Origin of the sequence: Sphingorhabdus contaminans (assembly GCF_007280415.1) — a bacterium.
Taxonomy (GTDB): domain Bacteria; phylum Pseudomonadota; class Alphaproteobacteria; order Sphingomonadales; family Sphingomonadaceae; genus Sphingorhabdus_B; species Sphingorhabdus_B contaminans.
Window position 1 is genome coordinate 969,239 of sequence record NZ_VKKU01000001.1, and the last position, 113,058, is coordinate 1,082,296.

Annotated in this window: 110 protein-coding genes, 4 tRNA genes, 1 other RNA gene and 1 pseudogene (2 of these 116 only partly in view); 57 read left to right on the top strand and 59 right to left on the bottom strand. The window is 54.9% G+C overall.

The window, feature by feature from the left end; all coding sequences use genetic code 11:
- Positions 1 to 1,158, bottom strand: partial view of an energy-dependent translational throttle protein EttA gene (gene ettA, locus FOM92_RS04745; protein ID WP_143775644.1) — the 5' portion only. It extends 522 nt beyond the left edge of the window; only the first 1,158 of its 1,680 coding nucleotides appear in the window; its start codon is at positions 1,156 to 1,158; its stop codon lies off the left edge, out of view.
- Between the two features lie 115 nt (positions 1,159 to 1,273).
- Between ettA and FOM92_RS04750 the strand changes: the two genes are divergently transcribed.
- The 7 genes from FOM92_RS04750 to FOM92_RS04780 all read left to right on the top strand — a co-directional run bounded on the left by FOM92_RS04750 (position 1,274) and on the right by FOM92_RS04780 (position 9,231).
- Positions 1,274 to 2,647, top strand: a complete 1,374-nt coding sequence (locus tag FOM92_RS04750) for a M28 family peptidase (RefSeq protein ID WP_246087147.1) — start codon at positions 1,274 to 1,276, stop codon at positions 2,645 to 2,647.
- Positions 2,644 to 2,880 (top strand): hypothetical protein, encoded by a 237-nt coding sequence (locus tag FOM92_RS04755; RefSeq protein WP_143775645.1) that lies wholly within the window; start codon positions 2,644 to 2,646, stop codon positions 2,878 to 2,880. Before FOM92_RS04750 ends, FOM92_RS04755 begins: the two co-directional genes overlap by 4 nt.
- A 306-nt stretch (positions 2,881 to 3,186) precedes the next feature.
- Complete coding sequence (locus FOM92_RS04760) at positions 3,187 to 3,792, top strand: hypothetical protein (RefSeq protein ID WP_143775646.1); 606 nt, start codon at positions 3,187 to 3,189, stop codon at positions 3,790 to 3,792.
- A 122-nt stretch (positions 3,793 to 3,914) separates the two neighbouring features.
- On the top strand, positions 3,915 to 4,568 hold the full coding sequence (locus FOM92_RS04765) for a hypothetical protein (protein WP_143775647.1): 654 nt from the start codon (positions 3,915 to 3,917) through the stop codon (positions 4,566 to 4,568).
- A gap of 91 nt (positions 4,569 to 4,659) precedes the next feature.
- Positions 4,660 to 5,421 (top strand): fimbria/pilus periplasmic chaperone, encoded by a 762-nt coding sequence (locus FOM92_RS04770; protein WP_143775648.1) that lies wholly within the window; start codon positions 4,660 to 4,662, stop codon positions 5,419 to 5,421.
- Between the two features lie 49 nt (positions 5,422 to 5,470).
- A complete protein-coding gene (locus FOM92_RS04775) occupies positions 5,471 to 8,272 on the top strand; it encodes a fimbria/pilus outer membrane usher protein (RefSeq protein WP_143775649.1) in 2,802 nt (933 codons plus the stop codon).
- Positions 8,269 to 9,231 (top strand): hypothetical protein, encoded by a 963-nt coding sequence (locus tag FOM92_RS04780; protein WP_143775650.1) that lies wholly within the window; start codon positions 8,269 to 8,271, stop codon positions 9,229 to 9,231. The genes FOM92_RS04775 and FOM92_RS04780 overlap by 4 nt, the downstream gene beginning before the upstream one ends.
- Positions 9,232 to 9,240: 9 nt before the next feature.
- Here the strand turns inward: FOM92_RS04780 and FOM92_RS04785 are convergent, their stop codons facing one another.
- Complete coding sequence (locus tag FOM92_RS04785; RefSeq protein ID WP_143775651.1) at positions 9,241 to 9,669, bottom strand: hypothetical protein; 429 nt, start codon at positions 9,667 to 9,669, stop codon at positions 9,241 to 9,243.
- Positions 9,670 to 9,854: 185 nt separating this feature from the next.
- On the opposite strand from FOM92_RS04785, the gene FOM92_RS04790 reads away from it, so the two are divergent.
- Positions 9,855 to 10,481 (top strand): GNAT family N-acetyltransferase, encoded by a 627-nt coding sequence (locus FOM92_RS04790; RefSeq protein ID WP_143775652.1) that lies wholly within the window; start codon positions 9,855 to 9,857, stop codon positions 10,479 to 10,481.
- Positions 10,482 to 10,582: 101 nt separating this feature from the next.
- Positions 10,583 to 10,864 (top strand): hypothetical protein, encoded by a 282-nt coding sequence (locus tag FOM92_RS04795; RefSeq protein WP_143775653.1) that lies wholly within the window; start codon positions 10,583 to 10,585, stop codon positions 10,862 to 10,864.
- 84 nt (positions 10,865 to 10,948) lie between these two features.
- Here the strand turns inward: FOM92_RS04795 and FOM92_RS04800 are convergent.
- From FOM92_RS04800 to FOM92_RS04815, 4 genes are all read right to left on the bottom strand, one after another.
- Positions 10,949 to 11,025, bottom strand: a tRNA-Pro gene (locus FOM92_RS04800).
- Positions 11,026 to 11,135: 110 nt separating this feature from the next.
- Positions 11,136 to 11,212, bottom strand: a tRNA-Ile gene (locus FOM92_RS04805).
- A 65-nt stretch (positions 11,213 to 11,277) separates the two neighbouring features.
- The gene (locus FOM92_RS04810) at positions 11,278 to 12,312 is read right to left on the bottom strand and encodes a polysaccharide deacetylase family protein (RefSeq protein WP_246087148.1); all 1,035 of its coding nucleotides are present in this window, start codon (positions 12,310 to 12,312) and stop codon (positions 11,278 to 11,280) included.
- 1 nt (position 12,313) lies between these two features.
- A complete protein-coding gene (locus tag FOM92_RS04815; protein ID WP_143775654.1) occupies positions 12,314 to 13,945 on the bottom strand; it encodes a histidine kinase dimerization/phospho-acceptor domain-containing protein in 1,632 nt (543 codons plus the stop codon).
- A 164-nt stretch (positions 13,946 to 14,109) separates the two neighbouring features.
- On the opposite strand from FOM92_RS04815, the gene FOM92_RS04820 reads away from it, so the two are divergent.
- On the top strand, positions 14,110 to 14,586 hold the full coding sequence (locus FOM92_RS04820; protein ID WP_143776319.1) for an Lrp/AsnC family transcriptional regulator: 477 nt from the start codon (positions 14,110 to 14,112) through the stop codon (positions 14,584 to 14,586).
- Between the two features lie 50 nt (positions 14,587 to 14,636).
- Here the strand turns inward: FOM92_RS04820 and FOM92_RS04825 are convergent, their stop codons facing one another.
- Positions 14,637 to 15,971: a hypothetical protein gene (locus tag FOM92_RS04825; RefSeq protein WP_143775655.1), complete on the bottom strand. Its 1,335-nt coding sequence runs from the start codon at positions 15,969 to 15,971 to the stop codon at positions 14,637 to 14,639.
- A 133-nt stretch (positions 15,972 to 16,104) separates the two neighbouring features.
- Between FOM92_RS04825 and FOM92_RS04830 the strand changes: the two genes are divergently transcribed.
- The 3 genes from FOM92_RS04830 to FOM92_RS04840 all read left to right on the top strand — a co-directional run bounded on the left by FOM92_RS04830 (position 16,105) and on the right by FOM92_RS04840 (position 20,570).
- A complete protein-coding gene (locus tag FOM92_RS04830; protein ID WP_143775656.1) occupies positions 16,105 to 16,800 on the top strand; it encodes an SDR family NAD(P)-dependent oxidoreductase in 696 nt (231 codons plus the stop codon).
- A gap of 126 nt (positions 16,801 to 16,926) precedes the next feature.
- Positions 16,927 to 19,620 (top strand): DNA gyrase subunit A, encoded by a 2,694-nt coding sequence (gene gyrA, locus FOM92_RS04835; RefSeq protein ID WP_143775657.1) that lies wholly within the window; start codon positions 16,927 to 16,929, stop codon positions 19,618 to 19,620.
- 62 nt (positions 19,621 to 19,682) lie between these two features.
- Positions 19,683 to 20,570: a hypothetical protein gene (locus tag FOM92_RS04840; RefSeq protein WP_143775658.1), complete on the top strand. Its 888-nt coding sequence runs from the start codon at positions 19,683 to 19,685 to the stop codon at positions 20,568 to 20,570.
- Between the two features lie 261 nt (positions 20,571 to 20,831).
- Here FOM92_RS04840 and FOM92_RS04845 read toward each other — a convergent pair whose 3' ends face one another.
- Positions 20,832 to 21,509 carry a lysoplasmalogenase family protein gene (locus FOM92_RS04845; protein WP_170226789.1) on the bottom strand — a complete coding sequence of 226 codons (678 nt, stop codon included), beginning with the start codon at positions 21,507 to 21,509 and terminating at the stop codon, positions 20,832 to 20,834.
- Between the two features lie 19 nt (positions 21,510 to 21,528).
- Positions 21,529 to 22,362 (bottom strand): NAD(P)H-hydrate dehydratase, encoded by an 834-nt coding sequence (locus FOM92_RS04850; RefSeq protein WP_143775660.1) that lies wholly within the window; start codon positions 22,360 to 22,362, stop codon positions 21,529 to 21,531.
- Positions 22,363 to 22,421: 59 nt separating this feature from the next.
- On the opposite strand from FOM92_RS04850, the gene trmFO reads away from it, so the two are divergent.
- From trmFO to FOM92_RS04870, 4 genes are read left to right on the top strand one after another with little or no spacing between them, the layout of a single operon-like run.
- Entirely contained in the window at positions 22,422 to 23,759 is a 1,338-nt protein-coding gene (gene trmFO, locus FOM92_RS04855; RefSeq protein ID WP_143775661.1) for a methylenetetrahydrofolate--tRNA-(uracil(54)-C(5))-methyltransferase (FADH(2)-oxidizing) TrmFO, read from the top strand.
- 60 nt (positions 23,760 to 23,819) lie between these two features.
- The gene (locus tag FOM92_RS04860; protein ID WP_143775662.1) at positions 23,820 to 24,371 is read left to right on the top strand and encodes a DUF1285 domain-containing protein; all 552 of its coding nucleotides are present in this window, start codon (positions 23,820 to 23,822) and stop codon (positions 24,369 to 24,371) included.
- Complete coding sequence (locus FOM92_RS04865; RefSeq protein ID WP_143775663.1) at positions 24,368 to 24,940, top strand: CoA pyrophosphatase; 573 nt, start codon at positions 24,368 to 24,370, stop codon at positions 24,938 to 24,940. Before FOM92_RS04860 ends, FOM92_RS04865 begins: the two co-directional genes overlap by 4 nt.
- Positions 24,937 to 26,163, top strand: a complete 1,227-nt coding sequence (locus tag FOM92_RS04870) for a CCA tRNA nucleotidyltransferase (RefSeq protein WP_143775664.1) — start codon at positions 24,937 to 24,939, stop codon at positions 26,161 to 26,163. Before FOM92_RS04865 ends, FOM92_RS04870 begins: the two co-directional genes overlap by 4 nt.
- Here FOM92_RS04870 and FOM92_RS04875 read toward each other — a convergent pair.
- Complete coding sequence (locus FOM92_RS04875) at positions 26,121 to 27,860, bottom strand: putative bifunctional diguanylate cyclase/phosphodiesterase (RefSeq protein WP_143775665.1); 1,740 nt, start codon at positions 27,858 to 27,860, stop codon at positions 26,121 to 26,123. The genes FOM92_RS04870 and FOM92_RS04875 overlap by 43 nt on opposite strands.
- A gap of 83 nt (positions 27,861 to 27,943) precedes the next feature.
- A complete protein-coding gene (gene parC / locus FOM92_RS04880; RefSeq protein WP_143775666.1) occupies positions 27,944 to 30,268 on the bottom strand; it encodes a DNA topoisomerase IV subunit A in 2,325 nt (774 codons plus the stop codon).
- Positions 30,269 to 30,394: 126 nt separating this feature from the next.
- Between parC and purB the strand changes: the two genes are divergently transcribed.
- From purB to FOM92_RS04925, 9 genes and pseudogenes are all read left to right on the top strand, one after another.
- A complete protein-coding gene (purB, locus tag FOM92_RS04885; RefSeq protein WP_143775667.1) occupies positions 30,395 to 31,720 on the top strand; it encodes an adenylosuccinate lyase in 1,326 nt (441 codons plus the stop codon).
- 315 nt (positions 31,721 to 32,035) lie between these two features.
- Complete coding sequence (locus FOM92_RS04890; RefSeq protein ID WP_143775668.1) at positions 32,036 to 32,341, top strand: hypothetical protein; 306 nt, start codon at positions 32,036 to 32,038, stop codon at positions 32,339 to 32,341.
- Positions 32,338 to 33,012, top strand: a complete 675-nt coding sequence (gene pyrF, locus FOM92_RS04895) for an orotidine-5'-phosphate decarboxylase (RefSeq protein ID WP_143775669.1) — start codon at positions 32,338 to 32,340, stop codon at positions 33,010 to 33,012. Before FOM92_RS04890 ends, pyrF begins: the two co-directional genes overlap by 4 nt.
- A pseudogene (locus FOM92_RS04900) lies at positions 33,012 to 33,377 on the top strand (bleomycin resistance protein). Before pyrF ends, FOM92_RS04900 begins: the two are co-directional and overlap by 1 nt.
- A gap of 23 nt (positions 33,378 to 33,400) precedes the next feature.
- Complete coding sequence (locus tag FOM92_RS04905) at positions 33,401 to 34,078, top strand: phosphoribosylanthranilate isomerase (protein ID WP_342778160.1); 678 nt, start codon at positions 33,401 to 33,403, stop codon at positions 34,076 to 34,078.
- Positions 34,065 to 35,306, top strand: coding sequence for a tryptophan synthase subunit beta (gene trpB, locus FOM92_RS04910; RefSeq protein ID WP_143775670.1), 1,242 nt, complete (start codon positions 34,065 to 34,067; stop codon positions 35,304 to 35,306). Before FOM92_RS04905 ends, trpB begins: the two co-directional genes overlap by 14 nt.
- On the top strand, positions 35,303 to 36,088 hold the full coding sequence (trpA, locus tag FOM92_RS04915) for a tryptophan synthase subunit alpha (RefSeq protein WP_143775671.1): 786 nt from the start codon (positions 35,303 to 35,305) through the stop codon (positions 36,086 to 36,088). The genes trpB and trpA overlap by 4 nt, the downstream gene beginning before the upstream one ends.
- Positions 36,089 to 36,090: 2 nt before the next feature.
- Positions 36,091 to 36,945 carry an acetyl-CoA carboxylase, carboxyltransferase subunit beta gene (gene accD, locus FOM92_RS04920; protein ID WP_143775672.1) on the top strand — a complete coding sequence of 285 codons (855 nt, stop codon included), beginning with the start codon at positions 36,091 to 36,093 and terminating at the stop codon, positions 36,943 to 36,945.
- Positions 36,946 to 37,027: 82 nt separating this feature from the next.
- Positions 37,028 to 38,365 carry a bifunctional folylpolyglutamate synthase/dihydrofolate synthase gene (locus tag FOM92_RS04925; RefSeq protein ID WP_143775673.1) on the top strand — a complete coding sequence of 446 codons (1,338 nt, stop codon included), beginning with the start codon at positions 37,028 to 37,030 and terminating at the stop codon, positions 38,363 to 38,365.
- Positions 38,366 to 38,381: 16 nt separating this feature from the next.
- Here FOM92_RS04925 and FOM92_RS04930 read toward each other — a convergent pair whose 3' ends face one another.
- Positions 38,382 to 39,983, bottom strand: a complete 1,602-nt coding sequence (locus FOM92_RS04930; RefSeq protein ID WP_246087149.1) for an AmpG family muropeptide MFS transporter — start codon at positions 39,981 to 39,983, stop codon at positions 38,382 to 38,384.
- 102 nt (positions 39,984 to 40,085) lie between these two features.
- Here FOM92_RS04930 and FOM92_RS04935 point away from each other — a divergent pair, with 102 nt between their 5' ends.
- From FOM92_RS04935 to cysK, 10 genes are all read left to right on the top strand, one after another.
- A complete protein-coding gene (locus FOM92_RS04935) occupies positions 40,086 to 40,931 on the top strand; it encodes a pseudouridine synthase (RefSeq protein WP_143775674.1) in 846 nt (281 codons plus the stop codon).
- Positions 40,931 to 41,482, top strand: a complete 552-nt coding sequence (gene rsmD, locus FOM92_RS04940) for a 16S rRNA (guanine(966)-N(2))-methyltransferase RsmD (protein ID WP_143775675.1) — start codon at positions 40,931 to 40,933, stop codon at positions 41,480 to 41,482. The genes FOM92_RS04935 and rsmD overlap by 1 nt, the downstream gene beginning before the upstream one ends.
- A complete protein-coding gene (locus FOM92_RS04945) occupies positions 41,479 to 42,402 on the top strand; it encodes a DMT family transporter (RefSeq protein WP_143775676.1) in 924 nt (307 codons plus the stop codon). Before rsmD ends, FOM92_RS04945 begins: the two co-directional genes overlap by 4 nt.
- Before the next feature lie 10 nt (positions 42,403 to 42,412).
- Complete coding sequence (locus FOM92_RS04950; protein ID WP_143775677.1) at positions 42,413 to 44,701, top strand: ATP-dependent helicase; 2,289 nt, start codon at positions 42,413 to 42,415, stop codon at positions 44,699 to 44,701.
- Positions 44,702 to 44,773: 72 nt separating this feature from the next.
- The gene (locus FOM92_RS04955) at positions 44,774 to 45,664 is read left to right on the top strand and encodes an alpha/beta fold hydrolase (protein ID WP_143775678.1); all 891 of its coding nucleotides are present in this window, start codon (positions 44,774 to 44,776) and stop codon (positions 45,662 to 45,664) included.
- Positions 45,665 to 45,874: 210 nt separating this feature from the next.
- Entirely contained in the window at positions 45,875 to 46,531 is a 657-nt protein-coding gene (locus tag FOM92_RS04960) for a PilZ domain-containing protein (RefSeq protein WP_143775679.1), read from the top strand.
- Positions 46,525 to 47,856: a cyclic di-GMP phosphodiesterase gene (locus tag FOM92_RS04965; protein ID WP_143775680.1), complete on the top strand. Its 1,332-nt coding sequence runs from the start codon at positions 46,525 to 46,527 to the stop codon at positions 47,854 to 47,856. The genes FOM92_RS04960 and FOM92_RS04965 overlap by 7 nt, the downstream gene beginning before the upstream one ends.
- A gap of 86 nt (positions 47,857 to 47,942) precedes the next feature.
- Positions 47,943 to 49,085, top strand: coding sequence for an aspartyl/asparaginyl beta-hydroxylase domain-containing protein (locus tag FOM92_RS04970; protein ID WP_143775681.1), 1,143 nt, complete (start codon positions 47,943 to 47,945; stop codon positions 49,083 to 49,085).
- Between the two features lie 72 nt (positions 49,086 to 49,157).
- Positions 49,158 to 50,480 carry an MFS transporter gene (locus FOM92_RS04975; RefSeq protein WP_143775682.1) on the top strand — a complete coding sequence of 441 codons (1,323 nt, stop codon included), beginning with the start codon at positions 49,158 to 49,160 and terminating at the stop codon, positions 50,478 to 50,480.
- Positions 50,477 to 51,397 carry a cysteine synthase A gene (gene cysK / locus FOM92_RS04980; RefSeq protein ID WP_143775683.1) on the top strand — a complete coding sequence of 307 codons (921 nt, stop codon included), beginning with the start codon at positions 50,477 to 50,479 and terminating at the stop codon, positions 51,395 to 51,397. The genes FOM92_RS04975 and cysK overlap by 4 nt, the downstream gene beginning before the upstream one ends.
- A 78-nt stretch (positions 51,398 to 51,475) precedes the next feature.
- Here cysK and FOM92_RS04985 read toward each other — a convergent pair whose 3' ends face one another.
- From FOM92_RS04985 to FOM92_RS16190, 4 genes are all read right to left on the bottom strand, one after another.
- Positions 51,476 to 51,760: a hypothetical protein gene (locus tag FOM92_RS04985; RefSeq protein ID WP_143775684.1), complete on the bottom strand. Its 285-nt coding sequence runs from the start codon at positions 51,758 to 51,760 to the stop codon at positions 51,476 to 51,478.
- A gap of 147 nt (positions 51,761 to 51,907) precedes the next feature.
- Positions 51,908 to 53,707 carry an acyl-CoA dehydrogenase C-terminal domain-containing protein gene (locus FOM92_RS04990; protein WP_143775685.1) on the bottom strand — a complete coding sequence of 600 codons (1,800 nt, stop codon included), beginning with the start codon at positions 53,705 to 53,707 and terminating at the stop codon, positions 51,908 to 51,910.
- Between the two features lie 51 nt (positions 53,708 to 53,758).
- On the bottom strand, positions 53,759 to 54,211 hold the full coding sequence (locus FOM92_RS04995; RefSeq protein WP_143775686.1) for a MerR family transcriptional regulator: 453 nt from the start codon (positions 54,209 to 54,211) through the stop codon (positions 53,759 to 53,761).
- Positions 54,212 to 54,291: 80 nt separating this feature from the next.
- Positions 54,292 to 55,092, bottom strand: a complete 801-nt coding sequence (locus FOM92_RS16190) for a L,D-transpeptidase family protein (RefSeq protein ID WP_342778161.1) — start codon at positions 55,090 to 55,092, stop codon at positions 54,292 to 54,294.
- 211 nt (positions 55,093 to 55,303) lie between these two features.
- Between FOM92_RS16190 and FOM92_RS05005 the strand changes: the two genes are divergently transcribed.
- Positions 55,304 to 55,927 (top strand): murein L,D-transpeptidase catalytic domain family protein, encoded by a 624-nt coding sequence (locus FOM92_RS05005; protein WP_143775687.1) that lies wholly within the window; start codon positions 55,304 to 55,306, stop codon positions 55,925 to 55,927.
- Position 55,928: 1 nt separating this feature from the next.
- Here the strand turns inward: FOM92_RS05005 and FOM92_RS05010 are convergent, their stop codons facing one another.
- Complete coding sequence (locus FOM92_RS05010) at positions 55,929 to 56,468, bottom strand: superoxide dismutase family protein (protein WP_143775688.1); 540 nt, start codon at positions 56,466 to 56,468, stop codon at positions 55,929 to 55,931.
- A 70-nt stretch (positions 56,469 to 56,538) separates the two neighbouring features.
- Positions 56,539 to 57,429, bottom strand: a complete 891-nt coding sequence (gene serB / locus FOM92_RS05015) for a phosphoserine phosphatase SerB (RefSeq protein WP_143775689.1) — start codon at positions 57,427 to 57,429, stop codon at positions 56,539 to 56,541.
- Between serB and miaA the strand changes: the two genes are divergently transcribed.
- The 5 genes from miaA to FOM92_RS05040 all read left to right on the top strand — a co-directional run bounded on the left by miaA (position 57,422) and on the right by FOM92_RS05040 (position 62,483).
- On the top strand, positions 57,422 to 58,333 hold the full coding sequence (gene miaA / locus FOM92_RS05020) for a tRNA (adenosine(37)-N6)-dimethylallyltransferase MiaA (RefSeq protein WP_143775690.1): 912 nt from the start codon (positions 57,422 to 57,424) through the stop codon (positions 58,331 to 58,333). The genes serB and miaA overlap by 8 nt on opposite strands.
- 126 nt (positions 58,334 to 58,459) lie before the next feature.
- Positions 58,460 to 60,220 (top strand): acetolactate synthase 3 large subunit, encoded by a 1,761-nt coding sequence (locus FOM92_RS05025; RefSeq protein ID WP_143775691.1) that lies wholly within the window; start codon positions 58,460 to 58,462, stop codon positions 60,218 to 60,220.
- Positions 60,220 to 60,735, top strand: coding sequence for an acetolactate synthase small subunit (gene ilvN, locus FOM92_RS05030; protein WP_143775692.1), 516 nt, complete (start codon positions 60,220 to 60,222; stop codon positions 60,733 to 60,735). Before FOM92_RS05025 ends, ilvN begins: the two co-directional genes overlap by 1 nt.
- Before the next feature lie 21 nt (positions 60,736 to 60,756).
- Positions 60,757 to 61,776: a ketol-acid reductoisomerase gene (ilvC, locus tag FOM92_RS05035; RefSeq protein ID WP_143775693.1), complete on the top strand. Its 1,020-nt coding sequence runs from the start codon at positions 60,757 to 60,759 to the stop codon at positions 61,774 to 61,776.
- Between the two features lie 77 nt (positions 61,777 to 61,853).
- A complete protein-coding gene (locus FOM92_RS05040; protein WP_143775694.1) occupies positions 61,854 to 62,483 on the top strand; it encodes a YceI family protein in 630 nt (209 codons plus the stop codon).
- 82 nt (positions 62,484 to 62,565) lie between these two features.
- On the opposite strand, the gene FOM92_RS05045 is transcribed toward FOM92_RS05040, so the two are convergent.
- The 23 genes from FOM92_RS05045 to rpsB form a co-directional block, all read right to left on the bottom strand.
- Positions 62,566 to 63,537, bottom strand: coding sequence for an NAD(P)H-dependent flavin oxidoreductase (locus tag FOM92_RS05045; RefSeq protein ID WP_143775695.1), 972 nt, complete (start codon positions 63,535 to 63,537; stop codon positions 62,566 to 62,568).
- 119 nt (positions 63,538 to 63,656) lie between these two features.
- A complete protein-coding gene (leuA, locus tag FOM92_RS05050; RefSeq protein ID WP_211347350.1) occupies positions 63,657 to 65,327 on the bottom strand; it encodes a 2-isopropylmalate synthase in 1,671 nt (556 codons plus the stop codon).
- A gap of 237 nt (positions 65,328 to 65,564) precedes the next feature.
- Positions 65,565 to 67,502 (bottom strand): potassium transporter Kup, encoded by a 1,938-nt coding sequence (locus FOM92_RS05055; RefSeq protein ID WP_425473374.1) that lies wholly within the window; start codon positions 67,500 to 67,502, stop codon positions 65,565 to 65,567.
- Between the two features lie 132 nt (positions 67,503 to 67,634).
- A complete protein-coding gene (locus FOM92_RS05060) occupies positions 67,635 to 68,294 on the bottom strand; it encodes a tetratricopeptide repeat protein (RefSeq protein ID WP_143775697.1) in 660 nt (219 codons plus the stop codon).
- Complete coding sequence (locus FOM92_RS05065; RefSeq protein ID WP_143775698.1) at positions 68,291 to 68,707, bottom strand: cytochrome c-type biogenesis protein; 417 nt, start codon at positions 68,705 to 68,707, stop codon at positions 68,291 to 68,293. The genes FOM92_RS05060 and FOM92_RS05065 overlap by 4 nt, the downstream gene beginning before the upstream one ends.
- Positions 68,707 to 69,237 (bottom strand): redoxin family protein, encoded by a 531-nt coding sequence (locus FOM92_RS05070; RefSeq protein ID WP_143775699.1) that lies wholly within the window; start codon positions 69,235 to 69,237, stop codon positions 68,707 to 68,709. The genes FOM92_RS05065 and FOM92_RS05070 overlap by 1 nt, the downstream gene beginning before the upstream one ends.
- Positions 69,234 to 71,162, bottom strand: coding sequence for a heme lyase CcmF/NrfE family subunit (locus FOM92_RS05075; RefSeq protein ID WP_143775700.1), 1,929 nt, complete (start codon positions 71,160 to 71,162; stop codon positions 69,234 to 69,236). The genes FOM92_RS05070 and FOM92_RS05075 overlap by 4 nt, the downstream gene beginning before the upstream one ends.
- Entirely contained in the window at positions 71,159 to 71,608 is a 450-nt protein-coding gene (gene ccmE, locus FOM92_RS05080; RefSeq protein ID WP_143775701.1) for a cytochrome c maturation protein CcmE, read from the bottom strand. Before ccmE ends, FOM92_RS05075 begins: the two co-directional genes overlap by 4 nt.
- Before the next feature lie 127 nt (positions 71,609 to 71,735).
- Positions 71,736 to 72,452 (bottom strand): heme ABC transporter permease CcmC, encoded by a 717-nt coding sequence (gene ccmC / locus FOM92_RS05085; RefSeq protein ID WP_143775702.1) that lies wholly within the window; start codon positions 72,450 to 72,452, stop codon positions 71,736 to 71,738.
- A 50-nt stretch (positions 72,453 to 72,502) separates the two neighbouring features.
- Positions 72,503 to 73,534 (bottom strand): Leu/Phe/Val dehydrogenase, encoded by a 1,032-nt coding sequence (locus FOM92_RS05090; protein WP_143775703.1) that lies wholly within the window; start codon positions 73,532 to 73,534, stop codon positions 72,503 to 72,505.
- Between the two features lie 110 nt (positions 73,535 to 73,644).
- Positions 73,645 to 73,721 (bottom strand) — tRNA-His (locus FOM92_RS05095).
- Between the two features lie 139 nt (positions 73,722 to 73,860).
- Positions 73,861 to 74,088, bottom strand: coding sequence for a 50S ribosomal protein L31 (gene rpmE, locus FOM92_RS05100; RefSeq protein WP_125230382.1), 228 nt, complete (start codon positions 74,086 to 74,088; stop codon positions 73,861 to 73,863).
- Between the two features lie 132 nt (positions 74,089 to 74,220).
- Positions 74,221 to 74,682, bottom strand: a complete 462-nt coding sequence (gene fabZ, locus FOM92_RS05105) for a 3-hydroxyacyl-ACP dehydratase FabZ (protein WP_143775704.1) — start codon at positions 74,680 to 74,682, stop codon at positions 74,221 to 74,223.
- Positions 74,683 to 74,687: 5 nt separating this feature from the next.
- Positions 74,688 to 75,395 (bottom strand): OmpH family outer membrane protein, encoded by a 708-nt coding sequence (locus tag FOM92_RS05110; protein ID WP_143775705.1) that lies wholly within the window; start codon positions 75,393 to 75,395, stop codon positions 74,688 to 74,690.
- Entirely contained in the window at positions 75,395 to 78,046 is a 2,652-nt protein-coding gene (gene bamA, locus FOM92_RS05115; protein WP_246087150.1) for an outer membrane protein assembly factor BamA, read from the bottom strand. Before bamA ends, FOM92_RS05110 begins: the two co-directional genes overlap by 1 nt.
- Positions 78,047 to 78,185: 139 nt before the next feature.
- Positions 78,186 to 79,307 carry an RIP metalloprotease RseP gene (rseP, locus tag FOM92_RS05120; RefSeq protein ID WP_143775706.1) on the bottom strand — a complete coding sequence of 374 codons (1,122 nt, stop codon included), beginning with the start codon at positions 79,305 to 79,307 and terminating at the stop codon, positions 78,186 to 78,188.
- Positions 79,297 to 80,463: a 1-deoxy-D-xylulose-5-phosphate reductoisomerase gene (locus FOM92_RS05125; protein WP_143775707.1), complete on the bottom strand. Its 1,167-nt coding sequence runs from the start codon at positions 80,461 to 80,463 to the stop codon at positions 79,297 to 79,299. Before FOM92_RS05125 ends, rseP begins: the two co-directional genes overlap by 11 nt.
- On the bottom strand, positions 80,460 to 81,152 hold the full coding sequence (locus FOM92_RS05130; RefSeq protein WP_143775708.1) for a phosphatidate cytidylyltransferase: 693 nt from the start codon (positions 81,150 to 81,152) through the stop codon (positions 80,460 to 80,462). The genes FOM92_RS05125 and FOM92_RS05130 overlap by 4 nt, the downstream gene beginning before the upstream one ends.
- A complete protein-coding gene (gene uppS / locus FOM92_RS05135) occupies positions 81,149 to 81,871 on the bottom strand; it encodes a polyprenyl diphosphate synthase (RefSeq protein WP_143775709.1) in 723 nt (240 codons plus the stop codon). Before uppS ends, FOM92_RS05130 begins: the two co-directional genes overlap by 4 nt.
- A gap of 43 nt (positions 81,872 to 81,914) precedes the next feature.
- Positions 81,915 to 82,472, bottom strand: coding sequence for a ribosome recycling factor (frr, locus tag FOM92_RS05140; RefSeq protein ID WP_143775710.1), 558 nt, complete (start codon positions 82,470 to 82,472; stop codon positions 81,915 to 81,917).
- A 3-nt stretch (positions 82,473 to 82,475) separates the two neighbouring features.
- Positions 82,476 to 83,201 carry a UMP kinase gene (gene pyrH / locus FOM92_RS05145; RefSeq protein ID WP_143775711.1) on the bottom strand — a complete coding sequence of 242 codons (726 nt, stop codon included), beginning with the start codon at positions 83,199 to 83,201 and terminating at the stop codon, positions 82,476 to 82,478.
- Positions 83,202 to 83,327: 126 nt separating this feature from the next.
- Positions 83,328 to 84,254 (bottom strand): translation elongation factor Ts, encoded by a 927-nt coding sequence (tsf, locus tag FOM92_RS05150; RefSeq protein ID WP_143775712.1) that lies wholly within the window; start codon positions 84,252 to 84,254, stop codon positions 83,328 to 83,330.
- A 105-nt stretch (positions 84,255 to 84,359) separates the two neighbouring features.
- Positions 84,360 to 85,166, bottom strand: a complete 807-nt coding sequence (rpsB, locus tag FOM92_RS05155) for a 30S ribosomal protein S2 (RefSeq protein WP_143775713.1) — start codon at positions 85,164 to 85,166, stop codon at positions 84,360 to 84,362.
- A 207-nt stretch (positions 85,167 to 85,373) separates the two neighbouring features.
- On the opposite strand from rpsB, the gene FOM92_RS05160 reads away from it, so the two are divergent.
- Both FOM92_RS05160 and FOM92_RS05165 read left to right on the top strand, forming a co-directional pair.
- Positions 85,374 to 85,778 carry a hypothetical protein gene (locus FOM92_RS05160; protein ID WP_143775714.1) on the top strand — a complete coding sequence of 135 codons (405 nt, stop codon included), beginning with the start codon at positions 85,374 to 85,376 and terminating at the stop codon, positions 85,776 to 85,778.
- A gap of 178 nt (positions 85,779 to 85,956) precedes the next feature.
- The gene (locus FOM92_RS05165; protein WP_143775715.1) at positions 85,957 to 86,202 is read left to right on the top strand and encodes a hypothetical protein; all 246 of its coding nucleotides are present in this window, start codon (positions 85,957 to 85,959) and stop codon (positions 86,200 to 86,202) included.
- 127 nt (positions 86,203 to 86,329) lie between these two features.
- On the opposite strand, the gene FOM92_RS05170 is transcribed toward FOM92_RS05165, so the two are convergent.
- The 5 genes from FOM92_RS05170 to ffs all read right to left on the bottom strand — a co-directional run bounded on the left by FOM92_RS05170 (position 86,330) and on the right by ffs (position 91,609).
- Positions 86,330 to 86,602: an HU family DNA-binding protein gene (locus FOM92_RS05170; protein WP_143775716.1), complete on the bottom strand. Its 273-nt coding sequence runs from the start codon at positions 86,600 to 86,602 to the stop codon at positions 86,330 to 86,332.
- A gap of 194 nt (positions 86,603 to 86,796) precedes the next feature.
- A complete protein-coding gene (lon, locus tag FOM92_RS05175; RefSeq protein ID WP_143775717.1) occupies positions 86,797 to 89,196 on the bottom strand; it encodes an endopeptidase La in 2,400 nt (799 codons plus the stop codon).
- Between the two features lie 207 nt (positions 89,197 to 89,403).
- Positions 89,404 to 89,739 (bottom strand): YbaB/EbfC family nucleoid-associated protein, encoded by a 336-nt coding sequence (locus FOM92_RS05180; RefSeq protein ID WP_143775718.1) that lies wholly within the window; start codon positions 89,737 to 89,739, stop codon positions 89,404 to 89,406.
- Positions 89,736 to 91,457, bottom strand: coding sequence for a DNA polymerase III subunit gamma/tau (locus FOM92_RS05185; protein ID WP_143776325.1), 1,722 nt, complete (start codon positions 91,455 to 91,457; stop codon positions 89,736 to 89,738). Before FOM92_RS05185 ends, FOM92_RS05180 begins: the two co-directional genes overlap by 4 nt.
- A gap of 57 nt (positions 91,458 to 91,514) precedes the next feature.
- Positions 91,515 to 91,609, bottom strand: an RNA gene (gene ffs, locus FOM92_RS05190) — signal recognition particle sRNA small type.
- A 138-nt stretch (positions 91,610 to 91,747) separates the two neighbouring features.
- On the opposite strand from ffs, the gene FOM92_RS05195 reads away from it, so the two are divergent.
- Positions 91,748 to 92,095: a PilZ domain-containing protein gene (locus tag FOM92_RS05195; protein WP_143775719.1), complete on the top strand. Its 348-nt coding sequence runs from the start codon at positions 91,748 to 91,750 to the stop codon at positions 92,093 to 92,095.
- Between the two features lie 28 nt (positions 92,096 to 92,123).
- Here the strand turns inward: FOM92_RS05195 and FOM92_RS05200 are convergent, their stop codons facing one another.
- The 7 genes from FOM92_RS05200 to FOM92_RS05230 form a co-directional block, all read right to left on the bottom strand.
- On the bottom strand, positions 92,124 to 93,524 hold the full coding sequence (locus FOM92_RS05200) for a glutamine synthetase family protein (RefSeq protein WP_143775720.1): 1,401 nt from the start codon (positions 93,522 to 93,524) through the stop codon (positions 92,124 to 92,126).
- Positions 93,521 to 94,873: an aspartate aminotransferase family protein gene (locus FOM92_RS05205; protein WP_143775721.1), complete on the bottom strand. Its 1,353-nt coding sequence runs from the start codon at positions 94,871 to 94,873 to the stop codon at positions 93,521 to 93,523. The genes FOM92_RS05200 and FOM92_RS05205 overlap by 4 nt, the downstream gene beginning before the upstream one ends.
- Positions 94,870 to 96,096 (bottom strand): NAD(P)/FAD-dependent oxidoreductase, encoded by a 1,227-nt coding sequence (locus FOM92_RS05210; RefSeq protein WP_143775722.1) that lies wholly within the window; start codon positions 96,094 to 96,096, stop codon positions 94,870 to 94,872. The genes FOM92_RS05205 and FOM92_RS05210 overlap by 4 nt, the downstream gene beginning before the upstream one ends.
- Positions 96,097 to 96,111: 15 nt before the next feature.
- Entirely contained in the window at positions 96,112 to 96,480 is a 369-nt protein-coding gene (locus tag FOM92_RS05215) for a cupin domain-containing protein (RefSeq protein WP_170226791.1), read from the bottom strand.
- A gap of 3 nt (positions 96,481 to 96,483) precedes the next feature.
- Positions 96,484 to 97,830 (bottom strand): glutamine synthetase family protein, encoded by a 1,347-nt coding sequence (locus FOM92_RS05220; protein WP_143775724.1) that lies wholly within the window; start codon positions 97,828 to 97,830, stop codon positions 96,484 to 96,486.
- A gap of 99 nt (positions 97,831 to 97,929) precedes the next feature.
- A complete protein-coding gene (locus FOM92_RS05225) occupies positions 97,930 to 98,649 on the bottom strand; it encodes a TorF family putative porin (RefSeq protein ID WP_143775725.1) in 720 nt (239 codons plus the stop codon).
- 276 nt (positions 98,650 to 98,925) lie between these two features.
- A complete protein-coding gene (locus FOM92_RS05230; protein WP_211347351.1) occupies positions 98,926 to 99,426 on the bottom strand; it encodes an Lrp/AsnC family transcriptional regulator in 501 nt (166 codons plus the stop codon).
- A gap of 100 nt (positions 99,427 to 99,526) precedes the next feature.
- Here FOM92_RS05230 and ald point away from each other — a divergent pair, with 100 nt between their 5' ends.
- Together ald and FOM92_RS05240 are read left to right on the top strand one after the other, a co-directional pair.
- Entirely contained in the window at positions 99,527 to 100,654 is a 1,128-nt protein-coding gene (gene ald, locus FOM92_RS05235) for an alanine dehydrogenase (protein ID WP_143775726.1), read from the top strand.
- Positions 100,651 to 101,703, top strand: coding sequence for a LacI family DNA-binding transcriptional regulator (locus FOM92_RS05240; protein WP_143775727.1), 1,053 nt, complete (start codon positions 100,651 to 100,653; stop codon positions 101,701 to 101,703). The genes ald and FOM92_RS05240 overlap by 4 nt, the downstream gene beginning before the upstream one ends.
- A gap of 47 nt (positions 101,704 to 101,750) precedes the next feature.
- Here FOM92_RS05240 and FOM92_RS05245 read toward each other — a convergent pair whose 3' ends face one another.
- Positions 101,751 to 102,008, bottom strand: coding sequence for a YdeI/OmpD-associated family protein (locus tag FOM92_RS05245; protein WP_425473364.1), 258 nt, complete (start codon positions 102,006 to 102,008; stop codon positions 101,751 to 101,753).
- A 123-nt stretch (positions 102,009 to 102,131) separates the two neighbouring features.
- Complete coding sequence (locus tag FOM92_RS05250) at positions 102,132 to 102,404, bottom strand: metal-sensitive transcriptional regulator (protein WP_143775729.1); 273 nt, start codon at positions 102,402 to 102,404, stop codon at positions 102,132 to 102,134.
- 70 nt (positions 102,405 to 102,474) lie between these two features.
- Between FOM92_RS05250 and FOM92_RS05255 the strand changes: the two genes are divergently transcribed.
- Complete coding sequence (locus tag FOM92_RS05255; RefSeq protein WP_143775730.1) at positions 102,475 to 104,274, top strand: copper resistance system multicopper oxidase; 1,800 nt, start codon at positions 102,475 to 102,477, stop codon at positions 104,272 to 104,274.
- The gene (locus FOM92_RS05260; RefSeq protein WP_246087151.1) at positions 104,271 to 105,284 is read left to right on the top strand and encodes a copper resistance protein B; all 1,014 of its coding nucleotides are present in this window, start codon (positions 104,271 to 104,273) and stop codon (positions 105,282 to 105,284) included. Before FOM92_RS05255 ends, FOM92_RS05260 begins: the two co-directional genes overlap by 4 nt.
- A 145-nt stretch (positions 105,285 to 105,429) precedes the next feature.
- Here the strand turns inward: FOM92_RS05260 and FOM92_RS05265 are convergent.
- Positions 105,430 to 105,515 (bottom strand) — tRNA-Tyr (locus FOM92_RS05265).
- Between the two features lie 147 nt (positions 105,516 to 105,662).
- On the opposite strand from FOM92_RS05265, the gene rlmB reads away from it, so the two are divergent.
- The 3 genes from rlmB to FOM92_RS05280 are packed head-to-tail and all read left to right on the top strand — an operon-like array spanning position 105,663 to position 108,188.
- Positions 105,663 to 106,421 (top strand): 23S rRNA (guanosine(2251)-2'-O)-methyltransferase RlmB, encoded by a 759-nt coding sequence (gene rlmB, locus FOM92_RS05270; RefSeq protein WP_143775731.1) that lies wholly within the window; start codon positions 105,663 to 105,665, stop codon positions 106,419 to 106,421.
- A gap of 19 nt (positions 106,422 to 106,440) precedes the next feature.
- Complete coding sequence (locus FOM92_RS05275) at positions 106,441 to 107,565, top strand: hypothetical protein (RefSeq protein ID WP_143775732.1); 1,125 nt, start codon at positions 106,441 to 106,443, stop codon at positions 107,563 to 107,565.
- Entirely contained in the window at positions 107,565 to 108,188 is a 624-nt protein-coding gene (locus FOM92_RS05280; protein ID WP_143775733.1) for a DNA-3-methyladenine glycosylase family protein, read from the top strand. Before FOM92_RS05275 ends, FOM92_RS05280 begins: the two co-directional genes overlap by 1 nt.
- A gap of 10 nt (positions 108,189 to 108,198) precedes the next feature.
- Here FOM92_RS05280 and FOM92_RS05285 read toward each other — a convergent pair whose 3' ends face one another.
- Positions 108,199 to 108,708 (bottom strand): hypothetical protein, encoded by a 510-nt coding sequence (locus FOM92_RS05285; protein WP_143775734.1) that lies wholly within the window; start codon positions 108,706 to 108,708, stop codon positions 108,199 to 108,201.
- Between the two features lie 117 nt (positions 108,709 to 108,825).
- Between FOM92_RS05285 and FOM92_RS05290 the strand changes: the two genes are divergently transcribed.
- Entirely contained in the window at positions 108,826 to 109,644 is an 819-nt protein-coding gene (locus FOM92_RS05290; RefSeq protein ID WP_143775735.1) for an SDR family oxidoreductase, read from the top strand.
- Here the strand turns inward: FOM92_RS05290 and FOM92_RS05295 are convergent.
- On the bottom strand, positions 109,641 to 109,934 hold the full coding sequence (locus FOM92_RS05295) for a 4a-hydroxytetrahydrobiopterin dehydratase (RefSeq protein WP_143775736.1): 294 nt from the start codon (positions 109,932 to 109,934) through the stop codon (positions 109,641 to 109,643). The genes FOM92_RS05290 and FOM92_RS05295 overlap by 4 nt on opposite strands.
- A gap of 48 nt (positions 109,935 to 109,982) precedes the next feature.
- On the opposite strand from FOM92_RS05295, the gene ccmA reads away from it, so the two are divergent.
- Both ccmA and FOM92_RS05305 read left to right on the top strand, forming a co-directional pair.
- On the top strand, positions 109,983 to 110,594 hold the full coding sequence (ccmA, locus tag FOM92_RS05300) for a heme ABC exporter ATP-binding protein CcmA (RefSeq protein WP_143775737.1): 612 nt from the start codon (positions 109,983 to 109,985) through the stop codon (positions 110,592 to 110,594).
- Positions 110,591 to 111,238: a heme exporter protein CcmB gene (locus tag FOM92_RS05305; RefSeq protein WP_143775738.1), complete on the top strand. Its 648-nt coding sequence runs from the start codon at positions 110,591 to 110,593 to the stop codon at positions 111,236 to 111,238. The genes ccmA and FOM92_RS05305 overlap by 4 nt, the downstream gene beginning before the upstream one ends.
- Here the strand turns inward: FOM92_RS05305 and FOM92_RS05310 are convergent.
- Positions 111,235 to 112,068, bottom strand: coding sequence for an SDR family NAD(P)-dependent oxidoreductase (locus tag FOM92_RS05310; protein WP_143775739.1), 834 nt, complete (start codon positions 112,066 to 112,068; stop codon positions 111,235 to 111,237). The two genes, FOM92_RS05305 and FOM92_RS05310, sit on opposite strands and share 4 nt — an antisense overlap.
- A gap of 99 nt (positions 112,069 to 112,167) precedes the next feature.
- Here FOM92_RS05310 and FOM92_RS05315 point away from each other — a divergent pair, with 99 nt between their 5' ends.
- A complete protein-coding gene (locus FOM92_RS05315) occupies positions 112,168 to 112,743 on the top strand; it encodes a NifU family protein (RefSeq protein ID WP_143776328.1) in 576 nt (191 codons plus the stop codon).
- 29 nt (positions 112,744 to 112,772) lie between these two features.
- On the top strand, positions 112,773 to 113,058 hold the start of the coding sequence (locus tag FOM92_RS05320) for a malonic semialdehyde reductase (RefSeq protein WP_143775740.1). Its footprint extends 305 nt past the window's final position; 286 of the gene's 591 nt are visible here — the first part of the coding sequence; it begins with the start codon at positions 112,773 to 112,775; its stop codon lies off the right edge, out of view.

Here is a 113,058-nt window from a genome sequence, read left to right on the forward strand (position 1 = left end):
AATTTCAATTTCGCCGCTATCCGGAGTTTCCTGCCCCGTAATCAGGCGAAACAGCGTAGACTTACCGGCACCGTTAGGACCGATTACGCCCACAATACCGCCCTGGGGAATGGTGAAGGACAGATTTTCGAACAGCAATTTATCGCCATAGGCCTTGGTCACATTCTTGACCTCGATAACCTTGCTGCCAAGACGTTCGGGCGTCTGGATGACAATCTGGGCCTTGCCGGGCGCACGGTTTTCTTGCGCCTCGACCAGTTGATCGAAAGATTTGATACGCGCTTTGGACTTGGTCTGCCGCGCCTTGGGACTTTGCCGGATCCACTCCAGCTCGTCCTTGATTGCCTTTTGGCGACCCGCATCCTCGCGCGCTTCTTGTTCGAGGCGCTTCGCCTTCTTCTCCAGATAGGTGGAATAATTGCCTTCGTAGACAAAATAGCGACCCCGATCGAGTTCGAGGATCCAGCTAACGACATTATCGAGGAAATAACGGTCGTGGGTGACGAGGATAACGTTGCCCTTGTAATCGACCAGATGCTTTTCGAGCCAAGCGACCGATTCCGCGTCCAAGTGGTTCGTCGGTTCGTCGAGCAAAAGAATATCCGGCTTTTCCAGCAGCAAGCGCGTCAACGCAATACGACGCCTTTCACCACCGGATAAATTTGTAACCGGGCTGTCTGCCGGCGGGCAGCGCAGCGCGTCCATCGCCAGTTCCAACTGGCTGTCGAGGCTCCAGCCATCGACGGCATCAATCTTTTCCTGCAATGTGCCCATTTCTTCCATCAAGGCATCAAAATCGGCGTCCGCTGGCGGATCAGCCATCAGCATCGAAATCTCGTTAAAACGGTCAACAAGGTCTGCAATTGGCCGTACGCCATCCATGACATTTTCTTTGACCGTCTTGTTCGGATCAAGCTCCGGTTCCTGTGCCAGATAACCCACGCGGATATTCTCGCCGGGCCATGCTTCCCCGGTAAATTCAGTATCCATACCGGCCATGATCTTCATCAAGGTCGATTTACCGGTACCATTCGGGCCTACGATCCCGATTTTGGCGTCGGGATAAAATTGCAAATTGATATTGTTAAGGACGGGCTTGTTCGCACCGGGAAAGGTTTTGGTCATTCCCTTCATTACGAAGCTGTATTGAGCTGCCATTTCGGTAACTTTCCTGTCTGGGATTTTCAGTGATTTGGCCGCATCCCTAGCTATCTGGTCCGGTCCCCGCAAGGCGGGATTGCAAAACTCGGGAAGCTGATTATGCCTGCATCTTATGAACTTCCTGACTAAATCGTCCGCCGCGGCTTCGATGCTGCTCCTTTCCACTGCAATCACGCCGCTTCTTGCCGCGCCAACACTCGAAGAGGTGCGTTCGACTGCCCTCAATTCGGATGAAATTGCCTATGACATTGTCGAAGGTCTGACGACCGAGATTGGTCCCCGTCAGGGCGGCACCGAAGCCGAAGCGCGCGCACGCACATGGTCGGTCGCAAAACTGAAGTCTCTGGGTTTCGACAATGTGCGTATTGAGGAATATCAGATGCCGACTTGGGTACGTGGTGAGGAAACGGCAGAGATTATAGCGCCCTTCACTCACAAACTCGCGGTAACTGCACTGGGGAATAGCGGCAGTACCGGCGATAAGGGTCTCGAAGGCGAGATTGTGTATTTCCCTACCCTTGATGATCTTCGCGCTGCCCCCGACGGCAGTTTGAAAGGCAAGATCGCCTTTGTCAGCCATTCCATGATGCGTACGCAGGACGGAAGCAGCTATGGCGCATTTGGACCTGCAAGGTTTGTCGGGCCAAATATTGCAGCTAAGAAAGGAGCTGCAGCAATTGTTATCCGGTCCGCAGGCACCGACTACCATCGCAATCCGCATACCGGGAATACCAATTTCGATGCAGATGTCACCCCCATCCCCGCAGGTGCCTTATCGATACCCGACGCCGAGAATCTGGAACGGATGCTGAAACGCGGCAAGCCTGTCACCATGAAACTGAAACTGACGCCCAAAAATGTCGGCATGCAGGTATCCGGCAATGTGCTGGCAGAGGTGAAAGGGTCCAATCCGCAACTGCCTATCATTGTTATCGCCTGTCATCTGGATAGCTGGGACCTGGGTACGGGCGCAATTGACGATGCGGCTGGCTGCGGGATTATTGCTGCTGCTGCGAAGCATTTAAAGACGCTGGGTCAACCCAAACGAACAGTCCGCTTATTATGGGCCGGCGCCGAAGAGGTCGGAATTTGGGGTGGCAAGGATTATGGTTCGAAGCACGCGGCCGAACCCCATGCTTTGGCCATGGAATCCGATTTCGGCGCAGGCAAGGTTTGGGCGGTAGACTTCACGTTGCCCGACAGCGCTTCTGAACAAAAGGCAAAGATCATAGCCGCGCTCGCCCCTTTGGGTGTCGTTCCCCGCAAGGCACCTGCCGGTGGCGGAGCGGACGTTGGGGCAATCATTGCCGCGCAAAAATTGGGCATCATTGATTTGCAACAGGATGGAACGAAATATTTCGATCTGCACCACACCCCGGACGACACGCTGGACAAGATAGACAAAGCTGAAATGCGCCAAAATGTGGCCGCATGGGTTGCTACGCTTGCCGTCGTTGCAAATTATGAGGGCGAACTGAAGCCATGAAGAATTGGTATCTCTTGGCTTCGCTCTGCTGGGCGTTGACGGCGTGTACAGAAGAGCCGACGCCAAAAGATGCCGAAGAAGCTAGCGCGGTTTTGCAAAATGAGGCAACTCAGGATGCCGTGAAAGAGAAGCAGCAATCTATCGAAGAGGCAGCAGAGCAAGCCACAAAACTGATCGAAGCCGATGCAAAAGCGGAGGTTGATGCTGCAAAGGCGGCGCCCGAAGATCAATAGATTCGGCGCAATTCCACCGCTGCAGTAAAACAGGGGGGATAACCCCGTAAAACGCTGAATCTTCATAACAATGGTTAATTATCCCGTTTTTTGGAATGTCAGATTTTCATTATATTTCAACGTGATGTAAAACGTTACAACCCTTAACCATCATTTCTTTCGACAGAATTTTTGCACAAGTTTACACAAAATTAATCAGTCGATTCGGGGCGGGAAAAACCTGGGTCGCTGAGGGTCGCAAGCATCTGAAAACTCCTTTCCGATTGTCGGTAAGGTGACAGAAACGAGAATAATGGGCGGTGTGTTGTGCGATTTTCAGGGGCTAGATTTTTTGCAGCGTGCGCATTTTTCGGCGCAATATGTACTGCCTTTCCCGAAAATGCTCAGGCAAAGGCTCCGTCCGGAAACACGCTTCAGATCGATATTGAGGCATCCATCAGCCAACGCTGCGGCATTGCTGCGCTCGGCGCCAATTCCAACGACACCGGGCGTATTGACGAACCGACGCGGATCGCATTCCGGTTCGGCCTCGATTGCAACACCCCATTCAAAATTGGTGTAGCGGCGCAAAATGGCGCTCTTCAACTGGTCGGCGCAAACGGCCCGAATGCGGGTATAGCCGGCTTTGCCTATCGCAAAAATTACGTGGCAGGACTCCAGTTCAATACAGACCAGACCGGTCTGGTTTCTGCAGGCGAATGTGCGTCTTCGGCTTTGACTTCGGCCAACACCAATTGCCGTTTTTACGGGTCCGAACCCGGCTCCGGACTTTATTCTGGTCGAAACACGACGGCCATCGGCCGGGAGGGTGAACTGACCGTGACATGGCTAGGCGAAACAAGTGATGCCGTCCGGCTCGCTGCAGGCGCCTATCAGGAAATTCTGACGATTATAGTGGCGCCGAGCACATGATGACGCGTTGCACATAAATGAAATTCCAGGCCGCATTTCATCGGAGAAAAATGCGGTGGGGCAAGGAGAGGGTCTGATCTCCCCCAAAATCAGACAGGTTTTGAGTATGAAGGAACAAGCTGATGAAGAAATATCTAGTAGCGGCCGCGACTTTCGCTGCAATCACTTCGGCGCCGGCTTTTGCCGATGGTGACAATCGCAGCACCGACACCGAAATTTTCACAATCAATGCAACGAACCCTGCTAAATGCAATCTCGAAGCAACGACTTACACTCTCAATCTGGACACGAACGCTTTGTCGAATGACGAAGGTTTTGCCTTGGCAACCGTTTCGAGTTCGGTTGCGAACAAAATGAACCAGGCCAATGTCACCGCATGGTGCACCGGCGCGAAGAATACGCTGCAAATGTACCGCACCGCGTTTGTAACCGACGGCGGCGTAAAAGGTACGGACGGTTTTAACCGTGCGGTTGTTTATGATGTAACGATGAACATCGTCGGCGCCGTACGTTCGGATGGCTTTACGCCCACCGAAGGTACCTCTGATGGTCAAGGCAATGGCCCTGGCGTTGGTTCGGGTGCTGGAATCACCGTTGGACGCTTTGGCGCGACCGGTACGGGCGCACAGGTTGTATTCGCAGCGGAATTGAATTCAGAAGCCGTCACCAACGGCAACAGCACAGCAGCACGCGGTAACTTTACCGCTGACGCAAACCGCCTGATTGCTGGCCAATATATCAGCACGTTAACCATCGAGTTGACACCCGGCGTATAAAAAATGGATAGAGACACCCGGGGGCGGCATTTTCCGCCCCCGGGATTCTTTTTGTCCTACCCGAAGGACAAAAAATGGGGACTTATCTATAATGCCGTTTCGGCCTAAACCAGCAATCTACGCTGCGCTTGCGGTTGCAGCCAGCGCAAGCATAGCGACCGCGCTTTACGCAATGACTGTCTCGCCGGTGGTTGTCGATTTGCAGACATCCGGACAGCGCATGTCCCAGGTCGTCACGATCGAGAATAAATACGCCAAGCCTGTCATCCTCGAAGTGCTGACCCAGGAAGCCGAATATACGGACGAAGGTGTGCGCGGGACGGGCAAGGCGACCGACGATTTGCTGGTGTTCCCGCCACAAGCACAAATTGCGCCGGGCGGCACACAAGCCGTTCGCATCCAATATGTCGGTGACCCGGATCTTGCAAAAAGCCGCCATTATTTCGTGACCGTTGCACAATTGCCGGTCAAAATTCCCGAGGGGGAATCGGCACTGCAGCTACTGTATAATTTCCAGATTGTAACCGGCGTAAGCATGGCGGGCAAAAAGCCCAACATCACCGTGTCCAATGCCGGATCCTATATCGGTGGCGACGGCAAACCCCGCGTATTGCTGGTATTGAACAACAATGCGGACACATATGGATATCTTTCCAACGGATCCCTTCGCATTGTCCAGAAAGATGATGCCGGAAAAGAGATCTTCAGAAAAACCATGACCGGCGACCAGATTTCGCAGGAAATCGGCTTTGGTCTGGTGGGCGCAGGGCAAGTTCGAAAAATGCAGACCGGAATTGTGTTGCCGGCATCGGGGGGTAGCGTTGAGGCGTATTTCACACCATCAACACGCTAGCCCGACGCACCTGCGGACGTCTTCGATAATCCTCCTTGGTATGGGAGGATTGTCTTTTTCCAGCCCGGCAGTTGCATCATCAGGCGCAAGCGGCGCAGCATTGGCGTTGTCCAATCCCGCCCTACTGCAGGCCCTGTCCGTTGATTTTGACGCCGACATTTTTGCCGAACGCGATCACGGTCAGGATCTTGTTCCGGTAACGGTCGATACTGCCCCAGTGCAGGCGGCAATCGCGCGCCCGCCAAAATATCATGTATTTGAAGACAGTTTGACAGGCGTGGGAACAGGTCTGCGCAAAGATCAGTCTTTGGCGGCAAAAATTGCCCCCCAGACACCCCCTTCCCCGCCCGCAGTCACGACATTGCCAGCGGCGCCGGATTACCAGTTTTTTGCAGACGACGCGCCGACATCGCCACCTGCAGCTGCTGTCCAGTACAGTTTTGCACCCAAGCAGCCGGTGGATCTGGCTGAACAACCCGCACTCCGCCTTAACCCCACAGGCAGTGACATCAGCCTTTCGGCACCCATGCGCGACGGGGCGTTTGTCTTGAACGAGGTATCGTTCATCCTCACGGCGGATGACGCGATCAAGGTTGAATCGAAATCTTTCATCGAAGCCGTCCGTCCTGTCATTTCGACCGAAAGACTCCGTGCGCTCGAAACAGAGCTTGCCGGACTGGATTACGCGCTCGCTGCGCAAATTGGCCGTTTGGGATATGTCATCAATTACGATCCCACGAGCATCAGCCTCAATATCCAAATCCCCGCCGACGCGCGGGATGCGCAGGATATTTCCTTGCGCCGTTTCGAAGAAGCAGCCACCGGCCAATATTCGGAACCAGCCACTTTAAGCGGTTACATCAATTTCAGGAGCTATGGGGATTATGTCTGGAACGGGGTCGATTCCGGTTTCCAATCGCCCACCAGCCTGATCGACAGCGCCATCCGCTATAAAGGTTTCGTGCTGGAAAATGAGGCGACCGTCCGTCTGGATTCGGATGCCCAAAAATTCTTCACCCGCGAAGGAACACGCTTGGTCTATGATGACCGTCAACGCCTCGTCCGTTTCGCGGCCGGTGACTTGATTACGAGCGGCCGGGGCTTTGCGGGAAGTCCGCAGATCGCGGGCCTTTCGGCGACGCGCGTCTATTCTATCGTCGACCCGCTCCGGAACGTGCAACCGCGTGGCGACAGGTCCTTTACGCTGACACGCCCTTCAACAGTCGAGGCCATGATTAACGGGCAACTGATCCGCCGCGTGCGTCTGCAACCTGGCGTTTACAACATCCGAGATTTCCCGTTCGTCCAAGGGACAAACAACGTCGAATTTAACATTCAGGACGATGCAGGCGGGACGCAGCGGATCACATTTTCGCAGTTTTTCGACCGCACCCTGCTTGCCGAAGGTTTGAGCGAGTTTTCATTCCAAGCGGGCATATTGGCGCCATTTCGCCGGTCGTCGCGCGATTACCAGACGAGCGAACCTGCGGCATCCGGTTGGTACCGGCGCGGGATGAGCGAAACAGTTACCCTGGGCGGCAATTTCAACATTAACAAGGCCGGCGCGACTGCAGGTGTCGAAGCGGTTATTGCCAGCGCCATCGGCATTATCGGCATCGACGCGGCCGCAAGCGATGTAGACGGCATCGGCACAGGTTTCGCCGCAAATGTCGGCCTTCAGAAGAGCTTTGGCGGTTACAATGCGTCACCGCGGTCCATAGCCGCCAGCGTTGAATACCGGAGTGCGAAATTTGCCAATCCGGGATTTGCCGGCGTCGACAACCGGATCAAATGGAACCTGTCCGCATCTTACGCGCAACCCATTGGCCAATCCCAGTTCATTTCCCTGAGCGGTGATTATGGCGTTGCGCGGGGCGCATTCCGTAATGAGGTAAGTACCCGCCTGACCTATGGTTACACGATAAACTCCCGCCTCAATCTGACGGTCGACGGCACCTACGAACGCCGCGCCATTTTTGGCAGCGAATATGGCGTCCGTGCCACCCTTGCTGTCAAATTCGGACCGCGGTCAAACGGCGTTGTCGAAGTAGACACCCGCACAGAACGGGCAAGGATCGGATACCAAACTGCATCGGGTGAAGGCGTCGGAAGCTGGACAGCCTCGGCCGATCTTGACGTAAGCGAAGACGATGCCGGCTTTAATGGCGGCTTCAACTACACGGCGAACCGGGCGGAAATCGGCCTGACCCATACGACGGTATATGAGTTGACCGGACGGCGCACAGATTCGCAGCGCACGTCACTTCGTCTGGGGACTGCGATAGCGTTTGCAGGCGGCAAATTTGCCCTCTCACGGCCCATCTACGATTCCTTTGCGATGGTCGCTCCCCATAAATCTCTCGGTGGTGCCCAAGTCATCGTGGATCCGCGAGACGAACATTACACCGCGAAATCCGGTGTGTTCGGTCCTGCAGTTGACCCGAATCTCGGCGCCTATATCCGCCGTACCCTGACATATGATGTCCCACAGGCACCGGTTGGTTATGACCTTGGCGCCGCCAGCGCCAAGCTATTGCCGCCCTACCGCGGTGGATATCTGGTAACGGCGGGTTCGGATTATTCGGTGACCGCCCTTGGCACATTGATAGGCCTTGATGGCGCACCGGTCAGTTTGCTGTCCGGTAAAGCCACCGAATTGGGTGTCAGCAACCCGCGCACCCTTACCATATTCACAAACCGCACAGGCCGTTTCGGCATTTCGGGGATGCGTCCCGGACGCTGGCGGATCGAAATGCCGACCGAGCCCCCGACGATTGTCGAAATCGTTATTCCGGCAAAGAGCCTTGGTGTAGTACGTTTGGGCGACGTGAAATTAGGAGACGCGCAATGAAACCGGTGATGAAGTCTATTGTGGCAGGCACAGCCATGCTGGTGACTGCGCCGGCATTTGGCCAGACTCAGTGCGCTCAGTTCGAACTGGTCGGCAATGGGGGTCGTGTCGCCTATCAGCCCTTTGAAACCAGCCCTACGATCGAAACCTTTGACTTGCGTATCCGCAGGCTGGCCGACGGGATAAGCGGCGTGCGCTTCCTTCTTGTCGACACGACGCCGCAAATGAACGGACCACAAATTGGTATTACCGGTCCCTCGGTTTACGACATTAGCTGGCTCGAAGATAACACACGGCGCATGCTCGTCGTGGGTAACGAACAGCCTCAGCCAACTACCGGTGCGCAGATCCAATTTGCCGAACGTGCAGGTGTCCAACTGACACGTTTTCGCCTGTCGGTGCCCGCAGGACAGCAAGCCCCTGCCCAAGTCCATCGCGAAAACCTGACCGTCCGTTACCAGTGCCTTGATTCCCAGGGCCGGCAAATTGGCGCGACGCAGGAACAACCCGCTTCGGTCGAACTGTCCCTGACGGTGCCACGCTATGTTGCGGCCTATATCGGTAGCGCGGGACAAACCCGCGGGACGATCAATTTCGGCGACGTCGGATCCGCGTCGGCTACCCTTAACCGTGCAATCAATATCACGGCGTTGAGCACATTGCCCTTTGCCGTCAAGTTTGAAAGCGAAAATGGCGGATTGCTGAAACGCAGATCTAGCGAGCCGCAAGGCATCATATACGCCATGAATTATGCAGGTGTGCCCGTTAGTTCGGGAGATACTCTGCTGTGCCCAATGACCCCTGCCCCCATGGGTATCGGCAAGCAGTTTGAAGTGGGATTAAACCGGTCGTCCATAGCTTCGCTACCCGCAGGCAACTATAAGGACACGGTCACAATCACATTCACACCGCGCGATGGTATTTCATCGGCAGATTGCGCCTTGCGACGGGAAAACTGATTTCTGTAGTTAGTAAACAGACCCTTTGGGGTCGATCCGGAACGACAGGCTGCTGATAGGAATGTCCACGCCGCGAACGTCGAGACGCACATCGCTATATTTCGATGCAGCATGGTTTTCGTCGGCGATTACCGTTTCGTTGCCCGGAGAAAGTGGCACAGCACGGCCATCCCAAAACAGCGTAGCACCCTCCAGATTGGCGGGGTGACGCATCACAACGCGATATCCGTTACGGGCGTTGCATAGCTGATAAAAGGAGCCGAAATCGATAACCTGGCCGCTGCCCCCTGTGCTCGCACCAGGGAGTTCGAGGCGGCACACCGTATTTACAACCGCCGATAGCCGGAACCCCGCACGCTCGCTTTGTGCGTTAACGCTGCTTCCAACCGCGGTTGCCGCGAGGCACATGGTACCGAGCAGTAATATTGATTTTCGCACGGACAGCACTCCTTTTGATCCATCCACTGCTAAGGGAGATCGCTAAACATTACGTTAATTTGACAGTGTCAAAGTTTTGACCCGCCAAGGCAGAGTGGAACAAAAGTGGCCCCGATACGTTTGGCCCTCTAACCATTAGCATAGCATTACAATGTATATTCTGTCTACAGTGCAGAGGTATCGATATGAGCAAAAGCGTCGATTTTTCTGCCGGTCAAATGGCAGAAATCAAAACAAGCCTGACCGACGGCCGCCCGGTTTTACTACGCCCGATACGCCCGAGCGATCTGGACCTTATTCGTGAGGGCATCATCGAGATGTCCGATCATGCGCGTTATCTGCGCTTCTTTTCAACCTTCAAGGAACCGCCTGAATCTGTCGTGCAACGCCTGGGTTCCGTCGACGGCCATCTCCATATAGGTTGGGGCGCGCGTCTGCTTGATGGGAAAGAATGTCCCGCCATAGGCGCCGTGCACGCCATAAGAGAAAATGCGGAAAGTCCTGATGCCGAATTAGCCATTGCCGTTCTTGACGAGTATCAAGGATATGGCTTGGCGCGCATGCTGATTGCGGCGGTCCTGTCGCATTGCTCCCAGGCAGGTATAAAATCATTGGAAATTCACGTGCTGCCGGAAAACAAACCGGCGAAAACACTGATGCTGTCTTTGGGCGCACAGCGCACCCCTGCCCTCGACAGCGTGCATCATTATAGAATGGATGTTGAGGATGCGCTTCGGCTGCTTAAGAAACCTACCCAACCTCAAGGTGTCGCCGATGTTCTTGCCGCATTTGATATGAAACTCGTAGCATAAAAAGGCTGCGTTTTGTCATCACCCGATCAACTTATCCAACATGCAAAACGGACTAAAATTCCATTTTGACAACCCGTTTTGGCGAAGTTATTCGGCCCTTCATGAAAGTTAGTGTCGCGTTAATTTCTCTTTTATTGCTGTGCGCATGCCAGGCAGGCGACAGCGACATAAAAGATGCCCGTGAATATGCCACCTCGCTGACAAAAGAGGCAATGTGCCGGGAAAATGGCAAGGCAGAGGCGATTTCCGAAATCGCCGCGACGGCCGCCGCTGCGCCGTCTGCTGATGTAGCCAAAACAGTTTATGAGGTCGCGAACCGAATTGAAAAAACCGGGTGCGCGAAGATCATCAAGAAAAACGCGAAACGTTGGGGTAGCGGGTAGGTCCTTCAGTCACGTCACTCTCCAAAAAGAACTTTGGAGTCTGGATTTTCGACAAGGACAGAAAAAATCGACACTTCCAAGAAGTGGTCGGGGAGACAGGATTCGAACCTGCGACCCTCTGGTCCCAAACCAGATGCGCTACCAGACTGCGCTACTCCCCGACTGGTACATCAATGTTGCAATCCTTGAGGACCGCCTTCCACCAACTTCGTTGGCAGGCAACTTTTACTTCGAGCCCGCCTGACGCATCCGTCAATGACGTCGCGAAGGCTGGTGGGCCCGGAGGGACTCGAACCCCCGACCTAGCCGTTATGAGCGGCCAGCTCTAACCAACTGAGCTACAGGCCCCGACCGGCTTGCCAATCGCAAGCGGGCCGATAGCGGAACTAGGGGACCGCTGGCAAGTGTTTATCTTAGCCCAGCCAAGGAAACTGGCTGGCGGATTTGATTTCGGCCATTGTTGTGGGCCGGACACCCCTGTCATGCAGATGCTGAAAGACACCACTGAACCACGCATAGAACTCCTGTAGCTGCTCTTCGGTGCGTACATAGGGTGTGTAGCCCACTGCTAATGAAGGGGAATGGAATGAAAGGTTGATGATCGGAATACGTTCTTCAATGGCGAGATCGATTCCCTCCAACGCCTTTGCCAGGGGAATGCCTTCGGGTGTGAGTGCGATACGCTCGAGCATGCTGGACCGCGCAAGAACCGACCGGGCGAGTTGTGAGCCGAACCATTCGCCGAAAACTACATTTCCGGCAGAACGCATTGCACCTGAAAAGACGGTCGTCAGGGGAAGTTCGAGCAATGACCCTTTCCGGATCCAGTAAGGATTGACCGGATGATGTGTATAGTCCGGTCCGCCCTGTTCCGAATAGTCGAACCGTGCCCGGACCGATGTATCGATCGTAAGACCCAGATCGACAAGTATGTCAGCTGTATGAGGACCAGCGCCGTACCGGCCTGCGCGATATGCATCCGGTGTAGTCCCGGTGCGCTGAACAATGGTGTTGAACAAGGTGGTTAACTTTGCCCGCTCCAGCTCTGGCGGCAAATTGCAGGCGTAGCTGTTATGGTGGCTCAGTGTTTCTTCGAAAGGAGGATTAACCCAGGGATGCAACTGGACCCCGATTTCGGCGCGGTGACTGTGAACATAATCACTCATCAACTCGACACCCAGCGGATCTTCCATGATGGGATAGTCCACAAGGTAGCAAGGCTTGATGCCATAATGGTCGCAAAGTTCCTGGAATTTCGGCAATGCAGCCAAATGCCTGGTTCCATAGCCTTCGCGGGAAAACGGGCTGCCCCAGTCAAATTCTTCTTCGGTATCCACGGTTACCAGAAAGCGCTGGCTTCCTAACGCCGTCAGATCAGCAAATTCGAAATCGTCGGAATAAGAGGTGGAGAGAACGGATTTTCTGTCATCTGCCCTCTGCGCCAACATCTCACTCTCGCTCTTCGTCTCTAATTCCGGTGCGGCCGTCATTGGTCGCTGGGAGAGACAATATCAGAGCTTCATTGTAGAAACGTAAATCACCGCCGACATTTTTGGCGAGACTGCGCACGAGGCGTAATGAGAAGCCAAGGCCAAGCAAGGGTGCCTCGGTTGAGTCGTCGAGAACAGCGGGGCCTGAGCCGAACAATTCGGCTTCATCCATTTCCAGCAATTTGCGAGGCAGCGTCAACACGAAGCGGTTTGTTGCATTCAAGCCAGGTTCTGTCCGGAAACGGCCATCCAGCACTTCATTGGGCTCGCACCCTATGATCACCGCCGAAAGCAGCCGCGAAAAAATGCGCTCCGCCAGTTCCTTTTCAACCGCGAACGGCCGCACGGGATGGGCGTGCACCAGATTGAGGGTCACTTGAAGAAGGTCGCTCAACCCGCGGAGCCGGTCGGCGAGCCGGACCGTCAGCCAGTCGCAGTCGGTGACACCGGGTTCGGCGAAAAAATTCCCCGCTTCGATTTTTGCGGCCGTGGTCAAGTCGTCAAAACCGGCCAGCAAACGCTCCGCATCATTCAATATATTGCGCGCCAGCTGGCGGTAATCCTCGGTCACGGGGCCGAAGAGCTGCTGCTCGATAATCTCCGAAAAGCCGATGATGGCGCCCAGCGGCGTGCGCAATTCATGCACCAGTTGCTGGATATGTTCCGAACTTTGCTGGGCGGCAGAGGGAAGAAGCGCGCTTTCCGCTACAGTGGGCCGGCGGAAGATGCCGCGATAGCCGTTAAAGCGGCCGCTGACAGGATCGAAAAAGGGCGAGGCATTGATCCGCCAGTCACCGGCAACCGAGGGGGCACCGCATAGGCGCATACGTGCGTTTTCGAGCGGCATGCGCTGGCGAAAGGCCGCTGCACCATAGGCGTCGGGGCCAGGGCCTTCATCAAAGGCGGGTTCGGCTATGTCCACACCGACAACGGCGCCCGAGGGTGCGCCTTCGATCCAGCTCACGGTTCCATTTTCGTCGGTTTCGAAACGGATTTCTGTCACCGGGGTCAGCAATTCGCTGAAATGGTCCATGGCTCTGGCGAATTCAGGCACAGGGGCGGATTGCCGTTCGGTCCTGAGCCGCTCGATACGTTCGACAATATCGCGGATCTGGACACCATTTTGCGCCTGCTTGTCCGAAGAAACTTCGGGCAGTGGCAAAACAAAGTCCGCGCCCGACCACACGGACAGGGCGCGCCGGGTCAGCGGACCGAGATCCTTCCGGTTCCGCAAAAAGCCGCGCGCACGCACCGGCATCGTGGGAACGATTTCGGCCCATTCTTCGTCGGTCAGACGGGCACCCGCGACGGCTGCCGACGCGACGGCGGGAATATCGCCCGACAGCAGCAACACCAAGGGCGCGGACATGATGCGGCCCGCCAAAGATTTAACGCATTGTTCGCGCGTCTGCGGGGAAATTATGGGCAGAAAGTCGCGGACCTTCTGAAGACCGCGCGCGACATATTCGATATCAAAATCGATGGGGTTTTGCGCCAGAATATCAACAAGTTGCTGCCACTTCGCGGCTGCGCCATGGTCGCTGTCATTTGCCTGTCGCAAGGCAGTTTCGAGGCGATCATCAAAGCGCAATTGCAAATATTCCTAATGTAAAATTATCCCTGCCCCTATACCGATATACCTGCTGAAAGCTATGCGAAAGCGGCAAATTATGCGCGTCACACTATGGGACAATTGCAATCCGCTATAATAATATTATAAGCGCGTGCACAATTGGAAACGGAAATGTCGTGAGCATGGCTAATATGAACCTTGATTCGATAGATTTGAAGCTTCTCGCCGAATTACAGGCGGATGGCCGAATCACGAATGTGGAACTTGCAACGAAAGTCGGCCTGACCGCCCCGCCCTGCCTTCGCCGGATGCGCGCGCTGGAGCAGTCGGGGACCATCAAATCATATCATGCCGATATCGACGCCGCGTCCCTGGGGTACACCATTACCGTTTTCGCAATGGTCAGTCTTAAGAGCCAGGCTGAAGACGATCTGAAAGCCTTTGAACAGCATGTGCGCGCATTACCCGACGTGCGCGAATGCCATATGCTGAATGGCGAAATTGATTTCATCCTAAAAATCGTCGCGCGCGATCTGCAGTCGTTTCAGGAGTTCCTGACCTCGAAACTCACATCCGCGCCCAACGTCAATAGCGTCAAAACATCGCTGACGATCCGCACGGCCAAGGATGAGCCGGGCGTTCCCATACCCGTGGCATAAAAAAGGGAGGCCGAAGCCTCCCTCTCGTTGCATGATTTACCAGCCCTAGCTCAGGTCGTCGCCGGCGCAGCAGGTGCCGCCGGGGCCTTCGACAGGTGGTCGATGTACATCAACCAATATTCGGCAATCGCCTTGCGGTTTGCGCCGGTGATCAAAGCAAAATCAGCCTTCGCACCGGCATAATCGCCAAGCATGACCTTGGACATGGCAAGGCGGAAACGTGTGCGCTCGGTCTGGTCTTTACCGTCCTTGTCAAGAACAGGACCCTTTGAAAGAGCCGATTCGTAGAGCTCTTTCGCGGTGTCATATTTCTTGTGCGAGAAGAAGGAGTCAGCCGTCAGGGACGCCAGCATGCCCTTGGGGCTCGCCTTTGCAGGAGCCACAGTGCCGGCAAGCGTCGCCGTATCTTCGGTCAGGCGTGCCTTGGCTTCGGTGTATTTCTCACTGAAAGTCACGTTGTTACGGGAAATAACGCCTTTTGCGAAACCTTCTTCCAGCACGGACACCGCTTCTGCCGGATAGCGCACGCCAATATAGCTCAGGCTATCCAGATATTGGGCATATTCCTGCTGGAACCGCAGACCGTTGGTCACGCGCATCAGGCGCATTACATCCAGCTCTTCTTCCGGATTCAGCGTCAGCGAACGGTCAAAGAACGCCAGGGCATCATGCCAATAGTCCGGGTTATTTTCGTTTGCGAGCAACTGCTTATACCAATTTGCCGCACCGGCATAGTTCTTTGTTTTTGCAGCCAGATTTGCCGCGCGCACAAAATATGCCTTGTTCACCTTGCCGGCAGCCTTGTCGGCTTCGATCGCCTTGCCGAGCCAGGCAATAGCGTCCGCATCACGGTTCTGTTGCGACTGGGCGTTGGAAATCAGAAACTCGATATTGTTGCCGCGATGCCCCATATTATAGGCTTCGATCATCAGCTTTTCGGCGTTGACGAAATTCTTGCCATCATAGGCAATGGCGCCTTTGCGGAACGTATATTCCGTTTTGATATTCGCAGGCGTGGTTGCCGATGCCAGCAACAAGTCGATGCCCTGTTCCTGGAACTCGAGGTCCTTGACGCCGGCCCCGATATTGATCGCAAGGATTCCGGCTTCGTAGCGGTCATCGTCATTTGCAATCGCTGCGACAACCTTCGGGAACTCGGCTTTGGCGCCTGCGGGATTTTTCTGCTTGTTCAGCAGGTCCACAACAGGGGTATAGGCCGCGATGAACGGCTTCGAATAATTGCGCTTCGGAGCCGCAGGTGCAGCTTCCTTCTTGTCCTTGCCCTTTTTCTCCTTGGCAGGCTTTTCCTCGGCGACAGCATACGATGCCGTCAACGGCAGCGCCAGAAGCGACAAGGTAAGGGCAAATTTGGAAACAGACTTCATTCTACTCTCCGCGATTAGGGTGTTTAGGCATATTATCTCAGATGGGGATTACTATAGATATTCGCCCTGCATAGAGCAAATAGGATAGCGACCACGCATGAATTGCGGTTGAACAGCGGAAATTGGATAGCAAATGACAAATATCGGGGCGATTATCATCGGCGCGACGGGCGGTATCGGCGCCGGACTGTTCGAAAGTCTCAAGGATCATGATGGCTTCGGAACTGTCCTCGGCCTTTCCCGTCATTCCGCTCCTGCCATCGACATTCTGGATGAGGCTAGCATTGCCGCCGCGGCAGAACATGTCCGGCAATCGGGAATCACCCCTACCCTCATCATTGTCGCGACAGGAATATTGCATAAGGACGGGCGCGGTCCCGAAAAGAGCATCAGAGAACTGGACGCCGATTGGATGGTCGAGAATTACCGACTGAACGCTGTGGCCCCTGCCCTTATCGCCAAGCATTTTCTGCCATTGATGCCACGCACGGGTCGCACCTGTTTTGCTGCCCTTTCTGCCCGGGTCGGCAGTATCTCGGATAACCGGTTAGGCGGTTGGCACAGCTATAGGGCATCGAAAGCGGCACTCAACATGTTGATCAGGAACCTTTCGATTGAATGGCAGAGGAAAAATCCAGAGGCGATCATTGTCGGGTTGCATCCCGGCACCGTTGAAACCGGCCTGAGTGCTCCATTTAAAGGCAATCCGGAGCATGAGCGGTTTACACCTGTCAAGGCAGCCAGCCAGCTTCTGGACGTGCTTCAAGGCCTTGAAGCGGACGATTCCGGTCTGGTTTTCGCCTATGATGGACACATGGTCGCACCCTGAAGTCACCGCACCCCTTATCTGTGGATAAGTTGTCTAAAAAGTCGTTTTTCGGACCCCCTCGGGTGGCTTTCGGCGGCTAGCTGGTCTAGGGTCGGGCAATTCAAAAAATATAAGGATTTTCGCGGCGTGAGCGATGATACAGCCACTCTAGACCCCTCCGATATTTCTCCCGTCGACATCGTCGATGAAATGAAGTCGAGTTATCTCGACTATGCCATGTCCGTTATTGTCGCGCGTGCTCTTCCCGATGTGCGCGACGGGCTGAAGCCTGTGCACCGCCGCATATTGTTCGCGAGCCAGGAGGGCGGATTCGTCGCGGGCCGCCCATATCGTAAATCGGCCAAGATTGTCGGCGACGTCATGGGCAACTATCACCCCCATGGCGACAGCGCGATTTACGATGCCTTGGCCCGCATGACGCAGGACTGGTCGCTGCGCGTCCCCCTGATTGATGGTCAGGGCAATTTCGGTTCAATGGACCCCGATCCTCCGGCATCGATGCGCTATACAGAGGCGCGACTGAACAAGGTTGCGAACGCCCTGCTGGATGACCTCGACAAGGACACGGTTGATTTCCAGCCCAACTATGACGGCAGCCGGCAAGAACCGCAGGTACTACCTGCCCGCTTTCCAAACCTGCTGGTCAATGGCGCAGGCGGCATTGCCGTCGGCATGGCCACCAATATTCCGCCTCACAATCTGGGCGAAGTTATCCGGGCTTGCCTCGCCTATATCGATAACCCCGCCATTTCGGTGGATGAGTTGATCGAGATTATTCCGGCGCCCGATTTTCCGACTGGTCCGCTGATCCTCGGTCAAGGTGGCGCCCGCGCCGCCTACCGCGAAGGAAAAGGCTCGATCATGATGCGGGCCCGACATGAAATCGAAGAAGGACGTGGGGACCGCCGGTCGATCGTTCTGACAAGCATCCCCTTTCAGGTTGGCAAGTCCGCCCTTGTCGAGAAAATTGCCGAAGCGGCCAAAGACAAGCGGATTGAGGGCGTTTCCGATATCCGGGACGAATCGAGCCGCAAAGGTGTCCGTATCGTCATCGATCTGAAACGCGATGCGACGCCTGACGTCGTGTTGAACCAGCTCTGGCGCCATACACAGGCGCAGTCGAGCTTCCCCGCCAATATGCTGGCCATTCGTGGCGGCCGACCCGAAGTCCTGAATCTGCGGGACATCATCGAAAGCTTCGTCCGCTTCCGTGAAGAGGTCATCACACGCCGCACCAAATTCGAGCTGAACAAGGCACGGGAACGCGCCCATCTGTTGCTTGGCCTTGTTGTCGCTGTCACCAATCTGGACGAAGTGGTCCGGATCATCCGTGGTTCCGCAAGTCCGGCAGAAGCGCGCGCCGCCTTGCTGGCACGGCAATGGCCGATTGCAGAGATCGCGCCCTATATCCGGCTTGTCGAAGCAGTCGAGGCGGACGTCACTGGCGACAGCTACCAATTGTCGGAACTGCAAGTTCGCGCAATTCTGGAACTGCGTCTGCATCGCCTGACGGCGCTTGGCCGGGACGAGATTGGCAAGGAATTGTCCGGTCTTGCCGTCAATATTGCCGAATATCTCGCTATTTTGGGCGACCGGGTCAAACTTTACGAAGTCCTGAGGGCCGAACTGGTCGCAATTGACGCCGAGTTTTCTACGCCCCGCATGTGCGAAATCACGGCAAGCTGGGATGGGCTGGACGATGAAGACCTCATGGAACGTGAGGAAATGGTCGTTACCGTTACCCATGCCGGATATATCAAGCGCACGCCGCTTGCGACCTTCCGCGCCCAGGCACGCGGTGGCAAGGGCCGTGCGGGTATGGCGACAAAAGAAGAAGATGCCGTCACCGAACTATTTGTCACCAGCACGCATACTCCGGTGCTGTTCTTCTCGAATATCGGCAAGGTTTACCGCCTGAAAGTCTGGAAGCTGCCGGAAGGCGGTCCGCAAACACGTGGCCGGCCAATGGTCAACATTCTGCCCCTCAGCGAAGGCGAAGTCATCTCCAACGTTCTGACTCTGCCGGAAGACGAGGCCGAGTGGGGCGGCCTGAGCGTGGTCTTTGCAACTGCCAAAGGCTATGCCCGCCGTAACAGCATGGATGCCTTTGCCAATATTCCTTCAAACGGCAAAATTGCCATGAAGTTTGAGGGCGAAGATGCGGATGATCGCCTGATTGGTGTGGAATTGCTCAGCGCCGAAGACGATATTTTGCTGGCAAGCCGCAACGGCAAGGCGATCCGCTTTGCCGCCGACGACATTCGCGAATTCCAGAGCCGGGCCTCGACCGGTGTCCGGGCGATGAAACTGATCGGCGATGATCAGGTGATGTCGCTATCGATCCTGAAACGCGTTGGGACCTCTGCCGAGGAACGTGAAGAATATCTCCGGTTTGCGCCCTGGAAGCCCGAAAAGGACGGCGAACCCACCCTGTCGGCCGAACGCATCGCCGAAATGGCGGAAAAGGAACAGTTCATCCTGACGGTCTGCGCCAATGGCTATGGGAAACTATCCTCTGCCTATGGCTACCGCCGGACCGGGCGTGGCGGACAAGGTATCACCAATATTGACAATGTGGCGCGCAACGGCCCTGTCGTGGCCAGTTTCCCGGCAACCAAAGGGGATCAGCTCATGCTGGTGACGGATCAGGCAAAATTGATTCGCATGCCTTTGGACAGCCTGCGCGTTCTGGGCCGCGGAACAGCCGGTGTGCGCCTGTTCAATGTCGGTGAGAATGAACATGTCGTCAGCGCCGCCAAGATTGAAGAGAGCGATGATGATGATGACGGCATCGGAAGTGAAGGCGTTGTCGAGGCATGATATTGCAGAAAAATTGGGAGTGGTAGGCAGCAATTTTAGGTTCAAATGAAAATGGGGGGAACATGCTGGCAAATTCAAACCGCAAATTGCGGGTCTTACTGATCTGTGGGGTAGTCCCGTTTCTTATCGCTGCACGCAATACCGTCACTCCATTACCCCAGACCATGATAGCGGCGGAAACCGGACCGCAAGTTGGTCAAACCGTTACTGTGCGGAAGGATGATGTCGTCCTGCGGGCCAAAATTTATGAAACCGAAGTTGTTACGGTGGATGAGCCAATCTCGGTTTCTGTAGCCAAATTTTCTGACGAAATTGGGCAGGGCGACAGGTTAACACCTGTTCTAAGCCCTGCAAAAATTGAATATCTTACAGGCGCAAGCGGCCGTTTTTATTGCGGCAGGAACCAGCGCACTCGATCTGGTTTTGCTGAGGCGATGATAGGTGATTGGTTTTCCAAATATGAAGTAGAAGTGCGGTTTTGCTTCGTCGACAGCAATGACGATGGCAAGCTAGACAAATACTTCCTGTCCGGAGCAAAAGATCCGGCCGATCAGGGGGCGCGCGATATTGTTCCGGTACCCTACACAACAAAATATCTTCAGCCCGACGAACGAGAAGGAACGGTCGAGTTAAAGGTTTTGAAGTTCAAGCCAAAAACAAATCAGATTCTCTTCAGATTGTCGGTATTCCGGAAAGATGTCCCTGAATATTTCACATATATTCTTACCGTGGACGGCGACACACCAAAAAACACATATCCCGACTTCAAGACAAATCCGAAAAAAGTACCCTACCCTGTCTATTTCCCCAATATCCTAGGCGCGGAGATAGTGGTTATGCGTGTTGATTCCGTCAAGGAAGAGGCGGAGATTAGAATTCTGAGGCATTTCCAAAGCCAATTATTCAAACCGATAGAAGTAAAAGTTCAGTATATTTATATCTACGTTTGACCGCTCTATAACCCACACTTTTCGGGAAGTGGATCGCTTCGATTTTTGCTTCAACCGCACAGATTTCCAGCATTGAAATGTAGGGTTGCCGGTGCGAGACAATGATCGCCAGACAACGGCATCGCTCTTTGACAGTTTGGATATTTAACAAGCGCGATATATGCCATTAACTTAAAGCAACAAAGGATACAAAATCATAACTGTTTTCGGTATCTTTTGTATCTTTTGAAAGCGAGGTTACGGAAATTGGCCTCCGTTTTCTTACTCTTCGCCGTGCAGGAAATGTCCTCTTTTAACGAGGGTCTGCGCTATTCCGATCGCAATCATGAGCACGCCGAAATAATATAAATACCAAATGGCAAGGCTGGTTATTTCGGAATTGGCCAAAGGTCCCAGACGCGCAAAAATAAGCAAATCGGATATTACGAAGAAAACAGCGCCAACGCCGACGCGATAACGCGGGAAATTACTGCTCCATGCCATTGCGGCCATCGCGCCCAAAATCACGCTATATGCAGCGACCTGGACACCTTCCTCGCTATTTCCCGGTAGATAAAAGGCAATAACCGGTGTCAGCACGAACAGGCAGATCGCCAACAATTTCTGGCTGAATACCGCGCCCACGCGGCGATGGCGGAAATAAATAGCAATCGCCACCAGATGGCCCGCCGCAAATGAAACCGCACCGGCAACCATCGATAGCTCGATTAACCCGTCGCCAAGGGCGTACAGGCCGAGCATCAACGCCAGCAACGCGAATTCACCCTCATGGTGACGTCGCAATGCAAAGGGCACCAGAAATCCGACTGCTGCCATCTTCCATATTATTGCGAACAGGCCGCCTTCTATCGGCAAAAACAGCCATGTTGCCGGAAAACTCAACCCGGCGAGCAAGCTTGCCAAAAGCCAAGGACGTTTGTGCGCCAGATCTTGCGCCATATGACTATACCCCTTTTCGTCAGTCTTCTTGCAAACAGCCTTGCAAAACAAGGGGGATAAATTCGGGCATCGCATCTGCGGTCAAACCCGGGCCAGCGCGGACGCCGATATCGCCGTGCAACCATGCGGCAATGGCGGCGGCATCAAAACTGTTTACGCCTTGGGCCAAGAGCCCGCAGATCAGTCCGGTCAATATGTCGCCGGATCCTGCGGTCGCAAGCCAGGGTGACGCGTGTTTGTTTACCGCCCATTTGCCGGACGGGTCGGCGATAACGGTATGCGGTCCCTTCAAAAGGACGACGCAACCAGCACGGCGCGCGGCGGCAAGAGCAGCGGGGATCGCTTCTTCATCGGCAAGATCGGGAAACAAGCGGGCAAATTCGCCCTTATGTGGCGTCATGACGTCAAAGGATTTTAAGATATTGAATAATATATGATTATTTTCCGCAAATACAGTCAGTGCATCGGCATCAAGCACGATCGGAATACCGGATTGCAGCAACCGGAGCACATTATTCTGTGTCACCGGCGTAACCCCTGCCCCCGGACCGATGGCAACGGCTTTGACCCGCTCATCCAACGGGTCATGCCCCGGATCGAACTCCTTGAGCATAATGGCCGTGACATGCGCAGCATGTTCTTGCAGCGCCGACCGGTCGCCAACAAGGGTGACCAAACCGGCCCCGACAGCCAATGCTGCCCGCGCTGCCAAACGGGAGGCTCCTGTTTTCAGGACAGGACCGCTCACCACCAGCGCATGACCGCGGCTATATTTGTGGATATCCTTTTCGGGCATGGTCAATGCCGGTTGCGCCACACTATTGTCGTCAGCAAGTCGCAGATGGAATGTCATAGGTTCACCATGCCGCTTTTGCCTGTGCTTTCCCACGAAATTTTGATAGCCGCGCCGGAATGAGTGAAGATTATGACGTGCATATCATTGGCGGAGGCCTCGCGGGCAGCGAGGCAGCATGGCAACTGGCCCGACGCGGCTTTAAAGTGCGCTTGTCCGAAATGCGGGGTTCCGGCGATACCACACCGGCCCATCAGACTGACGGCCTTGCAGAACTGGTGTGCTCCAACAGCTTCCGTTCCGATGACGCCGAAAACAACGCCGTCGGCCTGCTGCATCAGGAAATGCGTTCATTAGGTTCGCTCGTCATGGCCGCGGCCGAAATCGCCAAAGTACCCGCCGGTTCGGCTCTCGCCGTTGATCGTGACCTGTTCTCTGAAACAGTCACTAAAGAATTGGAAAATATCGGAAATATTGACATCGTCCGGGAACGGATTGACGAAATTCCTGCTGACGTTCCGGTGATTATTGCGACAGGACCGCTGACGGCAACAAATCTTGCCAATAATATCATGGCCAAAACAGGCGAAGACCGGCTTGCCTTCTTCGATGCAATTGCGCCAATCGTTTATCACGACAGTATTGATCTGGATGTCGCCTGGTACGCGTCCCGCTGGGACAAAGGCGACGGCAAAGATTACATCAACTGCCCTATGGACGAGGCACAATACCGCGCTTTTCACCAGGCTCTACTGGATGCCGAAAAGACGGAGTTTAAAGAGTGGGAGATGAACACGCCCTATTTTGAAGGGTGCATGCCGATAGAAGTAATGGCCGCCAGAGGACTGGACACACTCCGCTTTGGTCCCATGAAGCCCGTCGGCTTAGATAATCCCAAAACGGGCCGCTGGATGCATGCTGTAGTTCAGCTTCGGCAAGATAATAAGCAGGGCACGCTTTGGAATATGGTGGGCTTTCAAACCAAAATGAAGCATGCAGCTCAGGTTGAACTATTCCGAACGATCCCCGGACTGGAAAAGGCAGAATTTGCCCGTTTAGGTGGACTTCATCGAAACACCTTCATTCGTTCACCGATACTGCTGGACCGGCAACTGCGCCTGAAAACAGCACCCAATATTCGCTTCGCAGGCCAGATCACGGGCTGCGAAGGTTATGTCGAAAGCAACGCAGTCGGTCTGATGGCCGGGCTGATGACGGCTGCTGATTTGGGCGGGACCAGAATTGAGCAGCCGCCGAGCACTACGGCGCTGGGGGCTTTGCTGGGCCATATTACCGGCGACGCACATGCCGACGACTATCAGCCCATGAACGTCAATTTCGGCCTGTTCGCTCCGCTCGAAGAGAAAACCCACAAAAAGCAGCGCAAAGCGGCAATAACCGCCCGCGCGCGCGCCGATCTGGCTGAATGGATTGGAAGGTATAAATTAGCTATCTGAGACCAACTGCACTTTTGCCAAGGCTTTGACGAACAGCAACTTTGAACCTATCGCTGAAATATGCCTTACGACGCACCCGACCTCGCCAAACTGAACCTATCAGAGATCGCAGCGTTAGCCGCGGCGCGTAAATTACCTCCTATCGAGAATTGGGACCCCACGCACATTGGCGAGAGCGAAATGCGCATCGCTGCAGACGGTAAATGGTATCATCAAGGCGACGAAATCCGCAGGCCGGCAATGATCCGGGCCTTTTCAAGTCTTTTACAATGCGATGCCGATGGACAACATTGGCTCGTTACGCCGCAGCAGAAACTATCCATCGATGTTGAAGATGCACCTTTCATTGCAGTGGAAATGCAAAGCGAAGGCGAATTTGAATCGAGATGCCTGGCATTTCGCTTGAACACAGATGATTTAGTCGTTGCTGGCCCGGGCTCAGAACTGGCTTTTCGTAACGATCTGCCCTGCCTGCATGTCCGTAAAGGGCTTTGGGCAAAAATCGCTCGGTCAGCCTATTATGAGCTGGCTGAAATCGCTTTGGCAGAGTGCCCAAAAGAACCCAAAATATGGAGCAAGGGCGTGGTATTTCCGATCGGCACATCCCAATGACGTGGATTGAACGGATAAGCGCAGCTTTGACCGCTGATTGGAGCGTTGTTGTTGAAGATGAAAGAGACTTCGGGGTCAAAGAGCATCGCGCCGCAGCAGTTTTAATTCCTATCACCAACCGTCCGCAGCCTGGCGTTATACTTACACAGCGTCCAGATTGGTTGCGCAGCCATGCAGGGCAAGTCGCATTTCCGGGCGGCAAAATAGATGATGGAGACAGTGGAGCCATCTCGGCAGCATTGCGGGAGGCACATGAAGAATTGTCTATAGATCCTTCAGATGTGACGATATTGGGCGTTGCCGACACCTATTTTTCCGGGAGCGGATATCGGATTGAACCTGTCGTTGGAGTTATTCCGCCCGACCTAAACCTCATTCCAAACCCTGACGAAGTGGAGGACTGGTTCGAAGTCCCTCTATCTTTCTTGCTCGACCCAGCAAGCGCCGTAAAGAAAACTGCGGAATGGAACGGCCGGCAAAGGACTTATTACGACATGCAATGGGGCCAAAGGCGGATTTGGGGCGTCACGGCTGGTATAATTGCAAATCTGGCACGCAGGTTGTCATGAGCGACATCATACGAAGCGCAGATTGGTTTAAAGCTCCCAGCTTGAGAAACATCGTCGAGGCGCTTTCCGACGAACATGGCGGACCGCGCATCGTAGGCGGTGCCGTTAGAGATAGCCTGCTTGGTCTTGGCGTCTCCGATGTGGATTTGGCCACAACGCTGTTACCGAAAGAAGTCATGGACAGACTGGAACAAGCGGGGATAAAATCGGTGCCGACCGGAGTTGAACACGGAACGGTAACTGCAGTTGCTGATGGAAAAAATTACGAGATTACGACGTTGCGAAGAGATGTGGCAACTGACGGTCGACGCGCTGTAGTCGCTTTCTCTACGGACTGGACTGAGGACGCGGCGCGACGTGATTTCACCATAAATGCCTTATATGCCGATGGTCATACCGGAGAAATCTTCGACTATTTTAACGGCCAACAGGATTTGAAATCAGGTATTGTAAGATTTATCGGAGAGGCAGATGAGCGGATCGCCGAAGATTATCTCCGTATCTTGCGCTTCTTCCGCTTTTTTGCACGCTTCGGGACAGGGCCTGCCGACGATCGCGCATTAGCTGCATGCGCCAAAGGCGCACATGGCTTAACCGCCCTTTCAAGAGAGCGCATTGCGCAAGAACTAACACGCTTAATCACATTGCCGAACCCAATATTGTCGGTGCAATTGATGAAAGAATGTCGCATCTTCGCACAGTTTTTACCGGAGCTGGATGACAAAGTCGTTGAAAAACTGGAGACAGTTGTACGAAGGGAAGCACAGCATAATCTGGACATTTCACTCGCTGCACGGCTGTTAACGTTGCTACCGCGGGATCCGGTTGCGGTAGACAAAGTTTCAGCACGGCTTAAACTGTCAAATCGACTGAGAGAGCAACTTCTACACCGCGTAAGTGGCGAGTTGCCCACAGAATCGAATGTCCGAGAAATCGCATATCGGTGGGGCATGACCTGCGCCATCGACGTAGTTAATCTTTACGCTAGCGATAATATTTTCGAAAAATGCATTGCACGATTAACTGGTTGGAGCCTTCCTGTGTTCGAAATCAAAGGCGGCGATGTTATCGCGATGGGCGTTCCCGCCGGACCCATGGTAGCTAGAACACTGCAGAGCCTTGAGCAGTATTGGATCGATCAGGACTTCCCTGCCATGGAAGAAATGTTCACTAAATCAGTTCAGATAGTCGGCGAACTTTTGTCTGCCACAAGGAAAGCATAAGCGGCATCGCTGGTCATTGGCCTTGCGAAGTAGTAGCCCTGCCCAACCGAGCAACCTAAACGACGCAAAACTTCAGAAATTTCGCTGCTCTCGATACCTTCAGCGGTAGTTTTCATACCAAGAGCTCTTGCAAGAGACAGTACCGTCCGAACTATTGCTCGTTTATCTTTGTTGACCATCATCTCAGAGACAAAGCTGCGATCGATTTTGAGAACGTCGATCGGGAGCTGTTGTAGATACGCCAGATTTGAATAACCGGTTCCAAAGTCATCCATCGCCAAATTAGTATCAAGTGATTTGAGATCGTCCAGTAAACGTTTAGCTCCTTCCGGATCATTGATGAAGGCGCTTTCCGTGAGTTCCAACGTCATTCGATTACCAGCAATGTTGGATCCGCGAAGTGCTGACGAAACAGCTTCTACCACATCATCACGTTGAATTTGCACCGCTGACATATTAACCGAGATTCGGAAATCCTGTTGACCCAGCATGCGCTCGTCCCACAATGCTATGGTCTTTGCGGCTTCTTCCAGAGCCCAGCGACCAAGAGGCACGATTAAACCGCTTTCTTCAGCAACCGGAATAAAGTCTACCGGTGAGATCGCTCCAAGATCGGCATGTTGCCACCTTGCTAACGCCTCAAAACCACTCAGCAACCCGGTGTCGAGGTCGACAAGCGGTTGGTAGTGAAGTTCGAGTTCCCCCATTTGCAGAGCGCGGCGGAGATCGGTTTCCATGCTGAAACGGCGGCGTGCAGTATCAACCGTTCCGGGAGTATAGAGCTCAAAAGACTTGGTGAATTTCGCCTTTTTCAGAGCAATTTGGGCATGGCGCAGCGTATCCATTGGATCATCACTTCCAACCCGGCCTATCGCAGCAGCAGCGGCGCAGTCTACTTGTATCTCCAGACTGGAAAGCTGGCATGGTTTGAGAAATGCGTCGGTTAATCGTTGGGCGATGTGTCGGACATTGACGGTATCGTCATCCATTTGAACAAAAAGAGCGAATTCGTTTCCACCAAGACGGCAGAGGATTTCGTTGGAACGGATTCGGGAATTTAGTCGGCGGGCGACGGTGATGATGAGTTCGTCGCCGACCATTGCTCCAGCGGATTCATTAATTCGGCTGAACCTTGCGAGGTCTATGAGAATGATGGCGTAACCCTTGGCCGAGCCGCTCTCAACCAAGGTTTCAAGCCGATTTTCGATCTCTTCTTCGAATCCGGTGCGATTGCAAAAACCGGTCAGGCTGTCGCTGAGCATTTCGCGTCGGAGATTGAGGCGGCTGGTGGCTTCGGCGGTCCTGTCCACCATCGAAAGCAGGATCATGCTTCCGTTTATGCCAAACCGGGCGATGCTGATTTCCAACTCGCGCTTGTTGACGGGATCGGGCGACTGCCAGCATTCAAAATGCGTTTCCCGGCCCTCGTCCACCATGGAGAAAGCCCGGTCGGCCAGCGTACCCAGATCGAGGCCGGATTCACGTTCAAAACCCAATGCGAGTTCGTCAAATTTGGGATTGCTCAGAACATATTCGACGCGATCGGCCTGAAGCCGGAAAATCGCACCTGCAATCGGCAGAGACGCCAGCCAGCCATATTCAAGCCGCGGATCAACCTGATTCAGCGAAGCAACCTTAGGCAGCTTAGCGCTGAAAGGGGACAATTCGGCAATATCGCGGCGGATAATATGCTTCATTCCAACAGGCCATAAGGCCTAGTTGTAAAAAATCGTCACCTAAGTTGTGGTGGATATTTGGTTAATTTTTGGCGAGGCCGCCATTAGTCAAACCGGTTATTCCGCGGAAATCCTTGAGGTGGAAGCCGTCCGGCTGCTCCGCGTGCGACACGCCACAGCGACATGTCATTTTCGGTCCGCGTTCGACCACTTTCGCCCCCCATGGCCCAACTCAACCCCTCGCTCAGACGGAAGCACATTGCATCGGCAAGGCCGCCATCTTTATAGCGCTGCAACGTCACACCCTGCCCTTTAGACATTTCCGGCACTTCACTGAGCGGGAACACTACAAGCTTCCGGTTATCGCCCACGACCGCCAGATACTGATCCTTCAGCAAGGCATCATCGTCTGTTTCAGGCGGCGCGGGGCGCACGACCTTCAACCGTGCACCGGGTTTGAGCGTCACAACGCCCCGTCCTTTGCGCGTTTCGGCAATGACATCCGCCATTTTCGCAATGAAACCCTTACCCGTCGAAGCGGCGAGCAACATGCGGCCATTGGGCGTAGCGGGCAGAACCGAAACGATATCATTGCCCGCTTCGATATCCACCATCGATCCCACAGGTTCACCAAAACCACGTGCGCCGGGAAGCTTGTCCGCACCCAAGGTATAAAAACGACCATTTGCCGTGGCGATCAGGATTTTGTCAGTTGTCTGGGTGTGGAAAGCGAAAGCGAGGCTGTCGCCTTCCTTGAATTTGTAGTCCGCCTTTGCCGACAGGTCCGCATGGCCCTTCATGGCCTTTATCCAGCCCCGTTTCGACATGATCACCGTTACCGGTTCCCGCTCGACGAAAGCCTCCAGAGAAATCTCCCGCGCCTGCCCTGCTTCCTCCAGCGATGTACGACGGCGGCCCAGTTCGGTATCCTCGGCATAGCCTTTGCGCAACGCAGCCAAATCCTTTTTCAGCCTCGTCTTCTGCCGGGCAGGGCTTTCGATCAGCTTTGCAAGATCTTCCCTCTCCGCCCGCAATTCATCCAGTTCGCGGCGGAGCTCCATTTCCTCAAGGCGGCGCAAGGAACGAAGGCGCATGTTCAAAATCGCTTCGGCCTGCCGGTCGTTTAACTGGAACTCCTCCATCATGACCGGCTTGGGTTCATCCTCGGTACGGATGATCTCGATAATCCGGTCCAGATTGAGGAAGGCGATGATATAACCCTCAAGCAACTCCAGTCGCGCATCGATCTTGTCGAGCCGATGCTGTGACCGGCGCACCAGCACTTCAAGCTGATGGTGAAGCCAGTGCCGCAGCACCTCGCCAATTCCCATGACACGTGGCGTCCGCTCGGCATCCAAAACGTTGAGATTGAGCGAAAAGCGGGTTTCGAGATCGGTCAGGCGAAACAGCGCATTTTTCAAATCATCGGGATCGACATTGCGACTTTTTGGGACAAGCACGATACGGATCTGCTCGTCGCTTTCATCCCGGATATCTTCCAGAATGGGCAGTTTCTTGTCGGCTATCAGTTGGGCAATCTGTTCGATCAACTTGCCTTTTTGGACCTGGTACGGAATTTCCGAAATGACCAGTTGCCAGGTTCCGCCGGATTGTTTTTCAACCCCTGTTGGTTCCCAATTACCAGCATCATCACGGCCAGTCGAAAATCGTGCCCGGACCCGCATCGCGCCGCGTCCACTGGCATAGGCAGCACTGATAACATCCTTGCTGTCGACCAATATGCCGCCGGTCGCAAAATCGGGGCCCTGGATAATGCCCATGATCTGGTCATGCGAACCGGACGGCTCGTCGATCAATAATGTGGCCGCATCAATGATTTCCGCGACATTGTGTGATGGAATACTTGTTGCCATCCCGACCGCGATGCCGCTTGCGCCGTTGGCAAGCAAATTGGGGAAAAGACCGGGCATAACCTCGGGCTCTTCATCCTCGCCATTATAAGTTGGCCGGAAATCAGCCGCATTCTCATCCAGACCGTTCATCAATTCGATTGCGGTCTTCGTCAGGCGGGCCTCTGTATAACGATAGGCTGCGGCATTATCGCCATCGATATTGCCAAAATTCCCCTGCCCGTCGACAAGCGGGTAACGGAGCGAAAAAGTCTGTGCGAGCCGCACCATGGCGTCATAGACCGACTGGTCGCCATGTGGGTGATATTTACCGATAACATCGCCTACGACGCGGGCGCATTTCTTGTACCCCTGCGATGGATCGAGTTTCAGCAGACGCATTGCCCACAACAACCGCCGGTGCACAGGTTTCAGTCCATCGCGCAAATCCGGCAAGGACCGCGCGGTAATGGTCGACATGGCATAGATCAGATACCGTTCGGACAATGCGGCATCAAAAGGCGCATCGACAACGGCGTCGAACGGGTCTTCCGGCAATGTATCAACTGTATCGGACATTGCTGCCCCGATAGCGGCGGTTATGCACGTCGCAAAGTGGCGAATTCAGCAATCCACAGATTTGTTATCAATCGCCCGCTCTGCTAACGGGGCCGCGACTCCGAACATCTGCTGAAAGCCGTATCCATGATCCCTCGTTATTCACGTCCTGCCATGACCAAAATCTGGGAGCCGGAGAACCGTTTCAAGATCTGGTTCGAAATCGAGGCGCATGCCACCGACGCCCTTGCCGAATTGGGTGTGGTGCCAAAATCTGCAGCCGAAGCATTATGGGCCTGGTGGGCGACAAATCCTGCAATCGACGTGGCAGCCATTGATGCCATTGAGGCAGTGACAAAGCATGATGTTATCGCGTTTCTGACATGGGTTGCCGAACAGGTTGGCGATGAAGCCCGCTTCATGCACCAGGGCATGACATCGTCCGACGTTCTGGACACCTGTCTTGCAGTGCAGTTGACCCAGGCGACGGATATTCTTCTGGCCGATATGGATGCGCTTCTCGCGGCGCTGAAGACCCGGGCAATGGAGCATAAATTTACGCCGACGATCGGTCGTAGCCATGGTATTCATGCCGAACCTGTAACGTTCGGACTTAAACTGGCCCAGGCATATGCCGAATTTGCACGTGGGCGTGACCGTCTTGTCGCCGCCCGCGCAGAGATTGCGACATGCGCGATATCGGGTGCAGTCGGCACGTTCGCCAATATCGACCCCAAGGTTGAATCGCATGTTGCGGGTAAATTGGGTCTTTCGGTTGAGCCTGTTTCAACGCAGGTTATCCCGCGCGACCGGCATGCCATGTTTTTCGCCATTTTGGGCGTCATTGCATCGTCCATCGAACGGCTGGCCATCGAAATACGCCATTTGCAGCGGACCGAAGTATTGGAGGCGGAGGAATATTTCTCGCCGGGACAAAAAGGCAGTTCGGCAATGCCGCACAAGCGGAACCCGATCCTGACCGAAAATCTGACCGGTCTTGCCCGCATGGTCCGGAGCGCCGTGACACCTGCCATGGAAAATGTGGCACTTTGGCATGAGCGCGACATTTCGCATTCCTCCGTCGAACGCTATATCGGCCCCGATGCAACAATCACGCTCGACTTCGCTCTTGGGCGGTTGACGGGCGTTGTCGAAAAGCTGCTTGTATATCCGGCACGCATGCAAAAAAATCTGGACCGTATGGGCGGCCTCGTCCATTCGCAACGTGTTCTGCTTGCACTTACCCAGGCCGGTATCAGCCGCGAGGATAGCTATGCCATCGTACAACGCAACGCGATGAAGGTATGGGAATCCGATGGCGCATTGTCTCTATTGGAACTGCTAAAGGCGGATCCCGATGTAACCGCGAAAATGAGTGCGGAGGAAATCGAGGACCGTTTCAATCTCGATTATCATTTCAAACATGTGGACACGATTTTCAAACGGGTGTTCGGTGAGGCCGTAAACTCATAAATAGCGTCGTCGAGGCGTCAAAATGGCAAAGATATCGGGCCAAAATGCGCGCTGTAAGGCAGTTATTCTGCCTGCAAGCGTATTTTGGTTCGAGATCGAAGCCATTTTGGCGTCCCGAAGGGATTTGACCCATTTTGCCCATGGCTGCGTCAGAAAGCCTTGAGATATATCTATATCCCAGCGGCTTCCTTCCTTTCCTCAAGCAAAATGGCCTCAAACCTCGACGACGATATTTATGAGTTCACGGCCTGAGTTATTCCCCCTACCCAAGTCGCCAAACTTTCCATAAGGTAAAACAAAAGGAGCCGACACCCCATGCGATTTTTGAAAACATTAATCTGGGTGACCGTGATTGTCGGCCTGATTGTGTTTGCAACGAACAATTGGGTGCCCGTCTCTATCAGCCTGTGGGGCGGCATGCGGCTTGACACCAAATTGCCTGCGCTTGTGATTGCCGCTTTCATGCTCGGCTTTTTCCCGCTCTATTTTATTCACCGCACGGTATTGTGGCGAATGAAACGGCGCCTTTTGACGCTGGAGGGCAATCAGCGGACGGCCACATTCCCATCACCGCCGCCCGTTCCCCCGCGGCCAAGCTATGTTCCGGGTGATGCGGCATGACCAATCCTCTCTACGTCGCGATCGACACACCCTATCTTGATGACGCGGTGGAACTGACCAAACGGATCAAACATCATGTCGGCGGCGTTAAGCTTGGTCTCGAATTTTTCTGTGCCAATGGCCATCATGGTGTCCATGAAGTCCAAAAGCTGGGTTTACCGATCTTTCTTGATCTGAAGTTGCACGACATCCCCAATACGGTTGCCAAAGCCATGCAGGCTATCAACGTGCTGGAACCAGCCATTGTTACTATCCACGCCGCCGGCGGCCGGGCAATGATGGAGGATGCCAAGGCTGCGGCCGGTGCCCACACCAAAGTCGTCGCAGTGACTGTTTTGACGAGCCTCGACGATCATGATTTGAGCCGTGTCGGCGTACCCGACAGCCCGGATTCTCAGGTTGCGCGCCTTGCGGCACTTGCCCAGGAAGCTGGTCTGGATGGTATCGTTTGTTCAGGCCATGAGGTGAAAGCGGTCAAAAGGCTGTGGAAAGACGGATTCTTCGTTGTTCCCGGCCTTCGTCCGGAGGGAGGGCAAAGCGGCGATCAGAAACGCACCGTGACGCCACGACAAGCGCGCGACGATGGCGCAAGCGTTCTTGTTGTAGGACGACCCATCACCAAGGCAGAAAACCCGGATGAAGCAGCGCGGGCTATTGTCGGGACTCTCTGATGTCCGATCATGCGACGCCAAATCTGCCGTCGCGTGACTATACAAACACAATCAACTTTTATAGACGACTGGGCTTCGAAACGAGTTAGCATGACAGCAACTGGTTGATTCTCGAACGAGGCGGCCTTTGCCTTGAGTTTTTCCGCTATCCCGATCTGGACGCGGCACAAAGTTCGTTCAGTTGCTGCCTCCGACTGGACGATGTCTATGCATTTCACAAAATATGTCTGGACGCCGGTATTCCCGAAAAAACGACCGGTTGGCCACGTATACATCCGCCGAAGCGGGCACATAGCGGTATGGTTGTCGGCTATCTGGTCGACCTAGACGGGACATTGTTGCGGCTTGTGCAAAATCCCGAATAAGACGCCGGATTGTGAACTTCAGGGTGACGAACGCAACGGGTTCGGCTAACCGCGCCGACATGCCAACCCAAATCAAAATTTGTGGCCTCAAGGATGAGGCTGGTGTCGATGCCGCTGCGCGTGCCGGGGCCACCCATATCGGGCTCAATCTCTACGAGAAAAGCCCCCGTTATCTTCCGCTCGAGCATGCTGCAGCCTTGCGCATGCGAACACCTGAACAATTCAAGGTCGTCCTGCTGCTCGTTAACGCGGAACCGGGTTATACGGCAAAGGCGCTCGAAATTGTGAAACCAGATGTGGTCCAGTTCCACGGCACGGAAACAGCGGAGTGGTTGCGCGTTCTCAAAGGCGTAACCTCTGTTGAAATCTGGAAGGCGTTAGGCGTGAAGGACGCGGAAACGCTCAAGAAAAGTGCGCGCTATATAGGTGCTGCCGACCTGTTGCTGTTCGACGCGCCCGCGCAGGCTTTGCCAGGTGGTACCGGCATGCGATTTGACTGGTCTCTACTTGCCGACCACCGACATGAAATTCCGTGGGGATTGGCCGGGGGATTAACATCCGCGAACGTTGCCGAAGCCCTTCGCCAGACACAGGCGCCGTTGGTGGACACCTCATCGGGGGTGGAGTCCGCTCCGGGCATCAAGGATATGGACAAGATTGCCCAGTTCTGCAAAGCGGTGCGCGACCATGACAACAGCTGAACCCACCCCGAACTCATTCCGCAACCAACCCGACGAGAATGGCCATTTTGGCCAGTTTGGCGGACGGTATGTAGCGGAAACATTGATGCCGCTCGTACTTGATCTCGAACGCCATTACCGGCTTGCTAAAACCGACCCGGCGTTTCAGGCGCAGTTCGACGATTTGCTTGAGCATTATGTCGGACGCCCTTCCCCACTATATTATGCAGAACGACTGACGGAAGAGGTGCGGAAAACGGCACCGGAAGGTAAAGGCGCCCAAATCTGGTTCAAGCGGGATGAACTGAACCACACCGGCGCGCACAAGATAAACAACTGTATCGGCCAGATATTGTTGGCTATCCGGATGGGCAAAACGCGCATCATTGCCGAAACCGGCGCAGGCCAGCATGGCGTGGCCACGGCTACCGTCTGCGCGCGCTTTGGTCTTCCCTGTTTCATTTATATGGGTGCCAAAGATGTCGAACGGCAGCAGCCCAATGTGTTCCGCATGCGGCTTTTGGGTGCAGAAGTTATCCCGGTAACGTCGGGCGCGAATACGCTGAAAGATGCGATGAACGAGGCGCTGCGGGACTGGGTCGCCAATGTACACGATACATTCTACATCATCGGCACGGCAGCCGGACCGCATCCCTACCCCGAACTGGTCCGCGATTTTCAAAGCGTTATCGGCAAGGAAGCCCGGGCCCAATTGCTGAGCCGGACGGGCCGGCTGCCCGACATGCTTGTGGCGGCCATAGGTGGCGGATCAAATGCTATCGGGCTATTCCACCCCTTTCTTGACGACAAGGATGTGGCGATGCTGGGTGTAGAGGCCGCAGGTCACGGCCTGGACAAGGAGCATGCCGCAAGTCTGGCGGGTGGACGCCCCGGAATCTTGCATGGCAACAAAACCTATCTGCTTCAGGATGAAGACGGCCAGATTGCCGAGGCACATTCCATCTCGGCAGGGCTTGACTATCCTGGCATCGGACCGGAGCATAGCTGGCTGAAGGAAATAGGCCGGGTGCGTTATGACAGCGTTACCGATAGCGAGGCTCTGAACGCTTTTCAGCTGCTCTGCCGTACCGAGGGGATCATCCCCGCTCTTGAACCTGCCCACGCCATCGCAGCCGTGGAACGCGAGGCCCGGAAAATGGATCGGGACCAGATCATATTGGCGAACCTGTGTGGCCGGGGAGACAAGGATATCTTCACCGTGGCTGAAGCTTTGGGTACGACGATATGACTCGTCTATCTTCGGCATTTTCCAAGCCCCATGCCGCTTTGGTGACCTTTATCACGGCAGGTGATGGAGACACCGCGGCCAATCTGGATGCGCTTGTGGCCGGGGGCGCGGACGTCATTGAACTCGGTATGCCGTTCACAGACCCGATGGCCGACGGTCCCGCGATTCAGGAAGCAAATATCCGCAGTCTGGGCGCCGGAACCACCACCGCTGACATTTTCGCAATCGCTGCCGCATTCCGCGCGCGCCACCCGGACACGCCGCTTGTGCTGATGGGCTATGCCAACCCAATGACGATCCGGGGCGGGGAATGGTTTGCTTCCGAGTGCAACAAAGCGGGCGTGGATGGCGTTATCTGCGTCGACATTCCGCCAGAGGAAGACGCCGAGCTTGGCCCCGTGCTGCGCGCGGCGGGTATCGACCTGATCCGCCTCGCCACGCCGACCACCGACAAGGCGCGGCTGCCAGCGGTACTCGATGGCGCGTCCGGATTTCTCTATTATGTCAGTGTCGCCGGCATCACCGGCCTGCAACAGGCTGCACAGACCAGCATTGACGAAGCTGTGGCCCGCCTGAAATCCTATACCGATTTGCCCGTCGCAGTCGGCTTTGGCGTCCGCACACCAGAACAAGCCGCCAATATCGCGCAGGTTGCCGATGGGGTGGTTGTCGGGTCCGCACTTGTGGAGCTTGTCGCGCGGCATGGCAGCAATGCTGCTGGTGCCTTGCAGGATTATGTGGCATCCCTGAAACACGCAATTGTCGCAGCCAGAAAGGCGTAACTATGAACTGGGTCACCCGCGTACGCAACGCTATCCCCTTCATCGCGAAACGCGAAACAGCGGAAACTCTGTGGCACAAGTGCAAGGGCTGCAACGCCATGATTTTCCTGAAGGAATTTGAGGAAAATCAATCGGTCTGTCCCAAATGCGACCATCATGGCCGCATTGGACCTGCGGAACGTTTTGCGGCCCTGTTTGACGATGACAGCTACGAAGTTCTGAAGCCCCCTGTCGTGGGTGAAGATCCGCTGAAGTTCAAGGATACCAAAAAATATACAGACCGCATCAAGGCGGCTCGCCTCGCAACGGGTGAACAGGACGCCATGATCAGCGCCAAAGGTGAAATCAATGGCCAGACAGCGGTGATAAGCGTTCAGGATTTCGCATTCATGGGCGGATCCATGGGCATGGCCGTAGGCGAAGCCTTTATCGACGCGGTCAAGGTCGCGATCCGCGCGAAATGTCCATATATCATTTTTACTGCCGCAGGCGGGGCACGGATGCAGGAAGGAATCTTGTCCCTGATGCAAATGCCGCGCTCAACTGTGGCCATTCAGATGCTTCATGATGCCGGCCTTCCCTATATTGTAGTTCTGACCGATCCAACCACCGGGGGCGTTACAGCGTCCTACGCAATGCTTGGCGACGTGCAGATTGCCGAACCCGGTGCGTTAATCGGTTTTGCAGGACAACGCGTCATCGAGCAGACGATTCGGGAGAAGCTTCCGGAAGGCTTCCAGCGCGCCGAATATCTGCTTGAACATGGGATGATCGACATGGTGACCCACCGTCATGATTTGCGCGGCACATTGTCGCAGTTAATCGGCTTTTTGGCGCCTGAGAAAAAGGCGGCTTGAGGTAAGACGGTTGGTTTTCCAACCCCGTCATCCTAAAACAAGTTCAGGCTGACGCCCTTCAAATTTGGCCCCACTAAATCACATGCCTGATCACGCCCACTCGACCGATCCCGCCGTCCAGGCACAGCTCGACCGGCTGACAATGCTGTCCCCGGGCCGCGATGTTTTGGGCCTCGAACGCATCACGGCATTGCTCGACAGGTTAGGTAATCCGCATCTCGAACTACCTCCGGTCTTTCATGTTGCCGGTACCAATGGGAAAGGCTCGACCTGCGCCTTTTTGAGGTCAGCTATCGAGGCTGACGGTAAAACCACCCATGTCTATTCAAGTCCGCATCTGGTGCGGTTTAACGAGCGTATTCGTGTAGCGGGACAACTGATCGACGATGCCACGCTTGCCACCCTATTGTCCGAAGTGCTTGACCATGCCGAGGGTTTGCAGGCGAGCTTTTTCGAAGTCACAACAGCGGTAGCGTTCCTCGCCTTTGCCCGATCGACTGCCGACGCGTGCATCGTGGAGGTCGGTCTTGGCGGACGTTTGGATGCAACCAATGTTCTGGTTGGCCCTGCAGCCTGTGGCATTGCGTCGCTGGGTATCGATCATGAGGCATTTCTTCTCGCGCCTGAGGCAGGGACGCCCGAGGCACCACTCGACCGAATTGCATTTGAAAAGGCGGGAATAGCAAAAGCCGGATCACCGCTTGTCATTCAGAAATACACGCCATCAATGTTCGATACAATTGCCGCTGCCGCGCACCGAGCAAATGCGAAGCTGCTGGCACGTGGAACGCATTGGGATGCCGCGGTATATGAAGGGCACCTCCATTATCGTGATGACAAGGGGAAACTCACCCTTCCCCTGCCCCGCATGCCCGGCACACATCAGGCCGACAATGCAGCGCTAGCCATCGCGATGCTGCGGCACCAGTCGGCACTTGCGATACCCGAAGCGGCACTGGCTGCGGCGATGGAATGGACCCGTTGGCCTGCGCGGATGCAATTACTGGCTGACGGTCCCCTAAAGGCAAAATTGCCCCCGGGTCGGAATATCTGGCTTGACGGGGGCCATAATCCGGATGCCGGAATGGCCATTGCAAAGCTTCTCGAAAACGGACCGCCGGTTCACGTCATTCTCGGTCTGCTCAAAAACAAGGACGCAGTCGGATTTCTGAAACCCTTGGCAAGCAAGATCGCATCACTGCATGCTGTGCCCATTACCGGGCATGAACATCATGATCCAAAAGATCTGTGTTTGCTGGTCAAGGACGGGATGGGTGTTGTGCACGCCGATCCTGTCGCATCTGTGTCCGAAGCCCTGGACCGCATTGCGGAACACGGCGCACATGGCGATGTGCTCATTTGCGGTTCGCTTTATCTAGCCGGCGAAGTCTTACGGGATAATGCGCAGATACCGGATTGAGTACGATTGAACAGGGTCAAGCCGTTTTCGACTTACCCTGTCCTTTCCAAGCCAGCAAACCACCAACAACCAATACTCCTGCAAAGAGCGCGGTGATATTGTTGGCAAGTTCCAGCGGTTGCGACAGGAGAAGTCCGATCAGGCCCGCTACAACGAGGACAAAACCAAAAATGCGTACCGGACCAACCGGTTCCTTTAATGCCTTTTCGTCAATCGCATCGACTTGATGAATGCTCTGGACGACATACCCCTTGCTCCACAAGACCCACAACAGGATCATCCCCGGGATCGCGGCAACAACGGTAAAGCCCCAAAAGCCAACCCAACCCACTTTTTCGGCGATAATGCCCGCAGGTCCGGCCATGAACGTCCGCCCGACACCGGCAAAGGAAGACAGCAGGGCAAATTGGGTCGCGGTGTAGGCGATGCTAGACAGACCCGACAAATAGGTTGTGAATACGGTCAGACCAATGCCGCTGGTCATGTTTTCGGTGCAGATCGCGGCAACCATCATCCAATAATTGTTGCCGGATGCGGCCAGTATCATGAACATGACGTTCGAAAACATCATCATCAGTCCAGAAATGAGCAGCGCACGCCCCATGCCAAGCCACAAGATGAAGGGCGCCCCCAACGCGGATCCTACAATCAAGGCCCCAAAGCCCCAGAGTTTGTTTGCGGAGATATAATCCAGATCGGAAAAGCCTAAATCGACGATCATCGGGCTCAGCATTGCCTGTCCCATGGCATCGCCGACTTTATAGACAAGCACAAAGCCCAAAATGATAAAGGCGCCATGCCGGGTCAGAAATTCACGGAATGGATTGACCACTGCTTCGGTTAGCCATTGGCCGGGTTTCATGCCGGACACATGGGCGAAACGGTCAACAAATTTACCCGGTCCTGCCCAAAGAGCACCGATAATGGCGGGAATGATGCAAAAGGCCGTTAATCCGTAAGCGGTTGCCCATCCAAGCCCCAGCCCCTCTTGCGAGGCAAAGTAAATGGTACCTGCACCTGCAATTAGGTTTCCGGTGCGGTATCCAAACTGATTGGTGGCCGTCCCGTGGGCAAATTCGTCTTCTTCCAATATTTCAATTCGATAGGCATCAATCACAATATCCTGCGTTGCAGAGAGGAATGCTGTAATCAGCGCCCAAATCGCAAAAAGAGTCATGTTACCCGGTTGCGGGTTGCTCGCCCCCAATTGCCATATCGAAAAGAACAGGAGCGCCTGCACGAAAAACAGCCAACTGCGTCTCTGCCCAAAGGCTTTTGTCAAAATGGGCAGATGGAGTTTGTCGACGAGCGGCGCCCACAGAAATTTGATTGTGTAGGGAATACCCAAAGCCACCGCAAAACCGATCGTCGCCGTGTCGATGCCAACTTTTGCAAGCCAGAATGTCATGGTGGCGACCAGCAGGGTGAGCGGGAATCCGCTGGATATTCCGAGTAGAAAAGTGATGACCGGATTTTTACGGAGATAAGGACGAAACGCCGGAACCATCAACGCGATCACGGGCAGTGCCGCGAGAATAGCTACAAAAATGAAAAAGCGTATTAAATCGACCGACATCCGGACCCCTCCGATATTCTTTGCGTGAATGACTAACGTCATTTTCCTGAATGGCCAGTGACTTTAATAACGAAGTGCAATTCGCAATGCAGTGGCATCAACAGTGGCGTGACTTTTCGATCACAATGCGTCAAAGGCGCAAGGATGGCTAAACCACCTACCAGAGCGCCTGCGCGCCCCGCAAAACCACCACGCCTGCGCTGGGACAAAAAGCCTGCACGAAAACCGCGCCCGGATGCCGCACCATCCAAAGGTGCTCTGGAACGCAAGGATGGCGAAGAGCGGATTGCCAAACTGCTTGCCCGTGCCGGCGTAGCTTCGCGCCGCGAAATTGAACGCATGATTGCAGATGGACGGATCACGCTGAACGGTGAAAAGGTCGAAACACCGGCAACCTTGCTGAAATCTCTGCATGGCGTGGCTGTAGATGGCAAAGCGGTGGGCCAACCGGCGCCGACGCAACTCTATCTTTTTCACAAACCCGAAGGGTGCCTGACAGCCGAGCGTGACTTTAGCGGGCGCAAGACCATTTATGATGTGCTGCCCAAGGATTTGCCGCGTCTGATGCCTATTGGCCGGCTCGACCTCAATACCGAAGGTTTGCTCTTGCTGACCAATGACGGTGAATTCAAACGGCAGATGGAGTTGCCTTCCACCGGCATCGAACGGACGTATCGGGCCCGCTGCTTTGGTGACGTGACGCAGGAACAACTGGAAGAGTTGATCCACGGCATCGAAATCGACGGGGTACGTTACGGTCAGATTGACGCCAATCTGGAACGGCGTACAGGGCGAAATGGCTGGATCGAAATGACCCTGACCGAAGGAAAGAACCGCGAAGTTCGACGCGTATTGGAACATCTCGGACTGGAAGTCAGTCGCTTGATCCGTACCCGCTACGGCCCCTTTATTCTGGGGGACATGGCGCCGGGCACCGTCGGCGAAGTACGCCGGGTTGATCTGATTGCGTTTCGAAAGACTTTGAACTGATGCGTATCATTGCTGGTCAATGGCGTTCGCGTCCTCTGGTAGCGCCCAAGGGAGACACAACCCGCCCGACGGCGGACCGCACCCGCGAAACATTGTTTTCCATGCTGAATAGCCGCCTTGGTTCTTTTGAGGATTTGGCCGTGCTCGACCTGTTTGCAGGATCGGGTGCTTTAGGACTTGAAGCATTGTCGCGCGGGGCTGCGCATTGCACATTCGTCGAACAGGACGCCAATGCTCTGAAAGCTCTCGAAACCAATATCGACAAACTGGCTGCCAAAGGGCAGTCGGATATACGTCGCGGCTCGGTGCTTTCCTTAGGTTCGGCCATCAAGCCTTTCGACCTTGTTCTGATGGACCCTCCCTATGCAAGTGGTGCAGGATCGGTCGCACTGGATAAACTGGCGCGTCTGCGCTGGTTTGCTCCTTCGGCATGGATCAGCATCGAAACGGGCATAAAGGAAACAGTCGACGTCAAAGGTTTTGTTATCGATACCGTTCGTGACGTCGGCAAAGCGCGGCTAACACTGCTCCGCCCGGACGACACGCTTTGACGTCCCCCAAAATGTCGGGCGGTGATTGGGGAATCATCCTCCTTCTGTCGCTGCTGTGGGGTGGCGCATTTTTGATGATCGCACTCGGTTTGCGGAGCTTTCCTCCCATTACCCTTGCCTTCATGCGCATGGCTCTTGCCGTCCCGTTCATGTTGCTGGCACTCCGATTTATGGGCCAGAAACTGCCCAGTGATGCACGCAGCTGGCGGCAGCTATTCATATTAGGCGGCCTTAACGCCGCCTTCCCCTTCATGCTCTTTTTCTGGGGGCAATCTTTCATCAGTACAGGCCTGGGTTCGATACTGAATGCCACGACGCCCTTATGGGGCGTGTTGCTGGCTCATCTGTTCACCCGGGACGAAAAAGCGACTTCGTCGCGGCTTTTGGGCGTGTTCCTTGGGCTGGCCGGCATTGTTGTCATGGTCGGCACGGGCGCGCTCAAGGGAATGACCAGCGATGTGGTGGCGCAGCTTGCCTGTCTCAGCGCCACGGTCCTCTACGCTTTGGCGGCGATTTACGGACGCACCCTGTCCCAAACCACTATGACGCCATTTGTTGTGGCAACCGGGCAGGTATTTACCGCAGCCGTGCTGATCTTGCCGTTCATGTTGGTAATTGATCATCCATGGACCCTGCCCTTCGCACGATGGGATGCATGGATTGGCGCAATTGGTCTTGCCGTTCCATCAACAGCCTTTGCCTATTTTCTGTATTTCCGTCTCATTGACCGTGCCGGCGCATCCAATGCGATGCTCGTCGCTTTCATCCAGCCTGTCGTGGCGATCTTGCTGGGGGTCGTGGTCCTCGGCGAGTCCGTTGCGATAAAGGAAATGATCGGCGCGGCGTTGATTGCTTGTGGCCTGGTCGCAATTGATGGACGCCTATTTGCAAAGCTTGCGCAGAGGCGTTCCGTTCCCTAACTGTTCGCTAATGCCCGAAGCAAATCTCCAAAATGATCCGCCGTGGTTGAACGGCCTGAATCCGCCGCAGCGTGAAGCTGTTCTAACGACCGAGGGGCCCGTCCTTTTGCTCGCTGGTGCCGGCACCGGCAAAACAGCCGCGTTGACCGCGCGAATGGCGCAGATACTCTATACACGGCTGGCATGGCCATCGGAGATATTGGCCGTGACCTTCACCAACAAGGCTGCACGCGAAATGCGCGAGCGGATCGGGGCAATGGTAGGTGAAGCCGTCGAAGGTATGCCATGGCTTGGGACATTTCACAGCATCGGCGCCAAGTTACTCCGTCGCCATGCCGAAGTGGTCGGCTTGCAGAGCAATTTCACGATTATTGATACCGATGACCAGATCCGCCTGCTAAAACAACTGATCCAGTCCGAAGACCTCGATGAGAAACGCTTTCCCGCCCGCGGGCTGGCCGCATTGCTCGACAAATGGAAAAATGCGGGAAAATCGCCGTCCGACCTCGATGCCGCCGATAATGAGGCTTATGCCAATGGCAAAGGCCAGCGAATGTACGCACTCTATCAGGCGCGTTTGCTGGCGTTAAATGCGTGCGACTTTGGTGACTTGTTGCTGCATGGGCTGAACCTGCTCAAGAATAATCGCGACATTCTCGAAAAATATCAGGGGCAGTTCAAATATATACTGGTGGACGAATATCAGGACACAAACGCGGTGCAGTATCTCTGGCTTCGTCTGCTCGCGCAGAAGCGCAAGAACATATGCTGTGTGGGCGATGACGATCAGAGCATCTATTCCTGGCGCGGGGCTGAGGTCGCGAATATCCTGCGGTTCGAGAAGGATTTTCCGGGTGCGAAAATCATCAAGCTCGAGCAGAATTACCGGAGCACCCCGCATATACTGGCTGCGGCAAGCGGTTTGATCGATTCCAACAGCGCGCGCCTAGGCAAGACATTGTGGACGGAGCTTGATGAAGGCGAAAAAGTCCGCATCATCGGCGTTTGGGATGGTCCGGAAGAAGCCCGGCGTGTGGGCGAGGAAATCGAAAGCTTGCAGTATAAAGGCGAAAGCCTCGACAGCATTGCCATACTTGTCCGCGCCCAACACCAGACGCGCGAATTTGAAGACCGGTTTATCCAGATCGGAATGAACTATCGCATCGTCGGTGGATTCCGTTTCTATGAACGGGCCGAAATTCGCGATGCGATTGCCTATTTGCGGGTCGTCAATCAACCTGCCGATGACCTTGCGTTCGAACGGATCGTCAACGTCCCCAAACGCGGGATTGGGGATAAGGCTGTGGAAAAAATCCACATCGTTGCGCGTACCGACAAGACACCTTTAACGGTCGCAGCCGCCCGATTGGTCGGAACGGACGAACTATCCGGCAAAGCGCGCAAGTCGCTTGCCGATCTGGTCGTCGACATCGCCCGTTGGCGGGACGAAGCATCGCGCATGACACCGGCGGATCTGACACGCCTGATACTGGACGAAAGCGGCTACACCGCCGTTCTGCAGGCAGAACGCAGCGTCGAAGCGTCAGGGCGGCTTGAAAACCTGAACGAACTCACGCGCGCGATGGAAGAATATGAAACGCTGGGCGAGTTTCTCGAACATGTCAGCCTCGTCATGGACAATGAACGGGGCGACCCGGGCGCCAGTGTGACGATTATGACGATACACGCGGCCAAAGGCCTAGAGTATGACAATATATTCCTTGTTGGCTGGGAAGACGGCATTTTCCCGTCACAGCGCGCACTGGATGAAGGCGGGCTCGCCTCATTGGAAGAAGAGCGCCGGCTGGCCTATGTTGCCATCACACGGGCGCGGCGGAAATGCACAATCATTCACGCCGCCAATCGACGCATATATGGCCAATGGACGTCAAGCATCCCCAGCCGATTCATTGAAGAACTGCCGCTAGAGCATATAGAGGCAGAGCAGACTATGACCGGCGGTGCATCCCTTTGGCGGGCGAACTGGTCCGAACATTCGGATCCCTTCGCCCACCTCGCCGCTGCCAATCAGGGCCGTAGCAACGCGCGAGGCCCCGGGTGGCAGAGGGCAACGACCAGTGGCGGGTTCAATCCCCGTCCGCAGCGTATCGCCGAAAACACGCGCAGTGCCGTTAGCCTGGGCAATAAGGGCCGCGAAGATCTGGCGGTAGGAATGCGCGTTTTCCACGAAAAATTCGGATATGGCACGATTGCAGAAATCGAAGGTAACAAGCTTGAAATCGATTTTGAAGTTGCCGGTCGGAAACGTGTGATGGACAGCTTTATAACTATCGCCTGAGCCAATCTTCCATAACGCTATGGAACGTGAAATCACGATCCGTGTTTGCATCCTTTGAAAAGGAGAAGCGACATGGCGATGATTGAAACACGGGACGGCGCATGGCTGTATGTAAAAGACTGGGGCGCAGGCAATCCGGTTGTCTTAATACATGGCTGGCCCTTGTCATCCGACAGTTGGGATCCAGTGGCCGACGCGCTGGCAAATGCCGGGCACAGGGTCATTTCCTATGACCGGCGCGGTTTCGGACGTTCCGAACAGACCTGGCAGGGTTATGATTACGACAGTTTGTCTGACGACCTAGCCGATGTTCTGAAGGCAACTGGTGCCACGGATAATGTTACGTTGGTCGGCTTCTCTATGGGCGGAGGCGAAGTCGCCCGCTATATGTCACGCCATAATGGCGCTGGCGTAATTCGCACAGCTCTCATTGCGTCGGTTGTGCCCTATATGCTGAAGACCGACGACAACCCCGAGGGCGTTCCGCAGGAAACTTTCGACCAGATGACTCAGCAAATGCTGGATGATCGCCCTGCTTTTATGAAGTCCTTCCTAAACGACTTTTTTGGCGTTGGCTGGTTGAGCAAGCCCGTCAGTTCGGCGGTTCTTGAATGGGCATGGCGGTTAACCATGCAGGCAGGGCTGCGGCCGACACTAAAATGCGCAGAGTCGTTTTCCTCTACGGATTTCCGTCGCGATCTACCCGCGTTTCGCGTTCCTACCCTTGTCATTCATGGGACCGCAGACAAGACTGTGCCTATCGAAGCCACCGGCCGGGTGGCTGCATCAATGATCGATGACGTCCAATTGGTCGAATATGCAGGTTCGCCGCATGGCCTCTTTGAAACAGATCGTGATCGCCTGATCGGCGACCTCATGGCTTTTCTGAACGGCGAAGAAGTCCGCTATCATAATTTGGAGGAACAGATGATCGATCCTGTTCTGCCACTGGGTAGCTACTAAACAGGGCTTAACCATTTAATGCCGCGGAGGAACATAGGTTCAGTTTACCAGCCTCCTCCGCGGTTGACGGGCGGTGACCCAACTAAATACCGCGTGAAAAGGCGAAAATGCACTTTTCCATCTCCAATTCCTAAAGTTTTGAAACCGATTGTCGTAACTCCATGAAATGCACGGTGACCTTTTCGAAATACTCCAGAAACGGACCATTTCATGGAACTGAATTATTCGTTGAATACAGCTTCGGGTCCGTCAATCGACGAATGCGCACCTGCACGTGAACGCCGGTCAGCCAATCGCCAAGTCTCCGTCATGCTTACCGCAAAGTTGGAGACTTCCGGTCGTCAGCAGCCTTGCCGCATTCTCAACATATCCACCAAAGGCGCCAATATTGAGTCGCTGATCAGCCTCAAGGTCGGGCAGCCTATCGAAATTGAATTCAGGTCAAATCTGAAATCAAAAGGCACTGTGCGTTGGGTGCGAGACTCGCAAGCGGGCGTGGAGTTTCAAGATGCCATAGACCTGAACGAAATCTGGAAACGGTCTGAGATAAGCATCAAGAGGATCAAACCGCGCCCTCCCCGCTATTGCTGCTTTGCACCGGCCATTGTTGAGCATGGTGATCAACGCCAAGAATGCCAGATTATCGATATCTCGGCATCCGGTATACGTGTTGTTGATATCACAAACATTGCACTTGGCGCGACGGTCATGATTGAACCGAAGGGATTACCCAGACATCGCGCAAAAGTTGTATGGTGCAACAAAGAGTCTGCCGGCCTTAAACTGATCAACCCCTTTAAATATCACGAACTGGAAATGTGGCTTCTGCAACAGGAAAGTTCCCATTTTCGGGATGGGACATGCTGATTGAAGTTGAGGCCGAACAGCTTGCGGTCGGAATGTATGTCCATTCGTTGGATTTGGCGTGGTACGAGCATCCTTTTTGGAGCCGCCGATTTCTGATCCGCGACCAATCGGATCTTGAAGCGCTTTTGAGTGCAGGGCCGAAAGTCGTTGTGATCGACGACAGCAAAGGCCTCGGTCTGTCCGCGCCATCCGAAAAGAAAACGCCGTTCCAATCAAAAGACACTGGCAATTCATCTGCACCCGCTATTTCTTTCGAATCCGGGCGCGATGACGTCGCTCAGTCAAGAGGTGCAACTCGCCGAGCAAAGTCGCCGCAAATTCCGGACACAATTGTAATACCGGAGCAAGAGAAAAGGCGAGCTCCACTCCTTGGCGATGCCCGGGCGGCTGAAATGCGGCGCGCCACAAAAATGCTTCAACGGTCCAAAACAGAAGTCATCAATCTGTTTGAAGACGCCCGACTTGGGAAAGCAATTTCGACCAAGAAAATCTCTGGCCTTGTTTCCCAGATATCAAACAGCGTTAACAAAGACCCATCGATTATTCTCAACGTTGCACGGCTTAAAACGAAGGACGAATACACTTACCTTCACTCGGTTTCTGTATGTGCCTTAATGATAAACTTGGCACGTCGATTGGGATTGGAGGAAGACGTTGTACAGGATCTGGGGTTGGCGGGGATGCTGCATGACCTCGGCAAAATGACCATTCCCGACCCGATATTGAACAAAGCTGGTAAGCTCGACGACGATGAGTGGCAAATTGTTCGCAGTCATCCGGAAAAGGGTTTTGCTATTCTATCCCAAACAGAATGCGGCACACCGACCGCACTGGATGTCTGCCTGCATCACCATGAAAAAATGGACGGTACCGGCTATCCTTTCCGTATTCCCGGTGAAAATATCACCCTCGCCGCGCGCATGGCCGCAATTTGCGACGTGTATGATGCGATTACATCGCAACGCAGCTATAACAAGCCTTTGTCGGGCGCGATGGCCTTGGCAAAAATGATGAGTTGGAAAGGCCATTTTGACCAGCAACTGCTCCGGTCATTTGTGGAAAGCCTCGGTATATTTCCAATCGGAAGCATCGTGCATTTGACCAATGAGACTCTCGCTGTTGTGATTGGCGAGGATCCAGAAGATTATTCCATGCCTCTGGTTCGGCTTTTCTATGACCTCCCAAGCCGAAGTGCCGTCGAATATCGGGACATACAGATTACACGTGATTCCGGCACAGTGCAGTTTCACGCGACCTATTATGACCCGGACCCCGCTATTGAAGCGTTGGCCAAAAACGCTCTTCATCAGGGCGAACATGCCTGAACCAATCATCTGAACTCGTAACGTCTGCGTAACAGCAGAAAATCTTGCGCTGGCCAGCCGCGATAATATTTGGCAAGTCATTGCCCATGCGCGATCAAAGCCTATCCCTAGTGAATGAAGCCCGCGGCGCCATGCAACGACGCGATGGCGATACAGCGCGCAGGCTGCTTCTTGAAATTGATGAAAAGGATCGGCCTTGGCTCATGCTCGCACAAGCTTGTAACATGGCAGGCGATACGGAAACCGAAGAGGCTGCGCTACAAGCACAATTGCACCTAAATCCCCGCGACATTCCCGCATTAATCCTGACGGCGGAGTTAAAAGCACGGCACGGTGACGACCGTGCTGCAAGTGCTTTTTTCCAGGCGGCACTCAATCAGGCATCTGTCCAGGGTGAGGTTCCTGCAGTCATCCAGCCTATGCTGAAACGAGCGGAACTCTTTCTGGTGGAAAGCCAGGATCGTTTTGAGCAGCATTTACTCGACAGTCTGAAAAAAAACGGCGTAACTGGCGAAGCCCGTATCGAAAGCGCGATCGATCTTCTTTTGGGCAAGAAGCAGCTCTTTCTCCAGCAACCCTCAAGCTTTTACTTTCCGGGGCTCCCGCAAAGGCAATTTTACGAACGGTCCGAATTTGACTGGATTGCCCCAATAGAGGCAAAAATTCCTGAAATGCGTTCGGAATTGCTGGCTGTATTGTCCGACGGACAAGATTTTGCGCCTTATGTCGAATCCAGTGCCGATCGACCGCAAGCTGCCAACCCCCTTATAAATGACCCAAGTTGGGGGGCCTATTATTTCTGGAAGAATGGCGAAATAGTTGAAGAACATGCTTCGCGTTGCCCGGTAACGATGGCAGCATTGGATTTGACCCCCATGCCACGGATTGACCAGCGGTCCCCTATAGCCCTTTGGTCGCTCCTAAAGCCAGGAACCCATATCAAACCGCACCACGGTTTACTGAATACCCGGCTGATCTGCCATATTCCGCTTATCATCCCCGAAAACTGCGCCTTACGGGTGGGAAATGAGACAAGAGCCTGGAAAGAGGGCGAAGCACTGATCTTCGACGATAGTATTGAGCATGAAGCATGGAACAACAGCGACCAAACCCGCGTCGTCCTTCTCTTTGAAGTGTGGCGGCCGGAAATCAGTCTGGCTGAACGTGAAGCGTTGACGGCGTTGTTCGAAACAATCAACGATTATCAGGGCGTCCCACAGGAAATTTGAATTCGGGTCGTTACAATTGTCATTTTGCTGGCTAGCAAAGCAATCTCTTTATCTGTCGTTTTCGAAAAGCTCATGTCTACCAAAGAAATCCATCCTCTCGCGATTGCAGATTTCCGCTATTATTGGCTGGCGCGCTTTATGGCGGTGCTCGCGACGATGGGTATGGTCGTCGTCATCGGATACCAGGCCTACGACATCGCCCGCAGCGATTATGGAATGTCGATCCGCGAGGCGTCTTTGCAACTTGGCTTGTTGGGGCTTTTCCAGTTCGTTCCCTTGGCTCTCTTGACCCCGGTTGCCGGCTGGGCCGCTGACCGTTGGGAGCGTCGTACGGTCGCACGGATTGCCAATTCCATCGATATGTTGGTGGCCCTTGCCTTGTGCTGGTTCACCTATAGCGACACTTTGACTCTGCCTTTGCTTTTTATATTCGCCGCGTTGCACGGGGTTGCGCGCGTATTTGTCGGTCCCTCCATGTCGGCGATAGCACCCAACATTGTACCTACCGCCTCTCTGCCCCGCGCTATCGCCATGAGTTCCATCGCCTGGCAAGTCGGATCAGTTTTTGGTCCGGCCGCAGGCGGTCTCCTTTTTGCAGCAAATCCGTCGGCTCCCTATCTGGTTTCCGCGGCATTGCTCCTGATTGCTTCAATCAGCCTCAGTTTTGTAAAACCGGTCTTTCCGCCGCCCATGGAACGCAAAGTACACCCGGTGCGTCAGATGATCGACGGAATCCGCTATACGTGGTCGGAACGCTTTTTGCTGGGGGCCATCACTCTCGATCTGTTTGCCGTTTTGCTGGCGGGGGCGACAGCGCTTTTACCCGTATATGCCCGTGACATATTACAGGTCGGGCCTGATGGCCTCGGCCAGTTGCGTGCCGCACCCGCGATAGGTGCATCCCTTGTTGCGTTGCTCCTCACCTTTCGCCCTTTGCGGCATAATGTCGGCAGCAAAATGCTTTGGGCGGTAGTCGCATTTGGTTTGGCGACCATCGGATTTGGGTTGAGTCACGAAATCGGTATGCATGTCTTTGAAAATGGGCGGATTTCTTTCTTGAACATGGGTGCAGGCATGGCTGTCGCTCTTGTCATGCTCATTCTTCTTGGTGCCTCTGATATGCTGTCCGTCTATGTACGGTCGTCCCTGGTACAGTTGAATACGCCCGATGATATGCGCGGGCGCGTTAGCTCGGTTTCGGGCCTTGCAATTTCCGCCTCCAATGAATTGGGCGAATTGCAATCCGGTGTGGCAGCCGCTCTGCTCGGCCCGGTCGGGGCAGTTGTTTTTGGCGGAGCCGGTGCCATAATGGTAACAGGCCTTTGGGCATGGCTGTTTCCAGAGCTAAAAAATGCCCGAACATTTGAACCGCAATATAGAGGGAAAAGTCCATGAAAGCCCAATCGATCCTCGACACCATCGGCAACAGCCCCCATATCCGGCTCGCACGAATGTTTCCCAATGCGGAAGTATGGGTGAAGTCGGAACGGTCAAATCCAGGTGGCTCTATCAAGGATCGCATTGGGCTAGCCATGATTGAAGCCGCTGAGCAGGATGGAAGTCTGAAGCCGGGCGGCACCATAATCGAACCAACGTCGGGCAACACCGGCGTCGGGCTCGCCATGGTAGCGGCCGTAAAGGGTTACAAGCTGATCCTTGTCATGCCCGAATCCATGTCGCTGGAACGCCGTCGTTTGATGCTTGCTTACGGGGCCACCTTCGATCTTACCCCTCGTGAAAAGGGAATGAAGGGCGCTATCGAACGCGCAATGGAACTGGTAGCAGCAACGCCCAATTCCTGGATGCCCCAGCAATTTGACAATCCGGCTAACATCAATGTCCATGTGCGCACCACGGCGCAGGAAATCCTGGCCGATTTTGCAGATGCCCCGATCAATGTGATGATCACGGGCGTGGGAACGGGCGGCCATATTACAGGCTGCGCGGAAGTGCTTAAAAAAGCATGGCCCAATTTAAAGGTATTTGCCGTTGAGCCCACGCTATCTCCTGTCATTAGCGGGGGGCAGCCTGGGCCGCACGCAATTCAGGGGATCGGCGCAGGTTTCATCCCTGAAAATCTGCATACCGCGCTTCTGGACGGGGTTATCCAGGTCGACCCGGACGTCGCCAAGGAAACTGCGCGTCGTGCCGCACGGGAAGAAGGGATGCTGGTTGGCATTTCGTCTGGTGCAACATTGGCCGCTATCGCCCAGAAATTGCCCGACTTGCCTGCGGGCAGCCGCATACTAGGCTTCAACTATGATACCGGGGAACGTTATTTGTCGGTTCCCGATTTTCTGCCTGTCGAATGATCAAATATGCCGGGGCCGCTATTCGCCCCGGCATAGTTTGCCCCCTTGTCGGGCGCCGATTGCGACCGGTCGGCGCTCCTATTTCGGTTTCATTTCTTTGGCAGATTTATCGTCCGGCTTGCCGTCGCCGTCATTGTCGAACCTGTCCGGCTTTCCGTCACCATTAACATCCCATGCATCCGGCACGCCGTTACCGTCGCGATCCCACGCATCCGGCCTGCCGTCTTCATTAGAATCGATAGTAGGCGGCGGCACTGACCCTTCGGGCGGTGGTGCCGGTTGCGCGAAAGCTGCGCCGTAAAAAGTTACCGTGCCTACTGTGCCAAGCAGTGCGGTCGTTACCCATTTATATGACTGTGACATTGGTTGCTCCTTTAAAGCCAACCCCCTGTCTGCATAGACCGTCCGCTATTTCGTTGATTACCGCTACCTTCTTGCGCCGATGGGAGACAGACGAGAGGTTGTCCGAAGACACCCTCCCATCCGTCGCTATCCTCGCACATTCTGTCTTCAAGCGACGGCAAACATCTCCGGCTGGAGAGCCATGACCGCTTCCGATCCTGCCTCAATCTTACGCCGCAAGGCACCGCAATCCGGCATGAAACGTTCCGCAAAATAGCGCGCAGTTACAAGCTTGGTCTGATAGAAAGCAGCGTTATCGGCGCCGTTGTCGAGAGCCGCCTGTGCAGCCTCAGCCATACGGAGCCATTGCAAGCCGAGCGCCACGATGCCCATGATATGCATGTAATGATGCGCACCCGCACCAACATTATCAGGGTTTGCCATGCCATTCTGCATGAACCACATCGTCGCGGCTTTTAACTCGCCATTCGCTTTTTCTAACCGGCCGGCCAGATCCGCCAGAGAACCAGATTTTGCAGAAGCGCATTCCTCATCGACTACCTTGAAAAATGCCTGAACAGCACGGCCGCCATTTTGGGCCAGTTTACGGCCCACAAGATCCATTGCCTGTACGCCATTGGTGCCTTCATAAATCATCGTAATACGGGCGTCGCGGACATATTGTTCCATTCCCCATTCGCCAATATAGCCGTGACCGCCATAAACTTGCTGGGCATTTGTGGCGACTTCATAACCCTTGTCCGTACCATAACCCTTGATAACCGGGGTCAGCAGCGACAAAAGATCGTCGGCATGCTGCCGCTCTTCTTCGGTCTGCGCGTAATGGAGCAGGTCCGCTTGTAATGCGCCCCAAAGACACAGAGCGCGCATCCCTTCAGTGAATGCCTTTGCATCCATCAGCATCCGGCGCACATCAGGATGTACGAACAAAGTATCGGCTTTTTGATCAAGATCCTTTGGTCCGGTAAGTGCGCGGCCCTGACGACGATCGTGCGCATAATGTACCGCATTTTGGTATGCCACTTCAGCGATACCCAAACCCTGCTGACCAACACCTAGGCGCGCGATATTCATCATGATGAACATAGCAGCGAGGCCTTTATTTTCCTCGCCCACCAGATAACCGGTGGCACCGTCATAGTTCATCACGCAGGTGGAGTTTCCATGAATCCCCATTTTATGCTCGATCGAACCACATGAAAGCGAGTTACGCGCACCGAGCGACCCATCATCATTCACCAAAAATTTGGGGACAATGAAAAGCGAGATACCCTTCACATTGTCCGGCGCATCCGGCGTTTTTGCCAGAACGAGATGGATGATATTTTCTGTGAGATCATGTTCCCCGGAGGAGATGAAGATCTTCATACCGGTGATGGCATAGCTTCCATCTCCATTCGGAACTGCCTTGGTGCGGATGAGGCCAAGATCAGTGCCACAATGCGGCTCCGTCAGGTTCATGGTTCCACCCCACTTACCTGATATCATATTGGGGGCATATTTCGCCTTCTGCTCTTCGCTACCCTTCACCAATATTGCCGATACCGCGCCATGCGTAAGGCCAGGATACATTGCAAATGCCATGTTGGAACTTGCCATGAACTCTTCAAATGCCATTGAAACGATATGCGGCATTCCTTGACCACCAAATTCCACAGGGGCTGATAAGGTTCCCCAACCAGCCTCGCAAAACTGGTCATAGGCTTCCTTGAAGCCATCTGGCGTCGTTACGCTGCCATCGGCATGCCGTGTGCATCCCTGTGCGTCGCCGACCTGGTTCAGAGGAAAAAGAACGCCTTCGACAAATTTGGCACCTTCGTTCAAGATCGCTTCAATCATATCGGTGCTGGCGTTTTCAAATCCGGGCAGGTTTGCGAAACGCTCAACTCCCAGAACTTCGTTGATAATGAACTGTGTATCGCGGACAGGTGCTTTGTAGCTGGGCATGGGACTTCCTCTGTGAAATCGGATCAGTTTTTGGGAGCTAGAATATCAGGATCAAGCGGCACTTTTGTTTTCTGCGGCTTCAACATTTTCAACCATGGCAACAAAATCGGTCAGTTCCTTGATGGCACTTTCGATATCGTCCCGCTGGGCTTTCAATAAATCAATGCGGTTCCGGCATTTTTCGATCGTCACGCGGCGCTGCACATTCCGTCCATCATTCAGATCATAAAGATCGATCATTTCCCGAATTTCGGCCAAGCTGAAACCGACGCGTTTGGCACGCAATATCCAGGCGAGACGGGCCCTGTCGCGCTTTGAATAAATGCGCGCCAACCCCATGCGTTCGGGCGAGATCAAGCCCTGATCCTCGTAAAAACGAAGAGCCCGGGCAGTCACGTCAAATTCGGTCGATAAATCGGAAATGGTGAAGGAATCGCGGTTAAACGCATCCGGCGTATCGATGGTGGCGTCGGCGCGCCTCTCATCATGTGTGAATTTATCCATGGCGACGCTTTCCCTCTTCGTTGCACTAACGTAACTACTTTACGTTAGCGTAAACGTCAACCAGGATTCTGACGTGCCAATCAGGTTTTGACTGGTGTTGGCACAGGGGTTTGCGGAGTTACCACCGGTTGTGTCGGCGTTGGTATGGTCGGCACCGGTTCGATAACAGGTTCCGGCTTTGGTTCCGGGCGCTTCACTGGCGTAGCCGTGTCTTTCAAAACGACCACTTCCTGGTTCATTTGAGTTACACCGAATAAGAGCTTCGCAAACTCGTGGGGCAACCGAATGCAACCATGAGAAGCCGGATAACCTGGAATATGCCCGCCATGCAGCGCGATGCCGTCCCACGTCAGACGTTGCATATAGGGCATGGGCGCATTGCTGTAGAGATTTGACTTATGATCAATATTCTTTTGAAGAATATTGAAATAGCCGGTCGGCGTTTCCTTACCCTTTTTGCCTGCGGAGATGGTGCTGAACCCGATCAGCTTGTCATTCTGGAAAATATAGATTCGCTGGATATCCAGCACCGCAACAATCTTCATCGGTCCTTCATAAACGGCCTGCTTTTCCCAGACATATTGCCCAGGCTTAAGTGAGTCCGTTGGCCCTTTTTTCTTTACGACCTTTGGTGCGACGGGCGCGGCCGACGCTTTAGGCGGGCTAGCTACCTCAGGGTTCGATGGCTGCGGTGCCGGGGACGGTAATTTCTCGCCGGTTAATGGCACCGGCGGGGTCGTAGCAGGCGGAGTTTGCTCGGATGGCGTTTGTGGCACCGGCGCATTAACAGGGGCGCCCGTAGTCGGTTGCGACATAACGGGTACCGATATCGACAGCAATCCAATTGCCGATATTGTGCGGACTTGCGCGCGGAACTTCATGTAGTGCCCCTGTGAGAAATTAGCTTGTTTCAACCAACTATGGTTTACGCCGATATAGCAAGCAATGAACGCGGTTTCGACAGGATTTTACCAATATGTGCAGGACATGAAGCGAATAATCGCGCTTAACTGCATAGTATTTGCGTCCAAGCGCGATGCGTAAGTCTTTTGGCAACCTACTTGAGTCATTATCAAGGGTGCAATGACACAGATGGGGCGCAGACAATTTTTTCGTACCGCGGCGGCGGGTATTTCCATGATTGCCACTCCGTCGGTGGCGAGCGACATTATCTTTCGATCCGGTACCGGCAATAGTTCCAGCGATTCCCCTTCCCCGCTCTTGCTAAGCCGCGCTAAAGCAGCGCTTGAAACTCACAAATCCCGGATCCGTAACCGCGACCTTCTGGCCATCGCGGACTTTTCTAAACCGTCGCGTGATCCGCGTTTCTATCTGGTCGACTTAAGGGGCGGCCAATCAAATTCCTTCCTTGTGGCACATGGAAAAGGCTCGGATCCCGCCCATAGCGGCTGGGTGCACAACTTTTCAAATACCCACGGATCCGAAGCAACGTCTGCCGGTGCTTATGCGGTCGGTGAAACCTATTTCGGCCAATATGGCGAATCCCGTCGCTTGATCGGCCTTGAACCACAGAATGACCAGGCTGAGGCGCGCGCCATTGTCATTCACCCGGCATGGTATGTGAACCAGACCCTAATTCAGGAACAAGGCAAAATTGGCAGGAGCCAAGGATGCTTTGCCTTTGCACAGTCCGATATCGCCCAGATATTGCAGCGCGTTGCGCCGGGCACACTACTTTACGCCGACAAGCTATAGCTTAAATCCGGTTTCCGGACTTGAAGACACCACAAATGATGCGCTTGCCGCTATTTCCACTGGGATCGGTTTTATAGTCGTCCGCTTTTTCGTGGATAATGATCGAACCACCGTCATTGTCCAGAAAACCACCATCACCTTCCAGCTTGATATCCTGCATCTTTAGCTCAAGCTTCAACTTGTTATCCGCGCCTGCAACAATGTTCGGCAAATCACCGCCATGCGCACCCAGCGGGTTATCATGGCCATGCTGTTTCATTCCCGGGTTCCAATGACCGCCCGCGCTGGCAAAATCGGGAGCTTCGCATTTTCCAACGGCGTGCAGATGCATCCCAAATGTGCCCGGCTGGGCCGACTGCCCCTCAATGCTCAGGAAAACGCCATCGCTGCGTCTGGAGATCGTTGCAACACCGGCCCAAGACCCGTCCGCGCGCGCGAGATCCGCAGAAATGACTTCCGAAACTGTTTTGCCAGTAGAAGGCGTCATACCAGCGCAACCTGAGACAACGGGTATCATAAGAAGGGGAAGGAATTTCTGCATGATAGTCTCCTACTCTTTGAACAACGCCGTGTGTGTCCGTAACTGATTAAGGCGAAAATTGTTTCTGGAATCAACTCAGCCATTCCGCACGAGGAACGCCCTGAGCATAAAGCAGCGCAGTCAGATCATTGTGGCGGACGGCCAGATTCACTTGCGCTGCCAATAATGGACGGGGATGAAACCCGACCCCCAAGCCATCTTGAGCAACGGCAGCGGCAATCATCGGAATGTCGTTAGCTCCGTCACCGACGGCCAAAACATTATCGACAGCGATGCCTCTATCTGAACTGGCGGCGTGCAAAACATTCTTCTTGGTAGTGGCATCGACGATATCGCCGACCAAAGCGCCGGTGAGAACACCTCCACGGATTTCCAGCACATTTGCGTGCACTTCGGCAAAGCCGAGCAGGTCAGCGACGGGATCGGTAAAGCGGGTAAAGCCGCCCGATACCAATATGGTATGCGCGCCCCATGCGCGCATGGTCCTCACTAAGATATCTGCACCAGGCATCGTACGCACACGTTCAGCAAGACATTGCGCGATGACATTTTCGTCAAGGCCGGCAAGCAAGGCAACCCGCGCGGTCAACGCCTGGGCAAAATCCAGTTCGCCAGCCATGGCGCGCTCCGTAATTGCGGCAATCTGGGGCTTTATACCGGCATAGTCAGCCAGCTCGTCAATACATTCCACCACGATCATGGTGCTATCCATATCCGAGACCAATAGCATCTTGCGGCGGCTATCTGATGCCTGGACAGCAATATCGTAGTGTGTCTCCAGAGGGCCAAGTGCGGTGCGGGCATCGGATACCGAACCTTCAAATTGAATGTCGAATGCCTTACCCTGCTCGATCCAAACAGTATTTTTGGTCGCAAGCCCGCTTTGCGTCAAACGGTCGCAGGCTTCGGAAATTACTCCGCTTTCAGTCGAATCTGCTGCTATTAATGTGGCGATGGGCATATCGAATCCTGAAAACAAACCGAAGCTCGCGCTTATTGCGGGTCCGACCGCAAGCGGCAAGACCGCTCTCGCGCTTCGTCTCGCAAAAAAAAGGGATGTCGTCATCATCAATGCCGACAGTGCGCAGGTTTATTCCGAACTGCCGGTATTGAGTGCACAACCTACCCCGGATGAGATGGCTCAGGCTCCTCACCGCTTATTCGGATATTTGGATGGCACCGAGCCCTGTTCGGCTGCACGTTGGGCTAAAGACGCAAAGGGCGCAATCGCCGAGGCGCATGATGCCGGTGCGCTTCCTGTTCTGGTGGGAGGCACGGGCCTTTACATGCGCACGCTGCTCGATGGCATTGCCCCGATACCTGAAATAGATCCGGCATTGCGGGCCGATATCCGTAATTTACCGGTCGCAGAGGCTTATGCGGCGCTGCAAGACGTTGACCCGCAGGCAGCAGCATCTTTGGCACCCACCGACAGTAGCCGGATCGCTCGTGCGCTCGAAGTGATCCAATCTACAGGACGCAGCATCTTAAATTGGCGACAGGACAAGGTTGGCGGGATTGGTGCGGACATTACCCTGAAACCGGTACTGCTTTTGCCACAGAGAGCGTGGTTGTATGCGCGTTGTGACCAGCGGTTTGATGCCATGATTGATGGCGGCGCTGTAGAAGAAGTTGCCGCGTTACTTAAGCTCAATCTACCCGGCGATGCGCCTGTAATGCGAGCGATCGGCGTGCGCGAAATGTCGGCAATGCTGGCTGGCGAAATGACGCGCGACCAAGCCGCAGCGCTGGGGAAAATCGCCACGCGACAATATGCGAAACGACAATATACCTGGTTTCGAAATCAAGCGCCTGCACATTGGCCACGATTTGACGATGTAATAAATGACATAGAAATCAACTAAATTGTAATATTATTTCAATCTTTATGATTGACACAGTATATTCTAACAACTAACGACGCCGCTCTTGCCAAACCCCCTGCCGCACAGCATGGCCCGCAAACCACGCTGCGCAGCGAAATTTTGATAATGGAACAGGACAAAAAGGTGCCCGAAAAATCCGGTGCAGAGATATTGATAGACTGCCTGATCGAACAGGGCGTCGATACCGTATTCGGCTATCCCGGGGGCGCGGTACTGCCCATTTACGATGCCCTGTTTCAGCAAAAGAAGATCAAGCATGTACTCGTCCGCCACGAAGCCGGCGCAGCGCATGCGGCAGAGGGATATGCACGTTCAACCGGCAAGCCGGGCGTGGTTCTTGTTACATCAGGACCAGGCGCGACGAATGCGGTCACGGGCATTGCCGATGCTTTTCTCGATTCCATCCCGATGATTGTTCTTACCGGACAAGTTGCAACAACCCTGATCGGTACCGATGCGTTTCAGGAGGCAGACACAGTTGGAATTACGCGCCACTGTTCCAAACACAATTATCTTGTAAAGGACCCGGCGGACCTTTCGGCAACGGTTCGCGAGGCGTTCACGATTGCGACCAAAGGCCGGCCCGGGCCGGTGGTTATCGACATCCCCAAAAATGTCCAGGTTGCGACTGCGCCGACTAACGTCGTCAATAATGCGCCCAAGCGCTTTCATCCCGCGGGAGAGGCCGACTATATCGCCATCAATAAGGCGGTTGAATTGCTCGCCAATGCCAAAGCACCGATTATGTATACGGGCGGTGGCGTTATTAACTCCGGCCCCGACGCAAGCGCCGCCCTTCGCGAACTGGCCGAACTCAGCGGGGCACCTGTTACATCCACCTTGATGGGCCTTGGCGCCTTTCCTGCTTCCAGCCCGGCATGGCTTGGGATGCTGGGCATGCATGGCACCTATGAAGCCAATATGGCCATGAACCAGTGTGACGTCATGCTCTGCCTCGGTGCACGGTTTGACGACCGGGTTACGGGCCGTCTTGATGCTTTTTCACCCAATAGCGTCAAAGTCCATGTGGATATTGACCGCAGCTCCATCAACAAGACCATTCGCGTAGACTTGCCGATTGTGGCCGATGTCGGCACCGCAATCCGCCAGATGGTAGATGTGTGGAAAGGCCGCAAATATAAGGCACAGCCATTGGACGAGTGGTGGTCACGGATCAAAGGCTGGCGCGCGGTGGATTGCCTGAATTATCCGGCCAGCGCTGCGGAAATCATGCCGCAATACGCCATTGAGCGCCTGTTCAATGCCACTAAGGAAAAGGCGCCGATCATTACGACGGAAGTTGGCCAGCACCAGATGTGGGCTGCGCAACATTTCCACTTCGACGCCCCGAACAAGTGGCTAACCAGCGGCGGTCTTGGCACAATGGGCTATGGATTGCCGGCTGCGATCGGTGCTCAATTGGGCAATCCTGACGCTCTCGTCATCGACATTGCCGGCGAGGCATCCATTCAGATGAACATTCAGGAGATGGGTACTGCGACGCAATACCGTCTTCCGGTAAAGGTTTTCATCCTCAATAACGAATGGATGGGCATGGTTCGGCAGTGGCAGGAACTTACCTATGAAAGCCGCTATTCGGAGAGTTATTCCGACAGCCTTCCAGATTTCGTCGCCTTGGCCGAAGCCTATGGCTGGAAGGGAATTCGTTGTGAGAAACCCGAAGAACTGGATGCGGCCATTGCAGAAATGCTCGCCTATGAAGGGCCGGTCATGTTCGATTGCCGCGTGGCAAAAAGGGCGAATTGTTTCCCCATGATTCCGTCCGGAGCTGCACATACGGACATGATCCTGCATTCGGATCAGGTTTCTGGCACCATGGACGACGAAGCGAAGGCGCTGGTCTGATGCATATTAAAGAAGAAATCTCGGAACGCCACGTTCTGACGTTGACGGTAGACAACGAAGCGGGAACGCTTGCCCGGATCGCGGGTATGTTTACTTCGCGCGGATATAATATCGACAGCCTGACCGTGGCCGACATTAGCGAAGACCATGCGACAAGCCGGATCACGATCGTTACCAAAGGCCCACCGCCCGTTATCGACCAGATTATTGCGCAGTGTGAACGGCTGATCCCGGTCCACAAAGTCACCGACCTGACAGAAGCTGGTCCTCATGTTGAGCGTGAACTGGCTTTGGTTAAAGTAAACGGTACCGGTGACCAACGCGTCGAGGCTATGCGGCTTGCCGACATTTACAGGGCCCGCGTGATTGACGCGACCGTGAGCAGCTTCATTTTTGAAATCACCGGCGGACCGGACAAGATCGATACCTTCGTCACATTGATGCGGGAAGTCGGTCTGGTCGAGGTAGGCCGTACCGGAATTGTTGGCCTGATGCGGGGCAGCGAAGCGAGTTAAATTAAAGGGAAAGCGAATATCATGAAGGTTTATTACGACGCCGATTGTGACCTCGGCCTTATCAAGGACAAGAAGATCGCAATTGTCGGTTACGGAAGTCAGGGTCACGCCCATGCGCAAAACTTGCGCGACAGCGGCGTCGCGGACGTCGCTATCGCGTTGCGTGCCGGTTCGGCAACGGCGAAAAAAGCTGAAGCTGCGGGTTTCAAGGTGCTCGCAAATGCGGATGCTGCAGCTTGGGCGGATATTTTGATGATTCTTGCACCGGACGAGCACCAAGCCGCAATCTATGCCGATGACTTGCACGCAAATATGAAGCCTGGTGCTGCTCTTGCCTTTGCGCACGGCCTCAACGTCCATTTCGGGCTGATTGAGCCCCGTGCCGACGTCGATGTCATCATGATCGCACCAAAAGGACCAGGTCACACGGTGCGGAGCGAGTATCAAAAGGGGGGTGGTGTACCCTGCCTGATCGCCGTTGCACAAAACGCAAGCGGTAATGCCCACGATATCGCCCTAGCCTATGCCAGCGGCGTTGGCGGTGGCCGTAGTGGCATTATCGAGACCAACTTCCGTGAAGAATGTGAAACCGACCTATTTGGTGAACAAGCGGTTTTGTGCGGCGGTATCACCCACTTGATTCAGGCCGGATTCGAAACCCTGACAGAGGCAGGTTACGCACCGGAAATGGCCTATTTTGAATGCCTCCACGAAACCAAGCTGATTGTCGATCTGCTGTATGAAGGTGGTATCGCCAATATGCGCTACTCGATCAGCAATACCGCCGAATATGGTGATATCACCACAGGCCCGCGCATCATCACCGACGAGACAAAGGCGGAAATGAAACGCGTATTGGCCGACATCCAGTCGGGACGGTTCGTGAAGAATTTCGTTCTCGACAACCGCGCCGGACAACCGGAACTGAAAGCAGCACGCAAGGCTGCGGCCGCCCATCCGATCGAGGCAACTGGTGCAAAGCTACGCGCCATGATGCCTTGGATCGCCAAGAACAAGTTGGTGGACCAAGAGAAAAACTAAACGCTTTCAGCGCTTGACAGTTTGTGGGGAGGCATCAACATTGGTGCTTCCCCATTTCTTTATCAGGAGCATCCCCCATGCGTAAACTTCTACTCGCCCTACCGTTGTTGGCGGCGGTTCCTTTGATGGCGCAGAGTGCGCCTCAATTACCCGGTACGACGGATGTCAGCCGCGTAACTGCCGGCACTTACAAAACAGATCCCGGTCACACACTGATCGGTTGGCGCGTTAGCCATTTTGGTTTCAATGATTATTTCGGCATTTTTGGCGATGCTACGGGGACGTTGACGCTGGATCCTAAAAATCCAAATGCTGCGACAGTCGATATCACAATTCCCGTGAGCAAAGTTACCACGGCGAGTGCAGGTCTCACCGGACATCTACTGCGTGCCGGGAAAGATGGCGGCAAACCTGACTTTTTTGGCCCTGCCCCCGCCGATGCCAAATTCGTATCGACCAAGGTTGAAGCCAACGGGACGACCGCCAAAATAACCGGGAACCTGACCCTCAATGGGGTTACCAAGCCCGTCGTTTTGGACACCAAATTTTCAGGCGCCGGCAATAACCCGTTCAACAAAAAAGCGACGGTGGGCTTTCACGCCACTACGACCATCAAGAGGAGCGATTTCGGAGTATCCTATGCCGTTCCTATGATCTCTGATGATGTCGCTCTCGACATTTCGGTAGCCTTCGAAAAGGCATCCTGATCTAAAAAAAGGGGCAGTCCTAAACAAGACTGCCCCCAATTTCTCCAATATTCCTATTGCATCATTGTCAGTCGCAATGATGTTATCCGCGATACACCTGATCCAAGTGGGCCTTAGCTTCACGATATTCGCTTTCGAGCTGGTCGACGAACTCGGCGACCGTACGGACATCCTTGACGGCGCCGATGCCCTGGCCGGAACCCCAGATGTCTTTCCACGCTTTTGCCTCGGTATTGCCTCCCGACCCGAAATTCATCGTTGAAATGTCGCCTTTGGGCAGATTGTCAGGATCCATACCGGCGCGCACGATCGACTGGCGCAAATAGTTTCCGCTTACGCCTGTAAAGAGGTCGGAATATACGATATCGGCCGCCTTCGCTTCGACGATATTTTCCTTATACCCATCAACCGCATTCGCTTCCTTCGTGGCGATGAAAGCGCTGCCGATATAGGCGAGGTCAGCACCTACCGCTTGCGCGGCGAGGATGGACGCGCCATGTGCTATCGAACCCGACAACGCAACCGGGCCGTCAAACCATTCACGTATCTCACGGATCAACGCGAAGGGCGATGTCACGCCGGCATGGCCACCAGCGCCTGCTGCCACAGGGATAAGCCCGTCAGCACCTTTCTCGATTGCCTTGTGGGCAAAACGGTCATTGATAACGTCATGCAAAACAATGCCGCCCCAACTGTGCACGGCTTTATTGAGTTCTTCTTGTGCGCCTAGGGACGTGATCGTAATCGGCACCTGCCATTTGGCACATGTGGCAACGTCTTCCTGAAGACGATTGTTCGATTTATGCACAATCTGGTTGACTGCGTAAGGTGCCGCCGGACGATCGGGATTGTCACGATTATGTGCAGCAAGTTCTTCGGTGATCTGGTGAAGCCACTCGTCCAATTGGCTCGCTGGGCGCGCATTCAGTGCCGGAAATGATCCGACAACACCGGCTTTGCATTGCGCAATCACCAATTCCGGTCCCGACACGATGAAAAGCGGCGAGCCGATGACAGGTAAGCGGAGTTTGTCAAAAATTGCCGGTAAGGCCATAGGTCGAATCCTCTTTTAACTGCATGTTTAAATATCGGTTAGCCACAGCCTGCTTACCATGTCAAATAGGGGTTTTCTGCCCCGCCATGACGTAAGGTCAAAGCGGTTCGGCCACGACCTTAAGCACTGTTCGCCGCACTCAATATAGCCCGAACGCTGGCGGTAGCGACATCGCGGCTTATACCCACGCCGAACAAAACAGGCCCATCACCAACCCGGCATTCAACATAGGCAGCAGCGCGCGCGTCCGTACCGTGGCCTATCGCGTGTTCACTGTAGTCGATGATATCAAGCGGCCCGCCCAGTGCGCCTTCCAGTGCATTGGCAAGACTGGAAATAAGACCATTACCGCGACCGCTCACGCTCTGCTCGACACCATCAATACGGATCTTACCGGCAAAAATACGCTCGTCCTGTTGCTTTGGACTCTGGCTTTCCTGGAAATCAATAAGCCGGAAACGCCCATCGCCTTTCAAATGATATCTTTTTTCGAACGCTTCCCAAATGTCTGTGCTGGTCAGTTCCCGGCCTGTGCTGTCGGATAGTTCCTGTACGGTTGACGAGAAATTGGCCTGCATCCGCTTTGGTAATTTCAATCCGTGGTCTTGTTCGAGAACCCAGGCGACGCCGCCTTTACCGCTTTGGGAATTGACGCGAATGACCGCTTCGTAACTTTGACCCAGATCGGCAGGATCGATGGGGAGATAGGGTACTTGCCACAGTTCATCATTACGCTGAGCTTGCGCCGCAAATCCCTTTTTAATGGCGTCCTGATGCGAACCCGAAAAGGCGGTGAACACCAGTTCCCCTGCATAGGGATGGCGTGGATGCACAGGCAGTTGGTTGCAATACTCAACCGTTTTTATGACTTCGTCCATGTCAGAGAAGTCCAGACCAGGGCTCAACCCTTGTGTGTACATGTTCAAGGCGACGGTGACGAGATCAACATTTCCTGTCCGCTCGCCATTTCCGAACAAGCACCCCTCGACACGGTCGGCCCCGGCCAACAAACCCAATTCCGTTGCAGCAACCCCTGTGCCACGGTCATTATGTGTATGGAGCGATATGACGACACTGTCGCGGTTTGGAATGTTTCGACCAAAATACTCAATCTGATCCGCATAGATATTGGGCATCGCAGCCTCGACTGTGGCCGGCAGATTGAAGATAATGGGATGTTCCGGAGTGGGCTTCAGGATATCCATCACCGCGCTGCACACTTCCAGACTGAAATCCAGTTCGGCAGTAGAAAAAGTTTCCGGGCTATATTCAAAATGCCAGTCGGTATCCGGCTGCGCAGCAGCGTTGTCACGCAACAGCTTCGCGCCCTCAACCGCAATTTGCTTGATTTCGGGCATTGTCATGTTGAACACGATTTGACGCCAGGCGGGCGACACCGCATTATAAAGATGAACAATTGCCGCGCGCGCACCCCGCAAGCTCTCAAAGCTGGTATCAATCAGATCTTTGCGCGATTGGGTTAAAACCTGAACTGTTACATCGTCGGGGATCCGACCGGATTGTACCAAGCCTGAAATGAAATCAAACTCCGTTGCCCCGGCGCTCGGAAAACCGACTTCGATTTCTTTGACGCCCACCTTGATTAGCAGATCGAAAAAGCGCTGTTTCTTTTCCGCCCCCATCGGATCGATAAGTGCCTGATTACCATCGCGCAGGTCAGTCGAAAGCCAACGGGGCGCCCGTGTGATGGTGCGACTGGGCCATTGCCGGTCCGGCAAATCTACTTGAGGGAAAGGGCGATATTTTCGGCTCGGGTCGGATAACATCATGATTTGCAACTTCGCTAAAACACGCGGATTTGCGTGCTGTGGGTTTGTGGGGCTGGCTATAAACCCTTAGGCGGGTTGTTCCGGGCACCGCCGGAATGTCCACACGCCTAAGGGCGTGTAAGTCGTAGAATAAGCAGGCAAGGTGCAATTTTTGACATTATGTTGCGTCGATAACCCTATTGCGCAACATTCGTCCAGCCCTAATTTCGAGTTGGGCTTATTTCCTTGCCCGCAACCTTAAATTTCGACTTGGCTGCCGAGTTCAACCACACGATTGCTGGGGAGCTTGAAAAACTCCATTGCGTTCGCCGCATTGCGCAGCATCCAGGCGAAAACCTTTTCACGCCAAATGGCCATACCCGGTATTTTGGATGCAATAAGGGTCTGCCGCGACAAGAAGAAACTGGTGTGCATCATGTCGAACTTTGGTCCGCACAGGTCCACTTTATCCAGAGTTGCCGGGACGTCAGTTTCTTCCAGGAAACCGAAGCGTAACTTCACACGGTAAAAGCCCTCACCAAGATCCTTGCAGAAAACGCGATCCGCAGGGTCAACATAAGGAACGTCTTCGATTTGCACAGTCAGGATCAACACGCGATCATGCAGAATTTTGTTATGCTTGATGTTGTGGAGCAAGGCGGAGGGAACACCACTTGCGGCGGAAGCCATGAATATAGCGGTGCCAGGTACGCGGGTAGCGCTGTTGGCGGCCGACTTGATGAAAATCTCCATCGGCATCGTGCTTTCTGCCATCCGATCGCGCATCAACGCCCTTCCGCGCGACCAGGTGGTCAGCAGCGTAAAGATTACTAGCCCGATCAGCAGTGGCACCCAACCGCCCGACGGGACCTTCAGCAGATTGGCGCCAAAATAGGCAAAGTCGACGATGAAAAAGAGAGCGAGAATGGGCAGAGCTTTCCATTTCGGCCATTTCCAGAGCGTAACGAGCACAACCGCGATCAGGCAGGTGTCGATGAACATCGCTCCCGTAACCGCAATACCGTATGCAGCGGCGAGATTGGACGACGACTGGAAGAAAAGCACAAGCAGCAAAACCATTACCGCAAGGCCCCAGTTAATAGCCGGAATATATATCTGACCCGCAGCCTTTTCACTGGTGTGCAAGATGCTGAGACGCGGCATGAAGCCTAGCTGGATTGCCTGTTGCGTTAGGGAGAAAGCGCCAGAGATAACCGCCTGACTGGCAATGATCGCGGCAAGTATGGTGAGAATAATGACCGGTGTGCTGATCATGTCCGGTACCATGAGGAAGAACGGGTCTCTGATCGCCTCCTGTGCTTCGACAGGGGTCATCGACAGGATCATCGCCCCCTGCCCCATGTAATTGAGCATCAGGGCCGGAAGAACAAAGAAAAGCCAACTGAATTTGATCGGCCTCCTGCCGAAATGCCCCATATCGGCATAAAGCGCTTCTGCCCCGGTCACGGCAAGAACAACGGTACCCATCGCGACGAATGCGCGAAAACCGTCGATGTAAAAAAAGTAAAGCGCGTTCAGGGGATTAAGAACGTCGAATATAATGAGCGGCATCTTTGTCAGGTGCATGAGACCAAGGCCGGCCAAAGTCGCGAAATAAAGCAACATGATGGGCCCGAACCACTGTCCTACTTTTGTTGTCCCCCGTGATTGGAACGCAAAAAGCGCGGCGATGATGGCTATCGCAATGGGAACAATCCAAGGATCAAAACCCGAACTGACATATTTTAGACCCTCTGCTGCCGAAAGTATCGACATTGCCGGGGTAATCATAGAATCGCCGTAGAAAAGCGCCGTGGCAAATACGCCGAGCATCACAATCGGTGCCGTCCATTTTGCACCGGCTGTCTGGCGGTTGATAAGTGCCAGCAACGCAAGGCTACCCCCCTCGCCCTTGTTGTCGGCTTTCATGATTGTGAAAACATATTTAAATGTCACCACAATCATCATCGACCAGAAGACGAGGCTTAAAACACCCTTGATGTGCATGGGATCTGGCTCGATCGGATGGTGACCGGCAAATGTTTCGCGAAAAGCGTATATCGGGCTGGTACCGATATCACCAAAGACAACGCCTATTGTGCCGACGCACAGCGCCAGGAGCGATCCTTGAGGAGCGTGGCCGTGATGCTGTTCCTGGTCACTATGACCAAAATCATCTGCTGCTTGCGAAGCCACCATTTAAAACCCCTGATACAAGGCCCGAAAATGCAATGAATGTATAAGCACGGGCGGCGGGCGATAGCACGGCATTCACCCCTTAACAACAACGCATTAACAGGCTCATTCAGCAGAAATTAAGGATATAAATCAGTTATTTGGTTTCTTAACCTGCGATGCGTCCAGCGCCTGTACTTGTAAAGCTTTTGCAGCCTTCAATTGCGACTCAAGACGCGGCTTCCATTTCGCCTTTGGAGTGGCGAGCGTCAGAGCCTTTTCCCACAGCAAAATTGCCGAATCCAAATCACCGCCAAACAACCGCGAAAGACCCGCAAAATAATAAGGCGCAGGATAATTTGGTCTGATCTCGCGTGCTTTGTCGAACGCCAGTTGTGCAGGCGGTGACATCTGCCCTTGGCTAGCGAGCATCAGTTGCAGTCCTAATGCAGACCATAAATCCGGATCATCGGGATTTTGTTTCAATCCCGCCTGAATATAAGAGGCCGACAGCTTGTAATCCCCCTGCTTTGCGAAGGAATCCGCAGTAACCAGCCAGCGCTTTGCGCCACCGAAACTCTGGTCCATATCCGCGCGCATTTCGACCAGCTGGATCGCCGCGTCCTCACTGCCGCCCAAGGATTTTGCAGGCGAAGACGGCAAAGAAGGGCGACCTTGCAACGCATAGCCGGTCATACCAAGCAAAATCGCCGCCGCTGCAATTTGCCACAACCCGCCCTTTAACCGGCCAGCGGCCAGTAATGCGCCGAAGCTCAAAATCGAAAGTATGCCAAGGCTAACCCAACCGGTCATGATTTCCTCCGGAACAGACCGCGTGCCATGAACAGAGCGAGGAGAAGCAGCAACAATGGCGCGGCCCACAATAACAGCCCCGATCCCTTCATATCGGGTTCGAAGCTAACCCACTCGCCATAACGCTCGATCATCCATTGACGGATTGCGTCGGGTTTTTTGCCATCCGCAATTTGTTGCCGCACCTCCGCGCGCATGGTTGCCGCCATAGGCGCGTCGCTGTCTGCGATGGATTGGCCTTGGCACTGGATGCAGCGAAGCGCATGCATCACCTGCGATGCAGCTTTTTCCTTAGCCGGATCGGCCAGTTGACGATTTGCCAGTTCCGGCGTCGGACCGCTGCCCTGCGCCAGCGACAACCGTGGCTGGGCTATCATCAGCAGCGCGCAGGCAAGATATACTAACCGCCGCATTACCCGGCCTCCTGCAGTTTTTCCAACAGCATGGGCACATGCTCGGCGCGGATGTCCCCGATATGCTGATACAAAATCGTCCCGTCGCCTCCAATTATGTAGGTTTCCGGCACACCCGACGAGCCAAGTTTCAACTGCACCCCCATTTCACTGTCAGATCCGATCCGACGAAACGGGTTACCAAACTCGGAGAGGAATGCCGCTACATCTTCCGGTTTGTCACGAATGGCGATGGCATCAATTTCCGCACCGGACTTTTTCAACGCCTCCAGATAGGGGGCCTCGGCCTTACATGGGATGCACCAGCTCGCAAAAATATTCAGCAGACGTGGTTTGCCGTCGGCAAGATCACGACTGGATAATCCTTCAACCCCTTCGGTGGCGGGGGGAAGGGAAAATTCAGGAAGTTTACGCCCGACCATCGCGCTGTGTACCATGTCATCTTTCGGTACGACTAAACCATAAATTGCAAGTCCACCGATGAACGCAACAACTGCCAAAGGCAGCCAAAGGAGCCAGGGCCGGTTCATGCTTGGGCCCATTTGTTAACTGCCGGCTTTTTGGGCCGTCGGAACATCCGACCGAGCAATGCAATTGCACCACCAAAAGCAACGAGAAGTCCACCAAACCAAATGAAGGTCACAAATGGTTTCCACCAGAGACGGACCTGCCAGCGACCGTCGCCATTCTCATCTGGCTGCGCGATGACGGCATAGAGTTGTCCATTCCATCGGGTGAGCAAGGCTGCTTCACTGGTCTGTTGTTCAGGACGATAAAATTGCCGCGATTGAGGCCGAAGAACGAAATTCTTGTGTTTGTTGCGGGCGACCAATTGCCCCTCAGTCGCCACCCAGTTATCGCCCACCACTGGACGGACATCGTCTAATTTAACCTGCCAATCTGCAACCTTAGTGGTTTCTCCAGGGGCAAGAGCGGTCAGGGTTTCACGCGAAAAACCGGATTCCGCGGCCATGCCGAATACGCTAACGGCCAGGCCGAAATGGGCTATGACCATTCCAAATACAGGCAAGGGCGTGCGAAGCAAATTGCGGCCTTTCAGCGGAACCCAAGCCGCAATCGCTAATGCGAGTGAAAGTGCCAAACCCAGAATTGGGAAAATGCCTACACCGGGCACGAAACGCCAAATTGCGACACCTGTCCAAAGGCTGACTGCAAAAAAAGCAACGAGCCAATATTTGTAACGCTTTAATTCGTCCCGTCGCCAACGCAGCAGAGGCCCCAGCAGCAAGGCAATCATCAACAACAGCGCGATCGGGACCGTTGCCTTGTTGAAATAGGGAGGACCCACCGAAATCTTGTCGCCCATTGCCTCGGCAGCCAACGGATAGAGTGTACCGATCAAGACTATAGCCAATATGACACTCAAGAATATGTTATTGGCAACAATTCCACCTTCGCGGCTGATGATCTGAAAGGGTTCGCCTTGTTTCACGGTGCCGATACGCGTTGCAAAAACGAGAAACGCAAGGCTGGTATACATAAGCATCAACGCAAGAATGAATGATCCACGCTCAGGATCGACGGCGAAAGCATGCACACTGGTCAAAATACCCGAACGGACAAGGAATGTGCCTGCCATCGACATGGCAAAGGCCACAAGTGCCAGCATGATCGTCCATGCCCTTAGAGCATTGCGTGTTGCCAACACGCTGACAGAATGCAACAAGGCGGTCGCAGCGAGCCATGGCATGAGCGAGGCATTTTCAACCGGGTCCCAGAACCACCAACCACCCCAACCCAGTTCGTAATACGCCCAGTAGCTTCCGGCAGTAATTCCGACGGTAAGGAAAATCCAAGCTCCCAGAACCCACGGTCGCATGGCGCGGGCAAAGGCGGGACCGACCTGTCGGGTCAACATGGCCGCCACCGCAAAGGAAAATGCCACCGAAAGGCCAACATAACCGATATAAAGTGTTGGTGGATGGAAGGCGAGCCCGATGTCTTGCAGTAGCGGATTCAGTCCTGCGCCTTCCACGGGCGCAGGAAACAAACGTTCAAACGGGTTGGATGAGAAGAGCAGAAAAGCAAAGAAACCAAGCGCAACAAAAGCCTGAACCGCCAGCGTCGCTTGCAATGTTCGCGTATCGATCCGCTTTTCCAGCAGAGCGATAGCGGCGCCTGACAGCGACAAAACGGATACCCACAGGAGCATTGACCCTTCATGGTTACCCCATGTTCCTGCAAGTTTAAAAATGAGCGGCTTATCTATATGGCTGTTACTGGCAACTAACAAAACTGACAAATCAGTAGTATAAAACAACCACATTAACGATGCGAATGACACGACGCATAACGCACCCTGAATGAGAGCTGCAGGCTTGATGACAGGAGTTAGCCGACCTTCCCCACGTATGAGGGTCAGACCGCCAACCAGTTGTAGAAGCGCCATTGCCGCCGCCAGCCACAGGGCGGCCAATCCGGTTTCGGCGATCATTTCGAAAGGGTGTCCTTGGTGTGCTCGGCAGTATTCATATCAATGTCGGCCAATTCCTTAGGCACATAATTTTCGTCATGTTTGGCCAACAGACTGTCAGCCACGAATACTCCATCAGGACGCAAGCGGCCATCGGCAACTACCCCAGATCCCTCAACAAAAAGGTCTGGCGTTATACCCCGATACGCGACTGTTTGTGTCGCATCACGATCCTGCACGACAAAAGTGATCGACACTCCATCGGCGTCACGCTTGATCGAGCCTTTCTGAACCATGCCACCCAGACGGATCGCTTTACCCGGTTCAATTTTCGCGTTAGCCATCGTTGTTGGGGTGTAGAAATAGGATGCCTCCTCCTTCAAGGCGGCAGCTGCAATGAAACCAGCGCCGATCAAGGCAACAAAAGCTATAACAGCCAAGACAAGACGCTGATGCTTGGGTTTCATGGCTGCTGTCTCAAATCATCAGCCAAAGCTTCTGATCGGCGCATCGCAAGGTAGCTCGACAGGATGAGCCAAAGCATAGCCGCGCCCGTAACCGAAAAAGCAGCAATTATGAAAGGCAAGTGGGGCATTAGTCGTCCGCCATTCTGCGCATACGTGCGTCAATCCGCATTTCGGCAAGCGCAGCGCGCATCCGCATCAGCACGAGGGCGCCAAACAATAAGCTAAAACCAGCAACGGCAACAAATAAAGGTGCCAGATAGGCGCCATCAATTGACGATCCGCCGAGCGTAATGCTCGCCTTTTGATGCTGGCTCTCCCACCAGATTACCGAGCGATTGATGATGGGAATGTTTACCGCACCAATAATTCCAAATACCGCTGCGACACGACTTGTATCGCCCTTTTCGCTGCTGGCGTTTGCGAGTGCGATATATCCTAGATACAGGAAAAACAGCACGAGCATTGATGTCAATCGGCCATCCCAGACCCACCATGTTCCCCATGTCGGCCGGCCCCATATTGACCCGGTCAGCAAACAAATGGCAGCAAATGTTGCGCCCGGAACCGCAATTGCACGCGCGGCAACTCCTGCAAGTGGATGTCGCCATATAAGTTGGACGAGACTGGCAATAGCAATCCCCATCCAGCCGCCCATACCTAACCACGCGGCGGGAACGTGAACGAACATTATCTTGACCGTGTCGCCCATCAGGCGTTCGGTCGGCACCGCAAACAGGCCCCATAAACAAGCCCCGATCGCCAACAACAACCCTGTCCAGAATAAGGCGGGCGTCAGTGGCTTTGCGAGGCGCAGGAAACGAGCAGGGTTGGCGAAGCGATGCATATTATCACCCGCCTCTAGCACCGCAAAAGCGTTACGCCAATTGATTCACATCAACGACCAATAAGCTTTTGCGCCATTTTGTCGGCGACTTCCGCAGGTGTCGACCCGCTAGCGTCACTTTCTTTCCAAATTTCCGAAAGGCGCCCCGGAATCGCGTCGATCCGACGGTTGATTTCGGCGTCATCAGCACCATCGATATGCCGAAGGACATTGATGATTCCTCCGGCGTTAATGACATAGTCGGGCGCGTAAAGGATGCCACGGTCGGCCAACATACGTCCCTCGCCTCCCTTGGCGAGTTGGTTGTTTGCTCCGCCTGCAACGGCCCTCACTTTCAAGCCTGCGACTGTCTCCTCAGTCAAAATTGCGCCGAGAGCACAGGGGCTGAATATATCAGCCTCAACATCCATGATGGCGTCTGCTGCGACAGCTACACCACCAAGTTCTTCAGCTAATGCCGCGGCGCGATGTGCGTCCACGTCTGCAAGCGTCAATTTCGCGCCTTGTTGCGCCAGATAACGGGCAAGCCCGCCGCCGACACTTCCCACCCCTTGAATCGCTACATGGGCGTCGCGCATATCATCCGTTCCGAACACATGCTTTGCTGCAGCTTTAACACCCAGGTAAACGCCACGGGCTGTATAGGGTCCCGGGTCTCCGCCTTGGTCAGGTAGCCCTGCGACATGGGCGGTCGTTTTCGAGAGGTGAACCATGTCGGCTTCAGACATGCCAACATCTTGTGCAGTCACATATCGACCACCGAGCGAGTCGACTGCGCGGGCGAACGCATCCAGCATTTCAGCGGGCTTGGAACGCGACGGGTTTGCCAGAATGACTGCTTTACCACCCCCGGCTGGAAGTCCAGCCATCGCATTCTTGAAGCTCATTCCACGCGACAGGCGTAGCGCATCGGTAATTGCCGACTGGCTGTCCGCATAATGCCAAAAACGGGTACCTCCCGCTGCAGGGCCCAGATGTGTAGAGTGAACAGCGATGACCGCCTTAAGACCAGTCGCACGATCTTCAAAAACATGCACAGCCTCGTGCGAATCAAAATCAGGTAAATCCCAGATTGCGGGCATCACTCACTCCCTTGCAGTCGCGCTTCCCGACACATAAGGCGGAATCAAATTACGAAACCGCGTAATAATATTACGCGGCATATTTGTCATCCGGAAAGTGGAAGGAAAAATGGGGCGACCGAGGGGATCCGAACCCCCGACCTCTGGTACCACAAACCAGCGCTCTAACCAACTGAGCTACGATCGCCACAGCGCCACTAAGGCAGGCGCGTTCCTTAAGGGCTGCTCCGGTCCGGCGTCAAGCCTTGTCTGGGATTTCCTATTTGGCAAACCCAATGACGGATAGACCCTTTGATGAGAAGGAGTACAATACTCCTTCTACATTCTTATTTCTTTAGGCTGAGCCCGCCAAAACGCTTATTGAACTGAGCAACGCGGCCGCCGGTATCCAGCATACGACCCGAACCGCCGGTCCATGCCGGGTGCGAGGTCGGATCAATGTCGAGAGCGAGCGTGTCGCCTTCTTTGCCCCAGGTAGACCGGGTTTCGAACACAGTGCCATCGGTCATCTGCACTTTGATCATGTGATAATCGGGGTGAATATCGGCTTTCATGTATAATTCCTTGGTTCAGCCACCGGTTTCCGACCGGAAGCCCTAAAATTCGGAAGCGCCGCCCTTAGCGGTACGTGCCACGCTTTGCAAGGTTGAAAAGCCGAGCATCAGCGCAATAGCAGTTCTTCGCGATCAAGCAGGTGGGTCTGCTATCATCGCCATAAATTCGGCCTCTGCAGCAACCGTGTCCCCGACCAGTGCGCGTCCGGCAAATTTGCAAACCCGAGGACGCTTCTGCGTGAAGTTCACTTCGAGATGAACAAGGCATCCAGGCTCGACAGGTGCGCGGAACTTTGCATTGTCTATGGCCATGAAATAGACGAGTTTGCCCGAACCGGCCAAACCTAGGCTTTCCATCGCCAAAATACCTGCGGCCTGCGCCAGAGCTTCCACAATCAGTACGCCGGGCATAATAGGCCGTCCCGGGAAATGCCCCTGGAAAAAGCCCTCATTCATTGTAACTGCCTTGACCGCGCGAATCCGCTCGTCAACGACGATGTCTTCGACGCGGTCAACCAGAAGCATAGGGTAGCGGTGCGGAAGCACCGCCATTACCCGGCGGACGTCGTAATTAGTGAAATCTGCCCCCGACATCCGGTTTAACGGCTATCTGGCTGCTGCGACGGAGCGGCAGGTGTTGCTGCAGGTTGCGGCTGCCCAGCTGCTGCTTGTGCAGCCTGAACCCGTGCCGCAGTATCGAACAGCTGCTGGATTTGCTGGTAAAGTGCCGCGCCCTGACGTGACGGACGCCAGTCAGCAGGCGGCGTCGTGCTTGCAACAGGGATCACCTTATCAAGCTCAGCCGTGATTGCTGACGTCACATCAACAGCGTCCGGTGCCCAGACAAAGGCATCTGGCGCGAGAATGACATTGATTTTTTTTGCCGTGATAACGGCCTGCTGCGCCGCTTCATATTTGAGCGCAATCTGCTCGACCGTGTACAATTGCGCCTTGATAATCGGATCCTGAAGCTGGCTGATTTCTTTTTGCTTCGTATCGATCTGCGTCAACAGCGGGCTTTTCGCCTTGATGGCAACGTCAAGTTCTGCCTGCGTCAGCTCTTTGTCCTTGTTCGTATCAAGCTGCGCGTTGATATCATTGATTTCTTTACGTTTCTGCTGAATCTGTTGCGCATATGAGGCGTATTGCGTGCTGATTGACTGATAACCTGCGCCTAGAGCCTTGGAACGGGCAATGGCGACCGATGTATCAGCCGTAGCGATGCCAGCAACCTGTGCGCTAGCCGGTACAGCGATTGCAGCCGCCGCTAAAAGAGCAGCCGCAAATGCGGAGTTACGAATTTTCATTAGAATTGAGTCCCTACGTTGAATGTAAATAATTTGGTATCGTCGCCCGTCTCTTTTAACAATGCGCGGGCTATGTCGATCCTGAACGGACCAAATGGGGAGTTCCAGTTCACGCCGAAACCGACCGAAAGGCGGGGTTTCCACGTATCGCCGAGGAAACGTTCTTCGAACTGAAGGGCCGGAGTACGAGCCGATCCATCGGGATTTGTCGCAACTGTACTGGTAGCCAAAGTAGTTGTCGGATTGCCGGCTGAATCCAGCGTAAAGGAGCCAGTGTAGAACAACGGCGCACCTGCTGTGCCATTTGCCAGAATTTCCCGTTGCGGAACGGTCTGGAGAAGTGGCTTGGTTACGCCAAATACGGAACCAACATCCATGAATACCGATGGACGCAGACCCAGCTCTTTTGCGCCGCTGCCGAGAGGAATTTGTACTTCCGCACGGCCCAGATAGTAGAAGCGGCCGCCGATGGCGTCATCTTGGATACGATTACGATCCAGCACTGGCACGTTGACGACGACGCCGCTTTGCAGTTCCGGATTGAACGTAATTCTCTGTACCCGTGGCCCGATACCACGAATGTCAAACCCGCGCATCTGGGGCTCACCAAGATAGAAGCGATCCGTCAGACGAACATCGTCAATCCCGAGCGCCTTTGATCCGCGATTCTCCAGCGGGTGGATATATCCACCTTCGGCCGAGAGACCCAGAACGAAATTGGTGCCGAACAAACGCCAATACTTGTCCGCATTTACGCGTGTTTTGATATATTTCACGCTACCGCCAAGACCAGCAAAATCCTGACTGATGCCAAAGCTTTGGCCACGAGTCGGGCGAATCCGGTTGTCGCGGTTATCATAAAGCAGGGTGTAGCCGATGGACGATGTCAGTCGGTTTCCAATCGCATCACACAAGAAACGTCCGGCAAGAATGGGGTCGCAAGCCGCAGGTAGCGGTCCGGTGCCATCCGGATCGGTGAAGAACGTATTCCGATCGAGCGAAATATCATCCTGGCTGATCCCGTACCGCCCTTGGAAATACAGATATTCGTTGATCGGCACGCCCACACGAATCTGTGCGCCTGTAGTGGCCTGTTCGTAGGTGGTGTTGCGCTGATTATTGAAAAAGTTGAAGCTGTTCAGGTCGCGGCGGAAAATATCTCCGGAGATCGCAATCGAGCGGTCAAACAGGTAAGGCTCGGTAAAGCCGATTTCTGCAGACTTGGAATAGGATGAGTAGGAGATATTCGTCCGCAACTCCTGACCGAGGCCACGGAAGTTGCGCTGCTTGATTGAGCCTTGGAAAATGAAGTTTTCGATAGAGGAGAAGCCGGCGGACAAGGAAAGCTCACCCGTTGCCTTTTCCTCGACATTGGTGGTGAGTACGATCCGGTCCGGCGCACTACCCTGTGCTTGTTCGACTTCGAGGTCTTCCTGGAAATAGCCCAATGACTTGATACGGTCCGCTGTACGCTTGACTTGAATACTGTTGAAAGCATCGCCCTCGTTTAAACGGAATTCGCGGCGAACAACCTTGTCCTGCGTCAGTGTGTTACCGTTGATATCGATCCGTTCAACAAACACGCGCTGGCTTTCCGCGACATCAAAAGTAATGCCCATGGTGAGCGTTTCTTTGTCGCGGTTAAAGTTAGGGTTCACATCGGCAAAAGCATAGCCGAAGAGGCCGGCGGTTTCGGACAGGCTTTCAACCGTGTCTTCGACCATCTTCGCATCATACCAGTCGCCTTTTTTCATGCGAAGTGTAGCGGTCAGTTTTTCAGAATCGAAGTCGCGGATCTGGCTTTCAACCTTCACATCGCCAAATTTGTAGCGTTCGCCTTCTTCCACCACATAGGTGATGATGAAATCCTGTTTATCCGGGGTCAATTCTGCAACCGCCGAAACCACGCGGAAATCGGCGTAGCCCTGTGTAAGATAGAATTGACGAAGTTTCTGCTGGTCAAAGGCGAGCCGGTCAGGATCGTAACTGGTGCCGGAACTGAAGAAGCGATAAAAGCGCGCTTGCTTCGTCACCATTTCGCCGCGCAAACGGTCATCGGAAAATTTGTCGTTCCCGATGATATTGATCTGTTGAACCTTCGACTTTGGTCCTTCGGTAATCTCGAACACGATGTCGACACGATTCTGGTCAAGTTGTACCAGCTTCGGCTCAATTGTCGCAGCAAAGCGGCCCTGCCGCTTATACAATTCGACAATGCGAGCTACATCGGCACGTACCTTTGACCGGGAATAGATTTGGCGAGGAGCCAACTTGATTTCCGGTTCGATCTTGTCGTTTTTAAGCCGCTTGTTTCCTTCAAGGATGATGCGGTTCACAACAGGGTTTTCGCGGACTTCAACCACCACTGCGCCGCTGTTGTTGCGGATCGCAACATCGGCAAACAATTCAGTCGCGTAGAGATCCTTTAGCGCTTGGTCAGCGGCAACTTGGCTCCAGTTCTGGCCGACACGCAGGCGCATATAAGAACGCACAGTATCGGGTTCGAGGCGCTGCGTCCCGACAACAGTGATGGACTGGATTTGCTCGGCTGGTGCCACAGGCGCAGGCTGCGCAGTCGAAGGCGCTCCTTGTGCATAAGCTGGCGCAACAAGCGTCATCGTTCCGGTCGCCGCCAATGCGGTCGAACCCATCAAATATATGCCAAGTGCTTTGAAATTCATTGTCATCCGATCTGATGTCCGGCCCCCACCGGTGGTTAGGCGTAGTGCCCGCTAGAGTAGATTGCGTCCCTGCCCCAAGCAGCCGCCGCAATCAAGTGCGCAGTGACCTCTATCCACCACCAAATAAGCCAAAGGAAGCAAGGTCGTTGAACGTCACCATAATCATAAAGCCCACCAACATTGCAAATCCGGCTCGAAACGCCCATTCCTGCACTTGCGGTGTAGCCGGTCGCCTGCGAACGGCTTCAATCGCGTAGAGCAGCAAATGGCCGCCATCGAGCATGGGAATTGGCAGGAGGTTGATGAACCCCAAGTTAATCGAGATAAGTGCTGCAAGGCTTATAAACGTCAAAATCCCCATGCTCATCGCTTCTCCCGAAACCTTGGCGATTTTAAGCGGTCCTCCGAGCTCTGACAAAGGGCGACGACCCGACAGAATCTGCCCGAGCCCGATCATTTGCTGGCGCAAAATGTTACCCGTTTGGACGACCGCAGCCCAAGGCGCCTCCAGTAAGCCGACCTCGCGCACCTCAACTTCGGTCGCCCCGATTCCGATCCTGCCAATTCGATATTTGTTACCGAAACGGTCGACTTCTTCGACCACAGCAACTTCGGTTTCCTTCACCAGTTTCTGACCGTTACGTTCAATCTCCAAAACAGCTCGCTGTCCGGGAATCATCACAATTTCGTTTGCCATTTCATCGAAGGTTTCGATTTCTCGGCCGTTGAAAGACAAGATTCGGTCACCCTTTTCGATTCCAGCAACTGCAGCAGGACCGTCAGGTTGTAGAATATCGACAATGGGAGGTGTCACCGATTTGCCGAACGCCAATAGAAATGCCATGGCAATCAAGATCGCCAACAAAAAATTGACAGCCGGGCCTGCAAAAACGATGAGTGCCCGTTGCCATAATGTCTTGGACTGGAAAGTTTGGTTCCGTTCGTGGTCCGGCAAGGACTTCCAGCTTTCATCAGCTTGACTGGCTGGGTTCATATCGCCAGCGAATTGTACATAACCGCCCAAAGGAAGTGCACCAATGCGCCATAGGGTCCCACGCTTATCGATCCGTCCGTAAATCTGCGGACCAAAGCCTATCGAAAACTTCTCTGCTTTCACGCCGAACCAGCGGCCTACGAAATAATGGCCAAGTTCATGCACCACAACCAGCGTTCCGATCAGAATCAGAAAAGCAAGCAGCGTCAGCAATATGTTGGGAGATTCAACTTCCATGGGCGACCTTTTCTAGTTGCTCCAGCGCATAGCGCCTAGCTTCTGCATCAATGCTGAACAAATCATCAAGAGACGTTGGTGATGTCGGCACATAACCAGTCATGGTTTGCTCGACCAATGCTGCAATATCGAGAAATGCAATGCGCTCTTTCAGGAAAGCTGCGACGGCTACCTCATTGGCTGCATTGAGGATAGCGGGTTTAGCTCCACCTTCGCTAATCGCAGCCCGCGCGAGGCGCAGTGCAGGAAAACGGACAATATCGGGCGCTTCAAAAGTTAGTTGACCGATGGTTGCCAAATCAAGTGGCTGGCAATTTGTAGATATGCGTTCGGGCCATGCTAGCGCACTTGCAATCGGGATGCGCATGTCCGGTGATCCAAGTTGCGCCAATGTTGAGCAATCCTGATACTCTACCATTGAATGGATAACCGATTGCGGATGCACCAAAACATCTAAACGACCAAGGCCTACAGGAAACAGATGAAAAGCCTCTATCAACTCCAGGCCCTTGTTCATCATTGTAGCCGAATCGACGCTGATTTTTGCACCCATGTCCCAGTTGGGATGCGCAACAGCCTGCGCTGGAGTGACGTGGCGCATGGCATCATAGGAAAGACTTCGGAAAGGGCCGCCGCTGGCCGTTAAGGTAATCTTTCGCACCTGTTCCAACCTGCCACCCGAGAGGCATTGGAAAATTGCATTATGCTCGCTGTCTACGGGTAACAACGTGGCTCCGGACCTTTCGACCGCCGCCATCATCAGATCGCCAGCAGAAACGAGAGCTTCCTTATTGGCAAGTGCAACGGTTCGTCCCTGTTCAATCGCCGCCATCGTCGGGGGTAGTCCGGCGCAACCCACGATTGAAGCCATTGTCCAGTCCACATCACGGCGCGCCGCAGCCACCAAAGCATCTGCCCCTGCCGCGGCTTCTGTCTTGGTTCCGGCAAGCGCTGCTTTCAGCGCGGGATATGCATCTTCCTCCGCAACAACGGCTACCTCAGCTTCAAATTCCTGGGCCAGCGCCGCAAGCTTTGTCGCGTTGCCATTCGCCGTCAGTGCGACAACGCGAAACGAATCCCGGTGCTGACGTACGAGGTCAAGTGTGGAAAGCCCGACTGAACCAGTTGCACCAAAAATGGATATCGAACGTGTCATGGTTGCCCTGTCATCTGCAATGTGACCACAAGCAATGCAGTGACGCACAGAACGGCAACAAGGCCATCCGCACGGTCGAACAATCCGCCATGACCGGGGATAAGATTGCCCGAGTCCTTGACGCCTGCCCGACGTTTCATCCAGCTTTCAAAAAAGTCCCCGGCCTGGGCTACAATCGCAAGGCCGGCGCCGGTCACCGGCTGCCAAAGGGCGAAGCCCTCGGTACAATACCCCAATATACTGATAAACAGTGCAGAAGCCGTCATTCCGCCTAGGAGACCGGACCAGGTCTTGGATGGGCTAATCGCCGGCGCAATTTTCGGTCCACCGAACGTGCGGCCCGCAAAATATGCGCCGGTATCGGTCGAAATCACAAGCCCTATAATTCCTAGAAGGATATAGATTTCCGCGAACTCTCGAAGAAAAACGATGAACGCGGTGGCGAACCCCACATAGGCCAATCCACCCAGTATCCACAGCATACGGGCGACCGGATTTGGTGTTAATCCTAGAGCCAATTTTGACCATTCGTATAATAATCCGACGGTAATCAAAGCGATAAAGATCGCGAAAATCGGTCCGCCGATCCAGATTGCGCTGGCGGCAACCAGCATCATAATGACGCCCGAAAGGGTGCGGATCCCGAGGTCGGAACGAGGCTTGGAAATCGGCGTTTCTAATTCCGTCATCGTCCGCCAAAACGCCTTTCGCGGCCGGCAAATTCGTTAAGTGCTTGCGCCAGTTCGGCCTTTGTGAAGTCGGGCCACAGCGTATCGGTAAACCAAAATTCAGCATATGCTGCTTGCCATAGCATGAAGTTTGACAAACGTTGTTCGCCCGATGTGCGTATCAAAAGATCCAGCGGAGGCATATCGGCGGTGTCAAGATTGGCTTCAATCGTTTCGGCCGTAATTGTTCCTTGCGCCGCCGCTGCTTGGGCTGCACGCACGAGTTCGTCTTGTGATCCGTAGTTTAACGCAACAGCCAATGTTGTCCGGCTATTTTTCGAAGTACGTTCTAATGCGTCGTCAAGCATATCGACGATATCGGGTGCAAGAGCGCGGTAGTTTCCTATGATTTTTAGGCGAACATCATTGGCCGTAAATTCATCAATGTCGGACTTGATGAAGCTGCGCATCAGCCCCATCAGGTCGCTGATTTCATCTTCTGGCCGTTTCCAATTCTCGCTGGAAAAGGCATAGAGGCTTAAAGCCTCTAACCCTAACTCACCCGCCGCACGGACGATGCTGCGTACGGTTTCCACACCTTTTTTATGCCCCATGGCGCGCGGCAGCATACGCTTTTTGGCCCATCTGCCATTTCCATCCATGATGATCGCGACATGACGCGGCATTCGGCCGGTACCTGCCTCTACGCGTGCTGGTGCGGCAGCGACAGCGGCGCTCATTATCCGAACTCAGGCCCAAAAAGGACGGAAGTTAAAGCCAAAATCACTGACTCATGATTTCCTTTTCCTTATGCGACGCAGCGTCGTCGACCGCTTTGATCATTTCATCAGTCATTTTTTGCACTTCGGTTTCGAGGCGCTTGCGCTCATCCTCGCTAATTTCCTTTTTGTTTTCATCGGTCTTCAGGCTGTCATTGGCATCGCGGCGAACATTGCGGATCGCGATCTTTGCCTTTTCCGCATATTGCCCCGCCAACTTCGCCAGTTCACGGCGACGTTCCTCGGTCAGGTCGGGAATGGGAAGACGCAACGTCTGCCCATCGGTGATCGGATTAAGCCCCAAACCTGCCGAACGGATAGCTTTTTCGACCGGTGTAATATTCGAACGGTCCCAGACCTGCACTGTCAACATACGTGGTTCTGGCGCGCTGACCGTTGCCACCTGGTTCAATGGCATGTTGGAACCGTAGACCTCAACCACCACGGGATCGAGTAGCGTCACATTGGCGCGTCCAGTACGCAATCCACTCAGGTCGCTTTTCAAGGATTCGACAGCGCCTTTCATGCGACGTTCGACATCGGCTTTGTCATATTGCGGCATGATTTAGTTTCCTTTGCTTTCTACCACAGTGAAAGTGCCGCTTCCGTCAAGCACCTTCAGAATGTTGCCCTGTTCGCGTATGGAGAACACGACAATGGGGATGTCATTGTCGCGACACAAGGCGACCGCGCTGGCGTCCATAACTTTCAGATTATCCGACAACACCCGGTCATAAGATAATGTTTCATAACGTGTCGCGGTTGCAACCTTTTTGGGATCGGCATCGTAAACGCCATCGACCGATGTTCCCTTGAACAAAGCGTCGCATTTCATCTCCGCAGCACGCAATGCGGCTCCGCTATCTGTGGTGAAATAAGGCGCTCCAACACCCGCCGCAAAGATAACCACCCGACCCTTTTCCAGATGGCGTTCTGCCCTGCGGCGGATAACAGGCTCACAGACCTTGTCCATCTCGATAGCTGATTGCACACGGGTCGGCACGCCCAGCTGCTCCAACGCATTCTGCATGGCAAGTGCGTTCATGACCGTTGCGAGCATACCCATATAGTCAGCTTGTGCACGGTCCATGCCCTTAGCAGCACCGGCCATACCGCGAAAGATATTGCCCCCGCCAATCACCAGGCACAGCTGCAGGCCGGTATCTTTTGCTGCCTTCACCTCTTCGGCAACGCGAGCGACCGTATCCGGATCGATACCGAAGGACTGGTCGCCCATCAAAACTTCGCCCGACAATTTCAGCAGGATACGGCGATAGCCGGTTGCGCCCATATGATCCTCAATCCCCGATACGATAATGGCGTACAGCTATAGGAGCCGCACGCCACATCGCCAAGTGTATAAACCACTCAAATGCAAAAGGAGGGCAGCCCCAAAAGGGATAGCCCCTTGCCTCGCTTAAGCTCCAACTGCGGCTGCAACTTCAGCAGCGAAATCAGAAACTTCCTTTTCAATGCCTTCACCAAGCTGGAAGCGGACATAGTCCTTCAGCACGATCGGCTTGCCGGCTTCCTTGCCAGCGGCTGCAACTACGTCTGCAATTGCTGTCTTGCCGTCCATAACAAACAATTGGCTAAGCAGTGCGTTTTCCTTTGCAAACTTCTTAACCGCGCCTTCTACCATCTTCTCGACGATATCGGCAGGCTTGCCGCTTTCCGAAGCCTTTTCACGGGCAATCCCGCGCTCACGCTCCAGCGTGTCCGCATCAAGGCCACTCTCGTCCAGCGCTAGCGGGAATGCCGCAGCGATGTGCATCGCGAGCTGCTTGCCAAGGCCATCAAGGGTCGCAGCGTCCGCTTCGCTTTCAAGTGCCACAAGAACGCCGATACCGCCCATGCCGGGAGCCGCTGCGTTGTGAACATATGAGACAACACGTCCGTGATTAACCGACAGCGATTTAACGCGGCGGATGACCTGATTTTCGCCGATTGTGGCGATATTGTTGGTCAGTTTTTCCCCCACGCTTTCACCATTGCCATAAGGCGCGGCGAGGACGGCGTCGGCGTCGTTGGCGCCAAGGCCAAGGGCCACATTGGTGACGGTGGATACGAAATCCTGGAACTGTTCGTTCTTGGCGACGAAGTCGGTCTGGCTGTTGACTTCAACAGCCGTACCCTTCGTACCGTCGACGGCAACGCCAACCAGGCCTTCAGCCGCGGTACGGCTCGATTTCTTGGCCGCGGTGGCAAGACCCTTGGCACGCAGCAGGTCGACAGCAGCTTCCATATTGCCGCCGGTTTCTTCCAGTGCCTTCTTGGCGTCCATCATGCCGGCGCCGGAAAGCTCGCGCAGTTCCTTGACGGCAGCAGCAGTAATTGCAGACATGGTTTTGTCCTTTCAAATTGGTGTAGCGGGGCACGAAGCCCCGGCTTTTAACCCGTCATCCCCGATGTTCAGGATTCCCGCATGTGCGGGAATGACAAATTCGTGTTACGCTTCGGTTGCAGGCGCTTCTTCAGCAGCTGCTTCCGCAACAGGTGCCTCTTCGACCAGCGCAGGTTCTGCGTCCGGCTCGACTTCGGCGCCCAGATCAACGCCCTTTGCAACTTTCGCGCTGACATTGCCCTTGCTCGATGCGGCAGCAACAGCTTCGCAGTAAAGACGGATAGCACGAGCCGCGTCATCATTGGCAGGAACCGGGAACGCGATACCGTCAGGCGAAACGTTCGAATCCAATATTGCGATTACGGGAATACCCAGAACATTTGCTTCCTTGATAGCAAGCTCTTCCTTGTTCGCGTCGATCACAAACATAACGTCGGGAATGCCACCCATGTCACGGATACCGCCGAGGCTCAGCTCAAGCTTGTCGCGCTCACGGGTCATCTGAAGGATTTCCTTCTTGGTGAAGCCGTGCGTATCGCCCGAAAGCTGCTCTTCAAGAGTCTTCAGCTTTTTGATCGAGTTCGAAATGGTCTTCCAGTTGGTGAGCATGCCGCCCAGCCAGCGATGGTTGACGAAATGCTGACCCGAAGCACGTGCGGCGTCGGCGATCGGACCCTGCGCCTGGCGCTTGGTGCCGACGAACAGAACCTTGCCACCTGCGGCGACAGTCTGCGCAACGAAATCGAGTGCGCGCGCAAACAAGGGCACGGACTGCGACAGGTCAAGAATGTGAATGCCGTTGCGCGCGCCGAAGATATACGGCTTCATACGCGGGTTCCAACGGTGTGTCTGGTGGCCGAAATGGGCTCCAGCTTCAAGCAATTGCTGCATGGTAACGACAGGTGCCGCCATGGTACTTCTCCTTCCGGTTGAGCCTCTGGGGAACGAGAACATCACAACACCCTGAAAGGGTGCGATCCGCACCGGTATGGTTGTTCCCCATGTGGAATGAGCGCGCCGTTAGAGTGCAACGCCGGATTCGTCAAGCACTAAAGCCGATTAATAGGAGGTTCACCGTGCGCAGTTACCTGCTGGTGCCCAATCTTAAGGAGAATCGCGATGGCCGTCTTGAAATATATCATTCTGGCCAGCGCGCTGATTGGTTCGACCAATGTTATTGCCGAGGACGAGGTTGTCCCCACCGCATCCGAGATGCCGGAAAGAATATCCTTCCTTGTCGCATTCGGGGATGAAAAGTGCCGCGAACCCGAGGGTGACGAAATCGTGGTCTGCGCGACCGTCCCGGAGAATGAACGGTATCGCATACCTCTGGCCTTACGGAAGAAGGAACGTGTGGTGACCGATCGTTCCTGGTCATCGGCTGTCCAGACACTGGATTCTTTTGCTGCCGACCTTCGCCCCAATAGCTGTTCGGTAAACGGAACAGGCGGTTTTACCGGCTGCACGCAAAAAATGTTGCAACAATGGTTTGCCGAGCGACGGTCCAAACAGCGCGCAAATTGAACTTTTTCCGTCAAAGCTAGTTATCCACAGGCAATCCACAGATCATTCCTGCTGATTGCCTGCCCTTAAAAGCGCTTGACAAAAGAGAACATATAGAGAACATATAGGACAAGTCGTTCATAAAACAGCAAGCTAACCCCCTTTATAGACGACATGGGGGACAGAAAGGACCAGTGCCATGACCCTCATTGCTTCCCTCCTCTTCGCTATCGCCCTTATTGCATCGGTAGCTGTAATTGCCCTCACCTTCTCGAACGCAATGCCGCGTATCATTGAAGTGATCGATATGGAATTTTCGCCAGCCGTCGTGGTCGAACGCCGCATCACTTTCGGTGAAGTGAAAGGCCGCAAACCACAAACTGCCGAGGTTATTGCGTTTCCGATCAAAGCCGCAATTCAGCCGGACTTTCGTATCGCTGCCTGATCGGCATTACTGCCCTTGTTAAAAAGAAAGCGCCCGCGGGCGCTTTTTTTATCCGGAAGGGATCCGCCATAAAGAAAAGGGCGGAAGCTTGCGCCCCGCCCTCTTCTCCAAAAACTGGAAGTGAAATTTAGTTCACTGCGTCCTTGAGAGCCTTACCAGCCTTGAACTTGGGCTGGGTCGATGCCTTGATGGTCATCGGCTCACCCGTACGCGGGTTACGGCCGGTCGATGCCTTGCGCTTTGCAACGCCAAAGGTACCGAAACCGACGAGGCGGACTTCTCCACCCTTCTTCAGAGCACCGGTGATGGCGTCGAAGGTTGCTTCAACAGCTTTACCTGCATCAGCCTTGGTCAAGCCGCTTGCGTCGGCTACTGCATTAACGAGATCTTGTTTGTTCATACTGGGAACCCCCCTCTCAAAAAGAATATGTGATGACTCGCTTATTATTTAATTGAGTCGCGGCGTGGGCCGGTGGCGGGATAATGATGAGAATGTGCGCGCTGTCAAAGGAAATATCGGCATAAATCCGTCATTTTCTGTGAAAAACACGACGTTCTGACATCAGTTGCACTTCTCCGCCCCGGCGAACGCCCTCAATGCGTTACCGATGCTCCACTTTCGCCACCAATTGACGGGGGCAAAGCCGCCGCCAATTCGTCTGCTTCGGTCCATTCGACGGCAATCAAGGGCGATACAAGTGCTCGTGCAAGCACCTGATCGACATGGCTTACGGGAATGATTTCCAGACCTTCTTTTATGTTGGCCGGAATATCGGCCAGATCCTTTTCATTCTCCTGCGGGATCAGGACGGTTTTGATCCCTCCCCGCAAGGCCGCAAGCAGCTTTTCTTTCAATCCGCCAATCGGCAGCACGCGTCCGCGCAACGTTACTTCGCCGGTCATGGCGACGTCGCGATGAACGGCAATGCCGGTCAACGTGGATACGATACAGGTCACCATACCGATACCGGCAGAAGGTCCGTCTTTGGGCACAGCACCTTCGGGAAGATGGATGTGCACGTCCTTGCGGCTAAACACGCTCGGCTTGATGCCATAGCTTGGCGCACGCGCTTTGACGTACGACAGGGCAGCCTGAATGGACTCGCTCATGACTTCACCGAGTTTACCGGTCGTCTTGATCTGGCCTTTACCGGGAACGGTAACAGCTTCAATCGTCAGCAGTTCGCCGCCAACCTCGGTCCATGCCAAACCGGTCACGGCACCAATCTGGTTTTCTTCCTCGCCAATACCGTGACGATATTTGCGGACGCCCGAAAAATCAGCCAGATTTTCAGGCGTGATTTCGATCTTTTCGGCCTTGCCCTCTAATATGCGCCGCAATGCCTTACGCGCCAGCTTCGCAATTTCCCGTTCCAGCGTACGCACGCCGGCTTCGCGGGTATAATAGCGGATCAGGTCGCGCAGTGCATCGTCGGTAACCGAGAATTCTTCGGCCTTCAGCCCGTGCGCCTCGACCTGCTTGTCGAGCAGATGGCGCTTGGCAATTTCCAGCTTCTCGTCCTCGGTATAGCCTTCGAGACGGATAATCTCCATGCGGTCGAGCAGAGCCTGAGGCAGGTTCATGCTGTTCGCGGTAGTCACGAACATGACATCCGACAAATCCAGGTCGATTTCCAGATAATGGTCGTTGAACTTGTTGTTCTGCTCGGGATCCAGCACCTCCAGAAGGGCCGAAGCCGGGTCACCACGGAAATCCTGCCCCAGTTTGTCAATTTCATCGAGCAGGAACAAGGGGTTCATGGTGCCTGCCTTTTTCAGATTGGCAGCAACCTTACCGGGCATCGAACCGATATAGGTACGACGGTGACCGCGAATTTCCGCTTCATCGCGTACCCCACCAAGAGACTGGCGAATAAATTCACGTCCCGTGGCTTTGGCAATCGACTTGCCAAGCGAGGTCTTGCCGACGCCGGGAGGGCCGACGAGACAAAGAATAGGTCCCTTCAACTTATTCGTGCGCGCCTGAACGGCCAGATATTCCACGATCCGGTCTTTGACCTTTTCCAAAGCGAAGTGATCGGCATCCAGCACTTCCTGTGCTTTCGCAATGTCGCGCTTCAACTTGGACTTTTTGCCCCAGGGAATACCGAGAAGCGTGTCCAGATAGTTGCGGACGACCGTTGCTTCGGCCGACATCGGCGCCATGCCGCGCAGCTTTTTAAGTTCGGCGTTGGCTTTAGCCTTGGCCTCTTTCGAAAGCTTGAGCGTATCGATCTTGGTCTGAAGCTCGGCAATTTCGTCACCGCCTTCACCTTCATCATTGCCAAGTTCGCGCTGGATCGCCTTCATCTGTTCATTCAGATAATATTCGCGCTGGGTCTTCTCCATCTGGCGCTTCACGCGGCCGCGGATCTTCTTTTCGACCTGCAACACACCCAGTTCGCCTTCCATGAAGGCAAATGCCATCTCCAGACGGCGCAGCGGGTTGGCCTCAACAAGCAGGGATTGCTTGTCCGACACTTTCAACTGGATATTCGCAGCCACCGCATCGGCAAGCGCCGACGGCGTTTCAATTTCGCTGAGCTGCACTGCCGTTTCGGCCGGCATCTTCTTGTTCAGCTTTGAATATTGCTCGAACTGCTCGGTTACCGATCGCATCAGTGCGGTGGCTTCCGGTCCTTCGGCAACCTGTTCTTCAATCAGGCGTACGCCGGCTTCGACATAGTCGCTGCCACGTTCCACCACTTCGCGCAGTTGGGCGCGGCTTTTGCCTTCGACAAGAACGCGCACCGTTCCATCGGGCAGTTTCAGAAGCTGCATGATAGATGCGGTGACGCCGATGTCATACAGGTCGTCTTTACCGGGATCATCCTCGGCAGGGTCGAGCTGGGCGACCAGAAAGATTTCCTTATTGGCGGCCATCGCCTTTTCCAGCGCGACGACCGATTTATCACGACCAACAAAGAGCGGCACGATCATGCCAGGGAAAACGACGATATCGCGCAAAGGCAATAGCGGGAGATTCAGTTCCATATTAACTCCAATGAGCTGTCCCGAATGCGGCAACAAGCTGTGTTGAGGTGCAATATGTGCGCTTTTCCTGTGCTTTCAATGAATTTACGTTGAATGCAGCCGATTTGTTGGGGAAAAGCCCGGTTTTACGCAGTATTTGCCTATACTCCGCTTCTGCCGTCCACGAAAACGCGCGCACGGCAGAAGGAGCAATCATCCATTTCAGGATCAGAACGGTAATTTGAACCCTGCTGGCAAAGGCAGTCCGCTCGACATCTTGCCCATCTCGGCATTGCTGGCGGCGTCGGCCTTGTCGCGGGCGTCGTTAAACGCGGCGGTGATCAGGTCTTCTAACATGGTCTTGTCGGCAGGGACGATCAGACTGTCGTCGATGGCCACACCCAATATGCGGCCCTTGGCCGTTGCACGCACCTTGACGAGGCCACCCCCCGAAACGCCTTCCACTTCGATCGTGTCGAGAGTTGCCTGCGCCTGTTCCATCTGTTTCTGGATATTCTGCGCTGCTTCTTGCGCAGCCTTAATCATTTCTTCCATGCTCTTCATGCACGTTTACTCCATTGTGATTCACTCTCGTCGCTGTCGAGCAGTTCAGCTTCGGGGAAAGCCGCGAATGCGGCCTTTACCAGGGGGGATTCCAATATGGCGCGTCGGCCTGCTTCCGCCGCCGCCCTTTCCTGTTCCAACAGGCTGGGCTGGGCGTCTCCGTCTCTTTCTTCCAAATCCCAACGGGTTCCCGTGACCTTGGCTAAAGCGTCCCGCAGTTCCGGAACAAAAGATGGCGGCACCGGTCCGGCCAACTGATATGCGAGCAACGGTGGAGCATATTCGACCAATCGCATCACATCGCGCAATGTCATTTCCAGACTGACAAAACCGTCCCGTGCCAGTCGTTCCAGGAGCGCTGGAAAATCTGCCGGCATCAGCGATGTGACAGTCGGCGATGCCGGAATATCAAGCGCGGTGGGGGCCGAGGCGGGTGGCGCCGAAACAAAACTGCCCTGGGCGAGCATTTTGGCCAGTTCGCCGGGATCAGGCAGCGTTGCCGCGTGAATGACACGAAGCAGGGCCATATCGGCGGCATCCAGCGGCACAGCCGCGCGCGCGACCTCCTCCTGCCCCTTCAGAAGCAACTGCCACAAACGGTGCAGAACAGGGAATGAAAGACGATCCGCCTGATCCTCCGCCAGTGCGGACGCGTCGGCGTCGAGTGCGCCGTCACGCGGGGCGCCGACCTTGATCAGGGTCAACCGGTGTACTTCGGACAAAAGTCCTGCAAACATCGCCAACGGTTCAACGCCCAGATTATACTGGTTTTTGGCCTCCGCCAGCATCGCCTGTGCGTCGCCTGCCAGAATGAGGGCGAAAAGCCGGCGGATTGCACCCCGATCCGAAAGTCCCAGCATATCGCGCACCTGCGCCGCTGTTACCTTGCCATGGCCATCCATATCGGCATGGGCAATTGCCTGGTCGAGGATCGACAGTCCGTCGCGCACCGAACCTTCGGCAGCTTGCGCGACCAGCGTGAGGGCATCCGGCTCGGCCTCGACCGCTTCCTTGCGCGTAATCTCCGCAAAATGGCTGGCGAGGAGTTCGGTTGGAATCCGTTTGAGGTCAAAACGCTGGCAACGCGACAAGACGGTGATGGGAACCTTGTTCACTTCGGTTGTAGCGAACAGGAATTTCACATGTCCCGGCGGCTCTTCCAATGTTTTCAAAAGCGCGTTGAACGCGTTTTTCGACAGCATGTGGACTTCGTCGATGATGTAGATCTTGTAACGCGCCGACACCGCCGAATAGCGGACCGCCTCGATGATTTCGCGGACATCGTCGACGCCGGTATGGCTGGCCGCATCCATTTCGATAACGTCGATATGACGCCCTTCGGCAATGGACAGGCACGGTTCGCACTGACCACAGGGGTCTATGGTCGGCCCGCCCTGCCCGTCAGTGCCGACGCAGTTCAGTGCCTTGGCAATCAGGCGCGCGGTCGACGTTTTGCCGACCCCGCGGACACCCGTCATCAGAAATGCGTGCGCCAGACGGTCGCGCTTGATCGCATTCCCCAGGGTTTGCACCATCGCATCCTGGCCGATCAGCTCGGCAAATGTCTGCGGACGGTATTTGCGCGCCAGGACCCGATAGGCCGCGCCGCCCGATGCTGCGGGCTTTGCAGGCGCTTGCACATCCAGTCCCAGCCCCAATGCATCATCGGGCATATCCGGATCGCGCGCGGCGAGGTCAGGGGTGGTGGAATCAGGCATCGACATAGTGTTAGGCCGCTCTTCGCGGATTGTCGAAATGTTCTCAAGCGATTTGGAAAAATAGGAGCCGAATGACCCGCAGCGAATTCGTTGTGGCTGCTTCCGTCAGGATCTGACCAGGTTGGCGAGTGCCACGTCCATCCGACTCCCGCCGCGCATATGGCGACACACTGGCCAAAATGCAAGCGCAGCCAGTGCAGAAGATGGTAAACCGGCACTTTACCTTATGCCAAAACCCGTTGTTCACCCTGATCACCTATCGCAGGTCGTTCAGAATGGGAGATTCGGATATGACCATCTCGCACATAACGGGTCAAAACTACATGCGTTACGAAGACGCCGCACAGGAAGATCGCAGCGCACCGCGCGTCAAGTTGCACATTCCGGCGCAGATGCGGCCTTCCGGCTCGCCGTCTTTTTCGGTCATTGTGAAAGATCTGTCGCTGTCGGGCGTGGCTTGTGAGGCCTTAACCGGCATGTCCGCCGGCACGCGCGTGTGGCTCACCCTCCCCGGCCTGTCCGCCCTTCAGGCCAAGATCGTCTGGAACGATGGCACGATGGTGGGTTGCGAGTTTGACACCTTGCTGAACCTCGCCGTCATGGAAAACATCCTCGCCCGCTTCCCCGTGCAGGCCTGATCGTTACCGACAGGATTGCGCAGCAGCGTCAGGCGTTGCGGAGGTACCAGTCATAGTCAATCGACGGGACCTGCCCGAAATAGCGGTCCTGTTCGACGCGTTTGACGATGGTGTACATCTCGACAAATCGTTCGCCCAGATAATCGCGCATCAGGCTGGAGCCATGGAACCGGTCGACCGACGCGAACCAGTTGCTCGGCGGTTTGTCGTCACCTGAGCTGTCCCTGTCATAGCCGTTGCCGACCACGGCAGGGCCGGGGTCGATCTGGTTCGTGATGCCATGATGGATACCGGCCAACACCCCTGCAACCGCAAGATACGGGTTCGCATCCGCACCACAGGCGCGATGTTCGACATGGCGGCTGGAGGGAGGACCTGCCGGAATGCGGAAGGAAACGGTGCGGTTATTGACGCCCCATGTCGGCGCGACCGGCGCGTAGCTGTTCGCCTTAAAGCGGCGGTAGCTGTTGGCGTGCGGCGCAAACAGGGCAAAGCAATCGCCAACGGTGCCAATCATTCCGCCAATGGCGTGGCGCAGCATCGGCGTCCCTTCGGGATCATCGGCAGCGAACAGGTTTTTGCCATCGGCATCGTTCATCGAGACATGAATATGCATGCCGCTTCCGGCCTGTTCGGCAAAAGGCTTCGCCATGAAGGTTGCCTCCAGACCATGCGCCTGCGCGACGGCCTTGACCACGCGCTTGTACATGATGGCATCATCGCACGCGCGCAGCACGTCGGGCTTGTAGCGCAGCGTCAGTTCGCACTGGCCGGGCGCAAATTCCGAAATGGCTGACTCCAGCGGCAGTCCCTGAATATCGCAGGCTTCGTACAATTCGTCAAAAAAGGGTCGAAAATCGTCAAGTTCGCGCAAGCCATAGACTTCGACCATTTGCGGCGTACTGCCGCTATAGTCGGGCCGCGCCGGTCGAACCGAACCGTCACGCGCACGCTTTGGGTCGAGCAGGTAGAATTCCAGCTCCACCGCCAGTGCCGGGGTCAGGCCCATTTCGGCAAAACGGTCGACAACCAGGCCCAGCACATGACGCGGGTCAAGGTCGTGCGGCTGGCCGTCAAGTTCGTAAAAATCGACCATGAACTGCGCCGCATTGTCCCCTGCCCACGGCGTCCGCACCAAGGTGCCAGGGATAGGCTTCATCGAACGGTCGGCGTCACCATCTTCCCAGACCAGTCCGGTTTCGACAGTATCCTGTCCCGTAATGTCGACGACGGCGATCGAGCCCGGGAAGAAACGACCGATTTCATAAACCGAAAGCACCTCATGCTGCCGCAACCGCTTGCCGCGCGGGACGCCGCCCATATCGGTGTAGATCATTTCGATCGAATCAATGTCCGGATTTGCCGCAAAAAAGGCCTCTGCTTCGCTGCGCGGTGCGATCTTTGCCGATGAAATGGCGCGTTTTGTCATGCTTTTATCTCCAAAAGCTCGCCTACACAGGAATCGAGCGCGTGCAAGAGGCGATCCACCTGCTCCGGCCGGGTGACCGGACTGAGCAGCATCATATTGTGGAACGGTGCGAGTAAAATGCCGCGGTTGGTCAGATAGAGATGGATCGCTGATTCCAGTTCATGGTCCATCGCCGCCCGGGCTTCGCTGCCGTTACGCGGGGGCTCGGATACGCAGACAAATTCGACCCGTGCGCCCACATGGCTGACATGCCAGGGCAAGCCACGAACATCAATTATCTGACGCAGTCCCGACACCAACCTGTCCGCCATGGCGAGCATATGGTCATAAGCCGGCCGCGTAATGACCTGCCCAAGCATCGCATGCATGGCCGTGATTGCCAGTGCATTGGCCGAAAGCGTGGCGCCGATACCGCTATGTCCGGAAGGTCGCGACTTGTTCAACGCCTCCATGCGGGCGGACACCTGCGCGGTAAATCCATAAACCGCGCATGGGACACCTCCACCAATCGATTTTCCGATCACCATGATGTCCGGCATCGGGCCGTGGCTGTTGCTGTGCCCACCATAGCCTGACGAGATTGTATGGGTTTCATCAAAAACCAGCAACGTGCCGGTGTCGCTGCACAGACGGCGCAACGTTTCAAGATAGCCGGGTGCATCGCGGACCATGCCGATATTGGTCATGACCGGTTCGGCGAGCACGCAGGCAATGTCACCTGTACGAAGGGCGCTTTCCAACGCGTCAAAGTCATTAAATTCTACGGCGACGGTCGTCGGCAGCAAATCCTGCACCTGACCGATCAGGCTCGGCCGATTGACGGCGACCCCGTCGCGCAGATCGACAAATACATCGTCGACCGCACCATGATAGCATCCATTAAAAATCAGAATCTTCTGACGTCCGGTCAATCCGCGACACCACCGAATGACCGCGCGATTGGCTTCACTCGCGGTTGTCGTCACCTGCCAATGCGGCAGGCCGAACATTCCGGCCAACATGTTGCTCAACTCGGCACCTTTGACCGTTGGAAGCATGTAGCTGAGCCCCTGCCCGGCCTGTTGAGCAAGAGCCGCGCTGAGCGCAGGCGGGGAATGTCCGAACATGCTTGCCGTGTCGCCAAGGCAGAAGTCGTCAAATTGCTGGCCATCGATACTGGTCAGATGAGCGCCTTCTGCGGATGCAGCTACAATTGGAAAGGGACTTGGCCAATCCAGCATCCAATGAAAGGGAACCTGCTGGAACCAACCGCTCGAATTTTCAAAGACGCTTTTCGACTTTGGATTATTTGCGACAAAACGAGCACTTTCCCGCGTCCGCAGTGCCGAAATGGCTGAAGGCTCAATCATAGCCGGTCTCGCAAGGCGTAATAGAGAAGACCCAAAGTGGCGAGCGGCCGTGCGAAAAATTTGCCGCCCGGAAATGGCCGATGTGGCAAACGGGCAAAGACATCGAAACGCCCCATTGTTCCTGCAACCGCCTCCGCCAACAATTCGCCTGCCAGCGTTGTAACCAAGGCACCATGCCCGGAAAAGCCATGGGCGAAAAATATATTCCCCTCCCGTCCTATATGCGGGAGGCGGTTCATCGTGACGCCGACGGCGCCGCCCCACGCATAGTCGATAGCTGTGTCGGCCAGAGACGGGAACACATCCGCGATATGTTTGCGGACAAACGCAGATATGTCGGCGGGCGGCGTCTGGACATATTTTTCACCGCCGCCGAAAATCAGGCGCTTGTCGGCAGAAAGACGGTAATAGTTAAGCACAAATCGACTATCCGCGACCGCGGCATCACTGGGCAGAAAGGCCTCCCAATTCGCAAGAGGCTGGGTCGCAATATTATAGTTCATGATCGGAATGGTGTAGCGGCCCAGTCGCTCGTCGATTTCATGCAGCCAGCTATCGGTTGCGACGATCACTGCCCCGGCATCGACATCCCCGGGTCGTACAAAGCTATTCTCGAAAATGGAAACGCCTGCCTGCTGTGCGGCAGAGGCCAGACCCAAGGCATAGTTTAGAGGATGGAAATGCCCGCCTTGGGAATCATAAATACCACCATAATAACCACCGCCACGGATATGCTTTTCGAGGTCCTTTGGCTGCACAGTCTCGCTTTTCCAGCCAAAATGTTTTTCCAGATATTCGGTATCCCGTCGCATCGCGTCAAAATGTGCAGGCTTATAGGCTGCCTCCAAATGGCCGCTTTTCAAATCACATTGGATGCCGTGCCGGTCGATCCGTTGTTTCACGCGATCCACAGCGCCATAGGCAAGGTCGAATATCGCTTGCGACCGTTCACGTCCAAATTCTTCATCCAGTTCGCGCATTGACCAGCGCAGTCCGGGGATCAATTGCCCGCCATTGCGTCCCGATGCCCCGTAACCGATGCTCCTGGCCTCCAGCAGTGCAACCTTCAGTCCTTTTTCGGCGCAGGCAAGCGCCGCGGACAAACCGGTAAACCCGCCGCCGATCACGGCGACATCATATTTTTCGCCGCCGGTAAAAACGGGCTGCGGCACCCACGCATTGGCACTGGCCTGATAATAGCTGTTGTTGAGAGGATCGTTCATGTGAAGAATGCCGGACTAGTCCGCGCTCTCCATCGGCGGCCCCAGATCGATCACATACAGCTTCCGAACAGGTGTCAGATTTTCCCAAATGCCTTCAAAGCCGGGTTCTATGACGAGATTTCCGTCTGGGCCCGCTTCGGCAATTGTGCCGTCGTCGCCGGTCAAGCGCACATGACCTTCGACAATTCGGCAATATTCCCATTCGGAATAGGAGACGCGCCAGGCCCCCTCCCCACAGCTCCATTCGCCGAAATATTTCCTGCCATCGGCCGATTCATAGGCGTTGCGCGTTTCACCACGTGGCGCACCGCGTACAACCCGATCGGGGGAAGGCGCGAAATCTTCGGCTGGAGCAGCGTCAACATGGATACTGCGCGCGGTCACGATTTATACCCGCAACAACAAATGCTCGCGTTCCCAGCTGCTCACGACCGATTGGTAATTGAACAGCTCGTAATCCTTGACCGCATAGTAAATCTCGAAAAACTCTTCGCCGAGAAGATTTCGAACAGGGCGGCAAGCCGAGAATCGGTCAAGTGCGGCTTCCAGGGTGCGAGGAAGCGTGCGTGCCCGGTTATAGGCGCTACCGATAATCGCCTTTGCTGGCACCATCCTCTCCACCATGCCGATATAGCCGCAGACCAAGGAGGCGGCGATGGCGAGATACGGGTTGGAATCGGCACCCGGCAGCCTGTTCTCGACGCGGCGATTTGCCTTGTCCGAAATAGGAACGCGAAAGCCGCAACTGCGATTGTCTTCACCCCATTGCACATTGATCGGCGCCGCACTGTCGGGGCGCATGCGGCGAAAACTGTTCACATTGGGCGCCCAGAGCGGCGAGATTTGCGGCATGAATTTGACCAGCCCCGCAATATAACTGCGGAACATCGCGCTATCCTTACCATTGGCGTTCGAGAACAGGTTTCTTCCCGTTTCGGCATCGACAACGGACTGGTGGATATGCATGGCACTGCCCGGCTGGCCTGCCATCGGATTTGCCATGAAAGTGGCATAAACCCCATGTTGCTTGGCAACGGCGCGTACGACCCTTTTGAAAAGAAATACCTGATCCGCCAATTTGAGAGGGTCACCGTGGATGAAGTTGACCTCCAACTGCGCCGCACCCATTTCGTGGATCATCGTATCGATATCGAGCCCCATCAACTCGCAATTATCGTAAATATGGTCGATGATATCCTCATATTCATTCATCGCCTCCAGCCCGTAAGGCTGGCTCGCCGTTTCCGCCCGGCCACTTGATCCGGTAGGAGGAACCAGAGGGAAGTCGGGGTCCGTATTTTGCGATACAAGGTAAAATTCGACTTCGGGCGCAATGATCGGTTTCCAGCCCTTGTCGGCATATAGGCCAAGGACTTTCTTCAGGATCGTGCGGGGCGCCAGTTCAACTTCGGTGCCATCGCCATGAAAGGCATCGGCAATCACAAAGGCGGTGGGCGATTTGAACCCGGGTGCGACACAAATGGTGTCGGGATCCGCGATCAGTATCTTGTCTGGATCCTTATCCCAGATGTCCTCGATATCCTCGGGATAATGACCATCGATGGTGCAAATGAATACGCTTCCCGGTATCCGCAACGACTTGTCACGGACGGAGGAAAGGAATTTTTTGGCGGGCAAGACCTTGCCGCGCTGCACACCATTAATGTCGGGAACGATACATTCGACTTCGTCGATTTTGTGCTCTGCGATCCAATTCGCGAGATTGACAGACATTGTTTTCACCAGCTTTCTGTTCGCTGGATAAGGACATGCCGGACTTGAAAGGTCAAGCCCGGCATGCAGATTTCGACCCGGGAAGCCCCGGAAAGTTAATTAAAAGAAGTAAGCGAGCGAGAAAACCACGCCTGCCGAACTGTCTTTGAACGCGAAGGTCGACTGACGGTCGGTGTCCACATAAGATGCGCCCAGCGTGAAACCGGCGACATTTGCGGTCAGGCCCAGCGACCAGTCCAGCTTCGAGCTGCCACCGGTGAAGGCACCATCTTCAAGACCGACCGAACCGACGATCGAAATGGGCGAATCTGGCAGTGCGATTGTCGCATTTGTGGCAACATAGATGTTGTCGGTATTGCCGGTATTGTCCTGGCTGGGAACATAGCTCAACTGGCCACCGATGGTTGCGGGCCCAACGGTCGTGCCGAGCTTGCCGGTGAACTCCACATAGTTGAAGCTCGAAACACCGGGATAGACATAATATGTAGCGCCAATGTCATAGGTGACGGTGTCGCCGCCTGAGAAACCGGCATAAAGATCGACTTCGATATCATCGCCAGCGTTTTCCGCCAGATTGGAACCCCATACACCTACGTAGAAGCCCGATTCATGCTTGACGGTCAGGGTTGGCTGGATCGCAAAATCCTTGTCCGAAAGCGAAACGCCGCGGAAACGGTAGTCCGAAACGCCGGTGATGCCACCGGTGATGGTGATGGGACCGGATTCTGCTTCTTCTTCCTGCGCAAATGCAGGTGCGGAAACAGCAAGTGCGCTCATCGCGACACTCATCGCAGCCAGTTTCAAAATCGAGTTACGCATAAAATTACCCCTTCTTTAGGTGCGCTATTAAGTTAACCGGAGACAAGGCGTACACCACAGCCCACGGCACATGCCGTCCTCTTCCCGCTCAATCTAATGCGCGCGCCGTGGTTAATTATTGTTTACCAGCGCCTTTATTGTGCAGGTGCACACAAACATCAATGGAACATGCAATCAAGCAATTTTATGTCAGCGCCGTTGTCCTTTTTGACAAATGTGACAATTACATCACAGTTTCGTGAAGGTAGTTTGCACCCTGGCGCCAGTCGAAAATGTCTATCCCAGCAGCCTTGGCGGCACCGTACGATTGACCACTTCGCGCAGGGCGAACGCTGTTTCTATACGTGCCACACGCGGCAAACGGGCGATTTCCTGACGGTGGATAATCTCGTAATCCTCAATCGACGTGGCCCGGACCACCAGAAGATAATCGTTCCGGCCGCTCATCAGATGACAGCGTATGATCGACGGGCTTTCCACCACTGCTGCTTCGAATGTCCCCATGGCCTCTTCGCTCTGGCTGTCCAGCGTTATGGTGACCATGACCGTCGCGCCCATGCCCAGTTTGCGCAGGTTAACATCCGCCCGGTAACCGCGCACGATGCCGGCATCCTCCAGGCCCTTTTGCCGCCGCGCGGCGGCGCTTGGCGACAGGCCTGCGGCCTCGCCTAACTCCTGCTGCGTTGCCCTTCCGTTGGAGACGAGTACGCGGAGTAATTTGCGGTCTGCACGATCCAGTTGCATATTTTCTTCACCTATATCGATTTTTACGCGCATTTTATGTGCGATTTAAGCAATCTTGTCGAATCTTTGCAGATTAACTGCGGTCGGACAATGCTATTTCTTCGTTCCAGAGACTCATTACAGGAGAAGAGAAATGCGCGTCGGCGTCCCCAGCGAGATCAAGGTTCATGAATATCGGGTCGGCCTGACCCCCGGCGCCGTGCGCGAATATGTTGCGCGTGGCCATCAGGTTGTCGTTCAATCGGGCGCGGGTGCGGGTATCATGGCAACCGACGACGCCTACCGCGCCGCTGGTGCCGAAATTGCGGCAACGGCGGCCGAGATATTCGCCGGATGCGAAATGATCGTGAAAGTGAAAGAGCCCCAGCCTTCGGAATGGGTGCAACTTCGTCCCGACCAGCTCCTCTTCACCTATCTGCATCTTGCGCCCGACCCCGAACAGGCGAAGGGCCTGATCGCAAGCGGCTGCACGGCAATCGCCTATGAAACCGTAACCGACGACAAGGGCACCCTGCCCCTGCTCGCGCCCATGAGCGAAGTTGCAGGCCGTCTCGCCATCGAAGCGGCGGGCGAGGCCATGCGGCGGAGCGAGGGCGGTGCCGGCATATTGCTGGGCGGCGTCCCCGGCGTTGCTGCGGGCCGCGTCTGCGTGATCGGCGGCGGAGTTGTCGGCACCCATGCGGCGCGCATGGCCGTGGGCCTTGGCGCGGAAGTCACCATCGTAGACCGCTCCATCCCCCGCCTGCGCGAACTGGATGAACTGTTCCAGGGCCGTGTCCGCACGCGTTACTCGACGCTGGAGACGATCGATCACGAAATCAGCATAGCCGACGCCGTCATCGGTGCGGTACTGATCCCCGGCGCAAGCGCACCGAAGCTTGTGACCCGTGCCATGTTGAAACATATGAAGCCGGGCTCGGTCCTCGTCGATGTCGCCATCGACCAGGGCGGATGCTTTGAAACATCAAAGCCGACCACCCATGCCGAACCCACCTATGTCGTCGACGGCATCATTCACTATTGCGTCGCAAATATGCCAGGCGCGGTGCCGCAAACCAGCGCCGCTGCGCTGAATAACGCCACTTTGCCCTATGGCCTCGCACTGGCGGAAAAGGGTGTCGGCGCGTTGCATTCCCTCTCCGAAACCGGTCGCGGCCTCCTCGCCGGGCTGAACGTCCACAAGGGCAAAGTCACCAGCAAGGCCGTCGCGGATAGCCTCGACCTCGATTTTGTCGCACCGGAAACCGCGCTCGCCGCGTGACTCCGGCGCGCCTTGGTGCTAACCGGCGCGGCATGGGCAAAGAGGGGCGGATTACAGCGCATCAGATCGCAGCGATGCTGGGGGTTTCGCAACCCACAGTATCGCGCGCGCTGCGCGGCGACAAAAAGGTCAATGAAGAAACCCGCGCGCGTATTGTGGCGCTGGCGAACGAACTCAACTATTCGGTCGACCACAACGCCCTTCGCCTGCGCACGCAACAGACTTTTTCAATCGCCCTCGTCATCCTGTGCCGAAAGGGCGAGAATAAGGCGAACATCAACCCCTTCTACCTGTCGCTGCTCGGCTGTATCGCTGCATCCGCGTCCGAGCGGGGATATAATCTGATCGTTTCCTTTCAGGATTCGCCCGCCAATTTCTTCGCAAACTACACAGGCAGCCGCCAGGCCGACGGCCTGATCGTTATCGGCAGCGGGCAGAATGTGGAAGGCTGGCAGTATTTCGGCGAATATGCCCGCCACAACACGCCCATGATTTGCTGGGGCGCCAGCAAGGAAGACCTTGTTTCCATAAAGAGCGACAATGCAATGGGCACGCGTCTGGCCATCGACCATTTGCGCGCAAAGGGATGCAAGAACATCGCCTATATCGGGCCGATGAACAGCGAGCAGCCGCAATTTCAGGACCGCATCAATACCTATATGGCGCTGACACAGGAGCTCGGCCTTCCCGTCATCTGCCCCACCTTGCCCGAAAATGCCGTGCGTGAAGACCAGGGCTATGCCGCCGTCAAGGCACTGCTGCGCGACAAAACGAGCTTTGACGGTCTGTTTTGTGCAAATGACTTCATTGCTTTGGGCGCATTGCGCGCACTGGACGAAGCCGGAATCTCTGCAGGAACGGACGTCCGTGTTATCGGATTCGACGGCATAGCCACCGGCGCCTATGCGCAGCCGCCGCTCACCACAATCGAACAGGATTATTATAAAGCAGGCGAGATGCTGGTCGAGGCGCTGATCGCACTTTTGAAAGGCAAAACGCCCGACACCACACCGGTGCCGGTCCGGCTGTTACTCCGCGAAAGCGCCTGAGACTTTTACGGGCGAAAGTTTCCGGGCGATTAGCCCCGCATCCTTGCTTAATTTCGCTTCCCGTCAATCAAAACAGCCTGCTGCCATGCACTCGGCTTCTTGTCTGTCCGGTGGATACATCCGGCCCAGCAACAGGGCCGTTTCTTACCCTCCAATAACTCCTCGCAGGTTCGTTCTATGCGCCGCGCCCGTGTTTTTGGCTGCTTGGCATCTTCAACCCAGCAGATAAATTCATTGCGGCCGATTGGCGTCAACGCTTGCCAAAGGGCAAAGATGTCAGGATCCGCCTGCAAAGCCAAGCGCATATCGTCCCCAGCCGTGTGGACGATGCCATGAAGAAACGCACTTTTCATTGGATGGCTTATAACCCTCTGGCTCCGTTCCACCAACAGCGCGATTCAGTTATATGCCTCTGATCGCTCAACCCGTCAGCGTTTCACGCGTTCGAACAGATCGACCAGTTCATTGAACTTCGCCCGCTGCTCAGCAACATCTCCAGAAGCAATTGCCTCCGCAACGCAGCAGGATGCGTGATCCTTCAGGATAGCACTTTCGACTTTGGCGAGCGCCGCTTTCACCGCCTGCACCTGATGCAAAATGTCCATGCAGTAGCGGTCGTCAGCGACCATCTGTGAAACGCCGCGCACCTGACCCTCGATACGTTTCAGGCGATTAATTATGTCGCTCCGGTCTTTGGCCATATGAATACCCGCTTGCTATACCCTACAGGGGTATCCTATACAACTCTCCCCAATTAGGATGCAAGTGCAAATGCTCGACCGAAATATATCTCGACGAATATTGTTAGGCGGGATTGGTACTGGCGCAGCTTTGGCGACCATACCGGCCTGGGCGCAGGGTCATAGCGTACATTCAGGTCACGGGGGCAGCCACAGCCGCGGCGGTCCGCGTATTCCGGCCGGCTTTGGAGAATTGAGCGGCGAGATTATAGATCTGACCGTCGGAAGTGGCCATCGCATCGTTGAAGGACGGCGTGGACCGGGTATCGCCGTAAATGGCAGTGTACCGGGACCACTTATCCGCCTGCGTGAGGGGCAGAATATAAGGTTTAACGTCACCAATAACCTGAATGCGGATACATCCATACATTGGCACGGCCTTCTGGTCCCGTTCCAGATGGATGGCGTGCCGGGCATCAGCTTTCCGGGAATTCGTCCGCGCGAAACGTTCACCTATTCGTTTCCGGTCCGGCAATCGGGCACCTATTGGTATCACAGCCATTCGGGTTTGCAGGAGCAATCCGGACATTATGGCCCGATGATCATTGACCCGGCTGGCCCAGAGCCCGTTGAATATGACCGCGACTATATCCTGCTCCTGAGTGATTTCACGGTCCTTGACCCGCACTTCATCATGAGCAGGCTGCGCACCGGTGAAGGTTATTTCAACCGCCAGCTCAGTTCGTGGACCGACAATTATCCTATGTCCGGTGAAGAACGGCGGATGTGGGCCGAAATGCGCATGCCTGCGACAGACATCATGGATATTGGCGCACCTACCTATACTTTCCTGGCGAACGGGCGCGGGCCGACCGAGGGGCTTGAATATCTGTTCCGCAGCGGCGAGCGTATCCGGCTGCGCGTCATCAACGGATCGGCGCAAAGTTTTTTCAATGTCCGTATTCCTGGCCTGCCCATGACGATCATCGCGGCCGATGGCCAGAATGTGCGTCCGGTGGAAGTTGACGAATTCCAGATCGGCACGGCCGAAACATATGACATCATCGTCACGCCCGGTAACGCCGAGGCCTATGCGATTGTCGGTGAGTCGATGGATCGTTCGGGCATGGCGCTTGCGATGCTTGCAAGCCGTCCCGGTGCGCGGGCCACAGTGCCGCCCTTGCGCGATCCCCCGCTTCTTACCATGGCCGATATGGGTATGAACCATGGCCCGGCCGATAATGGCGGTCATCTCAATCATGGTGGAATGGATCATGGCGCAGGCAAGGAAGAGCCTGCCGCCGGGGCGTCGCATAATATGGATGGCATGGATATGCGCGACACGTCGCTGCTTCCCCCTGATGTCGCCATCGGTCCGGGTGTCGACATGGTCTCCATGGCGCCGGTCGACAAAATGGGTGACCCCGGACTTGGATTACGCGACGTCAAGCACCGCGTGCTCAACTACCGGATGCTGGCAGCACTTGAACCCAATAAAGACATTCGCGAACCCTCCCGACTGCTTGAGCTGCACCTGACCGGCAATATGGAACGCTATATGTGGTCGTTCGACGGGCGAATGTATTCCGCCGTCAGCGACGTACCAATCCGCTTTGCCTGGAACGAGCGCGTACGGGTGAAGCTCGTCAACAATACGATGATGGCGCACCCGATCCATCTTCACGGAATGTTTTTCGAACTGGTCAATGGCAAGAATGCTGCGCACCAACCGCGCAAGAATGTCGTCATTGTCCAGCCGGGCGCCAGCGCCCAGTTTGACCTGACCGCGAATGAACCCGGCGACTGGGCATTCCATTGCCATCTCATGTATCACATGCATGGCGGCATGATGCAGACCGTAACCGTGGTCGGCCCCGGCGGTGCGAAATGACCGGTCGTTTATCCGTCATAACGGCGGCAATGCTTGGCGCCGCGCTGTTCGCCATGCCGGTAGCCGCGCAACACGCCGGGCACACCGCTCCAGCCCCGGCCTCGGCCCCGAACACTGCACCGCCTCTTACCCCTGTGGACCCGCATACGGGTCACGCGATGCCTGCCGACCCTGCGGATACAAATGATCCCATGGCAGGCATGGACCACAGCCACATGAATCACGGCACCGCAGAAGATACGGCATCAGTTTCACCAGGTCCAACGATGGAAACCCCGCCACCGCCCGAAGCAGGCAGCGGACCGCCACGCGCCGCCGATGCGATTTGGGGAGCGGACGCGATGCGGGCGTCACGCGACGATTTGCAACGCACCCACGGTGACTTCAATGTCTTCTGGTTCCAGGCGGACCGCGTGGAAATACAAATTCGTGACAACCAAAATGGCTATCTATGGGACCTGCAAGGCTATTATGGCGGACCAACCAGTCGTTTCTGGTTCAAGAGTGAAGGCGAAGGCAGCTTTGGTGAACGCATTGAGGATGCCGAGGTGCAGGCGCTCTATGCGCGTGCCGTTTCGCCTTTCTGGGATCTGCAGGCTGGAATAAGACAGGACGTATCCGGTCCGTCTACAACCCATGCCGTTGTCGGTGTGCAGGGCCTCGCACCTTATTTGTTCGAGGTCGATGCCGCTTTATTCCTGTCGCATCGCGGCGATCTGACCGCACGGTTTGAAGCCGAACTGGACCAGCGCATCACCCAGTCACTCATTTTACAACCGCGCGCGGAAGTCAATCTGGCGGCGCAGGACTTCCCCCGTCTTGGAATCGGTGCCGGCCTCGACAAAATCGAGATCGGTGTGCGGCTACGTTACGAGATTATCCGGGAAATCGCGCCCTACATCGGCATAGAGCAAAGCTGGCGTGTCGGTGACAGCGCCGATTACGCCCGCGCGCTCGGCAAAGATCCCAGCACGACCAACTATGTCGTCGGCATTCGTTTCTGGTTTTGAAAAAAGAAAAAACTTCATGCGCTTAATCTCGCGCATTGTCGCTGCGGCAGTCGCTGTCACTTCGCCCAAAAGTTGAGACAAATGTGGGCGCCGAGCCCGATCTGAACCTATTTTCAAGAAAAAGCATGTAGTTGAAGAGAATAAATGGTGGACAGGGCTGGATTCGAACCAGCGTACGGAAAACCGGGCAGATTTACAGTCTGCTGCCTTTAACCACTCGGCCACCTGTCCACTACTTAGGCGGGGTCATATGCGCAAACATATGGGCCGGTCCCGCTAAGGAAGCAGCCCAATGGCGAAACGGCTCTTGCCTGTCAATGCCTCAAGTGGGAAAGGGGCTGCTATCAACGCATTTTCTTTTTGGAAACGACCTCAGTCATGTCTTCGCATAAAAGCCATCGCCGCCGCGGCGCAGCTCCCGTTAGTGGCAATCCCAAATTTTATGGCCGGCACGCCGTTTATGCCGCGCTGGATAATCCCGACCGGCGACTGATCAAATTATGGGGCACCCGTGAAGAGCTGGGGAAGATCGTGATTCCGCAAGGATTGGCGGTTCAGTTCGCGGATGCGGCTGACCTTGCCCGCTTTGTTCCCAAGGATGCCCCGCATCAGGGTCTGGTATTGGAAGTTGCGCCGCTGGAGGATGTCTGGCTGACCGATGTCCTGGCGATCGACGAGGACGATACGCGGCCGCTGCTGATATTGGACCAGGTTACCGACCCGCATAATGTCGGGGCAATTTTCCGGACGGCTGCGGCTTTTGACGCCGTTGCTGTGGTCACACAGGACCGCCACGCACCGCCCGAGTCGGGCGCACTGGCCAAGGCAGCGTCTGGCGCACTCGAGATTACACCCTGGGTCCGCGTCGTGAATCTGGCGCGCGCGTTGGAGGAAATAGCAGAGGCAGGATATTGGCGGATTGGTCTTTCGGGCCACGCCACGACCACGTTGGAACAAGCACTTACCCCGGGACGCAATGCGCTTATTCTGGGCGCGGAAGGTGACGGGATGCGGCATAATATCGAGGAGCATTGCGACCAGTTGGCAAAACTGCCAATCAGCGAGCAGATGGAGTCGCTCAACGTATCCAACGCCGCCGCGATTGCGCTTTATGCGGCGACAGTGCGCAGGGGCTGAATGCGAAAGGGGAATCGCGATGAAGAGCAATCGGGTCACGAGATGGGTCAAGGTCGCGGTTGCTACCATCGCCTGCATTTCGCTCAGCGGATGCCTGATCCTGCCGGGCGAGTTCCAGTCCGCAATGACCGTCCGCAAAAATGGCGATTTCAACTTTACCTATAAGGGCCAGATCCAGTTGGTCGGCCTCGCCAACCTGCTCAGCAACGATTTTCTGGGCAAAGAGGGTAAAGAGGAGTTCAAGGCGGTATGTTGGAACGATACAATTGAGCCTGCCGTTGAAAATAGCGAGACGCTGGAACTCGACCTGAAGCGGGATGATGTCGCTGCGGTCGCTGGTCCGAAATTCGGCATTGTTCCGGCATCACATTGGCGGAGTAATTTGCTGGCGTTTCAGGACGACACGAAACCGGTTGATGATGATACAGCAGCAGCGGCCAAAGCGGCCGTCGAAGGAGCCGATGCTGCAGCCGAAGCCGCCGCTGCGGCGGCTGATGCCGCTGCGGATTCTTGGAACAGCAATGAACGTGAATGCACCCCGGCCGAAGTAAAGCAGCAAAAGGCCGAATGGGATGCCCAGCAGGCGGAAAAGAAAAAGCGCGAAGAACAAGGCCGCAAGATGGCGGAAATGATGCTGGGTGGTATCGACCCTGAAAATCCGGAAACCATCAAACGCTTCACACGCGAAGTCGAACGCCTCGCCGCGTGGAACAAGGTCGAGCACCTCGGCAACGGCGTCTTCATGATCGATTACAGCACGAGCGGCAAACTGGCCGATGATTTCGCCTTCCCGGTCATCCCGCGCTATTCGCTTGGCGAGCCGATGATCCATATCACCCGCTGGGACAATGGCCGTCTGCGCGTCGAGGCCCCTGCCTTTCGCACCGATCCCGAAATGTCGCTGAGCTCCCTGATCGGAATGGGGAGCATGGCCGCAGGCTTTATGGGTAAAGGCGGCGCCGACAAGATGCCGGCGGAGCCCATAGCCATCAAAGGAACCTTTACCCTGACGACCGACGCGCGCATTCTGGCCAATAACAGCGAGGATGGGCCCGAAGAGGCCAACGGCCTGCAAACATTACGCTGGGACGTAGGCCCTGCCCTTTATGGTGCCCCTATGGCCTTGCTGAAACTGGTAAGCTGATGGGAATTTCTGCAGAAAAGCTGAAGCATGCGCTGGATTCGCTTGCGCAGATCGAGCCGCGTTTTGCCGATGCGCTGACCGCCACCGGCTATCCCGAGGCCCGCATTCGTGAGCCGGGATATACAACATTGCTGCGCACGATTGTCGGCCAGCAGGTCAGTGTCGCGGCTGCCGCATCGGTTTGGAATAAATTGGAAGCACTGCTCGGCGAAGGATGCGCCGCGCATAAACTTATCGAGCAGGATTTCGATGCGTTGCGCGCCTGCGGCCTTAGTCGCCAGAAACAGGGATATGCGCGATCCCTGGCGGAACTTGTCCTGACAGGCGAACTGCCACTGGATGCCCTGCCCGAAGATGATGAGGAAGCCATTGCCTATCTGACCAAAGTCAAAGGTATTGGACGCTGGTCGGCGGAAATATATCTGCTGTTTGCCGAAGGACGAACCGACATATGGCCCGCAGGCGATCTTGCCGTGCAGGAAGGCGTTGCGCGACTGCTGAAGCTGGATGCGCGCCCGTCCGAAAAGGAAGTACGTGTTCTGGCAGAACAATGGCGCCCTCACCGGGGCGCCGCCGCGATATTCACATGGCATATTTACGCCAAGGGTTTTCAGGCGATTTAGGGTCAGACCCCTAAAGCTTTAACCCGGGATTGAGCTTCATCACTTCCAAAAGGAAGCTTTTCGGCTTTTTGAAAAACTTGCTTTTCCGGTTCACATTCAGTCCCAGCAGCGCCGCCGCTTCCATTGCAAAATGGACGCAATTGCGGTTGTTCAGGCTGTAACTTTTGCCGGGCAAATTGCGCCATTTGTCGACGAACGACATTAACTTGAAATATTCCGCATCGGACAGGCGCAACGTGAAATGCGCGTTGCTGCTGGCTATATATTTATCGCCTTTGGTTTCGATCATACCTTTGACCGACCCCATCAAAATTGCGGGCGAAACATTGACCGCCGTGAATCCGTAATTGGTATCAACCTGTTCTCCGGTCGAATCGACTTTGCCCTTCAGCTTTACAAAAGCATGTGGGAAATGATCGCCAAAATCATGGCTGTAGAAAGTTGCCATAACCTCCGCTTTGGCCGCGACGGGGCTAAATGTTGCAAAGAGAAGGAAAAGCAGGGGAAAAATACGAAACATGTCTACTCCATAGGAGTTGCGGATTTATCCAGCCTTTATGGCAACGGCAAGAAACTGTTGACGTGAACGTCAAATTGATGTCGCTGACATAAGTGTAAACGGGAGAGAGTCGCCGATATGGCAGAACAACAAAAAAGCATGTTTGTGACCGGTGCAGCATCCGGCCTTGGGCGCGAAGTTGCCCGCTATTTCGCCAATGTTGGCTGGTTTATCGGGCTGGCCGATGTCAATATGGAGGGACTTGCAGAAACGGCAAAGCTGCTTCCGCCGGGCATGAGTTCGATGCATAAGCTGGACGTGACCGACCGTGCGCAATGGAAAAAAGCGGTCGCGGAATTTTCCAAACATACCGGTGGTCATATGACCGTGCTGTTCAACAATGCCGGAATCGGCAGCGGCGGACCGATTCAGGATATGACCGACGAAGACATCGACAAGATGATTGCGGTCAATCTGACCGGCGTGATCAGCGGCACCCGGGCCTGTTTTGAACTTCTAAAAAATACGCCGGATGCCTGCGTCCTCTATACCAGCTCTGCGGCTGGCATATATGGATCTGCCGGATTGAGCGTCTACAGCGCAACAAAATTTGCGGTGCGCGGTCTTGCCGAAGCGCATGACATTGAATGGCGGCATTTAGGCATAAAATCCCGCAGCCTCATGCCGGGCTTTATCGACACCAACATCATCGCCGCGGTTGATGCCGGCAGCAATATGTCCGGTAAGGATAAACTGCAGTCTGCGGGTGTCGAGGTCAGCCCTGTGTCGATCATCGGGCCCGCCGCGTGGGAAGCAATTCACGGCACCAACGTGCATACGACCGTGAACAAGATGGCAAAGCAACTTGCCTTTTCGGCACGCTGGTTCCCCAACAGGCTGCGCAAAACCCTCGGCCTGATGGAGGGTCTGGGCGATGTGGTCAGGGCAAAACCCTAACCCGCAATCGCGTCGATCGCCTGCGCCAGTGCGACATCGCGTTCGGACATTCCTCCGGCATCGTGGGTGGTCAGCAGGATGTCGACCCTGTTATATACATTGAACCATTCGGGGTGGTGATCGGCCTTTTCAGCAAGTATCGCCACGCGCGCCATGAAACCGAACGCTTCGGCAAAGTCCGAAAAGCGCAAGCTACGCCGGATACCCAAGGCTTCGGGATCATAGGTCCAGTGCGGCAACTGGTTCAGCGCCTTTGCGCGTGCTGCGTCATCCAACTTTGAAATGGCCATGTCCGATCCCGATTTTGCAATTCCTGATTTTCATGCCTATGTCGCGGCATGACATCCCGTCAAGCCTACGCCCCATCGCTACGTTTGGAAAATGTTACCGTCATTCGCGGGAATCGACTGGTATTCAACAATCTGAACCTCAGCGTCGCCGCCGGAGAACTGTTATGGGTTCGCGGCGCAAATGGATGCGGCAAGTCGACACTATTCCGCGTCATTGCAGGATTGCTTGGCGCATTCACGGGAAAGGTGCATGCCGACGGCAAACTGGCGCTGGCCGATGAAAATCTGGCACTTGATCCAAATTTGACGGTCGGGGCGGCGCTGCATTTCTGGGCCCAAATGGATGGCGCAACACTGGCGGATTGCGATGCCGCACTGGCCGCGATGGATCTGCTCTCTCTTGCCGATATTCCGGTGCGCTATCTGTCGACCGGCCAGCGGAAGCGCGCCGCAATTGCACGCGTTCTTGCGTCGGGAAGCGCGATCTGGCTGTTGGACGAGCCCTATAACGGACTCGACAGCGCCAGCAGCGCACATCTGGATAAAGCCATTTTATCGCACATTGCGAAAGGCGGGATCGTTTTGCTGGCTGCGCACCAGTCGCCTTCGATCAATGTCAGCGACAGCCTCATCCTCGATGCGAAGGGGCGGAGCGTATGAATAGCTTTGCACGACTGGTGATGCGGGAAATCCGGTTGGCCTGGACAGGTGGCGGACTTTGGTTGCCGGTGATCTTTTACCTGGCGGTTGCGACGCTTTATCCTTTTGTTACCGGCCCGGATAAAGTTCTGCTCGCAAAGACGGGCGGCGGCATTTTGTGGATTGCAGCGTTGCTTTCCACATTGCTGCCCATAGAGCGGCTCATTCTGCCGGACCGGCAGGCGGGCGTGCTGGACCAGTTGGCGATACGCGGATGGTCGGACGAACTGGTCGCGGCGGTCAAAATCACGGGCCAGTTGGTGGCCTTTGCGATCCCGCTATTACTGGCATCAATTATCGCATCGGCGCTGATCGGCTTGCCGGAAGAAAAGTTGATGACCCTATTGCTGGGTCTTGCGGTCGCCTTACCGGCCCTTTCCGGCCTTTCGGTCACCATTTCGGCGCTGACGGCCGGGCTGAACGGCGCAAGCGCGTTGGGTGGCCTGCTGCTCATTCCTCTGGCAATCCCGATCCTGATCTTTGGCGCAGGCACCTTGTCGGACGTTCCCGGCAACGCCATGCAGTTACTTGCCGCAACTTCAATCGCAATTGCGGCACTTTCGCCTTTTGCAGCCGGAGCGGCCCTTCGCGCGGGGCGGGTCTAACTTTCGTCTTTGGACGCCATTTTTTGCGCATAGCCGTTGGCGACCATTGCCTCCACCATATCGAACAACTGCTCCGGGTTCTTTGCCCGCAAGACCGGGATATTGGCTTCCATGCCTTCGGCAATAACAATTTCGCGGCGGCCATCTGCGACGGAGTTCCAGATAGTCTGCGCAACCGCATTAGGATCAATGCCATTGTCGATCGCCGCATCGCTGGCGCCGCGGACCGACCCGTCTGCATTCAAGGCATTGCGCGAAACATTGGTCCTGACAGAACCTGGCGCGACAACCAGAACCTTGACCCCCTGCCCTGCAACTTCGCTGCGCAACGCATCGCTATAGCCCACAAGCCCGTGTTTCGCGGCACAATAGGCTGTACGCAAAGGCACGCCGGCTTTGCCTGCAACGCTGGAGATCATAATTAACTGCCCTGCCCCCTGCTTCAGCAAATGGGGCAGCAACGCCTGCGTCAACGCGATAGGCGCCATAAGGTCGACAGATACGATCTTTTCATAGACCGAAAAGTCCGTATCGATTGCCAGAGAGCGCTGGGAAATGCCGGCATTGTTGACCAGAATGTCGACCTTTCCTGTGAAGGCAACTGCCTGCGCCACCATGGATGCAAGCACGGCGAAATCTTCGGTATCAAAGGGCAAAATATGGCATCGTTCGGGTGCCGATGTTTCACCGGCGACGCGTTCCAGTTCGGCAACGCGGCGGCCGGACAATATCGCCGACCCGCCATCGGCAACAAAGGCCTTCACCAATGCCTCGCCAATTCCCGACGAAGCGCCCGTCACCCATGCCGTTTTTCCGCTTTGATCCACCATATTATTCTCTCCTTTTCCGATCTACCGGAAGACAGATGCTTGTCCGCTGTCAAGGAAAACTCGCTTGCACTTTGGCGCGCCGGGCACCACATACAGCGCATGTTGATAGAAACCGAGCTGACACCAAACCCTGCAACCATAAAATTCCTTCCCGGTCGTATCGTGATGGAAAGCGGAACCCGCGATTTTGCCGATCCCGAAGAAGCAGCCGCCTCGCCACTGGCCGAGGCACTGTTCAATCTAGGCGATGTGACGGGTGTATTTTTCGGACGCGAATTCATTTCCGTAACCGCGGCGCCCGGAACGGAATGGGCGACGCTGAAGCCCGATGTGCTCGGCATTTTGCTCGATCATTTCAGCGCCAATATGCCACTGTTCCACGCGCCTGTGGCCGGTTTTTCGGTTCCGTCGTCGGACGCCGACTATCCGTTGGATGACCCCGCGGACGAGGATATTGTTACACAGATCAAGGAACTGATCGAAACCCGCGTACGGCCTGCGGTTGCCAATGACGGCGGAGATATCGTTTACCGCGGCTTCCAGAAGGGCGTTGTGTATTTGCAAATGCAGGGCGCCTGTTCCGGATGCCCGTCATCATCCGCCACCTTGAAAAACGGCATTGAGCAATTGTTGAAACATTATGTTCCGGAAGTCACCGAAGTCCGGGCAGCCTGAGCCAAAAAGTCCAGAAAGTTACCAAGATCATGAATTCCCCACTGACCGATGCAGCATTAGATCAACTGTTCCGTACAGCACGCACGTACAACGGATATCTCGATAAACCGGTCAGCGAAGCTCAGTTGCATGCCATCTGGGAACTGATGAAATATGGCCCGACATCGGCCAACTGCCTGCCCGCCCGGATTATCTGGTGCACCAGCACAGAAGCAAAGGAAAAGCTTGCCGCACTGACGATGCCGGCAAATGGCGAGAAGATTTTAAAGGCTCCCGTAACGGCAATTATCGGCATGGACATGGAATTTTACGAAC

What these genes read in the sequence shown, in the direction of transcription:
- FOM92_RS04935 (WP_143775674.1), top strand. Translation starts at nt 40,086, where the DNA reads ATGGCTAAACCACCTACCAGAGCGCCTGCGCGCCCCGCAAAACCACCA.
- FOM92_RS05220 (WP_143775724.1), bottom strand. Translation starts at nt 97,830, where the DNA reads ATGTCTGTCAATCTCGCGAATTGGATCGCAGAGCACAAAATCGACGAA.
- FOM92_RS04765 (WP_143775647.1), top strand. Translation starts at nt 3,915, where the DNA reads ATGAAGAAATATCTAGTAGCGGCCGCGACTTTCGCTGCAATCACTTCG.
- FOM92_RS05195 (WP_143775719.1), top strand. Translation starts at nt 91,748, where the DNA reads ATGACCATCTCGCACATAACGGGTCAAAACTACATGCGTTACGAAGAC.
- FOM92_RS04960 (WP_143775679.1), top strand. Translation starts at nt 45,875, where the DNA reads ATGGAACTGAATTATTCGTTGAATACAGCTTCGGGTCCGTCAATCGAC.
- FOM92_RS04875 (WP_143775665.1), bottom strand. Translation starts at nt 27,860, where the DNA reads ATGAAGCATATTATCCGCCGCGATATTGCCGAATTGTCCCCTTTCAGC.
- FOM92_RS04770 (WP_143775648.1), top strand. Translation starts at nt 4,660, where the DNA reads ATGCCGTTTCGGCCTAAACCAGCAATCTACGCTGCGCTTGCGGTTGCA.
- purB (WP_143775667.1), top strand. Translation starts at nt 30,395, where the DNA reads ATGATCCCTCGTTATTCACGTCCTGCCATGACCAAAATCTGGGAGCCG.
- FOM92_RS04820 (WP_143776319.1), top strand. Translation starts at nt 14,110, where the DNA reads ATGGCTAATATGAACCTTGATTCGATAGATTTGAAGCTTCTCGCCGAA.
- FOM92_RS05040 (WP_143775694.1), top strand. Translation starts at nt 61,854, where the DNA reads ATGCGTAAACTTCTACTCGCCCTACCGTTGTTGGCGGCGGTTCCTTTG.
- FOM92_RS04995 (WP_143775686.1), bottom strand. Translation starts at nt 54,211, where the DNA reads ATGGATAAATTCACACATGATGAGAGGCGCGCCGACGCCACCATCGAT.
- ccmC (WP_143775702.1), bottom strand. Translation starts at nt 72,452, where the DNA reads ATGCATCGCTTCGCCAACCCTGCTCGTTTCCTGCGCCTCGCAAAGCCA.
- lon (WP_143775717.1), bottom strand. Translation starts at nt 89,196, where the DNA reads ATGGAACTGAATCTCCCGCTATTGCCTTTGCGCGATATCGTCGTTTTC.
- fabZ (WP_143775704.1), bottom strand. Translation starts at nt 74,682, where the DNA reads ATGTCGGGGGCAGATTTCACTAATTACGACGTCCGCCGGGTAATGGCG.
- FOM92_RS04965 (WP_143775680.1), top strand. Translation starts at nt 46,525, where the DNA reads ATGCTGATTGAAGTTGAGGCCGAACAGCTTGCGGTCGGAATGTATGTC.
- FOM92_RS04975 (WP_143775682.1), top strand. Translation starts at nt 49,158, where the DNA reads ATGTCTACCAAAGAAATCCATCCTCTCGCGATTGCAGATTTCCGCTAT.
- FOM92_RS04810 (WP_246087148.1), bottom strand. Translation starts at nt 12,312, where the DNA reads ATGTTGGCGCAGAGGGCAGATGACAGAAAATCCGTTCTCTCCACCTCT.
- FOM92_RS04990 (WP_143775685.1), bottom strand. Translation starts at nt 53,707, where the DNA reads ATGCCCAGCTACAAAGCACCTGTCCGCGATACACAGTTCATTATCAAC.
- FOM92_RS05260 (WP_246087151.1), top strand. Translation starts at nt 104,271, where the DNA reads ATGACCGGTCGTTTATCCGTCATAACGGCGGCAATGCTTGGCGCCGCG.
- FOM92_RS04950 (WP_143775677.1), top strand. Translation starts at nt 42,413, where the DNA reads ATGCCCGAAGCAAATCTCCAAAATGATCCGCCGTGGTTGAACGGCCTG.
- parC (WP_143775666.1), bottom strand. Translation starts at nt 30,268, where the DNA reads ATGTCCGATACAGTTGATACATTGCCGGAAGACCCGTTCGACGCCGTT.
- rsmD (WP_143775675.1), top strand. Translation starts at nt 40,931, where the DNA reads ATGCGTATCATTGCTGGTCAATGGCGTTCGCGTCCTCTGGTAGCGCCC.
- FOM92_RS05285 (WP_143775734.1), bottom strand. Translation starts at nt 108,708, where the DNA reads ATGTTTCGTATTTTTCCCCTGCTTTTCCTTCTCTTTGCAACATTTAGC.
- FOM92_RS05010 (WP_143775688.1), bottom strand. Translation starts at nt 56,468, where the DNA reads ATGCAGAAATTCCTTCCCCTTCTTATGATACCCGTTGTCTCAGGTTGC.
- FOM92_RS05090 (WP_143775703.1), bottom strand. Translation starts at nt 73,534, where the DNA reads ATGCCCGCAATCTGGGATTTACCTGATTTTGATTCGCACGAGGCTGTG.
- FOM92_RS04840 (WP_143775658.1), top strand. Translation starts at nt 19,683, where the DNA reads ATGCTGGCAAATTCAAACCGCAAATTGCGGGTCTTACTGATCTGTGGG.
- rpsB (WP_143775713.1), bottom strand. Translation starts at nt 85,166, where the DNA reads ATGGCGGCACCTGTCGTTACCATGCAGCAATTGCTTGAAGCTGGAGCC.
- FOM92_RS05125 (WP_143775707.1), bottom strand. Translation starts at nt 80,463, where the DNA reads ATGACACGTTCGATATCCATTTTTGGTGCAACTGGTTCAGTCGGGCTT.
- FOM92_RS04750 (WP_246087147.1), top strand. Translation starts at nt 1,274, where the DNA reads ATGAACTTCCTGACTAAATCGTCCGCCGCGGCTTCGATGCTGCTCCTT.
- cysK (WP_143775683.1), top strand. Translation starts at nt 50,477, where the DNA reads ATGAAAGCCCAATCGATCCTCGACACCATCGGCAACAGCCCCCATATC.
- trmFO (WP_143775661.1), top strand. Translation starts at nt 22,422, where the DNA reads ATGAGTGAAGATTATGACGTGCATATCATTGGCGGAGGCCTCGCGGGC.
- accD (WP_143775672.1), top strand. Translation starts at nt 36,091, where the DNA reads ATGAACTGGGTCACCCGCGTACGCAACGCTATCCCCTTCATCGCGAAA.
- FOM92_RS04860 (WP_143775662.1), top strand. Translation starts at nt 23,820, where the DNA reads ATGCCTTACGACGCACCCGACCTCGCCAAACTGAACCTATCAGAGATC.
- FOM92_RS05025 (WP_143775691.1), top strand. Translation starts at nt 58,460, where the DNA reads ATGGAACAGGACAAAAAGGTGCCCGAAAAATCCGGTGCAGAGATATTG.
- FOM92_RS05180 (WP_143775718.1), bottom strand. Translation starts at nt 89,739, where the DNA reads ATGAAGAGCATGGAAGAAATGATTAAGGCTGCGCAAGAAGCAGCGCAG.
- FOM92_RS05290 (WP_143775735.1), top strand. Translation starts at nt 108,826, where the DNA reads ATGGCAGAACAACAAAAAAGCATGTTTGTGACCGGTGCAGCATCCGGC.
- FOM92_RS04795 (WP_143775653.1), top strand. Translation starts at nt 10,583, where the DNA reads ATGAAAGTTAGTGTCGCGTTAATTTCTCTTTTATTGCTGTGCGCATGC.
- FOM92_RS05280 (WP_143775733.1), top strand. Translation starts at nt 107,565, where the DNA reads ATGGGAATTTCTGCAGAAAAGCTGAAGCATGCGCTGGATTCGCTTGCG.
- FOM92_RS04955 (WP_143775678.1), top strand. Translation starts at nt 44,774, where the DNA reads ATGGCGATGATTGAAACACGGGACGGCGCATGGCTGTATGTAAAAGAC.
- FOM92_RS04930 (WP_246087149.1), bottom strand. Translation starts at nt 39,983, where the DNA reads ATGACGTTAGTCATTCACGCAAAGAATATCGGAGGGGTCCGGATGTCG.
- FOM92_RS04825 (WP_143775655.1), bottom strand. Translation starts at nt 15,971, where the DNA reads ATGAAGTCTGTTTCCAAATTTGCCCTTACCTTGTCGCTTCTGGCGCTG.
- pyrH (WP_143775711.1), bottom strand. Translation starts at nt 83,201, where the DNA reads ATGGGCGCAACCGGCTATCGCCGTATCCTGCTGAAATTGTCGGGCGAA.
- FOM92_RS05310 (WP_143775739.1), bottom strand. Translation starts at nt 112,068, where the DNA reads ATGGTGGATCAAAGCGGAAAAACGGCATGGGTGACGGGCGCTTCGTCG.
- ccmE (WP_143775701.1), bottom strand. Translation starts at nt 71,608, where the DNA reads ATGAAACCCAAGCATCAGCGTCTTGTCTTGGCTGTTATAGCTTTTGTT.
- FOM92_RS04850 (WP_143775660.1), bottom strand. Translation starts at nt 22,362, where the DNA reads ATGACATTCCATCTGCGACTTGCTGACGACAATAGTGTGGCGCAACCG.
- FOM92_RS04870 (WP_143775664.1), top strand. Translation starts at nt 24,937, where the DNA reads ATGAGCGACATCATACGAAGCGCAGATTGGTTTAAAGCTCCCAGCTTG.
- FOM92_RS05210 (WP_143775722.1), bottom strand. Translation starts at nt 96,096, where the DNA reads ATGAACGATCCTCTCAACAACAGCTATTATCAGGCCAGTGCCAATGCG.
- FOM92_RS05250 (WP_143775729.1), bottom strand. Translation starts at nt 102,404, where the DNA reads ATGGCCAAAGACCGGAGCGACATAATTAATCGCCTGAAACGTATCGAG.
- miaA (WP_143775690.1), top strand. Translation starts at nt 57,422, where the DNA reads ATGGGCATATCGAATCCTGAAAACAAACCGAAGCTCGCGCTTATTGCG.
- ilvN (WP_143775692.1), top strand. Translation starts at nt 60,220, where the DNA reads ATGCATATTAAAGAAGAAATCTCGGAACGCCACGTTCTGACGTTGACG.
- bamA (WP_246087150.1), bottom strand. Translation starts at nt 78,046, where the DNA reads ATGGGTTCGACCGCATTGGCGGCGACCGGAACGATGACGCTTGTTGCG.
- FOM92_RS05185 (WP_143776325.1), bottom strand. Translation starts at nt 91,457, where the DNA reads ATGCCTGATTCCACCACCCCTGACCTCGCCGCGCGCGATCCGGATATG.
- FOM92_RS05225 (WP_143775725.1), bottom strand. Translation starts at nt 98,649, where the DNA reads ATGCGTAACTCGATTTTGAAACTGGCTGCGATGAGTGTCGCGATGAGC.
- FOM92_RS04780 (WP_143775650.1), top strand. Translation starts at nt 8,269, where the DNA reads ATGAAACCGGTGATGAAGTCTATTGTGGCAGGCACAGCCATGCTGGTG.
- rpmE (WP_125230382.1), bottom strand. Translation starts at nt 74,088, where the DNA reads ATGAAAGCCGATATTCACCCCGATTATCACATGATCAAAGTGCAGATG.
- FOM92_RS05005 (WP_143775687.1), top strand. Translation starts at nt 55,304, where the DNA reads ATGGGGCGCAGACAATTTTTTCGTACCGCGGCGGCGGGTATTTCCATG.
- FOM92_RS05315 (WP_143776328.1), top strand. Translation starts at nt 112,168, where the DNA reads ATGTTGATAGAAACCGAGCTGACACCAAACCCTGCAACCATAAAATTC.
- FOM92_RS05230 (WP_211347351.1), bottom strand. Translation starts at nt 99,426, where the DNA reads ATGCGCGTAAAAATCGATATAGGTGAAGAAAATATGCAACTGGATCGT.
- FOM92_RS16190 (WP_342778161.1), bottom strand. Translation starts at nt 55,092, where the DNA reads ATGAAGTTCCGCGCGCAAGTCCGCACAATATCGGCAATTGGATTGCTG.
- ilvC (WP_143775693.1), top strand. Translation starts at nt 60,757, where the DNA reads ATGAAGGTTTATTACGACGCCGATTGTGACCTCGGCCTTATCAAGGAC.
- FOM92_RS04790 (WP_143775652.1), top strand. Translation starts at nt 9,855, where the DNA reads ATGAGCAAAAGCGTCGATTTTTCTGCCGGTCAAATGGCAGAAATCAAA.
- FOM92_RS05205 (WP_143775721.1), bottom strand. Translation starts at nt 94,873, where the DNA reads ATGATTGAGCCTTCAGCCATTTCGGCACTGCGGACGCGGGAAAGTGCT.
- frr (WP_143775710.1), bottom strand. Translation starts at nt 82,472, where the DNA reads ATGCCGCAATATGACAAAGCCGATGTCGAACGTCGCATGAAAGGCGCT.
- leuA (WP_211347350.1), bottom strand. Translation starts at nt 65,327, where the DNA reads ATGATGTTATCCGACCCGAGCCGAAAATATCGCCCTTTCCCTCAAGTA.
- FOM92_RS04925 (WP_143775673.1), top strand. Translation starts at nt 37,028, where the DNA reads ATGCCTGATCACGCCCACTCGACCGATCCCGCCGTCCAGGCACAGCTC.
- FOM92_RS04890 (WP_143775668.1), top strand. Translation starts at nt 32,036, where the DNA reads ATGCGATTTTTGAAAACATTAATCTGGGTGACCGTGATTGTCGGCCTG.
- FOM92_RS04845 (WP_170226789.1), bottom strand. Translation starts at nt 21,509, where the DNA reads ATGGCGCAAGATCTGGCGCACAAACGTCCTTGGCTTTTGGCAAGCTTG.
- FOM92_RS05110 (WP_143775705.1), bottom strand. Translation starts at nt 75,395, where the DNA reads ATGAAAATTCGTAACTCCGCATTTGCGGCTGCTCTTTTAGCGGCGGCT.
- ald (WP_143775726.1), top strand. Translation starts at nt 99,527, where the DNA reads ATGCGCGTCGGCGTCCCCAGCGAGATCAAGGTTCATGAATATCGGGTC.
- trpA (WP_143775671.1), top strand. Translation starts at nt 35,303, where the DNA reads ATGACTCGTCTATCTTCGGCATTTTCCAAGCCCCATGCCGCTTTGGTG.
- rseP (WP_143775706.1), bottom strand. Translation starts at nt 79,307, where the DNA reads ATGGAAGTTGAATCTCCCAACATATTGCTGACGCTGCTTGCTTTTCTG.
- FOM92_RS05165 (WP_143775715.1), top strand. Translation starts at nt 85,957, where the DNA reads ATGACCCTCATTGCTTCCCTCCTCTTCGCTATCGCCCTTATTGCATCG.
- FOM92_RS04755 (WP_143775645.1), top strand. Translation starts at nt 2,644, where the DNA reads ATGAAGAATTGGTATCTCTTGGCTTCGCTCTGCTGGGCGTTGACGGCG.
- tsf (WP_143775712.1), bottom strand. Translation starts at nt 84,254, where the DNA reads ATGTCTGCAATTACTGCTGCTGCCGTCAAGGAACTGCGCGAGCTTTCC.
- pyrF (WP_143775669.1), top strand. Translation starts at nt 32,338, where the DNA reads ATGACCAATCCTCTCTACGTCGCGATCGACACACCCTATCTTGATGAC.
- serB (WP_143775689.1), bottom strand. Translation starts at nt 57,429, where the DNA reads ATGCCCATCGCCACATTAATAGCAGCAGATTCGACTGAAAGCGGAGTA.
- FOM92_RS04985 (WP_143775684.1), bottom strand. Translation starts at nt 51,760, where the DNA reads ATGTCACAGTCATATAAATGGGTAACGACCGCACTGCTTGGCACAGTA.
- FOM92_RS05070 (WP_143775699.1), bottom strand. Translation starts at nt 69,237, where the DNA reads ATGAACCGGCCCTGGCTCCTTTGGCTGCCTTTGGCAGTTGTTGCGTTC.
- FOM92_RS04830 (WP_143775656.1), top strand. Translation starts at nt 16,105, where the DNA reads ATGACAAATATCGGGGCGATTATCATCGGCGCGACGGGCGGTATCGGC.
- FOM92_RS05295 (WP_143775736.1), bottom strand. Translation starts at nt 109,934, where the DNA reads ATGGCCATTTCAAAGTTGGATGACGCAGCACGCGCAAAGGCGCTGAAC.
- FOM92_RS04865 (WP_143775663.1), top strand. Translation starts at nt 24,368, where the DNA reads ATGACGTGGATTGAACGGATAAGCGCAGCTTTGACCGCTGATTGGAGC.
- FOM92_RS05275 (WP_143775732.1), top strand. Translation starts at nt 106,441, where the DNA reads ATGAAGAGCAATCGGGTCACGAGATGGGTCAAGGTCGCGGTTGCTACC.
- rlmB (WP_143775731.1), top strand. Translation starts at nt 105,663, where the DNA reads ATGTCTTCGCATAAAAGCCATCGCCGCCGCGGCGCAGCTCCCGTTAGT.
- uppS (WP_143775709.1), bottom strand. Translation starts at nt 81,871, where the DNA reads ATGAGCGCCGCTGTCGCTGCCGCACCAGCACGCGTAGAGGCAGGTACC.
- FOM92_RS05255 (WP_143775730.1), top strand. Translation starts at nt 102,475, where the DNA reads ATGCTCGACCGAAATATATCTCGACGAATATTGTTAGGCGGGATTGGT.
- FOM92_RS05245 (WP_425473364.1), bottom strand. Translation starts at nt 102,008, where the DNA reads ATGCGCTTGGCTTTGCAGGCGGATCCTGACATCTTTGCCCTTTGGCAA.
- trpB (WP_143775670.1), top strand. Translation starts at nt 34,065, where the DNA reads ATGACAACAGCTGAACCCACCCCGAACTCATTCCGCAACCAACCCGAC.
- FOM92_RS05160 (WP_143775714.1), top strand. Translation starts at nt 85,374, where the DNA reads ATGGCCGTCTTGAAATATATCATTCTGGCCAGCGCGCTGATTGGTTCG.
- FOM92_RS05130 (WP_143775708.1), bottom strand. Translation starts at nt 81,152, where the DNA reads ATGACGGAATTAGAAACGCCGATTTCCAAGCCTCGTTCCGACCTCGGG.
- FOM92_RS04970 (WP_143775681.1), top strand. Translation starts at nt 47,943, where the DNA reads ATGCGCGATCAAAGCCTATCCCTAGTGAATGAAGCCCGCGGCGCCATG.
- FOM92_RS05200 (WP_143775720.1), bottom strand. Translation starts at nt 93,524, where the DNA reads ATGACAAAACGCGCCATTTCATCGGCAAAGATCGCACCGCGCAGCGAA.
- FOM92_RS05075 (WP_143775700.1), bottom strand. Translation starts at nt 71,162, where the DNA reads ATGATCGCCGAAACCGGATTGGCCGCCCTGTGGCTGGCGGCGGCAATG.
- FOM92_RS05065 (WP_143775698.1), bottom strand. Translation starts at nt 68,707, where the DNA reads ATGCGGCGGTTAGTATATCTTGCCTGCGCGCTGCTGATGATAGCCCAG.
- FOM92_RS05170 (WP_143775716.1), bottom strand. Translation starts at nt 86,602, where the DNA reads ATGAACAAACAAGATCTCGTTAATGCAGTAGCCGACGCAAGCGGCTTG.
- FOM92_RS05305 (WP_143775738.1), top strand. Translation starts at nt 110,591, where the DNA reads ATGAATAGCTTTGCACGACTGGTGATGCGGGAAATCCGGTTGGCCTGG.
- FOM92_RS05045 (WP_143775695.1), bottom strand. Translation starts at nt 63,537, where the DNA reads ATGGCCTTACCGGCAATTTTTGACAAACTCCGCTTACCTGTCATCGGC.
- FOM92_RS05060 (WP_143775697.1), bottom strand. Translation starts at nt 68,294, where the DNA reads ATGACCGGTTGGGTTAGCCTTGGCATACTTTCGATTTTGAGCTTCGGC.
- ccmA (WP_143775737.1), top strand. Translation starts at nt 109,983, where the DNA reads ATGACATCCCGTCAAGCCTACGCCCCATCGCTACGTTTGGAAAATGTT.